This is a genomic window from Streptomyces sp. NPDC033229 (assembly GCF_055576875.1).
On the sequence record NZ_JBVIQR010000026.1, the window covers coordinates 6,273 to 118,959 of the forward strand.

At 69.9% G+C, this 112,687-nt stretch carries 105 protein-coding genes, 3 tRNA genes and 1 pseudogene (1 of these 109 running past the window's edge); 58 read left to right on the plus strand and 51 right to left on the minus strand.

Annotated features, from left to right (window positions below):
* Positions 1–169: 169 nt before the first annotated feature.
* Both ACZ53N_RS22455 and ACZ53N_RS22460 read right to left on the minus strand, forming a co-directional pair.
* The gene (locus tag ACZ53N_RS22455; RefSeq protein WP_469142605.1) at positions 170–613 is read right to left on the minus strand and encodes a GlcG/HbpS family heme-binding protein; all 444 of its coding nucleotides are present in this window, start codon (positions 611–613) and stop codon (positions 170–172) included.
* A gap of 87 nt (positions 614–700) precedes the next feature.
* Entirely contained in the window at positions 701–1,921 is a 1,221-nt protein-coding gene (locus ACZ53N_RS22460) for an MFS transporter (protein ID WP_469142606.1), read from the minus strand.
* A 233-nt stretch (positions 1,922–2,154) separates the two neighbouring features.
* On the opposite strand from ACZ53N_RS22460, the gene ACZ53N_RS22465 reads away from it, so the two are divergent.
* Positions 2,155–2,616, plus strand: a complete 462-nt coding sequence (locus ACZ53N_RS22465) for a MarR family winged helix-turn-helix transcriptional regulator (RefSeq protein WP_469142607.1) — start codon at positions 2,155–2,157, stop codon at positions 2,614–2,616.
* Between the two features lie 83 nt (positions 2,617–2,699).
* The gene (locus ACZ53N_RS22470; RefSeq protein ID WP_469142608.1) at positions 2,700–3,152 is read left to right on the plus strand and encodes a GNAT family N-acetyltransferase; all 453 of its coding nucleotides are present in this window, start codon (positions 2,700–2,702) and stop codon (positions 3,150–3,152) included.
* A gap of 57 nt (positions 3,153–3,209) precedes the next feature.
* Here ACZ53N_RS22470 and ACZ53N_RS22475 read toward each other — a convergent pair whose 3' ends face one another.
* From ACZ53N_RS22475 to ACZ53N_RS22490, 4 genes are all read right to left on the minus strand, one after another.
* Positions 3,210–3,953, minus strand: a complete 744-nt coding sequence (locus ACZ53N_RS22475) for a TetR/AcrR family transcriptional regulator (protein ID WP_469142609.1) — start codon at positions 3,951–3,953, stop codon at positions 3,210–3,212.
* Between the two features lie 206 nt (positions 3,954–4,159).
* Positions 4,160–5,287: a pyridoxal-phosphate-dependent aminotransferase family protein gene (locus ACZ53N_RS22480; protein WP_469142610.1), complete on the minus strand. Its 1,128-nt coding sequence runs from the start codon at positions 5,285–5,287 to the stop codon at positions 4,160–4,162.
* A 200-nt stretch (positions 5,288–5,487) separates the two neighbouring features.
* On the minus strand, positions 5,488–6,903 hold the full coding sequence (locus ACZ53N_RS22485; RefSeq protein ID WP_469142611.1) for a serine hydrolase domain-containing protein: 1,416 nt from the start codon (positions 6,901–6,903) through the stop codon (positions 5,488–5,490).
* A gap of 66 nt (positions 6,904–6,969) precedes the next feature.
* Positions 6,970–7,866 carry a helix-turn-helix domain-containing protein gene (locus tag ACZ53N_RS22490; protein ID WP_469142612.1) on the minus strand — a complete coding sequence of 299 codons (897 nt, stop codon included), beginning with the start codon at positions 7,864–7,866 and terminating at the stop codon, positions 6,970–6,972.
* Positions 7,867–7,962: 96 nt separating this feature from the next.
* Here ACZ53N_RS22490 and ACZ53N_RS22495 point away from each other — a divergent pair, with 96 nt between their 5' ends.
* Positions 7,963–8,757: an NAD(P)H-dependent oxidoreductase gene (locus ACZ53N_RS22495; RefSeq protein WP_469142613.1), complete on the plus strand. Its 795-nt coding sequence runs from the start codon at positions 7,963–7,965 to the stop codon at positions 8,755–8,757.
* Position 8,758: 1 nt separating this feature from the next.
* Here ACZ53N_RS22495 and ACZ53N_RS22500 read toward each other — a convergent pair whose 3' ends face one another.
* Positions 8,759–9,334, minus strand: a complete 576-nt coding sequence (locus ACZ53N_RS22500; RefSeq protein ID WP_469142614.1) for a winged helix-turn-helix domain-containing protein — start codon at positions 9,332–9,334, stop codon at positions 8,759–8,761.
* A gap of 111 nt (positions 9,335–9,445) precedes the next feature.
* Between ACZ53N_RS22500 and def the strand changes: the two genes are divergently transcribed.
* Positions 9,446–10,108: a peptide deformylase gene (gene def / locus ACZ53N_RS22505; RefSeq protein ID WP_469142615.1), complete on the plus strand. Its 663-nt coding sequence runs from the start codon at positions 9,446–9,448 to the stop codon at positions 10,106–10,108.
* Between the two features lie 55 nt (positions 10,109–10,163).
* Here the strand turns inward: def and ACZ53N_RS22510 are convergent, their stop codons facing one another.
* From ACZ53N_RS22510 to ACZ53N_RS22520, 3 genes are read right to left on the minus strand one after another with little or no spacing between them, the layout of a single operon-like run.
* The gene (locus ACZ53N_RS22510; protein WP_469142616.1) at positions 10,164–10,949 is read right to left on the minus strand and encodes an ABC transporter permease; all 786 of its coding nucleotides are present in this window, start codon (positions 10,947–10,949) and stop codon (positions 10,164–10,166) included.
* Positions 10,946–11,911: an ATP-binding cassette domain-containing protein gene (locus tag ACZ53N_RS22515; RefSeq protein ID WP_469142617.1), complete on the minus strand. Its 966-nt coding sequence runs from the start codon at positions 11,909–11,911 to the stop codon at positions 10,946–10,948. Before ACZ53N_RS22515 ends, ACZ53N_RS22510 begins: the two co-directional genes overlap by 4 nt.
* Before the next feature lie 40 nt (positions 11,912–11,951).
* Positions 11,952–12,623, minus strand: a complete 672-nt coding sequence (locus tag ACZ53N_RS22520; RefSeq protein ID WP_469142618.1) for a DUF4097 family beta strand repeat-containing protein — start codon at positions 12,621–12,623, stop codon at positions 11,952–11,954.
* A gap of 221 nt (positions 12,624–12,844) precedes the next feature.
* Between ACZ53N_RS22520 and ACZ53N_RS22525 the strand changes: the two genes are divergently transcribed.
* Positions 12,845–13,600, plus strand: a complete 756-nt coding sequence (locus ACZ53N_RS22525) for a GbsR/MarR family transcriptional regulator (protein ID WP_469142619.1) — start codon at positions 12,845–12,847, stop codon at positions 13,598–13,600.
* A gap of 56 nt (positions 13,601–13,656) precedes the next feature.
* Here ACZ53N_RS22525 and ACZ53N_RS22530 read toward each other — a convergent pair whose 3' ends face one another.
* Entirely contained in the window at positions 13,657–14,154 is a 498-nt protein-coding gene (locus ACZ53N_RS22530; protein ID WP_469142620.1) for a winged helix-turn-helix transcriptional regulator, read from the minus strand.
* Between the two features lie 95 nt (positions 14,155–14,249).
* On the opposite strand from ACZ53N_RS22530, the gene ACZ53N_RS22535 reads away from it, so the two are divergent.
* Both ACZ53N_RS22535 and ACZ53N_RS22540 read left to right on the plus strand, forming a co-directional pair.
* Positions 14,250–14,951 (plus strand): SDR family oxidoreductase, encoded by a 702-nt coding sequence (locus tag ACZ53N_RS22535; RefSeq protein WP_469142621.1) that lies wholly within the window; start codon positions 14,250–14,252, stop codon positions 14,949–14,951.
* Positions 14,952–14,987: 36 nt separating this feature from the next.
* Positions 14,988–15,413: a tautomerase family protein gene (locus ACZ53N_RS22540; protein ID WP_469142622.1), complete on the plus strand. Its 426-nt coding sequence runs from the start codon at positions 14,988–14,990 to the stop codon at positions 15,411–15,413.
* A gap of 139 nt (positions 15,414–15,552) precedes the next feature.
* Here ACZ53N_RS22540 and ACZ53N_RS22545 read toward each other — a convergent pair whose 3' ends face one another.
* Complete coding sequence (locus ACZ53N_RS22545) at positions 15,553–16,161, minus strand: SMI1/KNR4 family protein (RefSeq protein WP_469142623.1); 609 nt, start codon at positions 16,159–16,161, stop codon at positions 15,553–15,555.
* A gap of 118 nt (positions 16,162–16,279) precedes the next feature.
* Here ACZ53N_RS22545 and ACZ53N_RS22550 point away from each other — a divergent pair, with 118 nt between their 5' ends.
* A complete protein-coding gene (locus ACZ53N_RS22550) occupies positions 16,280–16,657 on the plus strand; it encodes a hypothetical protein (protein ID WP_469142624.1) in 378 nt (125 codons plus the stop codon).
* Between the two features lie 11 nt (positions 16,658–16,668).
* Here ACZ53N_RS22550 and ACZ53N_RS22555 read toward each other — a convergent pair whose 3' ends face one another.
* The 4 genes from ACZ53N_RS22555 to dnaB form a co-directional block, all read right to left on the minus strand.
* Positions 16,669–18,564, minus strand: a complete 1,896-nt coding sequence (locus tag ACZ53N_RS22555; protein ID WP_469142625.1) for a helix-turn-helix domain-containing protein — start codon at positions 18,562–18,564, stop codon at positions 16,669–16,671.
* A gap of 119 nt (positions 18,565–18,683) precedes the next feature.
* Positions 18,684–20,594, minus strand: a complete 1,911-nt coding sequence (locus tag ACZ53N_RS22560; protein ID WP_469142626.1) for a helix-turn-helix domain-containing protein — start codon at positions 20,592–20,594, stop codon at positions 18,684–18,686.
* Entirely contained in the window at positions 20,591–21,322 is a 732-nt protein-coding gene (locus tag ACZ53N_RS22565) for a TnsA-like heteromeric transposase endonuclease subunit (RefSeq protein ID WP_469142627.1), read from the minus strand. Before ACZ53N_RS22565 ends, ACZ53N_RS22560 begins: the two co-directional genes overlap by 4 nt.
* Before the next feature lie 201 nt (positions 21,323–21,523).
* The gene (gene dnaB, locus ACZ53N_RS22570; protein ID WP_469142628.1) at positions 21,524–23,014 is read right to left on the minus strand and encodes a replicative DNA helicase; all 1,491 of its coding nucleotides are present in this window, start codon (positions 23,012–23,014) and stop codon (positions 21,524–21,526) included.
* A gap of 470 nt (positions 23,015–23,484) precedes the next feature.
* Here dnaB and ACZ53N_RS22575 point away from each other — a divergent pair, with 470 nt between their 5' ends.
* Positions 23,485–24,822 carry an MATE family efflux transporter gene (locus ACZ53N_RS22575; protein ID WP_469142629.1) on the plus strand — a complete coding sequence of 446 codons (1,338 nt, stop codon included), beginning with the start codon at positions 23,485–23,487 and terminating at the stop codon, positions 24,820–24,822.
* A gap of 286 nt (positions 24,823–25,108) precedes the next feature.
* Here the strand turns inward: ACZ53N_RS22575 and rplI are convergent, their stop codons facing one another.
* From rplI to rpsF, 4 genes are all read right to left on the minus strand, one after another.
* Positions 25,109–25,555, minus strand: a complete 447-nt coding sequence (rplI, locus tag ACZ53N_RS22580; protein ID WP_184734814.1) for a 50S ribosomal protein L9 — start codon at positions 25,553–25,555, stop codon at positions 25,109–25,111.
* Between the two features lie 18 nt (positions 25,556–25,573).
* The gene (rpsR, locus tag ACZ53N_RS22585; protein ID WP_004950692.1) at positions 25,574–25,810 is read right to left on the minus strand and encodes a 30S ribosomal protein S18; all 237 of its coding nucleotides are present in this window, start codon (positions 25,808–25,810) and stop codon (positions 25,574–25,576) included.
* Between the two features lie 75 nt (positions 25,811–25,885).
* Entirely contained in the window at positions 25,886–26,476 is a 591-nt protein-coding gene (locus ACZ53N_RS22590; RefSeq protein ID WP_130878562.1) for a single-stranded DNA-binding protein, read from the minus strand.
* A gap of 81 nt (positions 26,477–26,557) precedes the next feature.
* On the minus strand, positions 26,558–26,848 hold the full coding sequence (rpsF, locus tag ACZ53N_RS22595) for a 30S ribosomal protein S6 (RefSeq protein ID WP_058045341.1): 291 nt from the start codon (positions 26,846–26,848) through the stop codon (positions 26,558–26,560).
* A 275-nt stretch (positions 26,849–27,123) separates the two neighbouring features.
* Between rpsF and ACZ53N_RS22600 the strand changes: the two genes are divergently transcribed.
* The 3 genes from ACZ53N_RS22600 to ACZ53N_RS22610 all read left to right on the plus strand — a co-directional run bounded on the left by ACZ53N_RS22600 (position 27,124) and on the right by ACZ53N_RS22610 (position 29,882).
* Positions 27,124–27,453 carry a hypothetical protein gene (locus ACZ53N_RS22600; RefSeq protein WP_469142630.1) on the plus strand — a complete coding sequence of 110 codons (330 nt, stop codon included), beginning with the start codon at positions 27,124–27,126 and terminating at the stop codon, positions 27,451–27,453.
* Between the two features lie 182 nt (positions 27,454–27,635).
* Positions 27,636–28,754 carry a lipid II:glycine glycyltransferase FemX gene (locus ACZ53N_RS22605; RefSeq protein ID WP_130878564.1) on the plus strand — a complete coding sequence of 373 codons (1,119 nt, stop codon included), beginning with the start codon at positions 27,636–27,638 and terminating at the stop codon, positions 28,752–28,754.
* 96 nt (positions 28,755–28,850) lie between these two features.
* Positions 28,851–29,882 (plus strand): alanine racemase, encoded by a 1,032-nt coding sequence (locus ACZ53N_RS22610; protein ID WP_469142631.1) that lies wholly within the window; start codon positions 28,851–28,853, stop codon positions 29,880–29,882.
* Positions 29,883–29,916: 34 nt separating this feature from the next.
* Here the strand turns inward: ACZ53N_RS22610 and ACZ53N_RS22615 are convergent, their stop codons facing one another.
* A complete protein-coding gene (locus tag ACZ53N_RS22615) occupies positions 29,917–31,410 on the minus strand; it encodes a glycosyltransferase family 87 protein (protein WP_469142632.1) in 1,494 nt (497 codons plus the stop codon).
* A gap of 126 nt (positions 31,411–31,536) precedes the next feature.
* Positions 31,537–34,176: a transglycosylase domain-containing protein gene (locus ACZ53N_RS22620; protein WP_469142633.1), complete on the minus strand. Its 2,640-nt coding sequence runs from the start codon at positions 34,174–34,176 to the stop codon at positions 31,537–31,539.
* A gap of 358 nt (positions 34,177–34,534) precedes the next feature.
* Here ACZ53N_RS22620 and ACZ53N_RS22625 point away from each other — a divergent pair, with 358 nt between their 5' ends.
* From ACZ53N_RS22625 to ACZ53N_RS22640, 4 genes are all read left to right on the plus strand, one after another.
* Positions 34,535–35,203 (plus strand): PadR family transcriptional regulator, encoded by a 669-nt coding sequence (locus tag ACZ53N_RS22625; protein WP_469142634.1) that lies wholly within the window; start codon positions 34,535–34,537, stop codon positions 35,201–35,203.
* Positions 35,204–35,253: 50 nt separating this feature from the next.
* The gene (locus ACZ53N_RS22630) at positions 35,254–36,336 is read left to right on the plus strand and encodes an inositol-3-phosphate synthase (RefSeq protein WP_184734799.1); all 1,083 of its coding nucleotides are present in this window, start codon (positions 35,254–35,256) and stop codon (positions 36,334–36,336) included.
* A 107-nt stretch (positions 36,337–36,443) separates the two neighbouring features.
* Positions 36,444–37,742 carry an MFS transporter gene (locus ACZ53N_RS22635; protein ID WP_469142635.1) on the plus strand — a complete coding sequence of 433 codons (1,299 nt, stop codon included), beginning with the start codon at positions 36,444–36,446 and terminating at the stop codon, positions 37,740–37,742.
* A 90-nt stretch (positions 37,743–37,832) separates the two neighbouring features.
* Positions 37,833–38,360: an LppU/SCO3897 family protein gene (locus ACZ53N_RS22640; RefSeq protein WP_469142636.1), complete on the plus strand. Its 528-nt coding sequence runs from the start codon at positions 37,833–37,835 to the stop codon at positions 38,358–38,360.
* An 82-nt stretch (positions 38,361–38,442) separates the two neighbouring features.
* Here ACZ53N_RS22640 and ACZ53N_RS22645 read toward each other — a convergent pair whose 3' ends face one another.
* Entirely contained in the window at positions 38,443–39,921 is a 1,479-nt protein-coding gene (locus ACZ53N_RS22645; protein WP_469142637.1) for a CCA tRNA nucleotidyltransferase, read from the minus strand.
* Positions 39,922–40,130: 209 nt separating this feature from the next.
* On the opposite strand from ACZ53N_RS22645, the gene ACZ53N_RS22650 reads away from it, so the two are divergent.
* From ACZ53N_RS22650 to trxA, 7 genes are all read left to right on the plus strand, one after another.
* Entirely contained in the window at positions 40,131–42,449 is a 2,319-nt protein-coding gene (locus ACZ53N_RS22650) for a DUF6049 family protein (protein ID WP_469142638.1), read from the plus strand.
* 45 nt (positions 42,450–42,494) lie between these two features.
* Positions 42,495–44,720 carry a murein biosynthesis integral membrane protein MurJ gene (gene murJ / locus ACZ53N_RS22655; RefSeq protein WP_469142639.1) on the plus strand — a complete coding sequence of 742 codons (2,226 nt, stop codon included), beginning with the start codon at positions 42,495–42,497 and terminating at the stop codon, positions 44,718–44,720.
* A gap of 109 nt (positions 44,721–44,829) precedes the next feature.
* The gene (locus ACZ53N_RS22660; RefSeq protein WP_469142640.1) at positions 44,830–46,518 is read left to right on the plus strand and encodes a protein kinase family protein; all 1,689 of its coding nucleotides are present in this window, start codon (positions 44,830–44,832) and stop codon (positions 46,516–46,518) included.
* A gap of 30 nt (positions 46,519–46,548) precedes the next feature.
* The gene (gene sigM, locus ACZ53N_RS22665) at positions 46,549–47,238 is read left to right on the plus strand and encodes an RNA polymerase sigma factor SigM (protein ID WP_469142641.1); all 690 of its coding nucleotides are present in this window, start codon (positions 46,549–46,551) and stop codon (positions 47,236–47,238) included.
* Complete coding sequence (locus tag ACZ53N_RS22670) at positions 47,235–48,239, plus strand: zf-HC2 domain-containing protein (RefSeq protein WP_469142642.1); 1,005 nt, start codon at positions 47,235–47,237, stop codon at positions 48,237–48,239. The genes sigM and ACZ53N_RS22670 overlap by 4 nt, the downstream gene beginning before the upstream one ends.
* Before the next feature lie 116 nt (positions 48,240–48,355).
* Complete coding sequence (trxB, locus tag ACZ53N_RS22675; protein WP_469142643.1) at positions 48,356–49,324, plus strand: thioredoxin-disulfide reductase; 969 nt, start codon at positions 48,356–48,358, stop codon at positions 49,322–49,324.
* 55 nt (positions 49,325–49,379) lie between these two features.
* Positions 49,380–49,709 carry a thioredoxin gene (gene trxA, locus ACZ53N_RS22680; protein WP_469142644.1) on the plus strand — a complete coding sequence of 110 codons (330 nt, stop codon included), beginning with the start codon at positions 49,380–49,382 and terminating at the stop codon, positions 49,707–49,709.
* Between the two features lie 119 nt (positions 49,710–49,828).
* Here trxA and ACZ53N_RS22685 read toward each other — a convergent pair whose 3' ends face one another.
* The 9 genes and pseudogenes from ACZ53N_RS22685 to rpmH form a co-directional block, all read right to left on the minus strand.
* On the minus strand, positions 49,829–50,446 hold the full coding sequence (locus ACZ53N_RS22685; RefSeq protein ID WP_469142645.1) for a GNAT family N-acetyltransferase: 618 nt from the start codon (positions 50,444–50,446) through the stop codon (positions 49,829–49,831).
* Positions 50,447–50,763: 317 nt separating this feature from the next.
* Positions 50,764–51,897: a ParB/RepB/Spo0J family partition protein gene (locus tag ACZ53N_RS22690; protein WP_469142646.1), complete on the minus strand. Its 1,134-nt coding sequence runs from the start codon at positions 51,895–51,897 to the stop codon at positions 50,764–50,766.
* Positions 51,894–52,946 (minus strand): ParA family protein, encoded by a 1,053-nt coding sequence (locus tag ACZ53N_RS22695; protein WP_469142688.1) that lies wholly within the window; start codon positions 52,944–52,946, stop codon positions 51,894–51,896. Before ACZ53N_RS22695 ends, ACZ53N_RS22690 begins: the two co-directional genes overlap by 4 nt.
* Before the next feature lie 298 nt (positions 52,947–53,244).
* Entirely contained in the window at positions 53,245–53,961 is a 717-nt protein-coding gene (rsmG, locus tag ACZ53N_RS22700) for a 16S rRNA (guanine(527)-N(7))-methyltransferase RsmG (protein WP_130878583.1), read from the minus strand.
* 218 nt (positions 53,962–54,179) lie between these two features.
* On the minus strand, positions 54,180–54,701 hold the full coding sequence (locus ACZ53N_RS22705) for a Jag family protein (RefSeq protein WP_469142647.1): 522 nt from the start codon (positions 54,699–54,701) through the stop codon (positions 54,180–54,182).
* A gap of 14 nt (positions 54,702–54,715) precedes the next feature.
* On the minus strand, positions 54,716–55,807 hold the full coding sequence (gene yidC / locus ACZ53N_RS22710) for a membrane protein insertase YidC (RefSeq protein ID WP_469142689.1): 1,092 nt from the start codon (positions 55,805–55,807) through the stop codon (positions 54,716–54,718).
* A gap of 3 nt (positions 55,808–55,810) precedes the next feature.
* Entirely contained in the window at positions 55,811–56,128 is a 318-nt protein-coding gene (gene yidD, locus ACZ53N_RS22715; RefSeq protein ID WP_469142648.1) for a membrane protein insertion efficiency factor YidD, read from the minus strand.
* Between the two features lie 59 nt (positions 56,129–56,187).
* Positions 56,188–56,556 (minus strand): annotated as a pseudogene (rnpA, locus tag ACZ53N_RS22720) (ribonuclease P protein component); the annotation flags it as partial.
* 25 nt (positions 56,557–56,581) lie between these two features.
* Positions 56,582–56,719, minus strand: a complete 138-nt coding sequence (gene rpmH, locus ACZ53N_RS22725; protein ID WP_030059672.1) for a 50S ribosomal protein L34 — start codon at positions 56,717–56,719, stop codon at positions 56,582–56,584.
* Between the two features lie 447 nt (positions 56,720–57,166).
* Here rpmH and dnaA point away from each other — a divergent pair, with 447 nt between their 5' ends.
* The 10 genes from dnaA to ACZ53N_RS22775 all read left to right on the plus strand — a co-directional run bounded on the left by dnaA (position 57,167) and on the right by ACZ53N_RS22775 (position 70,833).
* Entirely contained in the window at positions 57,167–59,086 is a 1,920-nt protein-coding gene (gene dnaA, locus ACZ53N_RS22730) for a chromosomal replication initiator protein DnaA (protein ID WP_469142649.1), read from the plus strand.
* A 1,051-nt stretch (positions 59,087–60,137) separates the two neighbouring features.
* Positions 60,138–61,268, plus strand: a complete 1,131-nt coding sequence (dnaN, locus tag ACZ53N_RS22735) for a DNA polymerase III subunit beta (protein WP_469142650.1) — start codon at positions 60,138–60,140, stop codon at positions 61,266–61,268.
* 269 nt (positions 61,269–61,537) lie between these two features.
* Entirely contained in the window at positions 61,538–62,416 is an 879-nt protein-coding gene (gene gnd / locus ACZ53N_RS22740; RefSeq protein ID WP_184735067.1) for a phosphogluconate dehydrogenase (NAD(+)-dependent, decarboxylating), read from the plus strand.
* 30 nt (positions 62,417–62,446) lie between these two features.
* Entirely contained in the window at positions 62,447–63,571 is a 1,125-nt protein-coding gene (gene recF / locus ACZ53N_RS22745; RefSeq protein WP_469142651.1) for a DNA replication/repair protein RecF, read from the plus strand.
* A complete protein-coding gene (locus tag ACZ53N_RS22750) occupies positions 63,568–64,128 on the plus strand; it encodes a DciA family protein (RefSeq protein ID WP_469142652.1) in 561 nt (186 codons plus the stop codon). Before recF ends, ACZ53N_RS22750 begins: the two co-directional genes overlap by 4 nt.
* A gap of 457 nt (positions 64,129–64,585) precedes the next feature.
* Positions 64,586–66,634: a DNA topoisomerase (ATP-hydrolyzing) subunit B gene (gene gyrB, locus ACZ53N_RS22755; protein ID WP_469142653.1), complete on the plus strand. Its 2,049-nt coding sequence runs from the start codon at positions 64,586–64,588 to the stop codon at positions 66,632–66,634.
* A 51-nt stretch (positions 66,635–66,685) separates the two neighbouring features.
* A complete protein-coding gene (gene gyrA, locus ACZ53N_RS22760) occupies positions 66,686–69,331 on the plus strand; it encodes a DNA gyrase subunit A (protein ID WP_469142654.1) in 2,646 nt (881 codons plus the stop codon).
* A 330-nt stretch (positions 69,332–69,661) separates the two neighbouring features.
* Positions 69,662–70,339 carry a DUF3566 domain-containing protein gene (locus ACZ53N_RS22765; RefSeq protein WP_469142690.1) on the plus strand — a complete coding sequence of 226 codons (678 nt, stop codon included), beginning with the start codon at positions 69,662–69,664 and terminating at the stop codon, positions 70,337–70,339.
* Positions 70,340–70,410: 71 nt separating this feature from the next.
* Positions 70,411–70,484: transfer RNA gene (locus ACZ53N_RS22770), tRNA-Ile, on the plus strand.
* A 214-nt stretch (positions 70,485–70,698) separates the two neighbouring features.
* The gene (locus tag ACZ53N_RS22775; protein ID WP_003958712.1) at positions 70,699–70,833 is read left to right on the plus strand and encodes a DLW-39 family protein; all 135 of its coding nucleotides are present in this window, start codon (positions 70,699–70,701) and stop codon (positions 70,831–70,833) included.
* 211 nt (positions 70,834–71,044) lie between these two features.
* Here the strand turns inward: ACZ53N_RS22775 and ACZ53N_RS22780 are convergent, their stop codons facing one another.
* The gene (locus ACZ53N_RS22780) at positions 71,045–72,286 is read right to left on the minus strand and encodes a serine/threonine-protein kinase (protein ID WP_469142655.1); all 1,242 of its coding nucleotides are present in this window, start codon (positions 72,284–72,286) and stop codon (positions 71,045–71,047) included.
* 51 nt (positions 72,287–72,337) lie between these two features.
* Positions 72,338–72,883, minus strand: a complete 546-nt coding sequence (locus ACZ53N_RS22785) for a helix-turn-helix domain-containing protein (protein WP_130878594.1) — start codon at positions 72,881–72,883, stop codon at positions 72,338–72,340.
* Positions 72,884–73,002: 119 nt separating this feature from the next.
* Between ACZ53N_RS22785 and ACZ53N_RS22790 the strand changes: the two genes are divergently transcribed.
* Positions 73,003–73,075 (plus strand) — tRNA-Ala (locus tag ACZ53N_RS22790).
* A gap of 90 nt (positions 73,076–73,165) precedes the next feature.
* Here ACZ53N_RS22790 and ACZ53N_RS22795 read toward each other — a convergent pair.
* Entirely contained in the window at positions 73,166–73,825 is a 660-nt protein-coding gene (locus ACZ53N_RS22795) for a DUF5324 family protein (RefSeq protein ID WP_469142656.1), read from the minus strand.
* A 227-nt stretch (positions 73,826–74,052) separates the two neighbouring features.
* Between ACZ53N_RS22795 and ACZ53N_RS22800 the strand changes: the two genes are divergently transcribed.
* Both ACZ53N_RS22800 and ACZ53N_RS22805 read left to right on the plus strand, forming a co-directional pair.
* Positions 74,053–74,580 carry a peptidylprolyl isomerase gene (locus ACZ53N_RS22800; protein ID WP_469142657.1) on the plus strand — a complete coding sequence of 176 codons (528 nt, stop codon included), beginning with the start codon at positions 74,053–74,055 and terminating at the stop codon, positions 74,578–74,580.
* Between the two features lie 145 nt (positions 74,581–74,725).
* Positions 74,726–75,589 carry a rhomboid family intramembrane serine protease gene (locus tag ACZ53N_RS22805; protein ID WP_469142658.1) on the plus strand — a complete coding sequence of 288 codons (864 nt, stop codon included), beginning with the start codon at positions 74,726–74,728 and terminating at the stop codon, positions 75,587–75,589.
* A gap of 382 nt (positions 75,590–75,971) precedes the next feature.
* Here the strand turns inward: ACZ53N_RS22805 and crgA are convergent, their stop codons facing one another.
* Positions 75,972–76,229 carry a cell division protein CrgA gene (gene crgA / locus ACZ53N_RS22810; RefSeq protein WP_469142659.1) on the minus strand — a complete coding sequence of 86 codons (258 nt, stop codon included), beginning with the start codon at positions 76,227–76,229 and terminating at the stop codon, positions 75,972–75,974.
* Positions 76,230–76,371: 142 nt separating this feature from the next.
* Here crgA and ACZ53N_RS22815 point away from each other — a divergent pair, with 142 nt between their 5' ends.
* The 6 genes from ACZ53N_RS22815 to ACZ53N_RS22840 all read left to right on the plus strand — a co-directional run bounded on the left by ACZ53N_RS22815 (position 76,372) and on the right by ACZ53N_RS22840 (position 80,443).
* The gene (locus ACZ53N_RS22815; protein WP_469142660.1) at positions 76,372–77,136 is read left to right on the plus strand and encodes a DUF881 domain-containing protein; all 765 of its coding nucleotides are present in this window, start codon (positions 76,372–76,374) and stop codon (positions 77,134–77,136) included.
* A 19-nt stretch (positions 77,137–77,155) separates the two neighbouring features.
* Positions 77,156–77,851 (plus strand): class E sortase, encoded by a 696-nt coding sequence (locus tag ACZ53N_RS22820; protein ID WP_469142661.1) that lies wholly within the window; start codon positions 77,156–77,158, stop codon positions 77,849–77,851.
* Between the two features lie 69 nt (positions 77,852–77,920).
* On the plus strand, positions 77,921–78,097 hold the full coding sequence (locus ACZ53N_RS22825) for a hypothetical protein (protein ID WP_165451561.1): 177 nt from the start codon (positions 77,921–77,923) through the stop codon (positions 78,095–78,097).
* A complete protein-coding gene (locus ACZ53N_RS22830; RefSeq protein ID WP_356451177.1) occupies positions 78,094–78,732 on the plus strand; it encodes an aminodeoxychorismate/anthranilate synthase component II in 639 nt (212 codons plus the stop codon). The genes ACZ53N_RS22825 and ACZ53N_RS22830 overlap by 4 nt, the downstream gene beginning before the upstream one ends.
* Entirely contained in the window at positions 78,729–79,706 is a 978-nt protein-coding gene (locus ACZ53N_RS22835; RefSeq protein ID WP_469142662.1) for a class E sortase, read from the plus strand. Before ACZ53N_RS22830 ends, ACZ53N_RS22835 begins: the two co-directional genes overlap by 4 nt.
* 29 nt (positions 79,707–79,735) lie before the next feature.
* Positions 79,736–80,443, plus strand: a complete 708-nt coding sequence (locus ACZ53N_RS22840; RefSeq protein ID WP_469142691.1) for a class E sortase — start codon at positions 79,736–79,738, stop codon at positions 80,441–80,443.
* A gap of 69 nt (positions 80,444–80,512) precedes the next feature.
* Here the strand turns inward: ACZ53N_RS22840 and pknB are convergent, their stop codons facing one another.
* From pknB to ACZ53N_RS22870, 6 genes are all read right to left on the minus strand, one after another.
* Complete coding sequence (gene pknB / locus ACZ53N_RS22845; RefSeq protein WP_469142663.1) at positions 80,513–82,537, minus strand: Stk1 family PASTA domain-containing Ser/Thr kinase; 2,025 nt, start codon at positions 82,535–82,537, stop codon at positions 80,513–80,515.
* A gap of 162 nt (positions 82,538–82,699) precedes the next feature.
* Positions 82,700–84,154 (minus strand): peptidoglycan D,D-transpeptidase FtsI family protein, encoded by a 1,455-nt coding sequence (locus ACZ53N_RS22850; RefSeq protein WP_469142664.1) that lies wholly within the window; start codon positions 84,152–84,154, stop codon positions 82,700–82,702.
* The gene (locus ACZ53N_RS22855; RefSeq protein ID WP_130878626.1) at positions 84,151–85,551 is read right to left on the minus strand and encodes an FtsW/RodA/SpoVE family cell cycle protein; all 1,401 of its coding nucleotides are present in this window, start codon (positions 85,549–85,551) and stop codon (positions 84,151–84,153) included. Before ACZ53N_RS22855 ends, ACZ53N_RS22850 begins: the two co-directional genes overlap by 4 nt.
* Before the next feature lie 50 nt (positions 85,552–85,601).
* The gene (locus ACZ53N_RS22860) at positions 85,602–87,185 is read right to left on the minus strand and encodes a protein phosphatase 2C domain-containing protein (protein WP_469142692.1); all 1,584 of its coding nucleotides are present in this window, start codon (positions 87,183–87,185) and stop codon (positions 85,602–85,604) included.
* A gap of 36 nt (positions 87,186–87,221) precedes the next feature.
* Entirely contained in the window at positions 87,222–87,752 is a 531-nt protein-coding gene (locus tag ACZ53N_RS22865; protein ID WP_130878628.1) for an FHA domain-containing protein FhaB/FipA, read from the minus strand.
* A gap of 10 nt (positions 87,753–87,762) precedes the next feature.
* On the minus strand, positions 87,763–88,611 hold the full coding sequence (locus ACZ53N_RS22870) for an FhaA domain-containing protein (RefSeq protein ID WP_469142665.1): 849 nt from the start codon (positions 88,609–88,611) through the stop codon (positions 87,763–87,765).
* 349 nt (positions 88,612–88,960) lie between these two features.
* Between ACZ53N_RS22870 and ACZ53N_RS22875 the strand changes: the two genes are divergently transcribed.
* Positions 88,961–89,044 (plus strand) — tRNA-Leu (locus tag ACZ53N_RS22875).
* A 208-nt stretch (positions 89,045–89,252) separates the two neighbouring features.
* Here the strand turns inward: ACZ53N_RS22875 and ACZ53N_RS22880 are convergent.
* Positions 89,253–89,900 (minus strand): FMN-dependent NADH-azoreductase, encoded by a 648-nt coding sequence (locus ACZ53N_RS22880; RefSeq protein ID WP_469142666.1) that lies wholly within the window; start codon positions 89,898–89,900, stop codon positions 89,253–89,255.
* A 133-nt stretch (positions 89,901–90,033) separates the two neighbouring features.
* Here ACZ53N_RS22880 and ACZ53N_RS22885 point away from each other — a divergent pair, with 133 nt between their 5' ends.
* From ACZ53N_RS22885 to ACZ53N_RS22900, 4 genes are all read left to right on the plus strand, one after another.
* On the plus strand, positions 90,034–90,393 hold the full coding sequence (locus ACZ53N_RS22885) for a winged helix-turn-helix transcriptional regulator (RefSeq protein ID WP_469142667.1): 360 nt from the start codon (positions 90,034–90,036) through the stop codon (positions 90,391–90,393).
* Positions 90,394–90,519: 126 nt separating this feature from the next.
* Positions 90,520–91,956: a DUF2252 domain-containing protein gene (locus ACZ53N_RS22890; RefSeq protein ID WP_469142668.1), complete on the plus strand. Its 1,437-nt coding sequence runs from the start codon at positions 90,520–90,522 to the stop codon at positions 91,954–91,956.
* Between the two features lie 92 nt (positions 91,957–92,048).
* Positions 92,049–92,861, plus strand: coding sequence for a hypothetical protein (locus tag ACZ53N_RS22895; RefSeq protein WP_469142669.1), 813 nt, complete (start codon positions 92,049–92,051; stop codon positions 92,859–92,861).
* A 10-nt stretch (positions 92,862–92,871) separates the two neighbouring features.
* Complete coding sequence (locus tag ACZ53N_RS22900) at positions 92,872–93,219, plus strand: rhodanese-like domain-containing protein (RefSeq protein ID WP_469142670.1); 348 nt, start codon at positions 92,872–92,874, stop codon at positions 93,217–93,219.
* A 161-nt stretch (positions 93,220–93,380) separates the two neighbouring features.
* On the opposite strand, the gene ACZ53N_RS22905 is transcribed toward ACZ53N_RS22900, so the two are convergent.
* From ACZ53N_RS22905 to paaA, 6 genes are all read right to left on the minus strand, one after another.
* Complete coding sequence (locus ACZ53N_RS22905) at positions 93,381–94,520, minus strand: acyl-CoA dehydrogenase family protein (protein ID WP_469142671.1); 1,140 nt, start codon at positions 94,518–94,520, stop codon at positions 93,381–93,383.
* A gap of 205 nt (positions 94,521–94,725) precedes the next feature.
* Positions 94,726–95,847: a 2Fe-2S iron-sulfur cluster-binding protein gene (locus ACZ53N_RS22910; RefSeq protein WP_469142672.1), complete on the minus strand. Its 1,122-nt coding sequence runs from the start codon at positions 95,845–95,847 to the stop codon at positions 94,726–94,728.
* A complete protein-coding gene (gene paaD, locus ACZ53N_RS22915) occupies positions 95,848–96,360 on the minus strand; it encodes a 1,2-phenylacetyl-CoA epoxidase subunit PaaD (RefSeq protein WP_469142673.1) in 513 nt (170 codons plus the stop codon).
* Positions 96,354–97,085, minus strand: a complete 732-nt coding sequence (paaC, locus tag ACZ53N_RS22920; RefSeq protein WP_469142674.1) for a 1,2-phenylacetyl-CoA epoxidase subunit PaaC — start codon at positions 97,083–97,085, stop codon at positions 96,354–96,356. The genes paaD and paaC overlap by 7 nt, the downstream gene beginning before the upstream one ends.
* Complete coding sequence (gene paaB, locus ACZ53N_RS22925; protein WP_130878639.1) at positions 97,082–97,369, minus strand: 1,2-phenylacetyl-CoA epoxidase subunit PaaB; 288 nt, start codon at positions 97,367–97,369, stop codon at positions 97,082–97,084. Before paaB ends, paaC begins: the two co-directional genes overlap by 4 nt.
* Complete coding sequence (paaA, locus tag ACZ53N_RS22930; RefSeq protein ID WP_469142675.1) at positions 97,366–98,328, minus strand: 1,2-phenylacetyl-CoA epoxidase subunit PaaA; 963 nt, start codon at positions 98,326–98,328, stop codon at positions 97,366–97,368. The genes paaB and paaA overlap by 4 nt, the downstream gene beginning before the upstream one ends.
* A gap of 123 nt (positions 98,329–98,451) precedes the next feature.
* Between paaA and ACZ53N_RS22935 the strand changes: the two genes are divergently transcribed.
* Genes ACZ53N_RS22935 through ACZ53N_RS22945 form a run of 3 tightly spaced genes read left to right on the plus strand, consistent with a single transcriptional unit; the run spans position 98,452 to position 101,283 of the window.
* A complete protein-coding gene (locus tag ACZ53N_RS22935; protein ID WP_469142676.1) occupies positions 98,452–99,174 on the plus strand; it encodes a DUF5819 family protein in 723 nt (240 codons plus the stop codon).
* Entirely contained in the window at positions 99,171–100,472 is a 1,302-nt protein-coding gene (locus ACZ53N_RS22940) for an HTTM domain-containing protein (RefSeq protein ID WP_469142677.1), read from the plus strand. Before ACZ53N_RS22935 ends, ACZ53N_RS22940 begins: the two co-directional genes overlap by 4 nt.
* Positions 100,473–100,512: 40 nt before the next feature.
* Positions 100,513–101,283 carry a TrmH family RNA methyltransferase gene (locus ACZ53N_RS22945; RefSeq protein WP_469142678.1) on the plus strand — a complete coding sequence of 257 codons (771 nt, stop codon included), beginning with the start codon at positions 100,513–100,515 and terminating at the stop codon, positions 101,281–101,283.
* 22 nt (positions 101,284–101,305) lie between these two features.
* On the opposite strand, the gene paaN is transcribed toward ACZ53N_RS22945, so the two are convergent.
* Entirely contained in the window at positions 101,306–103,009 is a 1,704-nt protein-coding gene (paaN, locus tag ACZ53N_RS22950) for a phenylacetic acid degradation protein PaaN (RefSeq protein ID WP_469142679.1), read from the minus strand.
* A 186-nt stretch (positions 103,010–103,195) separates the two neighbouring features.
* Between paaN and ACZ53N_RS22955 the strand changes: the two genes are divergently transcribed.
* Both ACZ53N_RS22955 and ACZ53N_RS22960 read left to right on the plus strand, forming a co-directional pair.
* A complete protein-coding gene (locus tag ACZ53N_RS22955) occupies positions 103,196–104,716 on the plus strand; it encodes a 3-hydroxyacyl-CoA dehydrogenase (RefSeq protein ID WP_469142680.1) in 1,521 nt (506 codons plus the stop codon).
* 2 nt (positions 104,717–104,718) lie between these two features.
* The gene (locus ACZ53N_RS22960) at positions 104,719–105,312 is read left to right on the plus strand and encodes a TetR/AcrR family transcriptional regulator (protein WP_184734704.1); all 594 of its coding nucleotides are present in this window, start codon (positions 104,719–104,721) and stop codon (positions 105,310–105,312) included.
* Between the two features lie 47 nt (positions 105,313–105,359).
* Here ACZ53N_RS22960 and ACZ53N_RS22965 read toward each other — a convergent pair whose 3' ends face one another.
* Positions 105,360–105,854, minus strand: a complete 495-nt coding sequence (locus tag ACZ53N_RS22965; protein WP_184734702.1) for an Lrp/AsnC family transcriptional regulator — start codon at positions 105,852–105,854, stop codon at positions 105,360–105,362.
* 181 nt (positions 105,855–106,035) lie between these two features.
* Between ACZ53N_RS22965 and pdhA the strand changes: the two genes are divergently transcribed.
* From pdhA to ACZ53N_RS22995, 6 genes are all read left to right on the plus strand, one after another.
* Positions 106,036–107,193, plus strand: a complete 1,158-nt coding sequence (gene pdhA, locus ACZ53N_RS22970; protein WP_469142681.1) for a pyruvate dehydrogenase (acetyl-transferring) E1 component subunit alpha — start codon at positions 106,036–106,038, stop codon at positions 107,191–107,193.
* Positions 107,190–108,233 carry an alpha-ketoacid dehydrogenase subunit beta gene (locus ACZ53N_RS22975; RefSeq protein ID WP_469142682.1) on the plus strand — a complete coding sequence of 348 codons (1,044 nt, stop codon included), beginning with the start codon at positions 107,190–107,192 and terminating at the stop codon, positions 108,231–108,233. Before pdhA ends, ACZ53N_RS22975 begins: the two co-directional genes overlap by 4 nt.
* On the plus strand, positions 108,233–109,648 hold the full coding sequence (locus tag ACZ53N_RS22980; protein ID WP_469142683.1) for a dihydrolipoamide acetyltransferase family protein: 1,416 nt from the start codon (positions 108,233–108,235) through the stop codon (positions 109,646–109,648). Before ACZ53N_RS22975 ends, ACZ53N_RS22980 begins: the two co-directional genes overlap by 1 nt.
* A 206-nt stretch (positions 109,649–109,854) precedes the next feature.
* Positions 109,855–110,757, plus strand: a complete 903-nt coding sequence (locus ACZ53N_RS22985; RefSeq protein WP_469142684.1) for an NTP transferase domain-containing protein — start codon at positions 109,855–109,857, stop codon at positions 110,755–110,757.
* Positions 110,754–112,550, plus strand: a complete 1,797-nt coding sequence (locus ACZ53N_RS22990) for a molybdopterin molybdotransferase MoeA (RefSeq protein WP_469142685.1) — start codon at positions 110,754–110,756, stop codon at positions 112,548–112,550. The genes ACZ53N_RS22985 and ACZ53N_RS22990 overlap by 4 nt, the downstream gene beginning before the upstream one ends.
* Positions 112,547–112,687, plus strand: partial view of a potassium channel family protein gene (locus tag ACZ53N_RS22995; protein WP_469142686.1) — the start only. It continues 987 nt past the right edge of the window; the window shows 141 of its 1,128 coding nt (coding positions 1–141); it begins with the start codon at positions 112,547–112,549; its stop codon lies beyond the right edge, outside the window. The genes ACZ53N_RS22990 and ACZ53N_RS22995 overlap by 4 nt, the downstream gene beginning before the upstream one ends.

Below are 112,687 nucleotides of genomic sequence, written 5' to 3' on the forward strand. Positions count from 1 at the left end.
AAAAACCGGGAGGGAGGCGCGATGCCCCACAGGCACCCATAAATCCCCTTTAAGACAAAAACCGAAAACTTCTCCCAGGCGACGAAAAACCCGGGGGGGGGGGGGGGGGGAAAACCCCCCCCCCCCCCCCCGACAGCGGCAGTCCCGGCAGCCCCGGCAGCCCCGACGATCAGCCGCCCAGCACGTCCTCGATCGCCGCCACCGCGAGGCGGTGGTCCTGCTCCGGCGCGCCGCCGCCCACTCCGATCGCGCCGACGAGGCGCCCGTCGCGGTGCAGGGGCACGCCCCCGGCGATGAAGAGGAGCGGGCGGTCGAGCGCGGTCGGCAGGGTGTGGAAGGGGCCGCCGGGCTGGACGGCGTCGACCACGTCGGCGGTCGGGGCGTCCAGTTGCAGGGCGGTGAACGCCTTCCGCGTGCTGGTCTCCCCCGCGATCAGTACGGCCCGGTCGTCCCGGCGGAAGGCCAGTAGGTGGCCACCGGCGTCGAGGACGCTGACGGCGACCCGTACGCCCTGCTCGTCGGCGGCCCGGCGCACGGCGACGACGAGGGCCTCAGCGTCGTGCGTGGTGAGCGGGCGGACGGGGGTCGCGGTCTCGGTGACGGTGGCAGTCATGGGAGGTGCTCCTTGCGATAGTGCGGTGGTGCGGTTGTGGGGGGGCGTGGAGGGCGTGGGGATTCCGCGAGTGGGCCTTCGGCGGGCTCAGTGCCCGACCGTCACGACCTCACGCTCGACGGAGAGGGGGGCGGACCCGGCGGCGATGCGTCCGCTCCGGGCGCCCGTACGCCGCTCCAGCGAGGCCGACACGAGGGCCAGGACCAGCGCGGAGGCGGCCATCAGAGCGCCGACCCAGTTGGGCGCGGTGTACCCGAAGCCGGCGGAGATGACGACGCCACCGAGCCAGGCCGCGATCGCGTTGCCGAGGTTGAACGCGCCGATGTTGACGGCGGAGGCCAGGGTCGGGGCGTCGGCGGTGTGGTCCAGGACGCGCTTCTGCAGCGGCGGTACGGACGCGAAGCCGAAGGCGCCGATCAGCGGGATGGCCACGGCGGCCGCGATCTTGTTGTGCGCGGCCAGCGGCAGCAGGGCGAGCACGAGGGCGAGGGCGCTCAGCGTCACGTACAGCAGGGGCATCAGCGCCCGGTCCGCGTACCGTCCGCCGACGAGGTTGCCGACGAGCATGCCCACGCCGAAGAGAACGAGCAGCCAGGTGACGGAACCGGGGGCGTAGCCGGCGACCTCGGTCATCATCGGCGTGACGTAGGTGCTCATGGTGAAGACGCCGCCGAAGCCGAGGACCGTCATCGCCATCGCGAGCAGGACCTGCGGGTTGCGGAAGGCGGCCAACTCGCCGCCGATGCGACCCGCTTCGGGCTTCGGCTGCTGCGGGACGAGCGCGGCGACACCGGCCAGGCCCAGGACGCCGAGGCCGGCGATGATGAAGAAGGTGACGCGCCAGCCCGCGTTCTGGCCGACCAGGGTGGACATGGGCACGCCCAGGACGGTGGCGGCGGTCAGGCCGGTGAACATCATCGCGATCGCGCCCGCCTTCTTCTCCGGCGCGACGAGCCCGGCGGCCACGATCGAACCGATGCCGAAGAAGGCTCCGTGGGCGAGCGAGGCGACGATCCGGCCGGCCAGCATCACCCCGAAAACAGGGGCGACCGCGGAGAGCAGATTGCCCGCGATGAACAGCCCCATCAGGACCATCAGCATCCGCTTGCGCGAGACGCGCCTGCCGACGATGGCCAGCAGCGGAGCCCCGACGACGACGCCGAGGGCGTATCCGGTGGTCAGAAAGCCGGCCGTGGGGATGGAGACGCCGAAGTCCGCGGCGATGTCGGGCAACAGGCCCGTGATCACGAATTCGGTGGTGCCGATACCGAAGGCGCCGATCGCGAGCGCCAGCAGAGCGAGAGGCATGACGGGGGTGTCCTTCAGACAGTGAGGAGGAAGGGGGCGCGGTCCGCTGCCCGCAGGGGCTTTCTTTGCATGCGAACCTTACGAGCGTCGACAATAATTGCAGACGCGGGTTAATTGCAAGCGCGGGCTATTGCGCAAGCGAGCTATCCTGTTTCCGAAGACGGCGCGGACGCACGACGCGGCACGCACGGACGCCGCGCGCGTACGGCCCAGAAGGCGAAGGAGGACACGTCATGTCCCGCACCCCGGACCCCGCCCTGGTCGGCCTGGCGCAGGGCTGGTGCGCGCTTTCCGCGCTGCACGGGCGCATCGAGTCGCACATCGAGCGCGCGCTGCAGGCCGGGCACGGGCTGAGCGTGCGCGAGTTCTCCGTGCTGGACGTGCTCAGCCGCCAGCACGACGGCGAGGGCGGCCACCTGCGCATGAACCAGGTCGCCGACGCGGTCGTCCTCAGTCAGAGCGCGACGACGCGCCTGGTCAACCGCCTGGAGGACCGGGGCCTGCTCACCCGCTACCTCTGCCTCACCGACCGCCGCGGCATCTACACCGACGTCACGGACGCCGGCCGCGCCCTCCTCGACGAGGCCCGGCCGACCAATGACGCCGCGCTGAGCGAGGCGCTGCGGGAGGCGTCGAAGCGCGCGGAGCTCGCACCGCTCGTCGCCGCCGTGGAGTCGCTCTCACCGGTCGCGTAACGCGCGGCGGCCCTGCGGCCTCAGCGCCCCCCGCTCCGCTCTTGATCGACTATGACCGGATCCCGAGCGCTAAGGTCCGGATCATGAGCGACATAGAGATCCGGCCCGCGACCGCCGACGACATCCCCGCCATCGTGGCGCTGCTGGCCGACGACGCCCTCGGCGCGAAGCGCGAGTCCCCCGACGACCTGACGCCCTACCGCGCGGCCTTCGCCCGCCTCGTCGACGACCCCAACCAGCACCTCGTCGTCGCGGTCCGCGACGGCCGCACGATCGGCACGCTACAGCTCACGGTCATCCCGGGGCTGTCCCGCCGTGGCGCGACGCGGTCGGTCATCGAGGGCGTACGCGTCCACAGCGACGAGCGCGGCAGCGGGCTGGGCACGCGCTTCATCGAGTGGGCCATCGACACGTCGCGCCGCGAAGGGTGCCAGTTGGTGCAGCTCACCTCGGACGCCACCCGGATCGACGCCCACCGCTTCTACGAGCGGCTCGGCTTCGAGGCATCGCACCTCGGCTTCAAATACCAGCTCTGATCAGGCGCGGCAGCCTGATCCGGCGCGCCGGCCCGGTCGGGCGCGGCGGCAGCCCGGTCAGGCGTCGCTACGGGCCCGGGCCCGCTCGCGGTGGGCCCGCTGACGGCAGGCGCCCCCGCAGTACCGAGCGGGCCGGCCCGTCCGCGCGGAGGCAACAGGACCCTCGCAAACCGCACATACCCCCGCAACACGGGTTTCGTTACGGCTCGGCGAGGCCGGTGACGGTAGTTTCGTCACACCTCGACCCGGGCGGAGGCTGTCGCACACCAGCGCCGTGATCCTCCCCGGCTGCCCCTCCGGTCCCCGGCGCAGCTCCATCGACAGACACCCGACGAGTAGCGTCATCACGTCGCCGATCAGCACGTCTTTCCGTACTGCCCCCGCTTTCTGAGCGCGCGTCAGCAGTACTGCCAGGGCCTCGCGGAAGTCCCGTTCCACGCCCGGTGTCGGCTCGAAGCGGCCCTCGGCGCTCGCCTCCAGCGCGTCACAGAGCGCCTTGTTCCGGGCCGACAGCCGCACCACGGACGCCAGGTAGCGAAAGAACACCGCTCCCGGGTCGGCCGCGTCCGCCAACTCCCTTGCCGTGTCGGTGAACAGCCGGATCCGGTCCACCACCGTTGCCCTGAACAAGGCTTCCTTGGACGGGAAATGGCGGTAGACGGTCCCGGCACCGACCCCCGCACGACGGGCGATGGCACCGAGCGGCACCGCCAACCCGGCTTCCTCGAAGGCGGATCGGGCCGCTTCCAGGACCAGGGCCCTGTTGCGACGGGCGTCCGCCCTGCGTCGCGGAGCGGGCACCGCAGGCGGTGTCGGCGGCTGCCTTCGCTGTGCCATCGGGGAGCTCCACGTGCGGAATGACGAAACGGGATCGAGGTTCCGATTCTATCGGCACGTCCGGACAAGGGGCTGCGAGCCACGAACGGGACGGGAAAAGGGATAGGGGAACGCAAAAGGCCGCCGTCAGCGCGAAAGCGCGGACGGCGGCCTCGGAAGGTGCTGCGTGTCTAGTCGGCGATCACGGCGTCCCACGCCGCACCGGCGGCCTCCAGGGCCTCGTCCACGGCCACCGTCCCGATGCCCATCCCACGCAGGCCCTCGCCCAGTGCCGCCAGCGAGGCCAGCACGACGGCGCGGTCCGCCGCGAGACCGTAGTGGTTGACGCGGATCATCTCCTTGGCGAGCGCACCTGCCGCCGCCTGCACGGGCGCGGCGGCATCGGCCGCGAGGGCCTTCGCGACGATCTCGCGGGCGTCGACACCCTCGGGGGCGCGCACCGTCGTGGCGGCCGGGGCGGCGTCCTGGTCGCGGATGACGTAGGGAGTGAGGGGGGCCAGGGCCCGTACGCCCGCGCGGGTGGCCGCGGCGGCGGCGCGGTGCCGGGCGATGACGGAGTCCAGGCCGTCCGCCTCGATGCGGTCGACGGCCTGTTCCAGGGCGAGCATCTCCAGCTGCGCGGGGGCGTGCGGCAGAGCGGTCCGGCCGCCGTCGATCCACCGCTCCTTCCAGTCCAGGAGGGAGAGGTAGGAACGGCGGGGCGCCTGCTCGTTGGCGGCTATCCGCTCCCACGCGCGGGCGCTGACCGACACGGCCGACACGCCCGCCGGTCCCGCCATCGCCTTCTGCGCGCCGATGACGCACAGGTCGACGCCCCACTCGTCGGTGAGCAGCGGCTCGGCCGCGACGGAGGCCACGGCGTCGAGCATCAGCAGCGCGCCGTGCTCCCGGACGACCGCACCGATCTCGGCGACGGGGTTGGTGTTGCCGGTGGCCGCCTCCGCGTGGACGAGGCTGACGAAGTCGATGGCCGGGTGCGCGCGCAGCGCGTCGGCGACCTGTCCCGCGTCGACCGCACCGCTGAAGGGCGCGTCCACGGTGATCACCTCGGCGCCGCAGGAACGCAGCCAGCCGCCGAACGTCTCGCCGTACGGGCCAGTGATGATGTTCAGCGCGGTGCTGCCGGGACGTACGGCCGAGCGGATGCACGCCTCCAGCGGCAACAGGGCCTCGCCCTGCATCGCGACGACGCTCTCGCGCGTGCGCATCAGCGCGGCGACCTTGTCCTCGATGCGCGCGAAGTGCCCGGCGCCGAGCGGCGCGAGGTCGAGCAGGACCGGTGCGGTGTTCGCAGTCACGGTGGCCTTCCGGGGTCTGTAGCGCCGCGTCCCGGCGCCCGCCAATCTCCCCACGACCCTACGTCCGCGCGGCCGTCGGCGCAGAGGCCGCCGACCGCTCGACCGCGTTCCGGCGGGCGCCTGTGTCCGGTGGAACGTGCCGGAGAAGCGGGGGTCCGACGACAACGCCCATGGGGCCCGAACCGACCCGCCGGGCAGGCCTACCGCCAGCCGCCCTCGGCCACACCGCCCGGCACGGCGTCGCCCGGCTCGTAGGGCTCGCGGGTGAGGACGAAGGTGCCGATGTCCAGGTGGCTCAGGGTCCCGGTGGCCGTCCGTACGGCGCGCAGGGTCTCCCCCGCGTAGTAACCGTCGAGCCCCGTCCAGGTGCCGTCCGCCTCCGCGCGGAACCGCGCCCCCCGGCCGCCGCCGGCGAGCGGCGACAGCTCCAGCCCGCGCTCGACGCCCAGCCGCAGCGCGAAGGGGGTGGCGCCCCAGTACCAGGGGCCGGTCAGCTCCAGCAGTTCCGGATCGACCGGATCGAGCGGCCGCCAGGGCGCAGGGATCCGCGGCTCGCGGTCGGCGACGGTGCTGACCAGGTCCGACGCCAGGGCGGCGACCTCGAAGCCGTTGGTGAGGTTGGCGAGCGCGACACCGGCCAGGGCCTCGTCCGGGCTGATCCACAGCGCCGACACGAAGCCCGGCATGGAGCCGCAGTGGCCGAAGAGGACCCGACCGTTCTGGCGGGTCACCTGCACCCCGAGCCCGTAGCCCCTCACCCACTCCGGGTCCTGCGGCCCGACCACCGGGACGCGCATCTCCGCGAGCGACTGCTCGCTGAGGACGCGGCCGCTACCGTTCGGAGAAGCGTCACCGTTCAGGAGAAAGGCCGCGAAGCGGCACAGATCAGCCGCCGTGGACCACAACTCCCCGGCGGGCGCCATCCGCCCGGTGTTCACGGCGGGCTCCGGAAGCAGCGCGTCCGCCCACGGGTGCACGGCCCAGCCCGCCGTGTGCGGCGCCTCGGGGCCCAGCGTCGTACGGTCCATCCCCAGCGGCTCCAGCACCTCCCGGCGCAGCACCGTGCCCCAGTCCTCCCCGCGCGACTGCTCGACGAGCGCGCCGAGCAGCGCGAAACCGGGATTGGAGTAGTGGTGCAGCCTGCCCACCGGGTGGCGCTGGGGGCGCTCGCCGAAGATGTCGGCAAGCTCGGGGCGCAGCGCTCCGTCCGTGCGCTCCCACCACGGACCGCGCGCCTCGGCAGCGAGCCCGGAGGTGTGGGCGAGGAGCTGCGCGATCGTGGCGTCACCGCCCTCGGGTGTGTCCAGGTGCTTGCCCAGCGGGTCGCCGAGGTCGATCAGGCCCTCGTCACGCAGCCGCAGGACCAGCACGGCGACGAACGTCTTGGTGAGCGAGCCGATCCGGTACTGCGTATCGGCACCGGGCACCTGCCCGTCGACCGCGCCGTACCCCTCGGCCCACACCATGCGACCCTCACGCATCACCGCTCCCACCATGGAGGGCGCGCGGCCGGCGTTCTGACCTACGGCGAGGCGGTGCAGAAGGGCGCGGCGCGTGGCGGGGAGCAGCTCGGCGAACTGCTCCTTCGAGGGTGGCACTTCGTACGGGGAGATCATGCCCCGCACCCTAGCCAGGGCCCGCCGGGCCGTCCGAAGGGGTCTCGTCACGGTGCTGGCACCCGATTACGGCCGCCCGGGCACCGCCGCCACGGCCGGGGCCAGCCGGGCGAGGGCGGCGGCCTCCGGGCTGCCCTCCTCGGCACTGAACACGTGCACCACCAGGCCCGTCTCACCGGGCGCGGCGGGCACGTGCAGGGTCTCGAAGTCCAGGGTGAGCAGTCCGGCCACTGGGTGCCGCAGTCGCTTGCGCCCCGCCGCGCACATCACGACCTCGCCGCTGTCCCAGATCCGCCGGAACTCGGCGCTGCCCGCGCCCAGTTCGGCGATGATCCCGGCCAGTTCCACGTCGTCGGGGTAGCGCCCCGCGGCGACCCGCAGCTGGCCCACGGCCTCCGCCGCCCTGTCCTCCCACTCGGGGTGGACGAGACGGGAGGCGGGGTCGAGGAAGAGGAACCTGGCGTTGTTCCGGTCGCGGCCGTCCGGGTCGGCCAGGCCGCCGATCAGTTCGGAGCCCAGATCGTTCCAGGCCACCACGTCGAGGCGGTGGTCCGTCGCGAAGGCCGGCAGGTCGGTCATGGCGTCCAGGATCCGCCGCAACAGGGGGCTGACCCGGGCCGTGGGAGCCGGACCGCGCCTGGCGCCGGCCAGGGTGGCGAGGTGCCCGCGCTCCGCCGCGTCGAGGCCGAGCGCCCCGGCGAGCGCGTCGAGCACCTCGGGGGACGGCTGGGTGGCCCGGCCCTGTTCGAGACGCACGTAGTAGTCCATGCTGATCCCGGCGAGCTGGGCCAACTCCTCGCGACGCAGCCCGCGCACCCGTCGGCGACGTCCGCCGGTGAGCCCGACGTGCTCCGGCGCGACGCGCCCCCGGCGGGCGCGCAGAAAGTCGCCGAGCGCCCGCCCGGTGTCACCGGTCCCGTCGGTCCCGCCGCCGTTCCCGACGCGGTCGTCCACACCGTCCATGCGCTCAAGTATGGGTGGCCCTCGCAGTACCAGGACTGCCGTTCCACCGCCCGCCAGGGTGCTGGCTGCCCTGCCGCGCCCGGGAGAACGTTGGGCATGAACGAAGCCACGCCGCAGCGGCGGAAGAAGATCCTCGTCGTCAGCGCCCACCCCGACCCCCGTTCGCTCAACGCCGCTCTCACCGGCTTCGCGGCCCGGCACCTGCGTGCGGCGGGGCACGAGGTACGGGTGTCGGACCTCTACGCGATGAAGTGGAAGACGACGGTGGACGCCGACGACTTCCCCGACCACGCGGCCGACGGGCGGCTGAACGTGATGGCCGCCTCCGAGCGGGCCACCCTGGCGGACCGGCTGTCGCCCGACATCGCGGCGGAGCAGGAGAAGGTGCGCTGGTCGGACGCGGTGATCCTGCAGTTCCCGATGTGGTGGTTCGCCCCGCCCGCGATCCTCAAGGGCTGGATCGACCGGGTGTTCACCAGCGGGTTCGGCTACGGCCCGGCGGTACCCCCGCCCTACAGCGAGGGCACCTTGGGGGGACGGCGTGCGCTGGTGTCGGTGACGGCCGGCGCGCGGGAGTCGTCGTTCTCCGACCGGGGCATCCACGGGCGGCTGGCGGACGTCCTCCACCCGGTGCAGCACGGCCTGTTCTGGTTCACCGGCATGACGCCGCTCGAACCGTTCGCGGTGTACGGCTCCAACGAGCTGCCGGAGGAGCGGTTCGAGGCGGCGAAGCGGGAGTACGGGCGTCGACTGGACGGGCTCTTCACGGACGAGCCCGTCCCGTTCCGTTCGCTCGTCGGCGGCGACTACGACCACGACATGCGGCTGCTGCCGGGCATCGAGGCCGAGGGGACGACCGGGCTGGAGCTCCACACCCACCCCCACGGCTGAGCTACCGGCCCGCCTCGTCCGTCGCGTCGGGAAGCAGCGGGAACAGCCGGGTGATGAGGGCCACCGGCCGGGCGCCGTCGGGCCGGGCCAAGGGGCGCTGCTCGCGGTCCCGGTAGGGGGCGAGCGCCCGTCGGACGGCGTCCGCGACCCTGCTCATTTCCTCGGGGGTCAGATAGGCGACGGCGCTGAAGGCCTCGTCGTGGCGCCAATCGGCAGGCGCCCGGTCGCGTTGGGCGAGCCAGCGCTGCCAGCTCTCGTCCTCCAGCCCCCGGGCCAAGTCGCCGAACTGCTCCTCCGCGGACCCACCGGCGCCGGGATCGGGCTGCCTCAAGCGCCAGGGACGTGCGCGGCCCCCGCGATGAGGCGCTTCTTCGATGTGCCCGTGGCGCGCGAGCTGCCGGAGGTGAAACGAGCAGAGCCCTGAGCTGTAACCGAGCCGGGCGGCGGCTTCGGTCGCCGTGACGGTGCCGACTTCGGCCAGCAGGTCCAGCAGGGCCGTGCGGACGTCGTGCTCGCGCAGCTCATCGCCGGGGCCCCGGGTCTGTCCGGGCGGGGAATTGAGGTCGTCTTCGGTCACTTTGCAAAGTCTGCTACTTTGCAAAGGCCTTGGCAAGGGGATCTTGCCCGTAGGCATCAGGCCGCGGTGCCGCCCGCGGCGTATGTGGCGTGCGCAGAAGGGGAGACAGCGATGTCTGTTCGTCACGATCCGACCCGTTCCGTGGACCGACGGGTCCGGGTCCAGGGCCGACCCGTCGACTCGTATCCCGAGCTGCCACCGGAGGCGGAACGGGGGTCGGTGCGCCGGGTCACGGTGGTGGGTGAGGAGATCCTGAGCCGTCCGTGCCAGGAGGTGACCGAGTTCGGGACTCCGGAACTGTCGGCGCTGATCGACGACATGTTCCTGACGATGCGCGTGGCCGACGGTGCCGGTCTGGCCGCCAACCAGGTGGGCGTCGACCTGCGGTTGTTCGTGTACGACTGCCCGGACGACCAAGGGATCCGGCATGTCGGGCACATCCTCAACCCGGTCCTCGATCTGCCCGATCCGGGGAGCCGCCGACTCGTCGAGGAATTCGAGGGCTGTCTGTCCGTGCCCGGTGCCACCATGACGGTCCCCCGCACCGATCGCGCCGTCGTCCGTGGGCTCGACAAGGACGGCAACTCCCTCGTCATCGAGGGAACGGGGTACTTCGCGCGGTGCCTGCAGCACGAGACCGACCACCTCTTCGGTCAGATCTATCTCGACCGGCTGTCCAAGCGGGACCGCAAGGACGCCCTGCGGCAGATGGCGGACCGTCGCGAGGAGGTCTTCGCGCAACGCGAGGTCAGGGCCGCCCGGCTGAGCCGGTGAGGCTGTTGGTCACTTGCCGGGGAGACGCTCGGCTCCTTGCCGGTGAGAAGCTCGGTCACTTGGGGTCGCGGTTGAACTTCGCGGCCGACCAGAAGTAACCGAGCACCGCGAGGCCCAGGCACCAGGCGACCGCGAGCCATCCGTTGTGGCCGATCTCGGTGCCGAGCAGCAGCCCGCGCAGGGTTTCGATGGCCGGGGTGAACGGCTGGTACTCGGCGACCGGCTGGAACCAGCCCGGCATCGAATCGACCGGGACGAAAGCGCTCGACAGGAGCGGCAGCAGGATCAGCGGCATCGCGTTGTTGCTCGCGGCCTCGGCGTTCGGGCTGATCAGGCCCATGCCGACCGCGATCCAGGTGAGTGCCACGGCGAAGAGCACGAGCAGCCCGAACGCCGCCAGCCACTCCAGGGCTGTCGCGTTGGTGGACCGGAAGCCGATGGCCACGGCTACGGCACCGACAAGGACCACGCTGGCGACCGATTGCAGCACGCTGCCGATGACATGGCCGATGAGCACCGAGCCGCGGTGGATCGCCATCGTCCGGAAGCGGGCGATGATGCCCTCGGTCATGTCGTTGGAGACGGACACCGCGGTGCCGATCGTGGTGCTGCCGATGGTCATCAGCAGCAGGCCCGGCACGAGGTAGGCGATGTACGCGGAGCGGTCGCCGCCGCCTATGCCCGCGCTCATCACGTCACCGAAGACGTAGACGAAGAGCAGCAGCAGGATGATCGGGGTGAGTAGCAGGTTCAGGGTGAGGGAGGGGTAGCGCCGGGCGTGCAGGAGGTTGCGGCGCAGCATGGTGGTGGAGTCGCGTAGGGCGAGGGGGAGGGTGTTCATCGGGGTGCTGCTTCCTTGGCCTGGTGCGGGTGGTGGTGGGTGGTGGTGAGGGCGAAGAAGACGTCGTCGAGGTCGGGGGTGTGGACGGTGAGTTCGTCGGCTTCGATGCCGGTGGTGTCCAGCCGGTCGAGGAGGGAGCGCAGTTCGCGTTGGCTGCCGTCGCTGGGGATCTGCAGGGCCAGTGCCTCGTCGTCGCGGGTGGCCTCGCGCAGGGCGTCGGCGGCAAAGTGGTACGCGCCCGGGTCGGTGAAGCGGAGCCGCACGTGTCCGCCGGGGATGAGGCGCTTCAGCTCCTCGGCGGTGCCTTCGGCGGCGATCTTGCCGTTGTTCAACACCGCGATGCGGTCGGCGAGTTCGTCGGCTTCCTCCAGGTACTGGGTGGTGAGGAGGACGGTGACGCCGTTGGAGACGAGCTCGCGGATGATCTGCCACATGTTGTGACGGGAGCGGGGGTCGAGGCCGGTGGTCGGCTCGTCGAGGAAGATGATCCGCGGGCTGCCGACCAGCGTCATGGCGATGTCCAGCCGGCGCTTCATCCCCCCGGAATAGGTGGAAGCGGGCCTCTTCGCCGCCTCCACCAGATCGAAACGCTCCAGCAGTTCAGCGGCGACCCGCCGCCCCTCACCGCGGGAGAGATGATGCAGATCCGCCATCAGCAGCATGTTCTCCTCACCGGTGATCAACCCGTCCACGGCCGAGAACTGGCCGGTGACACCGATCGCGGCACGCACCGCCTGGGGGTCGGCGGCCAGGTCGTGGCCGCCGATGTGGATGCCGCCGGTGCCCGGGTCGGCGGAGACGAGGGTGGAGAGGATCTTCACGGCGGTGGTCTTGCCGGCGCCGTTCGGGCCGAGCAGGGAGAAGATCGTTCCTTCGGGGACCGCCAGGTCGACGCCGTCGAGCACGATCTTGTCGCCGTAGGACTTGCGCAGCCCGTTCGCCGCGATGGCCAGGTTGGTCATGAGAAGTGCGTTCCTTTTCAGGCTGCGGGCGGTGGGGTCTTTACAGGCTGCGGGCGGTGATGTCGCCGTAGGCGGTGGTCGCGTGGATGTTCAGGCCGGCGGCGGCGCCGTCGGTGTTGTTGAGCGCGTTGTGGATCCGGCCGTAGCTGGTGCCGGCGTCCAGGGAGGCGGAGACCCCGCGGGCGGCGCCGACCGAGATCTCGCCTTGCTCGGTGCGCAGCGTGACCGTGCCGCTCTGAGCTTCGGCGATCCGGATGTCGCCCTTCTGCGTGCTGATCTCCGCGGGGCCGCCCAGGCGGCCGACCGAGATGTCGCCGGCGAGGACGGTGAGGCGGGCGCTCGCGGCCTCGTCGATCTTGACCGTGCCCTGTGCGCCCTCGAAGACGACGTCACCGAGCCGTCCGACGCCCCGGAACCCGGCGGCGGCCGTCTTCGCCTCGACCCGGGAACCGGTCGGCAGCTGGACCGTCACCTCGACGGAACCGGAGCTGCCGAGGATCCGGTTCTTCGCCGGTTCGGCCTCGATCCGCAGCACACCGTCGCCGTACGCGACCGTGATCTGCTCCGCCGCCTTCACGTCGCGGCCCTTCGAGGCGTCCGCGGGCCGGACCTCGACCACGGTGTCGGCGCGGTCGGCGGCGATGAACTGCACGCGCCCGGCCGGGATGTCGAGGACGGCGGAGACGGTGGTGGGGGTGGTGAACTTCTGCATCGTGCTCTCCTTCGAGTCGGTGTTTCCGATGAGGGAAAAGCTACGTTGCATTCACAGATCGCTCAACACCATCGTTGCCAAAAATCAACACCTTCGCAGGTGAGAGCCGCTATTTCGTTGCAATGTTTCTGAATTTAACGCAACGTCAGCCACGTATTCGTTGCAATGAAATGGGAGTGAACGCTATGCTGGCGGCCCAAAGGAGCACGAAGGAGACCGCGATGCCGGGAGGCAGGCTCACTCAGCAGGAACGCCAGCAGATCGCGCTGGGGCTGGCCGACGGCCTCGCCTACGCGGAGATCGCCCGGCGCCTCGACCGTCCGACCTCGACGGTCACGCGTGAGGTGATGCGCAACGGCGGCCCCACCACCTACCGCGCCGACCTCGCCCACCGCGCCACCGAACGCCGCGCGCACCGGCGCAGGCCGACCGCCCCCCAAGGGCCGAAGACGCCGCAGCAGGCCTACGGACGCGACCCCGAAGCCGTGCGCGAGTACGAGGAGTTGTTCACCACCGTCCTCATGGCTTCGGGCATGCCCAAGATGATGTCCCGGGTGCTGACCTGTCTCACCACCACCGACGCCGGCAGCCTCACCGCGGCCGAACTCGCCCAGCGCCTCCAGGTCAGCCCGGCGTCCATCTCAAAGGCGATCACGTTCCTGGAGAGCCAGGGCCTCGTCCGCCGGGAACGCGACGAACGCCGCCGCGAGCGCTACGTCGTCGACGACGACGTCTGGTACCAGTCGATGATGGCCAGCGCCCGCGCCACCGCCCACCTCGTCGAGATCGCACGGCAGGGCGTCGGCGTCCTCGGCCCCGACACCCCGGCCGCCGCCCGTCTGGAGAACATCGCCCGCTTCGTCGACTTCGTCAGCGAGGCCATCACCCGCGCCGCGGAGCAGGCCCGCGAGGTCCTCCACACGAAGCCCGAAGCGACCTCGGGCGACACCGTCACGCCGAGTCCGGAGCACGGATAGAAAGCCCACCCGGGCGGTCACGGCCGGCGCCGCCCGCGCCGGACCCCCCGGCCCGATCAGACCCCGTCGCGCGCCTGCCACTCGGGGTTCAGCCGGATCTCGATGTCGTCGGACACCACCTCCGGCGCCGGGTCCGCGGTCACGCGGACCCGCACCGCACCGCCGGTGCCGGCCTTGACGAACGACAGGGGCGGGCAGCCCTCCTGCAGGTGCTTGTCACCCCACTGCATCAGCGACAGGAACACCGGCAGCAGGTCCTCGCCGGACTCGGTCAGACGGTACTCGTCACGGGCCCGCCTGCCCGGTTCCCGGTAGGGAACGCGCGCGACGACCCGGGCGGACTCCAACTGCTTGAGCGCCCGCGACACCGCGGGGGCGGACGTCCCGATCCGCGCCACGAAGTCCTCGAACCTGGTGGTGCCGTAGAAGCATTCGCGGACCGCCAGGAACACCGTCTTGGTGCTCAGCAGGCCCAGCACCCGCTCCGCCGAACACCCGTCGCCGATCGACCAGGCCTCCCGGTCGCGCAGCCGCTCCTCGAACTCCATCGCCATCCCGGCATTGTAGCCCGCATGGATAACGCTTGCGTTACTCAGGCGGCCCATGCTTCCATCTCGCTAACGACAACGTTAGTCAGATGGAGGGTGCAGTGGTAGCAGTAGCGGGCAAGGTGGCCGTGGTGACCGGCGGCCGGCGCGGGCTCGGCGCGGCGCTGGTGGACGAGCTGCTGGCGCGCGGGGCGCGGAAGGTGTACTCCACCGCGCGCTCGGCGTACGTCGACGACCGCCCGGAGGTGGTCACCGCCGAGCTCGAGGTCCGCTCGGCGGAGTCGGTCGCCGCCCTCGCGGAGATCGCCGCCGACGCCGAGATCGTGTTCAACAACGCCGGCGTCCTGCTGCCGGCCGCACTGCTGACGGGTGACCTGGAGAAGGCCACCGAGACGTTCGACGTCAACGTCTTCGGGCCGCTGCGGGTGGCACGGGCGTTCGCGCCGATCCTGGCCGCGGGCGGCGGGGGCGCACTCGTCAACATGCACTCCGTGCTGTCCTGGCTGGCCGGCGCCGGCGCCTACGGGGCGTCCAAGGCCGCGGCGTGGTCGGTCACGAACTCGCTCCGCCTCGAACTGGCGCCCGGCAACACCCAGGTCGTCGGCGTGCACGCCGGATTCATCGACACCGACATGGTCTCCGCCCTCGAACGGCCGAAGGCCGAGCCCGCCGAGATCGCCGCGCGGATCGTCGACGGCCTGGAAGCCGGCGCCACCGAAGTGCTCGCCGACGACGTCACCGTCACCGTCAAAGCGGCGCTTTCCGGCCCCGTGGAGCAGCTGACCTTCTCAGCCGCCGGCTGACATCTCATCCCCACACCCGAGGAGGACCGAACCGCCATGCCCCTGTGGACCATTCATCACACCCCCGGAATCTTCACCGCCGACGACAAGCACCGACTCGCCTCCCGCATCGCCGACCACTACGAGAAGGTCGGGCTGCCCCGGTTCTACGTGGTCACGCTGTTCCACGAAACCCGGTCCGAGGACTTCTACGTCGGCGGGGAGCCCACCCCGGCCGGGGTCCGCGTCACCATCGACCACATCGCCCGGCGCAACCCCGACCAGGAGGCCCGCCGCCGGACCGCCCAGTGGATCAAGGGCATGCTGCAACCCCACCTCGAACAGCACGCAGGGCTGCACTGGGAGTTCCACGTCGACGAAACCAGCGAGGACCTCTGGATGATCAACGGGATCGTGCCGCCCCCGGGAGGCTCCGACGCCGAGAAGAAGTGGGCGGAGCAGAACGCGGCGTCTTCCTACTGACCGCGTTCCTACTGACCGCGCCGCCGGGGGCACGGCAGCGGCGGACGTCCTTGTAGGTTCTCAGCCTCGATGTCATGTGATCACCCGCGCCACCAGCGCCTCCGGCCCGTTCTCAATCGGATGGCATGACTCCGGATTCTCAGTTGCGTGGCAGATCCTCTCGGCTGCGGTGCTTCCTCAGAGCACGGTCGAGAGGCGCTCGCAGGGCGGGCGAGGTCAGTTCCAGGTCACGGTTGTCGCGCCCGTCGAGCATGTGGTCGAGCCAGCGTTCATACCAGGCCAGGAAGTCGGTGGCCGACGAGACGTTGGGGCCCCAGAAGCCGTCGGCGTTTCCGGTGACGACGCGACCGGCCAGAGGACCGGTGATGCCGACAAGCACCAGGTCGGTGCACCCTGCCTCGATGATGTGCAGGAAAAGGTCACCTCGGTGAGGCGGGCCGCCGGCGAACGTGAACCCCCGAGGGCGGCCAGGCTCGCCGCGGGGGTCCATCGTGAACAGCCGACATGACTGCAACGGCAGTAGGCCGTAGAAGGGCGAGGCTCCGCCCCCGCCCAGTGTGGTCAGGAAGCTGCGGTAGGACTCGGGCAGTTCGATGTGATGGTCGGCCTCGAACTCGGCGACCTTCGCGTCTGGCAACGGGGGTTCGAGGCGGAACCCGTGCTTCTCTTCGCCGAAGGAATGGCTTCGCATCGCGGCATAGGGCACCTTGGCCAGTTTGCGTCGGATGCGGACGATTCGGGAGTCCATGCGAACTCTTCTCTCTGTCCTCCCGCAAACTACCTGCTCACTGGCATGGATGTCACCGCTGTGATCAGCTGCCCGTAAGCCAGTTGTGCCCAGTGTCGCGCGCTGGGATCCTCCCCAGATGACCAGCATGAGCACGGAACTTCGATCTGAGGCCGGATGGGACCGCCCCTACTATCGCGTCCGAGCCGATAGCTTCGAGGCTTTCTTCCTCCCGAACCCTGATGAGGTACTCGACGAGGTCTGCAACGTCGATGCTGAGGTTCGCCTCCCCGATGACTCACGCTGGAGTGCGACGATCTTCACAGTTGCCGAGGTCAGCCGGTTGATGAAGAGCTGGGAGGAGACAGGAGAAGCGGCAGGTGGTCGGTGCTTCTGGTGCTCGGACGGGCTGATCGTTCGAGATCCTGGCATCCGGAAGATGGTGACGGTGATCGCCGAGCTGCTTGCGTCGGGAGAGTTCGAAGGGACCTTCCACCGTCTGGACGACTCGGTGTGAGCTCCGATGCTTCATGACTGTGCATCGCGTTGAAATGTCCGGATCGCCCTGAGCACCTTCCTCCCCAAAGGGGTGAGTGTCATCGGCCGTCCCCGTTCGGCTCTCACCAGCAGCGGTCCGCCGAGCTCTCGCTCGATCCGGTTGATCTGCGCGACAAGGGTGAACGTGTTGAGGCCGAGGCCACTCGCTGCGGCACCGAGGCTCGGGTAGGCGGATGCAGCCGCGAATCGGCTCAGGCGTTCACTGGCTCCTTGTCCGCCGAGTGCTGGTCGGAGGATGCGTGGCGCTTGGCTGGCTTCGTCGATGGCCCAAAGTGCCTCGCTGTGGCTGGCTCCTCCGCGTGATCGCAGGGAGACATTGTGGGCCTTCGCCCACCTGGCCATGTTCGCGGTGCTCATTCCTTTCTCCGTTGCGAGGTCGCTCAGGGTGCGGCGGTGGTGGACGTACTGCTCGATCAGCCAGTCCCGTTCGACCGTCCCGCGGCGCTTGTAGTCCTGCGGGCCTTCACGGAGCGGGACTTCATACTCATGTGCGAGAGCGGTCAGCACGCTGCGGGAGAAACCGGTGAGGGCGGCCATCTGGTTCAGGGATTGGTGTTCGTCCAGGTAGTGGCGGACGAATGTCTCCTTCGGCACGTCCTGGCGGGCCTTGCGTCGGATCTGGCCCGTCGCCCTGGCGGCGGACTTCGTCGGCGTTGGCGCAGGGGCGGGGTGTTCGTCCAGGACGTGGCGGATTGCCTCGACGGTGGTGCCGAGGGCCTCAGCCGCGTACTGCACCGGGTTCTTGCGCTGGCGGACGAGGCAGTGCAGGCGGGGGACGTCGATGCGGGCGGGGTCGGGGCCGGGCAGATTCAGCCCGTCGAGCAGGGAGGTGGGCGGCTGCCAGATCACTGGCTCGTCGTCGATGCCCTGGGCGGTCAGGAAGTCCCTGGCCGCACGGTCCAGTTCCCCGGCCAGCTCGGGTATTTGCAGGACTGCGGCGCGGGCTGCCTCGGCCCTGAAGGGTGCTTCGTCGACCTTGCGGTAGCCGGGTGCGTCTTCGGTTGGCAGGCCGCTGATGCGTTGGAACAGGCGACAGCGGATGATCTGCTCTCGTCGGCCTTGGCCGGGCGATGTGCCGGTGCGGCGGCAGATGTCCAGCCAGAGCTCGTGCGACAGGAGGCTGCTGTAGTCGAGGCGGCGGCGACGCTGGTAGTCGATGGGGATGTCGTTGGAGTCGAGGTAGTCGGCCAGGCGGACCAGCGCGGTCGTCATGTCCGGCCATAGCGGCTGATCGTTCAGCAGTTGCAAGATCCGGGAGATCTCGATGCCGTCAGCGACTGCGCCGAGGTGCCGAGCCGCGTCCTCAAGGCTGGTCCGGCTGCCGACGATCAGGAGAGAGCTGGCCAGGACAGGCGCGAGAACACGAGGGTAGACCCCTTCCGACGGCGTGAGCCGTACTGCCCAGGACGGCCAGAACGTGCTGGGTATGCTCCGGGCTCGCCGAGCCAGCTCAGTGTCCGTGAGGTTCGGTCTGCTGGGCATGGCGGTAACCGTGCGGAACCGAAGCTGGTCGCTGGGCCGGAACGACGGGGCGAGCGCGGCCAGGTGCACCGCGTTGAGGACGGGGCTCAGGCCGCGGCCCCAGCTGTCGATGCTGGTGGCACTGATCTGCCAGAGCTCCTCACGCATCGCCTCCAGCAGTCCGCGCATCGCCTCCCCGGCCAGGTGGAGATCCCGGTGTTCAAGGACTCGCAGCGCGATGGTCACCGCGACTGCGGCGCTCGCGGCCCTTGGCGGAGCCATGAAGCCGGGCCGCTCCACGGCTCGGGATGCGAGTCGAGAGCCGGCGTCGGGCGTGAAGTGCTCGTCGGCGAGATCGGCGGGCAGCAGGTTCTTGATGACGTCGGCAGGGAGGTCTGCCAGCACTCGCCCGCCGACTGCTCGGATGTCCGCGAGGGCGTCGTATGCCGACTGAGGGCTGGCGGTGTAGGCACCGAAGGCGGCTGCCCCGGACTCGATGATCTCCAGCAGCCGGTCCTGGGCGGTCAACGCCGGATGGCCTGCGGGCAACCGAAGCGTTCTGGTCTTGGTGAGGTCGAAGCCGCAGCCACCGGAAAATGCTCTGCTCGGTTGTGAAGGGGGATTGCCGCAGATGCCCGGCTGGGGAACGACCCGGCCGGAACGGGGTCGCTCCCGCTGGACTCGCCCGCAGTTCGGGCAACAGTCCGCGAGCAGGCGACGGTGGCCAGGGCAGGGTAGATCCTGGTGATGTCGTCGGGGTCCACCTGGAACGGCCAGCCGTTCTTGAGCGGCTTGTCGTATGGGCTCTTGACGTTGCGGTAGGCATCGAGCGCGGGTCCGTTGTAGCGGCGGCGGTCGATCTCGACACCGTAGTGCTGGATCGTGCGCCACCTGGTCTCAAGGAACTCGAACGCGAGGTTCGAGTCCCGCGGGGCCTCGATGTAGCCGGCCCTCGCTATGCCGTGCTCGAACATCTTCGCCGGGGACATCCTCATCCCGGGCAGGCCCGGGTCGAGGAGACCGGAGTGGGGTCGGCAGTGATAGACCACCGCGGTCCACTCACGGATGATCGCCTCCAACTCGTCCAGGAAGAAGAACGCATCGTCCTCCGGCCTCTCGCCCCGGGAGTGGATGTCGGGCCCCTTGTAGCCGGGCAGGGCCTGCAGGAGGTCCTCTCGTAGGGTCCGGAAGAACCGCTCGACCGGGCCTTTGTCCCGGCCCGTCCGCAGCCGCGCAGGCTGGATCGAGATACCCATCCGGCGGCAGACGCTGGTCAAGTGCTCCGAGACGTAGACCTTGCCGTGGTCGACCACCAGCGTCTCCGGGACCAGGGCTGGCGACGCGAGCCCTGGACCGTCGGCCGCGTCGACGTCGACCAGCACCGTCCTGGGGATCCCATGCTCGGGCCAGACCGCATGTCGCGGCCAGTCCTTCCCCGCCGGCCGGGGCCGGAACGACTGGTAGAGCACTGCGCTGACGTCCACGGCCTTCGTCGACACCGGCGTGAGCCGGATCCCGGTGACGCAGCGGGTGTACCAGTCCATACCGATCGAGAGCTCGGCCTGGACCCATCGCAGCGTCAGTGGATCGAATGCGAACACGTCCAACCGGGTGGAGTCCATCAGTAGGTACTCGCCTGGTCTGGTCGGCCGCAGCTTGCCATAAGCGCTGTCCGGCCGGTCGGCGATGTCCCGGTTCCGCTTGGTGCTGAGCCGGAACAGCGGGTGCCGCCGCTCCAACTCCGTGAGCACGCGGTAAGCCGTGGCTTGGCTGGGCTGCGGTATGACGTCCGGACCGAACCGCGCGATCAGCCGAGCCTGAGTCCGGTCGATAACCATCTTGCGTGACGGCTTCGACTCCCCGGTGTGCTCGACCATGACTTCCAGCGCGGTCTCCACCCAACGGTCATCGGCCCTGCCGAAGGGCCGTGCCTGTGAACTTGTCCGCTGAACGAGGCCTGCCTCACCGTGTCGGCGGTAGTCGGCGACCCATCGTCGAACGGTGCGATCGGTGACCCCGAGTTCCGCAGCCTTCGCCACATAGCGGGCCTCCAGCGACAGCGTCGGTGTGTATGGAGCTCGCGGTTCGCCTTCACGCGCCAGTTCAGCGCTGCCGGACCGGTATCCCGTGAGAAGCTCCCGAACGTGCTCGGCACGCTCCAGGATCTGCCGTCTGTCGTCCTCGTCCAGCTGCCCCAGCACCACCGAGGCGATCTCCTCGGCATCGTCCGAAGACGGTCCCGGCCCATCGGGGATGAGGGTGGCCCGGTCGGAGAAGAGCAGTTCTCGCAAGGAGAGACGCAGGAGCCTGCCCTGACCGTCCTTGAGGACGACCTCGTTGCCGGCCGTGGTGGCAGCCATCTCGACCACCGCGACGGTCTCCCCGTCGTAGCGAAAGTGCGTACCGACGCCGACCCGCGCCCCCGCCCTGCTCACGCAGTCCTCCTCAGCACGCGCGCCGGACTGAATGGCCGGTCGAGATCCACCGTGAACTCGTGAGTCCACAGCAAGTGATAGACCGCAGAGCGGACTTGCTCCCCCGAGCACCCGGGCAAGCAGGCCACAGCGCGCTGCAAGGAGACTCCGTCGAGCTCAGCGCCACGGAGCTCGTCAACGAGCTCACGATCGAACAGCCACTCTCTGCGGTAGCCCGACAAGAAACGGATGTTCTCCAGCTCAACCGCAGGTGGCTCGCTCCAGACCTCGTACTTCCACCCCCTAAGCTCCACCGCCTCACGGGTCCAGCAGAACGTGAAAGCCACCTCCGGCTTGGACAACCGGTGCAATGGCTTCACATCCACGACCACAGGCCCCTCGTCGGTGACCAGGAGATAGTCCGGAATGTGCTTGCGCACAGCCCCGTCCACCTCGGCTTTGAGCAGAAATGGCTGGGCCACGATGCGCCGTACGGACGGATCGAAATCAGCGAAGAGGAGCCTCGCTAGTTCGAGGCGCGACTCGTAGATGACGTGGTCACGCATTGTGGCGGACCAGTAGGTGCCCGAGTAGTGCCGCTGGCCTCTGTACCAGCGGAAGGTCCGCCAGGGTGTCGCCGCCGCAAGCCCGTCGATCGAGGACCCAGCCCACTCCCGGTCCTCAACCAGCCTGCCGCTCGCGCTCCGCAGGCTCACGGTGATCGATGCCGCGCTCAGCTCTGCCGCCATGAGTCACCCCCAGATCGTCGGCAGCCTCCGCGAGCGCTACGTTCGCATCCGCCCGAGGCTCCTACGCCAGGCCTGCAGCAAGGTCACCCGAACGAGTGATGGCGGTGAACAGCGATTCTCAATCCCGTGTCAGTTCGGCCAGTCAGATGACATCGCGACTGAGAAAATGACACGGGATTTGAGAACCTACAGATCAGCCCGTCAGGCCCCCGCCATGTCCACGAAGCGGGAGTAGTGGCCCTGGAAGGCCACCGTGATGGTGGCCGTCGGACCGTTTCGGTGCTTGCCGACGATGATGTCCGCCTCACCGGCGCGCGGTGACTCCTTCTCGTACGCGTCCTCGCGGTGGAGAAGGATGACCATGTCGGCGTCCTGCTCGATGGAGCCCGACTCACGGAGGTCGGAGACCATCGGCTTCTTGTCCGTGCGCTGCTCGGGACCACGGTTCAGCTGCGACAGGGCGATGACCGGCAGCTCCAGCTCCTTGGCCAGCAGCTTGAGGTTTCGCGACATGTCCGAGACCTCCTGCTGGCGGCTCTCGGCGCGCTTGGCGCCACCGGCCTGCATCAGCTGCAGATAGTCGATGATCACGAGCTTGATGCCGGCGCGCTGCTTGAGCCGGCGGCACTTGGCCCGGATCTCCATCATCGACAGGTTCGGGGAGTCGTCGATGTAGAGCGGCGCGGTGGAGACGTCCGGCATCCGGCGGGCGAGGCGCGTCCAGTCCTCGTCGGTCATGGAGCCGGAGCGCATGTGGTGCAGGGCCACCCGGGCCTCGGCGGACAGCAGGCGCATCGCGATCTCGTTGCGGCCCATTTCGAGCGAGAAGATCACGCTCGGCAGGTTGTTCTTGATCGAGCAGGCGCGGGCGAAGTCCAGCGCGAGGGTGGACTTACCCATGGCGGGGCGGGCGGCGATGACGATCATCTGGCCGGGGTGCAGGCCGTTCGTCAGGGAGTCGAGGTCGGTGAAGCCGGTGGGGACGCCGGACATCTGGCCGCTGCGCGAGCCGATGGCCTCGATCTCGTCGAGCGCGCCCTCCATGATGTCGCCGAGCGGGAGGTAGTCCTCGCTGGTGCGCTGCTCGGTGACCGCGTAGACCTCGGCCTGGGCCTTGTTGACGATGTCGTCGACGTCGCCGTCGGCCGCGTATCCCATCTGCGTGATCCGCGTGCCCGCCTCGACCAGGCGGCGCAGCACGGCCCGCTCGTGGACGATCTCGGCGTAGTACTCGGCGTTGGCCGCGGTCGGGACGGACTGGACCAGGGTGTGCAGATACGCGGCGCCGCCGACGCGGGTGATCTCGCCGCGCTTGGTCAGCTCGGCCGCGACGGTGATGGGGTCGGCGGGCTCGCCCTTGGCGTAGAGGTCGAGGATGGCCTGGAAGACGGTCTCGTGCGCCGGGCGGTAGAAGTCGTTGCCCTTGAGGACCTCGACGACGTCGGCGATGGCGTCCTTGGAGAGCAGCATGCCGCCGAGGACGGACTGCTCGGCGTCGAGGTCCTGCGGGGGGACGCGCTCGAAGCCGCCCTGGGAGGAGGACCAGGAGCCGCTGTCGTCACCGCCGCGCTCGTGCTGCGCGGACTGGTCACGGCGGCCGCCGCCGTCGCCGCGGCGGGGGCGGGAGACCGGGAGCCGGTCGCCGGGGCCGGCGTCCGCCCAGGGGTCGTCCATGGGCTCGGGAATGCTCACCCTGCCACCTCCTCCCGTCCGCGACGCGGACCTCGCCGGGCCACTCTTTCTTACGGCACGGCTCTGACAATTAGGACGCCCGACTCCGGTAATGACGCGTCGAGTTCATCCCGGTCTCGCAAGGCTTCCGAGGCGGGAACAGACGCTGGGCGCCGGTCCACGGTAGGCCCGCGGGCACCGTCAGCCAATCTGGTTATCCACAGGGCATGTGGATGAAGGGCCCCATCCTGTGGAGAAGTCCGTGGAACCTGTGCACGGGGCGGGGGAAACCGCTGTGGACAAACACACAATCACTTGGCGCCCACCCCTCTGACCTGGGCATTTACCATCCACTGGCTGTTGAGGAGAAAAACTTTCCCGGCTGGCCGAAGATCACGACAAACGACGCAGAGAAGATCACCCGCAGCGGCGAACGGTAAGGGTCACAGATCAGTTGCACCGATTACCTGTGGAAGATTACATTGGAGCCCATGACCCAGGCCCACATACGCGACCGGCGCGGCCTCCGCCGGCACGACCGCGAGATCGTCGCCCTGGCCGTGCCGGCCTTCGGCGCCCTCGTCGCCGAGCCCCTCTTCGTGATGGCCGACAGTGCCGTCGTGGGCCATCTGGGCACCCCGCAGCTCGCCGGGCTCGGCGTCGCCGCCGCGCTGCTGACCACGGCCGTCAGCGTCTTCGTCTTCCTCGCCTACGCCACCACCGCCGCCGTCGCCCGCCGCGTCGGCGCCGGGGACCTCCCGGCCGCCATCCGCCAGGGCATGGACGGCATCTGGCTCGCCCTCCTGCTCGGCGCCGCCGTCATCGCCGTCGTCCTGCCCACCGCCCCCGCGCTGGTGGACCTCTTCGGCGCCTCACCGACGGCCGCCCCCTACGCCACGACCTATCTGCGCGTGAGCTCGCTCGGCATCCCCGCCATGCTCGTCGTGCTCGCCGCCACCGGCGTGCTGCGCGGCCTGCAGGACACCAGGACCCCGCTGTACGTCGCCGTCGGCGGCTTCACCGCCAACGCCGCGCTCAACGTCCTCCTCGTCTACGGCGCCGGCCTCGGCATCGCCGGCTCCGCCTGGGGCACGGTCATCGCCCAGTGCGCCATGGCCGCCGTCTACCTCGCCGTCGTCGTACGCGGCGCACGGCGTCACGGCGCCTCGCTGCGCCCCGACGCCGCCGGCATACGGGCCTGCGCCCAGGCGGGGGTGCCGCTGCTCGTCCGCACCCTCTCGCTGCGCGCGGTCCTCATGATCGCCACAGCGGTCGCGGCCCGGCTGGGCGACAACGACATCGCCGCCCATCAGATCGTGCTGACCCTGTGGAGCCTGCTCGCCTTCGCACTGGACGCCATCGCCATCGCGGGGCAGGCGATCATCGGCCGTTATCTGGGGGCGGACGACCCCGACGGAGCACGCGCCGTCTGCCGCCGCATGGTCCAGTGGGGCATCGGCGCGGGCGTGGTGCTCGGTCTGCTGGTCGTGGTCTCACGACCGGTGTTCGTCCCGCTGTTCACTTCCGACCCGGCCGTACGGGACGCACTGCTTCCCGCGCTCCTGGTCGTGGCGATCGGCCAGCCCATCGCGGGCGTCGTCTTCATCCTGGACGGCGTCCTGATGGGCGCCGGCGACGGCCCTTACCTCGCCTGGGCGATGCTGCTGGTCCTCGCCGCGTTCGCGCCCGTCGCGCTGCTCGTCCCCACGTTCGGCGGCGGGCTGACGGCACTGTGGTGGGCGATGACGCTGATGATGACGGTCCGCATGCTGACCCTGTGGACCCGCACCCGCTCCGGCCGCTGGCTCGTCACGGGCGCGGTGCGGTAGCGCTGCGGTGAAGCGGTAGCGCTGGGCGAGCGAGGTGACCACAGCACCCCGCGACGGGCCCGTGGCCCTGCCCTGCCGGCCGCCCACCCTCCGGCTGGGCGCGGCTCCCGCGTCCGGGCCTTCTCGTATCGCCACGGCGTGATCGGCGACGACGCCACCACCGCAGGAGGGAAACGACCCTACGGTTGCGTCCCGTCCGGCGCGCCTGTCGCAGCGCCCCCAACGGCGAAGGGCCGCACCCCCGAGGGGGTGCGGCCCTTCACATCGACTCAGTCGAGCGCAGCGATCAGGCGGCGACGACGTCGATGTTGACCTTGGCGACAACGTCGGCGTGCAGACGCACGGTCACCTGGTGCGAGCCCAGGGTCTTGATGGGCGAGCCCACCTCGACACGACGCTTGTCGACCTTCGGGCCACCCGAAGCCTCGATCGCCGCAGCGATGTCGGCGGGGGTGACGGAGCCGAACAGACGGCCGGCGTCGCCGGCGCGGGTGCCAAGGTTGACCTTGACGCCCTCGAGCTGACCCTTGACCTCGTTGGCCTGCTCGATCGTCGCGATCTCGCGGATCTTGCGACCACGACGGATCTGCGCGACGTCCTTCTCGCCACCCTTGGTCCAGCGGATCGCGAAACCACGCGGGACCAGGTAGTTGCGAGCGTAACCGTCCTTGACGTCAACGACGTCACCGGCGGTGCCGAGGCCAGAGACCTCGTGGGTGAGGATGATCTTCATTTTTCGGTCACCCTTCCCTTATCGCGCGGACGAGGTGTAGGGCAGCAGCGCCATCTCACGGCTGTTCTTCACGGCCGTGGCGACGTCACGCTGGTGCTGAGTGCAGTTGCCGGTCACGCGGCGGGCACGGATCTTGCCGCGGTCGGAAATGAACTTCCGCAGCATGTTCGTGTCCTTGTAGTCCACGTAAGCGGTCTTGTCCTTGCAGAACGCGCAGACCTTCTTCTTAGGCTTGCGCGGAGGCGGCTTCGCCATTGTCTCTCTCCTGTGTGATCAAGAAGTTTTTGTGCTGTCGCCCCTCGGACCACGAGGGTCCGGGCCCTTGCGGACCTAGAAGGGCGGCTCGTCCGAGTAGCCGCCGCCGGAGTTGCCGGAGCCGCCGCCCCAGCCACCGCCGCCGCCGCCCTGCTGGCTGCCGGACGGAGCACTGGTCGCCCACGGGTCGTCGGCGGGAGCACCGCCGCCACCCTGCTGGCCGCCGCCGGAGCTGTTGCCCCAGCCGCCGCCCTGCTGGCCACCACCGCCGCCGCCGCCGAAGCCACCCTGGCCACCGCGACCCGCGGTCTTGGTGACCTTCGCCGTGGCGTTCTTCAGGCTGGCGCCGACCTCTTCGACGTCGAGCTCGTAGACCGTGCGCTTGACGCCCTCGCGGTCCTCGTAGGACCGCTGCTTGAGCCGGCCCTGCACGATGACGCGCATGCCGCGCTGAAGCGACTCGGCGACGTTCTCCGCCGCCTGCCGCCACACCGAGCACGTGAGGAAGAGGCTCTCGCCGTCCTTCCACTCGTTGGTCTGGCGGTCGAAGGTGCGGGGAGTGGACGCGACGCGGAACTTCGCGACCGCCGCACCGGACGGGGTGAAGCGCAGCTCGGGGTCGTCGACGAGATTGCCGACGACCGTGATGACGGTCTCGCCTGCCATGGATGAACCTCTCGGCGGGTGTGCTGCTGGCTGCTTGCTACTCGTTGCGATGCAGCCCGATTACCTCTGAACCGCTGGGGTTCAGTGGGTCTCGGGACGGAGGACCTTGGTCCGGAGGACCGACTCGTTCAGGTTCATCTGGCGGTCGAGCTCCTTGACGACCGCAGGCGTGGCCTGCAGGTCGATGACCGAGTAGATGCCCTCGGGCTTCTTCTTGATCTCGTACGAGAGACGACGACGGCCCCAGGTGTCGACCTTCTCGACCTTTCCGTTGCCCTCACGGACGACGGAGAGGAAGTTCTCGATCAGCGGGGAGACAGCTCGCTCCTCGAGATCGGGGTCGAGGATGACCATCACCTCGTAGTGACGCATGTGGAACCCACCTCCTTTGGACTCAGCGGCCACGGTCGTTCCGTGGCAGGAGGGTCGTGATGCGTGAACAACGGTATCGGCCGACACTGACAATCAGCGGAAGTCCCTGGGTCGCCCCTGGAGACCGAAGCTGGTCTGGGCAGACACCGGTGCAGACGGTACACAGTACCCGCACTCCGGCTTCCGGTTGAAATCCAGGCGCCCGGCACCGCAATCTGGACCCATCGGGTGTGACCGGCGCTACAGTGCGCCGCCTGCCTACAGGAGGTATCCCCATGGCACAGGATGCTCGACCGCAACAAGGCCCCCGCTCGCTGCTCGCTTCCGTGCTGAACAGCGACGGCAAGGCCCATCCCGTCGAGAACACCTTGGTCGCCGTGACGGTCGTGCTCGGCGCGATCGCCTTCATCTCATCGGCCTTCCACCATCTGCACCTGCTCAGCTCCTGGTCCGGTCTGGTCGGCATCCTCACCGGGGCCTGGGGACAGTTCATCTCGGCCACGACGGGCGAGCGTTTCCTGTTGATCATCGGACTCGGTGCCGCTGCCATCGGCTTCTTCCTGGGCATGGCGCACGGCGGGCTCTTCGGCGGCGTCCTCGGATAGCCGCAGGGCCGCGCCGACCCCTGGGGGTCCCGCCCCGCCCGTATCCGCACTCCGGGTACAGGCGCGGGCGCACAGAGCCATGCGGCAGTACGCCCAACCGGGGCGCTCCCCTGTCGCAGTAGGCTTCGGCGCGAGAGCCGGAGCCCCGACCCTGGGGACACACCTGCCGAGGAGCGCCCCGCATGAGCCTGACCCTGAGGACCATTAGCCGTGAGCAGCATCTGGCGTACATCCAGAGTCTGCCCGCGGCCAGCCACATGCAGGTCCCGGCCTGGGCGGACGTAAAGGCGGAGTGGCGCTCGGAAAGCCTGGGCTGGTTCGACAAGACCGGCCGGCTCGTCGGCGCCGGTCTGGTCCTGTACCGCCAGCTGCCCAAGATCAAGCGATACCTGGCCTACCTGCCCGAGGGCCCGGTGATCAACTGGTTCTCCCCGCACCTCGACGACTGGCTGCGGCCCATGCTGGCCCACCTGAAGCAGCAGGGTGCCTTCTCCGTGAAGATGGGCCCGCCTGTCGTCATCCGGCGCTGGGACTCCAATGCCATCAAGTCCGGCATCGCCGACCCCGACGTCAAGCGTCTGCGGGACGTCGAGGCCACCCACATCGAGCCCCGCGCCTTCGAGGTCGCCGACCAGCTGCGCCGCATGGGCTGGCAGCAGGGCGAGGACGGTGGCGCCGGCTTCGGTGACGTCCAGCCGCGCTACGTCTTCCAGGTGCCGCTGGAGAACCGCTCGCTGGAGGACGTCCACAAGGGCTTCAACCAGCTGTGGCGACGCAACATCAAGAAGGCCGAGAAGGCCGGCGTCGAGGTCGTCCAGGGCGGTTACGAGGATCTGGCGACCTGGCAGCACCTGTACGAGATCACGGCCGAGCGCGACAAGTTCCGCCCGCGTCCGCTCAGTTACTTCCAGCGCATGTGGACCGCCCTCAACACCGAGGACCCCAACCGCATGCGGCTGTACTTCGCCGTGCACGAGGGCGAGGCGGTCGCCGCGGCGACGATGCTGATCGTCGGCGGCCACGTCTGGTACTCCTACGGCGCCTCCGCCAACCACAAGCGCGAGGTCCGCCCGTCGAACGCGATGCAGTGGCGCATGCTGCGCGACGCCTACGCCCTCGGGGCGAGCGTCTACGACCTGCGCGGCATCGGCGACTCCCTCGACGAGAGCGACCACCTCTTCGGCCTCATCCAGTTCAAGGTCGGCACGGGCGGGCAGGCGGCGGAGTACCTCGGCGAGTGGGACTTCCCGCTCAACAAGCTGCTGCACAAGGCCCTCGACATGTACATGTCGCGCCGCTGATCCGCCGGCCCGGCCGTCCGCCGGGCCACGGGGCAACGCCGTCAGACACACGACCACGTCACACAGCAGACTCAGCGAAAGGTTCCGGGACCGGCCATGGCGCTCACGCTCTACGTCGACACCGCGCGTTGGCGGGCACACCAGCAGACCGTCCTTCAGCAGTTCCCGGGGATCGTCCCGGTCTGCAAGGGCAACGGCTACGGCTTCGGCCACGAGCGGCTGGCCGACGAGGCCGCCCGCTTCGGGACGGACATACTCGCCGTCGGCACGACCTACGAAGCGGCCCGCATCAAGGACTTCTTCAGCGGTGATCTGCTGGTGCTGACGCCGTTCCGCCTCGGCGAGGAGCCGGTGCCGCTGCCCGACCGGGCCATCCGGTCGGTCTCCTCCGTCGACGGCGTGCGCGGCCTCGTGGGCGCCCGCGTCGTGGTCGAGGTCATGAGCAGCATGAAGCGCCACGGCATCAGCGAGGAGGACCTTCCCAAGCTGCACGCCGCCATCGAGGACGTGCGCCTGGAGGGCTTCGCCATCCACCTCCCGCTGGACCGCACCGACGGCACCGACGCCGTCGGCGAGGTCATGGGCTGGATGGAGCGGCTGCGCAACGCGCGGCTGCCGCTGCACACCATGTTTGTCAGCCATCTCAAGGCCGATGAACTCGCCCATCTGCAGCAGCAGTTCCCGCAGACGCGCTTCCGCGCCCGCATCGGCACCCGGCTCTGGCTCGGCGACCACGACGCCACCCAGTACCGGGGTGCTGTCCTGGATGTCACGCCCGTGGCCAAGGGCGACCGCTTCGGCTACCGCCAGCAGAAGGCGGCCGGCGACGGCTACCTGGTCGTGGTGGCCGGCGGCACCTCGCACGGCGTCGGCCTGGAGGCCCCGAAGGCGCTGCACGGCATGATGCCGCGCGCCAAGGGCGTCGCCAGGGCCGGACTCGCGACGATGAACCGCAACCTCTCGCCCTTCGTCTGGGCGGGCAAGCAGCGCTGGTTCGCGGAGCCCCCGCACATGCAGGTCTCCATCCTGTTCGTGCCCGGCGACGTCCCCGCCCCCCAGGTCGGCGACGAACTGGTGGCCCACCTGCGGCACACCACCACCCAGTTCGACCGGCTGCTCGATCACTGATCCCCCCCCTGATGCGGGGGCCGGAGCCGCGTGACTACGGTTCGCGGCTCGCGGCACCCCATTGGACACGTGTGCCTTCGCGCGTCTCCGCGTGCCGAGCCCGGCGCGCGGAGCCGAGGACGAATATGTCCGGGGCCCCGTCCAGCACACCGCCCGAGGGATCGTCCGAGCCGTCCCGCCGGACGACGTCCCGCTCCGGCAGCAGGATGTCGCGCACGACGACCGCGCACAGATACAGCGTGCCCAACAGGTGCAGCACGATCGCCAGTTGATAGCCCTCCAGGGGAAGCCCCTGGTGCTTGTCGCCGCTCCCCGTGTAGGCCAGGTAGAACCAGATACCGAGGAAGTACAGCACCTCGCACGCCTGCCAGATGAGGAAGTCACGCCACTTCGGGCGGGCCAGCGCCGCGAGCGGGATCAGCCACAGCACGTACTGCGGCGAATAGACCTTGTTGGTCAGGATGAAGAGCGCCACCACCAGGAAGACCAGCTGCGCGAAGCGCGGCCTCCTGGGCGCGTACAGCCCGAGCACTCCCAGGCCCAGGCAGCCGAGGATCATCAGCAGCGTCGCGTAGGTATTGGCGTCCTCCAGCGGATTCCCGGTGCGCTGGGAGATGAAGAGCCAGACCGAGCCGAAGTCGACCGGCCGCTCCTGGCTGAAGGTGTAGAACTTCGCCCACCCCTCGCGGATGTGGAAGCCGCTCGCGTCGTGCGTCAGCATGACCGGCAGGTTCACCACCAGCCAGGCCCCGACCGCGCCGGACACGGCCTTCAGGAACGCCCGGTGGTGCCCGGCCCGCCAGCACAGGATGAACAGCGGCCCGAGCAGCAGCGCCGGATACAGCTTCGCCGCGGCGGCCAGACCGATCAGGAGGCCCGCTCCGAGGGCCCGCCCGCGTGACCACATCAGCATCGCGGCGGCCGTGAGGGCGACCGCGAACAGATCCCAGTTGATGGTGGCCGTGAGGGCGAAGGCCGGCGCGAGAGCGACCAGCAGCGCGTCCCAGGGGCGGCGGCGGTGCGTCCGGGTCACACAGAGGGCGATCACCGCGGTGCAGGTCATCAGCATGCCGGCGTTGACCAGCCAGTAGAGCTGCTCGCGGTGCTGGATGCTCCCGCCCCCCGGCGTGAGCCGGGCGGCGATCTCCATGAACAACCCGGTGAGGACCGGGTACTCCAGATAGTCCATGCCACCGGAGACGGTCTGCGGGATCTTGTCGAAATACGGGATGAGCCCGAGATCGAACCCGCGGCCGCTGTAGAGGTGGGGGATGTCGGAGTAGCAGGCGTGGGTGTACTGGGTGGTGGCGCCGAAGAACCAGCCGTAGTTGTAACAGGGCAGCTTCTGCACCATGCCGAGCGCGAACATGCCGAGCGCGACGAGCGCGATCACCCGGACCGGCGTCCACCAGCCCAGGCCGGTCAGGGCACGCCGCCCGGCCGGCCCGCCGATGAGCTCACTGCCGGCGGCGGCCACCTCGTCCTCGACGGTGGGCCGTACCTGCTCCTCGTCCCGCACGCTCCTCATGCGCACATCCTGCCGTAAGAGCCTGTCACCCGCCGGAGCCTGTGGATAACTTCGAGGGCCGCCCCGCGCGAACGCGGGACGGCCCTCGAAAAGGATCACTCCGGACGGGTGTACCGGCAGGTCGGCCTAATTGCTCGGACCACCGAACAGCCCGCCCGGCCGGCCCCGGGTCGGATCCGGCTCCGGGGACTCACCCGGGCTGCCCGTGTCGCCCCCCGGACCACCGGGACCGCCCGACGCGCCTCCGTTGCCGCCCCCCGGACCACCGGAACCACCGGGCTTGCACCGCGGGTCGAGCGGGTGGCAGGACCTGCTCGGCGACGGGGACTTGCTCGGGGTCTTCGACGGGCTCGGCGACGCCGACTTCGACGGCGTCGGCGACGCGGAGGTGGACGGGGTCGGGCTGGGGGAGGGGCTCGCGCCGTCCCCGTAGATCTTCTTGCCGATCGGCTGCGCCGCCTCGAACTGCTCGATCGGCTTCCCCTTCAGCGCCTTGCCCATGTAGTCGGCCCAGATCTCGGCCGGGAACGAGGCACCGTGAATGGTCGGCTTGCCACCCACACCGCGCATCGACAGGAATTCCTGCTTCTTCGCGTTGGGGTTGACACGGTACATACCGATCGCGGTGGACAGCTGCGGGGTGTAGCCGGCGAACCAGGCCGAACGGTTCTCGTCGGTCGTACCGGTCTTGCCCGCCACGGGACGGTCACCGAGCTGCGCCGAGGTACCCGTTCCCTCCTGCACGACCGTCCGCAGCACATCGGTGACGTTGTTCGCCACGTTCGCGTCGAAGGCCTGCGCGCTCTCCGTCTCGTGCTTGAAGAGCGGCTTGCCGTCCTTCTCCACCTTCTCGACCGAATAGGGGTCGATCTGCTTCCCGCTCGCGGCGAAGGTCGCGTAGGAGCCCGCCAGCCGGATCGCACTGGGCGCCGACGTGCCGAGGGAGAAGGTCGGGGAAAGGGAGGCCAGCTGGTCCTCGTCGAGTCCCGCCTTGACCGCCGACTCCTTCACCAGGTCGGTGCCGACGTCCATGCCGAGCTGGATGAAGGGCGTGTTCACCGAGTACTGCATGGCGGTACGCAGGGTGACGAGTCCCTTGTCCTCCTCACCGTCGTTCTTCTGATGCCACTCGCTGCCGTTCTGGTCGTGCCAGACCTGGCCGTTGTAGTCCCGCAGCGTGAGCTTGTTGTCGCCGTTGTAGATGCTGTCCGGCGAGACGACCGTGCGCTGGGCATCGGTCTGGTGCGATCCGAGGGCCGGATTGCGCTTTCCGTGCGTCATCGCGGCGGCCAGGACGAAGGGCTTGAACGTCGACCCCACCTGCACACCGGTGTAGTCGGCGTTATTGGTGAAGTGCTCGAGCGCGTTCTCACCGCCGTAAATGGCGACGATCTTGCCCGTCTTGGGCTCCACCGAGGCCCCACCGAACTGCACGTGCTTGTCGACCTCGCGCACGTTCGGCTTGATATTGGCCTTGCGGACGTCCGCCACCGACTTGGCCAGCGCGTTCACCTTTTTCTTGTCGAACGTGGTGTGGATCTGGAATCCACCCTTGTCCAACTGGGCCTTGCTGAGATTGGAATGGGCGACGATGTAGTTGTCGGCGAGGCTCGTCAGATAGCCGATCTGCCCGGCCCGGTTGGTCGCCGGCTTGGGCGGCTGGGGCTTCGGGAACCCCTTCGCGACCCACTTGTCGCGTTCTTCCGGCGGCAGATACTTGTGACTGACCTCGACCTCTCGGTCCAGCGTCCACTTCCAGCGGTCCGTGGCCCGCTTCGTGTTCTTCTCCGCAGTGGCCGCGGGCCCCTGACCGCCGTACGGGTCATAAAGATTCGGGCCGTTCAAGGTAGCCGCCAGGAACGCGCTCTCGCTCGCGTTCAGCTCGGTGCAGTCCTTGTTGTAATAAGCCCGCGCGGCGGCCTGGATACCGTAGGCGCCACGCCCGTAGTAGGCCGTGTTGAGGTAGCCCTCGAGGATCTTGCTCTTGTCCTCGGTCGCCCCCACCTTTATCGAGATCAGCAACTCGGTGGCCTTACGCGTCAGCGTCTGGTCCTGGCTGAGATAGGTGTTCTTCACGAACTGCTGGGTAATGGTCGAACCACTCTGCGTCTCACCGCCCTGAGCCATCTTGACCACGGCTCGGGCAATACCCATCGGGTCGACGCCCTGGTCCTCCCAGAACGTGGCGTTCTCAGCCGAGACCACCGCGTTCTGCATCGCCTCGGGAATCTTGGCGATCGGCACGATCTGACGGTTGAGCTCACCACCACCGGCCACGACCATCTGGTCGCCGTCCGCCCAGTAATAGACGTTCTTCTGGACGGTCGAGGCGGCCCGCGCCGTCGGCACCTGCACGATCAGCAGCGCGATCCCGACAACACCGATGATCAACCCGAGAAACGCGATGCACAGCCCGGTGACCAGCTTCCAGGACGGCAACCAGCGCCGCGCCCCGACCTTGCCCGCACGCGGGTAGTCGATGAAACGCTTCTTGGCCGGGCGACCGCCGTCCCGCCGCCCCCGGCCCGCTCCGCCGGCCCCCGGGGCCGGGCGTCTGCGCCCGGTGGCGCCGTCACTCCGCTGCGCTCCGCGCCGGCCTTCGGACCTGCTTGTGTACTGCGACTCGGCCATGTGGCCATGGCCGGGCTCGGCCGCGCCCCCAGGCGGTGCGGCGCGGCGGCCGGCACCCGGCTGCTGCGCCGCGCGCCGGGACGCGGCCCGTCCGCCGCCCTGGGACTGCGGCGGCTTGCGACGATGCTCGCTCATCGAACGACTACTCCTCGGGCAGGCGCTATCGCCTGAAAGCGGCAGGTGGCTTCCGTTCCCCCCGATGCGCGATCCGGGCCCCCCTGAGCAACCGGGCGCACTGCATCCAGGACGAGGACGTCTGGCGACGTCACACGGTTCCCGGTGGTCTGCATGGCGCACAGACTACGCACGGCCAAATCCCGCCCACTGGGGATGTTCACTCCAAATCAGGCGGGTTCTGTCCCACGAATCAGTGATGTGACCTCGTTCACCGTGCCCCCTCTTGTCGCAACAGGACGCTCGTTCTATCGTCTGGATGTATCGAGTCGATACATCAGCTCGGCATAAGGGACGTAGAGGACCAAGGAGGCGGGACATGAGCAGACGCTCCGGCATCCTTGAGTTCGCCGTCCTCGGCCTGCTCCGCGAGTCTCCGATGCACGGCTATGAGCTGCGCAAACGCCTCAACACCTCACTCGGGGTGTTCCGTGCGTTCAGCTACGGCAGCCTCTACCCCTGCCTGAAGACTCTGGTCACCAACGGATGGTTGATCGAGGAGCCCGGCAGCGCTCCGGAGGATGCCCTCGCGGCATCACTGGCCGGCCGACGGGCGAAGATCGTCTACCGCCTGACGGCGGAGGGCAAGGAGCACTTCGAAGAGCTCCTCGCCCACACCGGCCCGGACGCGTGGGAGGACGAGCACTTCGCCGCCCGCTTCGCGTTCTTCGGGCAGACCTCGCGGGACGTGCGGATGCGGGTGCTGGAAGGCCGCCGCAGCCGGCTGGAGGAGCGCCTCGAGAAGATGCGCGCCTCCCTGGCCCGTACCCGCGAGCGGCTGGACGACTACACCCTCGAGCTCCAGCGTCACGGCATGGAGTCGGTGGAGCGTGAGGTCCGCTGGCTGAACGAGCTGATCGAGAGCGAGCGGGCCGGGCGCGACCAGCGCAACGGCTCCGCCGCGCAGGACACAACCGGGGATACGGACGGCCTGCCCCGGCACCGGGGTTCTTCCCGGCCGGATCCGTCCGATGACACCGCCAAGTGAGCTCTGCATTTCCGCAGGGCTTTGTCGAGTACAAACAGGGAGCAACCGGAATGGGTTCGGTTCGCGTAGCCATCGTAGGCGTGGGCAACTGCGCCGCCTCGCTGGTTCAGGGCGTCGAGTACTACAAGGACGCCGACCCGAACGGCCGCGTGCCGGGTCTGATGCACGTGCAGTTCGGCGACTACCACGTCGGTGATGTGGAGTTCGTGGCCGCGTTCGACGTCGACGCGAAGAAGGTCGGCCTCGACCTCGCGGACGCCATCGGCGCCAGCGAGAACAACACCATCAAGATCTGCGACGTGCCGTCCTCGGGTGTCACCGTCCAGCGCGGCCACACCTACGACGGTCTGGGCAAGTACTACCGCCAGACCATCGAGGAGTCCGCCGAGGCCCCGGTCGACATCGTCCAGGTCCTCAAGGACAAGCAGGTCGACGTCCTGGTCTGCTACCTGCCGGTCGGCTCCGAGGACGCTGCGAAGTTCTACGCGCAGTGCGCCATCGACGCCAAGGTCGCCTTCGTCAACGCTCTGCCGGTCTTCATCGCCGGTACCAAGGAGTGGGCGGACAAGTTCACCGAGGCGGGCGTCCCGATCGTCGGCGACGACATCAAGTCGCAGGTCGGCGCCACCATCACGCACCGTGTGATGGCGAAGCTCTTCGAAGACCGCGGTGTCCGCCTCGAGCGCACCATGCAGCTGAACGTCGGCGGCAACATGGACTTCAAGAACATGCTCGAGCGTGACCGCCTGGAGTCCAAGAAGATCTCCAAGACGCAGTCCGTCACCTCGCAGATCCGCGACCGCGAGCTGGGCGAGGACAACGTCCACATCGGCCCGTCGGACTACGTGGCCTGGCTGGACGACCGCAAGTGGGCGTACGTGCGTCTCGAGGGCCGTGCCTTCGGCGACGTCCCGCTGAACCTCGAGTACAAGCTCGAGGTGTGGGACTCCCCGAACTCCGCGGGTGTCATCATCGACGCCGTGCGCGCCGCGAAGATCGCCAAGGACCGCGGCATCGGTGGCCCGATCCTCTCCGCGTCCTCGTACTTCATGAAGTCGCCGCCGGTGCAGTACTTCGACGACGAGGCCCTGGAGAACGTCGAGAAGTTCATCAAGGGCGAGGTCGAGCGCTGAGCGAGGCCTGACGCGGCACGCTGAGCGCGCCGCGGCCACACTCCGCTTCCCCGCAGGCCCCCGGGTAATCCACCCGGGGGCCTGTGTGGTGTGTGAGGCTGTTCGGCATGCCTGTTGTGCGTGATCTGCGCGTCCTGCTGCGTCTGCGCGATTTCCGCCGTCTGCTGGCCGTCCGGCTGCTGTCCCAGTCGGCCGACGGTGTCTATCAGGTCGCGCTCGCCACCTACGTCGTCTTCTCGCCCGAGAAGCAGGCCTCACCGGCGGCCATCGCCTCCGCCATGGCCGTCCTCCTGCTGCCCTATTCGCTGTTGGGCCCGTTCGCCGGCGTCCTGCTGGACCGCTGGCGCCGACGCCAAGTGCTGCTCCACGGCAATCTCCTGCGAGCCGCTCTGACCATCGGCACCGCGCTGCTCATGGTCGCCCCCGTCCCCGGCTGGCTCTTCTACGTCTCCGCGCTGTCGGTCACCGCCGTCAACCGCTTCGTCCTCGCCGGTCTCTCGGCTGCCCTGCCCCGCGTCGTCGACTCACGCGAACGCCTGGTCATGGCCAACGCCCTCTCCCCGACCGCCGGTACGATCGCCGCCACCGCGGGCGGCGGCCTCGCCTTAGCCGTACGCCTGGGCTCCCCCGAAGGCCATGCGTCCGACGCGCTGGTCGTGCTTCTGGGCGCGGCCTTGTACTTGTGCGCAGCGCTTTCCTCACTGTGCATGCCCGTGGGCCTGTTGGGGCCGGACGCCCCACCGGTGCGGGCGCCCCTGGGCACCACGGTGTTGGCCACCGCGAGGGGGCTGACCGCAGGGCTGCGCCATCTGGCCGAGCGCCCCACCGCCGCCCGGGCGCTGGGCGCGATGACCCTGATGCGGTTCTGCTACGGCGCGCTGACGGTCACTTTGCTGATGCTCTGCCGGTACGCGTGGACCGACGACGACGCCCAAGGACTCGCCCTGTTGGGCCTCGCCGTGGCCGTGTCCGGCGCGGGATTCTTCGCGGCTGCCGTCATCACCCCATGGGCATCCGCCCGGTTCGGCCCGCTCGGCTGGATAGTGGTCTGCGCCGCGGCCGCGGCGCTCCTCGAAACCGCTCTGGGCCTCCCCTTCGAGCGCGTCCCGACGCTGATCGGCGCCTTCGTCCTCGGACTCGTCACCCAGGGAGCGAAGATCTCCACGGACACGGTGGTCCAGTCGTCCGTCGACGACGCCTTTCGGGGCCGGGTCTTCTCGCTCTACGACGTGCTGTTCAACGTCGCGTTCGTGGGAGCGGCCGGGGTGGCCGCCCTGATGCTGCCACCTGACGGCCGGTCGGCCGTTCTGGTGGTAACGGTGGCCGTGATCTACGCGGCAATTGCTGTGGCTATGACAGGTTTTCGTCGCCGTTCCGTGTCACATCAAGGCTACAGCCGCCTCTGAGCTGCGGAAATGTCCGAGTGGCCGGTTTCTTTACAGGTACCTTACGTGCTGCACTCCGACCGGATCCGGCTTCAGCCCGAGGGATTTCACGTGACCACTCCGCCGCCGCAGAACCAGAACCCGTTCGCCCAGCAGGGTGGAAACGCATACGGCCAGCAGCCGCAGGCGCCTTACGGCCAGCCGCCGCAGGGGGGCCCGTACGGTCAGCAGCCCGGCCCGTACGCCCAGCAGCCGATGGCGCCGCAGGGCTTCCCCGGCGCCCCGGTGCCGCCGGCTCCGCGTCGCTCCAAGCTCAAGATGATTCGCAAGTTCGGCATACCGGTCGTCGTCATCATCATGGCGGTGGTCGGCTGGATCGCCTCGCGTGACGACGCGGACACCGCAGCCGTCGGCGACTGCGTCATGAACTCCGGCACCACCACCAAGCCGGACGTCGAGGTCGTCGACTGCAAGGACGCCAAGGCGAAGTACAAGGTCATCAAGAAGGTCGACGGGGCGAAGTCGGCCATGGCCACCTGCTCCGCCGTGGAAGGCGCCACGGGTGGTTACGAGCAGTCGCGCGGCAGCGACTCCTTCGTCCTGTGCTTCAGCGACAACAAGGAAGCCGGTACCAAGTAGCCGGATATGACGGAGCCGGGTGACGTTTCACGTGAAACGTCACCCGGCTCCGTCATGTTTCACGTGAAACACGAGCTCCTGCTCAGGCCTCCTGTGCGGCCCACCATTCCTTGAGCGCCGCGGCCGCCGCGTCGTGTCCCATCGGGCCGTGCTCCAGGCGCAGCTCCAGCAGGTGCTTGTACGCCTTGCCGACCTGCGGGCCGGGCCCGACGGCGAGGATCTCCATGATCTCGTTGCCGTCCAGGTCCGGCCGGATCGAGTCCAGCTCTTCCTGCTCCTGCAGCCGGGCGATGCGCTCCTCGAGCCCGTCGTACGCGCGCGACAGCGCATTCGCCTTCCGCTTGTTCCGCGTCGTGCAGTCGGACCGTGTCAGCTTGTGCAGGCGTTCCAGCATCGGGCCGGCGTCGCGGACATAGCGGCGCACGGCCGAGTCGGTCCACTCGCCCGTTCCGTAGCCGTGGAAGCGCAGGTGCAGCTCGACGAGCTTGGAGACGTCCTTGATCAGCTCATTGGAGTACTTGAGCTTCGTCATCCGGGCCTTGGTCATCTTCGCGCCCACCACCTCGTGGTGGTGGAAGGAGACCCGGCCGTCCTTCTCGAAACGGCGCGTCCTCGGCTTGCCGATGTCGTGCAGCAGCGCGGCAAGACGCAGCACGAGGTCGGGGCCGCCCCCAGGCTGATCACGAGGGGCCTCGAGGTCGATGGCCTGTTCCAGGACGGTCAGCGAGTGTTCGTAGACGTCCTTGTGCCGGTGGTGCTCGTCGCTCTCCAGGCGCAGGGCCGGCAGTTCCGGCAGCACGAGGTCGGCCATGCCGGTGTCGACCAGCAGCCGCAGGCCCTTACGGGGGTTCTCGGAGAGGAGCAGCTTGTTCAGCTCGTCGCGGACCCGCTCGGCCGACACGATCTGCAGGCGGTCGGCCATGGCCGTCATCGCCTCGACGACCTCGGGCGCGACCTCGAAGTCCAGCTGCGCGGCGAAGCGCGCGGCACGCATCATGCGCAGCGGGTCGTCGGAGAAGGACTCCTCCGGGGTGCCCGGGGTGCGCAGGACGCGCGCGGCCAGGTCCTCCAGGCCGTTGTGCGGGTCGATGAACTCCTTCTCCGGGAGCGCCACGGCCATCGCGTTGACGGTGAAGTCACGACGGACGAGATCCTGCTCGATGGAGTCGCCGTAGGAGACCTCGGGCTTCCGCGACGTCCGGTCGTAGGCTTCCGAACGATATGTCGTGATCTCAATCTCAAAGTCTGATTTACGGCAGCCCACGGTCCCGAAGGCGATGCCCACCTCCCAGACCGCGTCGGCCCAGGGGCGGACGATCTTCAGTACATCGTCCGGGCGGGCGTCCGTCGTGAAGTCCAGGTCATTGCCGAGCCGGCCGAGCAGCGCGTCCCGCACCGACCCGCCGACCAGGGCAAGAGTGAACCCGGCCTCCTGAAATCGGCGGGCGAGGTCGTCGGCTACGGGGGATACCCGCAGGAGCTCACTCACGGCACGTCGCTGCACCTGGCTGAGCTCGTTCGTCGACGGCGGGGTGAGGCTGTCATTGTTGGCATTCGACACAACAGAAGAGGGTACGTGGCCGCGCGCGCGAGGGCCTCTTCGTTCCCGGGCACGGGCCATCGGCCCCCGCAAACCAGGCGCAGCCGGGACATCGGGCCATGACAGCGATCTTGTACAGCGGTCCGCAGCACTTCGTCACAGCAGGCCTCGTTACCATTCGTGGACGCACAACCGACGACCACTGACGACGACGAGGGACGGGCGAGCGCGTGGCCGAGGCGGCAGAGTTCCAGGGGACGAGGTCCGCTCCTGCCTGCCGGTGGTTCCGGCACACCGCGACACTGCTCCTGGGAGTGCTGCTGGTCCTCGGGCTCGTACAGCTGCCGACGGCCCCCGCCGCGCACGCGGACACCGGTGGCTCCCGCACGGTCGGTGTGGCCGTGGACTCGATGACCCCCGTGGCCCCGAAGCAGGGCGACACGCTCACCATCTCCGGCACGGTCACCAACCACGGCAAGTCGACGATCTTCGGCGCCCATGTGGCCCTGCGGGTGGGACCTCAGATCAGCGGCCGCAGCGACATCGACGATCTCGGTCAGCGGACCGGTTACTCAGCGGGCACCGATGGCAACGAGGTCGGCGGCAACCACCGGCAGAAGATCGACAAGCTGCTCCCCGGGGTCAGCCGGGATTTCACCCTCTCCGTCCCGGCGAAGGATCTGGAGCTCGGCCGCGACGGCGTCTACCAGCTCGGCGTCTCCCTCTCCGGACAGTCCAGCGACCAGCCGTTCGAGCGGGTGCTGGGAATACAGCGCACCGTGCTCCCCTGGCAGCCGTCCGCCACCGAGGGCAAGAAGACCCAGGTCACGTTCATGTGGCCGCTCATCTCCGCCACCCGCCTGACCGCGCGCACCGAGTCGGACCAACAGCAGACACCCATCTTCCCCAATGACGACCTCACCGCGGAGCTGGCGCCGGGCGGCCGGCTGTACCAGCTCGTCACGCTGGGCAAGAGCCTGCCGATCACCTGGGTGATCGACCCGGATCTGCTCGCCACGGTCGAGGCCATGACCAAGAGCTACGAGATCGACGCTCCGGAGGGCAAGAGCACCCCCGGCAAGGGGCAGGCGGTCGCCAAGCAGTGGCTCAACAAGCTCCAGGACGCGGTGGCGGGCCACCAGGTGGTGGCGCTGCCCTTCGGTGATCCGGACCTCGCCTCGCTCGCCCACCGCGGCAAGGACGTCTCGGGCATCCTGAGCCACCTCCAGTCCGCCACCGAGCTGGCCTCGACCACCGTGGAGACCATCCTCGGTGTGAAGCCGCGCACGGACTTCGCCTGGCCCGTCGACGGCGCGGTGGACACCTCGATCGTCGACGTCGCCACCTCGGCCGGTGCCCACAACGTCATCGCCCGCAGCGACAGCCTCCGCGACCCCGCCGGAACCCCTTACACCCCCTCGGCCGCCCGGCAGATCGGCAGCGGCAACACGGCCGTCGTCGCGGACGCGCGGCTCTCCACCGTCTTCCAGGGCGACATGCTGCGGGCCCACGACGCCTCGCTCGCCGTACAGCGGTTCCTGGCCCAGAGCCTCCTGATCAACAAGCAGGCCCCGGACGACGAGCGCAGCATCGTCGTGGCCCCGCAGCGGATGCCCACGACCAGCCAGGCACAAGCGATGGCCACCGCGATCGGCGCGCTGTCGGACGGCCGCTGGACGCAGCCCCGCGACCTCGGGGACGCCGCGAAGGCCAAGCCGGACGCGTCCGCGAACCAGCAGGTGCCCGGCCCCGGCTCGTATCCGGGCTCGCTGCGCGCGCAGGAGCTGACCACCGAGGCGTTCCAGGAGATCCAACGGACCCAGAACGCCTTGGACAGCTTCAAGGTGATCCTGACGTCCCAGGACCGAGTGGTCACCCCGTTCGGCAGCGCGATCATGCGGGAGATGTCCACGTCCTGGCGCGGCGACCGCCGTGGTGCCGCGGACTTCCGCAACGCCGTGCAGTCCTATCTGGACCAGCTGACCCGCACGGTCAATCTCATCAGCAAGTCCGACATGACCCTCTCCGGGCGCAGCGCGACGATCCCGGTATCGGTCCACAACGGTCTGCTGCAACGGATCGACGGCCTGAACCTGGTCCTGAAGTCCAGCCAGCCCAATCGCCTCAAGGTCGACGAGTCCCAGGACGTCAAGATCGAGGGCGGGCGCAGCCAGACGGTCAAATTCGAGACCCGCGCGAACGCCAACGGTCCCGTCCAGGTCACCGCCCAGCTCTACACGGACGACGGTGAGCCCTACGGCGCCCCGGTGAAGTTCACTGTGCATGTCACGTCCATCACCCCTATGGTGCTCCTGGTCATCGCCGGTGGTGTGCTCCTTCTGGTTCTCGCCGGGCTCCGTATCTACCTCCAGCGACGCAAGCGGTCCGCCGCTCGCGGTCCCGAGGGCGACGGGCCGGACGGTGACGCGGGAGACACCGGGGACAGCGGGCCGGACGACGGCCGTCCCGAGCAGCCGGGTGACCCGGACCCGGACACCGGATCGCAGAACAGTGACCCATCCGGCTCAGGTGAGAAAGTGGACCGTTGACGTGTAGTGGGGCCGGACGGCCGCGGACGATGAGGTGGGGTAGCGATGAACGCGCCGTACGACGGTGACCGCGGTCAGGGCGCGGACGGTGAGCAGCGGGACCCGTACCCGCCGCGCCAGCCTGCCCCGGGCCGCCAGGGGCGGCCGTACGCCCAGGACCCCTATCTCCAGGACGCGTACTCCTCGAACCCCTACCCGGAGCACGACCCGGCCGCGCAGGACCCGGTGACCGACGCGCTCTACGACAGGGCCACGAACCCCCCGGCGCCCGGTCCCTACCAGCCCACCCAGCCGCTCTACCAGCAGCCGCCCGCGTCCCAGCAGGGCCCCGACCCCCGGCTGTGGGCACCCGCGCCACCGCACCAGCCGGAGGCTCCCGCGCGGCCGTACGGCGACGAGCCCACCACCCAGTTCGCCGGGGTGGGCGGCCTCGTCGGTCAGGCCTCGGACGAGCGCCCCGAGCGCGACGCCTTCGCGCACCTGTACCGCGACCAGCAGCAGCCGTACGAGCCGCCGCGCCCGTCCGGCCAGCAGATCCCGTCCCCCGGGCAGTACCCGGCGCCCCCGCAGCCCCCCACCCCGGACCCCGAGCCGGAACCGGCGGCGCCGCCCGCGGCCAAGCCGAAGGGCGGCGGCAAGGCATCCAGCCTGCTGAAGTCGAGCGCCCTGATGGCGGCGGGCAGCCTGGTCTCCCGGATCCTCGGCTTCGTCCGCAACCTCGTCATGGCGGCCGCGATCGGCGTGGCCACCCTCAGCGACACCTACCAGGTCGCCAACACCCTGCCGACGATGATCTACATCCTCGTCGGCGGCGGCGCGCTGAACGCGGTCTTCATTCCGCAGCTCGTGCGGGCGATGAAGAACGACGAGGACGGCGGCGAGGCCTACGCCAACCGTCTCCTCACCCTGGTCGTGGTCCTCCTGGGCGCCGTGACCACCGTCTGTGTCCTCGGCGCACCGCTCTTCATCCGGATGATGTCGCCGAGCATCGCGTCCCACCCGGACCAGATGGACGTGGCCGTGGCGTTCGCCCGCTACTGCCTGCCGACCATGTTCTTCATGGGCCTGCACGTGGTCCTGGGCCAGATCCTCAACGCGCGCGGACACTTCGGCGCGATGATGTGGACCCCGGTCCTCAACAACATCGTCATCATCGCCACCTTCGGATCCTTCATCTGGGTCTTCGGCACCGCCTCCGCCAGTGGCATGGGTACCGCCTCCATCACCCCCGAGGCCGTCCGGCTGATCGGCATCGGCACGCTGCTGGGCCTCGCCGTCCAGGCCCTGGCGATGATCCCGTACCTGCGTGACGCGGGCTTCCGGATCCGTCCCCGCTTCGACTGGCGCGGCCACGGCCTCGGCAAGGCCGCGGGCCTCGCCAAGTGGACGTTCTTCTTCGTCCTCGCCAACCAGCTCGGCATGGTGGTCGTCACCCAGCTCGCCACCCGCGCCGGTGACATCGCCGACAAGGCCGGCCACCCCGGCACCGGCATCACCGCGTACAACTTCGCCCTGCAGCTCTGGCAGATGCCGCAGGCCATCATCACGGTCTCGGTGATGACCGCGGTCCTGCCCCGTATCTCCCGTGCCGCGCACGACGGGGAGGTCAGCGCCGTCCGCGACGACATCTCCTACGGCCTGCGCACCTCGGCCGTCGCCATCGTGCCCTGCGCGTTCGCGTTCCTCGCGCTCGGCCTCCCCATGGCCACGCTGATGTTCTCCGGCTCCGGATCGGACGGCGCCACCAACATCGGCTACGTGCTGATGGCCTTCGGCCTCGGGCTCATCCCGTACTCGATCCAGTACGTGATCCTGCGCGGCTTCTACGCCTACGAGGACACCCGGACCCCCTTCTACAACACGGTGATCGTCGCCGCCGTCAACGCCGCGGCCTCGACCCTGGCCTACTTCGCACTGCCCGCCCGCTGGGCCGTGGCCGGCATGGCCGCGTCCTACGGGCTGGGGTACGCCATCGGTGTCGGTGTCGCCTGGCGCCGACTGCGTAACCGACTGGGCGGCGACCTGGACGGCTCGCACGTCGTCCGTACCTACGCCCGCCTCATCGGCGCGTGCATCCCCGCTGCCCTGATCGGCGGAGCCATCGCGTACGGAATCGGTCAGGTTCTCGGCAGCGGTGCTCTCGGATCGCTCGCCGCCTTGGCCGGTGGTGGTCTCATCCTGATCATCGTGTTCTACATCGCCGCGAAGCGGATGCGCATCGAGGAGCTGACTGCCATGGTCGGTATGGTCCGTGGACGGCTCGGCCGCTGACGGGAGCACAACCATCGCCCGCCGCCGCGTGTCGTGCATAGCGCCGGACTGTGGGCACAATTGTCGTGGCTGTGGACGGCGTGCAACGGATGGGGAGGCAGGAACGACGGTGGCGGAACGGAGCACGGCTGCCGTCGACGTGGCTGACAACAGCGGTGACAAGCCGCTGACCGCCAAGGCGGACAAGGCCACGACCGACGGGGTGGAGGCCGAGAACAAGGTCGGCACACACAAGGACACCGAGCGCGCGGAGCCCGAAAGCCCCGCGCGCGCCGCACAACCGCCCGAGCTGCACAGCGGTCACAAGCTCGCCAAGCGGTACCGCTTGGAGGAGTGCGTCACCCGTCTGGAGGGATTCAGCAGCTGGCGTGCGGTCGACGAGAAACTGCGCCGCGCCGTCGGCGTCCACCTGCTGCCGGCGGACCACCCGCGAGCCCGCCCGGTGCTCGCCGCGGCCCGCTCGGCCGCACTGCTCGGCGACCCGCGCTTCGTGCAGGTCCTCGACGCCGTCGAGGAGAACGACCTCGTCTACGTCGTCCACGAGTGGCTGCCCGACGCCACCGAACTGACTCCCTTGCTCGCCGCGGGCCCCATGGAGCCGCACGACGCCTACCAGCTCGTGAGCCAGGTGTCCCAGGCCATGGCGGCCGCCCACCGCGAGGGCCTCGCCCATCTGCGGCTTCACCCCGGCTCCGTGCTGCGTACCGAGTCCGGGCAGTACCGGATCCGCGGCCTCGCCGTCATGGCCGCCCTCCGGGGGATCACCTCCGAACACCCCCAGCGCACCGACACCGAGGCCATCGGCGCACTGCTGTACGCCGCCCTCACCCAGCGCTGGCCCTACGAGAGCAACGCCCACGGGCTGTCCGGGCTGCCCAAGGGCGTCGGCCTCATCGCCCCCGACCAGGTCCGCGCCGGCGTCCACCGCGGCCTCTCCGAGCTCGCGATGCGCGCACTCGTCAATGACGGGGCCACCGCGTCACGGCAGGAACAACCGTGCACGACTCCGGAAGAACTGGCCAAGGCGGTGGCCGCGATGCCGCGCATCCGGCCGCCGGAATCGGCCTTCGCCACTCCTCCGGCCTATCAGCGGACGAACTATCAGCGCGGCACGTACGGTCAGCCGCCGCAGCACCCCGGCCGCGCCACCCAGCCCGTGGCCGTCCCCCCGCCCCCGCTCCAGAGCCGCACGGGCAGGGCGCTCAAGTGGAGCGTCTCGGCCCTTCTCATCGCGGCCTTGGGCCTCGGCAGCTGGCAGCTCGCGGACACGCTCCTGAAGGACGGGAGCGAGTCGAAGGACGACCAGCACTCGCAGTCGACCGGTGACGGTATGCCGAAGGGGAAGCCCGGCAAGCCGATCGACATTCAGCGGGCGAAGGACTTCGACCCACGGGGCGATGGACAGGAGAAGCCGCGCGACCTCCCCAAGGCATACGACGGCGACCCGAACACCGCCTGGTCGACCGACGCCTACGTGGGACACTCCAACTTCGGCAACCTCAAGCCCGGCGTCGGCATCATTCTGGACCTGGGCAAGACGCAACAGGTCGGGAATGTGAAGGTGACCTTCGTCGGCGGTGCCACGTCGGTCGAGTTGAGGGCGTCCACCTCATCGGACGACGTCATGCCCGGTTCCCTCGACGACTTCAATGCGGTCACCAAGGGGTCCGGTACGGATGTAAATCTCAAGGGCAAGGGTCTCAAGGCGCGGTACGTTTTGGTCTGGCTGACGAACCTTCCGCAGACCGCTGAGGGCGATTACCGCGGCAAGATCTCGGAAATCAAGGTGACCAGTTAGCCGCCAGGCCCCAGGGGGAGGGACTCGACGTTGGACGACGTCACATGTGGCGGTGCGAGCGACGCCGATCTCCTCACCATGCACGTCAAAGGCGACCCCGACGCCTTCAGCGAGATAGTGCGGCGCCACCGCGACCGGCTCTGGGCGGTGGCGCTGCGTACGCTCGGCGACCGGGAAGAGGCCGCCGACGCCGTCCAGGACGCGCTGGTCTCCGCCTACCGGGCCGCGCACACCTTCCGTGGGCAGTCCGCCGTGACCACCTGGCTTCACCGCATCACCGTCAACGCCTGCCTGGACCGGGCCCGCAAGGCCGCCTCACGACGTACCTCGCCGCTCGCCGAGACCGAGCGGCTCGAGCAACTCCTCGAACCCCATGAGTCCGCGGCCGCCCCGGCGGAGCGTGGCGATCTGCACCGCGAACTGCTCCAGGCCCTGGCCACACTGCCCCCCGAGCAGCGTGCCGCCCTCGTTCTCGTCGATATGCAGGGCTATCCCGTCGCCGAGGCGGCGAAGGTCCTGGACGTCCCCACCGGCACGGTGAAGAGCAGATGCGCCCGGGGACGGGCCCGGTTGTTGCCGATGCTCACCCATCTGCGCCCCGGTGGCAGGGGTAGCCCACCCATCGAGGGGGGAAGGAACCGGTCGCCGGGGACGTCCGTCCCACCACCGGCAGGACAGAACGACGCGGATCCAGTGAAGGACGGAGGTGGGCGAGCGTGACTTCAACGACCGGCACGGATGAGCACCCGGAGGTCGCGGAGATCTCCGCACTCGCCGAGGGTGTCCTCTCCCCCTCACGGACCGCCGATGTGCGGGAGCACTTGGCCGACTGCGAGCTGTGCGACGACGTACGGAACTCTCTGGACGAGATCCGCGGGCTGCTCGGGACACTTCCCGGCCCCCTCCGGATGCCGACGGATGTCGCCGGCCGGATCGACGCGGCACTGGCGGCCGAAGCACTCCTCGCGGCCACCGCGCCTGCGACCACGACCACCGCTCAAGGCGCGGCAGGCGGGGAAGCCGGAGAGAACACAGAGAGCGTGGGAAGCCTCGTTTCACGTGAAACCGTGTTGAGTGGCCCCGTGTCCGTCGGTCCTGGGTCCGTCGGCTCCGTGGCTGTTGGTCCCGGGTCCGTTTCACGTGAAACAGGTGATCGTCCCCCGGCCAGGCCTCGCGCCACCACCGGCCCCGGTCGGCAGACGTCCACGCCCTCCGGGCCGCGCGGCCGTCGGGCCCGCCGCTGGCCGAAGGTGCTGCTCGGCTCCGCCTGTGCGGCGGCCGTCCTTGGCGCGGGCAGCTTCTTCGCGCTGAACGGTGGCAGCGACGGCCAATCAGGCACCCCCCAGGCCGCTCCGTCCTCGACGGCGATCGTTCTCGGCTCCGGTGAACTGAAGACGCGCGTTCACGACCTGCTGGAGAAGCAGAAGGGCGCCGAGAACGCCGAGACGCGGGGGATGAGCGCCCCGAACTCCCCCAACACGAAGCTGTTCGGTTCAGGCACCACTGCCCCGGCCTGTGTGCAGCAGGGCACCAAGCGGTCGGACGCGATCCTGGCCGCGCATCCGGAGCGGTACAAGGGCGAGGAGGCGTACCTCGTCGTCCTCCCGCACCCCGGGAACGAGGCACTCGTCGATGCTTATGTGGTCTCCGCCACCTGCGTCACCGCCTCGCCCTCGTCGCCCGGAAAGGTGCTGGCGGACCAGACCGTGCCGCGTGGTTGAGCCGTCTCTCCACGTGAGCTGTCCCCTGTCGGGAATGCTCGCCCCGTAGGATCCGTTGGGTGGGGTGAACCCCTCAGGACCCCAGACAGCAGTCGGCAGAGACAAGGAAGACACCCGTGAGCGACGTCCGCAACGTGATCATCATCGGTTCCGGGCCTGCGGGCTATACGGCCGCGCTCTACACCGCCCGTGCCTCTCTGAAGCCGCTGGTCTTCGAGGGCGCCGTGACGGCCGGTGGCGCGCTGATGAACACGACCGATGTGGAGAACTTCCCGGGCTTCCGTGACGGCATCATGGGCCCCGACCTGATGGACAACATGCGGGCCCAGGCCGAGCGTTTCGGCGCCGAGCTGATCCCGGACGACGTCATCGCGGTCGACCTCAGCGACGAGATCAAGACGGTCACCGACTCCGCCGGCACCGTCCACCGCGCCAAGGCCGTGATCGTCACCACCGGCTCTCAGCACCGCAAGCTCGGCCTGCCCCGCGAGGACGAGCTCTCCGGCCGCGGTGTCTCCTGGTGCGCCACCTGTGACGGGTTCTTCTTCAAGGACCAGGACATCGCCGTCATCGGCGGCGGCGACACGGCGATGGAGGAGGCCACCTTCCTCTCCCGCTTCGCCAAGTCCGTCACCGTCGTGCACCGCCGTGACACCCTGCGCGCCAGCAAGGCGATGCAGGAGCGTGCTTTCGCGGACCCCAAGATCTCCTTCGTCTGGGACAGCGAGGTCGCTGAGATCCACGGCGAGAACAAGCTCTCCGGGCTGACCCTGCGCAACCTCAAGACCGGTGAGACCTCCGAGCTGCCGGTGACCGGTCTGTTCATCGCGATCGGTCACGACCCGCGCACCGAGCTGTTCAAGGGCCAGCTGGACCTGGACGACGAGGGCTACCTCAAGGTCGCGGCCCCCTCGACGCGCACGAACCTCACCGGCGTTTTCGCCGCGGGCGACGTCGTGGACCACACCTACCGCCAGGCGATCACCGCTGCCGGCACGGGCTGCTCCTCCGCCCTGGACGCCGAGCGCTACCTCGCCTCCCTCTCGGACAGCGACAGCGTCCGGGAGCCCGAGAAGACCGCCTGACCCACTCTCCCCCTCCTCCCCCCGCCCCACGCAGAGAAGATGTAAGGAGACCTCCGTGGCTCTCAAGACCGTTACCGACGCCACCTTCGACGAGGACGTCCTCAAGAGCGACAAGCCCGTCCTCGTGGACTTCTGGGCCGAGTGGTGCGGCCCGTGCCGCCAGATCGCCCCGTCCCTGGAGGCGATTGCCGCCGAGCACGGTGACGACATCGAGATCGTCAAGCTGAACATCGACCAGAACCCGACCACGGCCGCGAAGTACGGCGTCATGTCGATCCCGACGCTCAACGTCTACCAGGGTGGCGAGGTCGTCCAGACGATCGTCGGTGCCAAGCCGAAGGTTGCCCTCCTGCGCGAGCTCGACGCCTTCATCAGCGCCAAGTAAGCAGCCCTGTTTTACGTGACCCGCTGTTTCACGTGAAACGGGCCGCAGCATACCGATGGGCCCGCACCTCCTGTGAGGTGCGGGCCCATCGGCGTCTTCACCGACTCGAGCGATCAGCTCTAGAGCGGCCGCAGCGCGGGTTCCTTCTGCACCGCCCCGAGCAGCCGGTCCAGTGCCAGCTCGACGTCCTCCTTCCAGGAGAGCGCCGTTCGTAGCTCCAGCCGCAGCCGGGGGTAGCGGGGGTGCGGCCGTACCGTCTTGAAGCCCACGGCCAGCAGATGATCGGCGGGCAGCACACACGCCGACTCCGACCAGTGGGCGTCACCGAATGCCTCGATCGCCTTGAAGCCCCGCCTCAGCGCGTCCTTGGCCGCGGTCTGCACCATCACCCGGCCCAGCCCCTGCCCCTGATAGCCCGGCATCAGCCATGCGGTCATCAACTGAACGGCGTCCGCAGCGACCGGGCTCGTGGGGAAGGCGGTCGACCGGGGCACATAGGCCGGCGGTGCGTAGAGGACGAAGCCCACGGCCACATCGTCGACGTACACCACCCGACCGCAGGATCCCCACTCCAGCAGCACGGCGGAGATCCAGGCTTCCTTCTCCAGCTCCGGACGTCCAGCCCTCAGCGCGGCTTCGCCGCTGACAGGGTCCAGCTCCCAGAAGACGCAGGCGCGACAGCGCTTGGGGAGATCCGGGAGATTGTCCAGCGTGAGCGGTACGAGCCGACGCCCCATGGAGCCAGAACCTCACTTCCTTCGCGAGTCATACCCCGGGCTCCGTGCAACGCACCGCGTTCCCTGAGAAAGCTGCCGACGAAGCCGCCGACTGCCCCCAGGCCCAATCCTGTTGCCACCAGTCCGGCCCGGTTCACCTTTCGCATGGCGCCGTCCCTCCGTGAACTGTGTCCAACGTGGATGTGCCATACCTCAACGCATGGTATCCGCGCGGCGATTGACCGGATAGCCGGACATGGCAAAGGGCGGGTCGTGTTCCACGTGAAACACGACCCGCCCCGGAAACGATCGTCGAAGCGACGCCCGCGAAAGCTGCCCTACTCCGCCTCGTCCTCTTCCGCACCCGTGAGCTTCTGCTCCAGGACACGCCCCTCACCGGGGGCCAGCGTGCCAAGGATCCGCTCCAGATCATCCATCGAGGCGAACTCGACGACGATCTTGCCCTTCTTCTGCCCGAGGTCCACCTTCACCCGGGTCTCGAAGCGGTCCGACAGCCGCGAGGCCAGATCGGACAGCGCCGGGGAAACCCGGCCCCCCGCTCGGGGCCCCTTCGCCTTCGTGGAGCTCTTCGATCGAGAGCCCATCAGCGTCACGATCTCCTCGACCGCGCGGACCGACAACCCTTCGGCGACGATCCGGTGGGCGAGCCGGTCCTGCTCCTCCGAGTCATCGACCGAGAGCAGCGCCCGGGCGTGTCCGGCCGACAGCACCCCGGCCGCGACCCGACGCTGTACGGCTGGGGACAACCGCAGCAGACGCAGCGTGTTCGAGACCTGCGGACGCGAGCGACCGATCCGGTCCGCCAGCTGGTCATGGGTGCAGTTGAAGTCCTTGAGCAGCTGGTCGTAGGCGGCGGCCTCTTCCAACGGGTTCAGCTGGGCCCGGTGCAAATTCTCCAGGAGTGCGTCGAGCAGCAGCTTCTCGTCATCGGTCGCCCGGATGATGGAGGGGATCTTCTCCAGTCCGGCCTCACGGCACGCACGCCATCTGCGCTCACCCATGATGAGCTCATAGCGCTCCGGGGCCAGCTGCCGTACGACCACGGGCTGGAGAAGCCCGACCTCACGGATCGAGGTGACCAACTCGGCGAGAGCGTCCTCGTCGAAGACCTCCCTGGGCTGCCGAGGGTTCGGCGTGATGAAGTCGAGGGGCAGCTCGGCAAAGTGAGCCCCGGCCGCTTCCTCCATCGTGGGCACCTCGGCTGCCGCAGGAGCCCGATCCTCCGTTTCACGTGAAACGGACGCACCCCTCGGTGACCCACCGGAGACCTCGTCCATCGGAAGCGTGGTCACCTTCGCGGCGGCCACCCCCCGCTCGGCCGTCAGTACCGGCACCGCGGTCGGCGACGTCGCGCCGGGCACCACGGCCGGACCGCCGTTGTCCGATCCCTTCGGCGCCGGCGGAATCAAGGCACCGAGTCCTCTGCCCAGTCCCCTACGTCGCTCACTCACTGAAGCCCCTCCGACATGCTGTGCTGGTCTTGCTGATGTTGGCGGCCCACCAGGTGGGCCCTGCTGCCGTCGTAGTGCACGCCGATCCCCCGCAGCGCGATCTCCCGGGCCGCCTCCAGATAGGACAGCGCACCGCTGGAACCCGGGTCATACGTAAGAACCGTCTGCCCATAGCTGGGCGCCTCGGAGATACGGACCGAGCGCGGGATGCTCGTCCGCAGCACCTCCTTGCCGAAGTGGGTCCGCACCTCGTCGGCCACCTGCGAGGCAAGCCTCGTCCGGCCGTCGTACATGGTCAGCAGGATCGTCGACACATGGAGCTTGGGATTGAGATGCCCCCGCACCAGCTCGACGTTGCGCAGCAGCTGCCCCAGGCCCTCCAGCGCGTAGTACTCGCACTGGATCGGGATCAGCACCTCGGCCCCGGCGACCAGCGCGTTGACCGTCAGCAGACCCAGCGATGGCGGGCAGTCGATAAGGATGTAGTCCAGCGGCTGCTCATAGGCCTTGATCGCCCGGTCCAGCCGGCTCTCCCGGGCGACGAGCGAGACCAGCTCGATCTCGGCACCGGCCAGGTCGATCGTGGCGGGCGCGCAGAACAAGCCCTCCACATCAGCGACCGGTTGCACCACTTCGGAGAGTGCCTTGCTGTCCACGAGGACGTCGTAGATCGAGGGCACATCGGCATGGTGGTCGATCCCCAGCGCCGTGGAGGCATTCCCCTGGGGGTCGAGGTCGACGACCAGCACCCGGTTGCCGTGCAGCGCCAGAGAGGCCGCCAGATTGACGGTGGTGGTGGTCTTGCCCACCCCGCCCTTCTGGTTGGCGACCACCATCACCCGGGTCTGATCCGGCCTGGGCATCGGGGGAGATGGCGTTTCACGTGAAACGACCTCCCCGGCAGCCAGGGGACCGGGGGCAGCCTCTGGCTCGGAGTCGGCGGGACGGGGACCGGGGACCGGGTCGGCCATCGGCCCCGCGATGTTGGCGTCGGACCGCAAGGATTCACTCTCCTCGACATCAGGCTCGCAATGAACAGAGCCTGCCATGCTTTCGGGGTCGTGAACCAGCGAGGCCCGTTCACCTGTGGATGAATCCACGTTACCTGTGGACAAACCCGCGTCGTGGGCCGGACGGCGGTCGCGCGGTGCGGCCGCACGGCCGCGGCCGATGATTCCTTTGAGGAGAGAGCGGCGTTTCACGTGAAACACGATGCACCGCACGAAGCGCCACCCCGCGACGACACTCCGTTATGCGTAGTTTTGGCAGCTTGTATGGAGCATTGCCCGGGTCGCCGCACGGCGATCCGGGCAATCGACAACCCCCAGTGAGGCGGGGCCGGCGTGATCAGCGTCGGCGACGCGTCCGGCTGACCCGCGCCGCCTTGGCACGCTTGGCCGCGAAGCGCACACCGCCCGGGCTCTCCCCGACCTCGACCCGCACCACGGTGGACAACGGATCCACGATGCCCTCACCGACCTGCAGCACCGACGTACGGACGACTCCGAGCTTGCTCAGCGCCGCCCGGGCGCCCTTGAGCTCTTCCTCGGCCGTATCGCCCTTGAGAGCGAGCATCTCGCCGTACGGGCGCAGCAGGGGCACTCCCCAGCCGGCCAGCCGGTCCAGCGGCGCCACGGCACGCGCCGTCACCACATGCACCGGCTGCACCTTGCCGAGCATCTCCTCGGCCCGGCCCCGCACGACCGTGACGTGGTCCAGGCCCAGCAGCTCGACGACCTCCTGGAGGAAGGTCGTCCGGCGGAGCAGCGGCTCCAGAAGCGTGATCTGGAGGTCGGGGCGGACCAGCGCCAGCGGGATGCCCGGCAACCCGGCACCCGAGCCCACGTCGCACACCGACACACCGTCCGGCACGGCCTCGGAGAGCACCGCGCAGTTCAGCAGGTGCCGTTCCCAGAGCCGCGGGACCTCACGGGGGCCGATCAAGCCGCGCTTCACGCCCGCGTCGGCAAGCAGTTCCGCGTAGCGGACGGCCTCCGGGAAGCGGTCGCCGAATACCGCCTGCGCCTCGGGGGGCGCGGGGGGGAGCTCCGCTGCCTCTTCCACGGGGAACCGTCCTTCCGTACGACGTTGTCTAAGGGGCCCCGCACACGGTCGGGAAGCCCCTGTACACCAAAAGCTGCCGCACACCCATGATGGCGGCGCAGCGAAAGTCTCTGAAGATCAGTGTCTGACGAGAAGACCAGAGTCCGACTATCAGCCTGACAAGGATCGGCCCCGCCTGCGAGCAGACGGGGCCGTACACACCTGGAAGTGGGACCTGGTCAGGCCGGGAGTACGACCACTCGGCGCTGGGGCTCCTCGCCCTCGGACTCACTGCGCAGTCCGGCGGCGGCCACGGCGTCGTGGACGACCTTGCGCTCGAAAGGAGTCATCGGGTCGAGCTTCACCGGCTGACCGGTGCTCTTGGCCTCGTCGACGGCCTTGGCGCCCAGCGCGGTGAGCTCCTCGCGCTTACGGGCGCGGAAGCCCCCGATGTCGAGCATGAGGCGGCTGCGGTCACCGGTTTCCCGGTTCACCGCGAGCCGGGTCAGCTCCTGGAGCGCCTCCAGCACCTCACCGTCACGGCCCACCAGCTTCTGGAGGTCACGGCTGGTCGAGTCGCTGATGATCGACACCGAGGCGCGGTCGGCCTCGACGTCCATGTCGATGTCACCGTCGAGGTCGGCGATGTCCAGCAGACCCTCGAGGTAATCCGCCGCGATCTCGCCTTCCTGCTCCAGACGGGACAAGGTGTCGGTGCCCTCAGCGGCGGCCGCACCGGTCTCACGCTGTGTGTCCGTCACAGTGGACTCCTTCATCACTTCTTGGTCGGGTGCTTGGGCCGCTGCGGCCCGCCCTTGCGCTGCCCGGACTTGGCGCTGCGCGAGCCGCCGGCCGGCTTGGGCTTGGTGCCCTCGGGCTGCTTCTTCTCCAGCGAAGTCTTCTCGGCTCCGGTGGACGTCTGCGTACCGGTCTGGCCCGCGAGCTGGCGCTTGGCCTTCGGCTGCCGCTTGGGCTGCTGACGGTTGGCACGCGCGGCCTCGACGGCCTTCTTCGCCTCGATCGCCTCCGGGGCCTCAACGATCTTGCCCTTGGCCCGCAGCCGCTCCTGGCGCTGGGTGAAGGCGATGCTGCCCGGGGTGGGGTTACGGCGGATGACGAACATCTGCTGGCCCAGGGTCCACACGTTGGTGGTCAGCCAGTAGACGAGAACACCTACGGGGAAGTTGATGCCGAAGACGGCGAACATGATCGGGAAGACGTACATCAGCATCTTCTGCTGCTGCATGAACGGCGTCTTGACCGTGAGGTCGACGTTCTTCGTCATCAGCTGGCGCTGGGTGAAGAACTGCGAGGCCGACATCAGCACGATCATGATGACCGTGACCACGCGGACATCGGTGAGGGAGGCGCCGAGGGCCTCGACCTTGCTCGCGCTGTCCATGAACTTCACGGAGAGCGGGGCACCGAAGATGTGCGCGTTACGGGCGCTCTCCAGCAGCGGCGCGTCGATGACACCGACGACCTTGCCCTGCGCGATGTGGTTCAGCACCTGGTACAGCGCGATGAAGAAGGGCGACTGGGCCAGAATCGGGAGGCAGCTCGAGAGCGGGTTGGTGCCCGTCTCCTTGTAGAGCTTCATCATCTCTTCGGACTGGCGCTGCTTGTCGCTCTTGTAGCGCTCCTGGATCGCCTTCATCTTCGGCTGGAGCGCCTGCATGTTCCGCGTCGCCTTGATCTGCTTCACGAAGAGCGGGATCAGGCAGATACGGATCAGTACCACCAGCGAGACGATGGACAGACCCCACGCCCAGCCGCTGTCCTTGTCGAAGACAAGGCTGTACAGCGAGTGGAACTGGACGATGATCCAGGAAACAACGTAATAAAGAGGACCGAGGATCGTGTCCAACATTCAGGCTCCTTGGGCGTTGGGCTGAGTCTCGGGCTGTGCAGCGGGATCCACAGCGGGATGCCCACCCAGGCGGCCCCTCAGCCGCTGATGCCAGACCGGACGCTTCCGGGGAGGGACGTGGTCGACGCCACCGAGCGACCACGGGTTGCAGCGCAGGATGCGCCAGGCCGTCAGCACCGTCCCTTTGATCGCGCCATGCACGTCGATGGCTGTGTAGCCGTAGTGCGAGCACGATGGGTAGTACTTGCAGACCGGGCCCAGCAGCGGGCTGATGGTCCACTGGTAAATCTTGATCAACCAGAGCAGCGGATACTTCACTGTGCGCTCCCTCCCGGTTCTGATCCGGGGCTCCGGGGGTCGCCCCCCGGGGGATTGCTTCGCGGTGCCCCTCCCAGCAGCCGCTGCAGCGCAGTGTCGAGATCACGGGCCAATTGGCTGTGGTCCGCTTCACCCGCACCTGGCAGAGCCCGCACCACCACCAGGCTACCGGCGGGCAAAAGATCCAGCCGGTCACGCATGAGGTGGCGCAGACGCCGCTTGACCAGATTGCGGACGACGGCACCGCCGACGGCCTTGCTCACGACGAAACCCGCACGCGCCTGAGGAGCATTCTCCCCAGGCGGGTGCGGGTCCGTTGTACCGCTACGAAGGTGGACGACGAGGAGCGGGCGCCCGGCCCTGCGTCCTCGGCGAACCGCGGTCGCAAAGTCCTCGCGCCGCCTCAGCCGAGACTCGGAAGGCAGCACGTCATGGACCTTGACGTCAGGCTGATCAGGCCGACAGGCTTGCGCGACCCTTGCCACGGCGAGCCGCGAGGATCGCGCGGCCGGCACGGGTACGCATGCGCAGGCGGAAACCGTGGGTCTTCGCGCGGCGGCGGTTGTTCGGCTGGAAGGTGCGCTTGCTCACTCGGGGGCTCCAGAAATGAATCGTGTGATGGCGGGACACCGCCTGGCTGTCACCGTGCGCCCACGAGAAGCTCGCAATACGCCCAAGTGCACCGCTTCATGACCACGATCCCGATAGGAACGCGGCCCTTGCCCATCGGAGGCAGGCGGCAGCAGCCATCGACAACTCGACCTGGTCACGGTACGCGCGGTTACGCCATCCGGTCAAACCGGCAGCGCACCAGGGATACACCGTAGCCTCCCGCAGGCCGGGAAGGCGCCAGGCAGGCCTCATGCCGCGCGAGGCCCCTCCGCATGGCACATTTGTACACACCCTGTGGACAACGACTTGAACCGTGCGCCTCGCCCTGACTACCGTGACTGAACTCCGAATCCTTCCCGCCCGTCCCGAGAACCACACATTCGTGGGACTCCAGGGGCGCCCCCAGTGACTGAGAGAGCGTGCCCTGTGGCTGACCTGCCTGCCGATCTTGCCGCAGTGTGGCCGCGCGTGCTCGAACAGCTCCTCGGCGAGGGGCGGGGCCAGGGCGGCCAGGGCGGCGTGGAGAGCAAGGACGAGCACTGGATCAAGCGGTGTCAGCCGCTCGCACTGGTGGCCGACACCGCGCTGCTCGCCGTACCCAATGAATTCGCCAAGGGCGTTCTCGAAGGCCGGCTCGCCCCGATCGTCAGCGAGACCCTCAGCCGCGAGTGCGGCCGCCCCATCCGGATCGCGATCACCGTCGACGACTCCGCCGGCGAGCCGGCCCCCCAGGCACCGGGCCCCCAGCAGCACCAGGACCGGCAGGACCGGCAGCAGTCGCGCTACGACGACTCCGCGGACCGCGTCCGCGACGCGTACGACGGACGTGACAGCCGTGACGGCCGGGACAACCGTGACGGACGCGAGTCCTACGAGAACTACGACAACCACGGCGGCTACGACGGCCGGGAGAGCTACGGCCGTCAGTCCCCCGCCGACGAGCTGCCGTCCGTCCGGCCCGCCTACCCGGACTACCAGCAGCAGCGCTCCGACCCGGGCGCCTGGCCGCGTCACTCGGCCCCGCCCGGCCCGCCGGCGCAGGATCGCGGCGACTACGGCTGGCAGCAGCCGCGGCTCGGCGGTTTCCAGGAGGCCGAGCGCGACCCGTACGCCTCGCAGCACGGCCAGCAGCACTCCCCGTCCCCCTACGAGCAGCAGCAGTCGGACTACCGCTCCGCCGCGCCCGAGCGCCCGTACGAGCAGCAGCGCCGTGAGCTGCCCGACAGCCACTCCCGCAGCGGCGGCCAGGGCGGCCCGCCCAAGCCCGGTCCGCTCTCCGCCCAGCCCGCGCCCGCGTCGGGCCCCGGCGAGCCGACCGCGCGGCTGAACCCGAAGTACCTCTTCGACACCTTCGTCATCGGCGCGTCCAACCGCTTCGCGCACGCGGCCGCGGTGGCCGTGGCCGAGGCACCGGCCAAGGCGTACAACCCCCTGTTCATCTACGGGGAGTCCGGGCTGGGCAAGACGCATCTGCTGCACGCCATCGGGCACTACGCGCGCAGCCTCTACCCGGGCACGCGGGTGCGCTACGTGAGCTCCGAGGAGTTCACCAACGAGTTCATCAACTCCATCCGCGACGGCAAGGCGGACGCGTTCCGCAAGCGCTACCGCGACATGGACATCCTGCTGGTCGACGACATCCAGTTCCTCGCGAGCAAGGAGTCGACCCAGGAGGAGTTCTTCCACACGTTCAACACCCTTCACAACGCCAACAAGCAGATCGTGCTGTCCTCGGACCGGCCGCCCAAGCAGTTGGTGACCCTGGAGGACCGGCTCCGCAACCGCTTCGAGTGGGGCCTGATCACGGACGTCCAGCCCCCCGAGCTGGAGACCCGGATCGCGATCCTCCGTAAGAAGGCCGTGCAGGAGCAGCTGAACGCTCCGCCGGAGGTGCTGGAGTTCATCGCCTCCCGGATCTCGCGCAACATCAGGGAGCTGGAGGGGGCGCTGATCCGCGTCACCGCCTTCGCGAGCCTCAATCGGCAGCCCGTCGACCTCGGGCTCACCGAGATCGTCCTCAAGGACCTGATCCCGGGCGGCGAGGACGCCTCGCCGGAGATCACGGCCCCCGCCATCATGGCCGCGACCGCCGATTACTTCGGGCACACGGTCGAGGACCTGTGCGGAGCCTCGCGCAGCCGGGTGCTGGTGACGGCACGGCAGATCGCGATGTACCTCTGCCGGGAGCTGACGGACCTGTCGCTGCCGAAGATCGGCGCGCAGTTCGGCGGCCGTGACCACACGACCGTGATGCACGCGGACCGCAAGATCCGCGCGCTCATGGCGGAGCGGCGCTCGATCTACAACCAGGTCACCGAACTGACCAACCGCATCAAGAACGGCTGACCGCAACCACAGCCGCACGAGGGCCCGCTGACGCGCCCGTAGGCATCTACGGAGGCGTCAACGGGCCCTTCGCGCTGTCGCGCGCGGTCGCCGGGCGGCCGGGAGCGCGTCGGTCCGACGGTGCCCGAAGGTGAAGGTTCTGTGGGGAAGTGCGGTGAGGAGTTCTGTCAGACGCGCTCAGCCGAACGCCGACGCACCCGGAAATCGCCGCCGAAGACGCCGTCAGGGGGGTCCAGAAGCGCCGTTTCGCCGTGCCGGGAGCCCTTCGGAGGCCTTGTGGAAGCCGTCCGGAGGCGGCTCGTGCCCCGCGACCTGTTCGAATACGGACTGTCGGGCGCCGGTTCTCCACAGATTCGCCCCCGACCCGGCGTCCACACCCTGGGGACTCATGAGTTATCCAGATCATGTCCACAGGCAGCCCTGTTGATAGGCCATCAGGGGAGGTCAGAGGGGTGTGGATTTGTGGTCGACGGGCTTCCACAGCCTGTGGACGACGAGAGCGCCCACAGCGGCCCCGGCCGTTGTCCACCGGCCGCCCACAGGAAGATCAATGTTGTACACAGGGTTTCCACACCCCTGTCCACTGTTCGGCAACGAAACGCCCGAGGTCACCGCGCCGAGTGAAAGGCGTCACACCAAGGTGCCGGGTTGGGCTGTGGGGAACCTGGGTAAAACTGGGGACGGCCCTGGGGAGAAGTGGGCCCTGCCTGTGCACCGGGTGTGCAGAACTTTCCGCGGTCCACAGAACACCCTGGTTATCCACCGCCTCCACCCACAGGCCCGGTGGACAAAAAATCCGTGCTGACCTGCGCAAAGGCAGTTTTCCACCGTTTCCACAGGCCCTACTACTACGACCACAGAGATCTAGCGAGGAACTGGTTTCGAAGTGGGTCCTGTGCACAACTCGGCCGCGGACCGTGGCACGGCCCTCGGCTCGACTTGACCCCGAGCCGCACCGACTGTCGGTGGCGTGCGTCAGACTGGGATCCGGCAACTCAGCCGACGAACGACGCCAGCAGGGCGAGCCAGCAACAAGCAGGAGGCGGTTCCGGTGAAGATCCGGGTGGAGCGCGATGTACTCGCGGAGGCAGTGGCCTGGGCGGCCCGCAGCCTCCCGGCCCGTCCGCCGGTGCCCGTCCTCGCGGGCTTGCTGCTGAAGGCGGAGCAGGGCTCGCTGAGCCTCTCCGGCTTCGACTACGAGGTCTCGGCCCGCGTCTCGGTCGAGGCGGATGTGGAGGAGGACGGCACCGTCCTCGTCTCCGGCCGGCTGCTCGCCGACATCTGCCGCGCGCTTCCCAACAGGCCTGTGGAGATCTCCACCGACGGCGTGCGGGTCACCGTCGTCTGCGGCTCCTCGCGATTCACACTCCACACACTGCCTGTGGAGGAATACCCGGCGCTGCCGCAGATGCCGACCGCCACGGGCACCGTCCCGGGTGAGGTCTTCGCCTCCGCCGCCGCCCAGGTCGCCATCGCGGCCGGCCGTGACGACACCCTGCCGGTGCTCACGGGTGTGCGGATCGAGATCGAGGGCGACACCGTCACGCTGGCCTCCACCGACCGCTACCGCTTCGCGGTCCGCGAGTTCATGTGGAAGCCCGAGACCCCGGACATCTCCGCCGTCGCCCTGGTGCCTGCCAAGACGCTGCTCGACACCGCCAAGTCCCTCAGCGGCGGCGACACGGTCTCGATCGCCCTGTCCGGCTCCGGTGCGGGCGAGGGCCTCATCGGCTTCGAGGGTGCCGGTCGCCGTACGACCACGCGCCTGCTCGAGGGTGACCTGCCGAAGTACCGCACGCTCTTCCCGACCGAGTTCAACTCCGTCGCGGTGATCGAGACGGCCCCCTTCGTCGAGGCCGTCAAGCGCGTGGCCCTCGTCGCCGAGCGGAACACCCCGGTGCGGCTCAGCTTCGAGCAGGGCGTGCTGATCCTGGAAGCCGGTTCCAGCGACGACGCACAGGCTGTGGAGCGCGTCGACGCACAGCTCGAGGGCGACGACATCTCGATCGCCTTCAACCCGGGCTTCCTGCTCGAGGGCCTCTCCGCGATCGACTCGCCGGTCGCCCAGCTGTCCTTCACCACCTCCACCAAGCCGGCACTCCTCAGCGGCAAGCCCGCGCTGGACGCCGAGGCGGACGAGGCGTACAAGTACCTGATCATGCCGGTGCGGCTTTCCGGGTGAGCCGGGTGAGCCGGTTGACGGACTCGGCCCGGGTGCCCCTCGGCCGGGAGCGCGAGGGTCGTCCCTCGCGATGGCGCAGTATGCCGGTGCGGCTTTCCGGCTGAGCCCCTTGACGGGCCCGGTCCGGGCCGGTGGTGACGGGTCTGCCGTCGCCACCGGCCCGTTTCATCCGGTGAGCGGCTGAGCCCACAGGTGTGCACGGACCCTCGGGCGTAGGCTCGGGCTCAGGTCAGGTACGAAACGCAACGACTACGGCATAGAGGATCATGATGGAGCTCGGTCTCGTCGGTCTCGGCAAGATGGGCGGCAACATGCGCGAGCGCATTCGCCGCGCAGGCCACACCGTCATCGGATACGACCGCAACGCGGACCTCGCGGATGTCCACAGCCTCAAGGAGCTTGTGGATTCGCTGAAGGGTCCGCGCGTCGTCTGGGTCATGGTTCCGGCCGGTGCCGCGACCCAGTCCACCATCGATGAGCTCGGCGAGCTGCTGTCGCCCGGCGACGTCGTCGTCGACGGCGGCAACTCCCGCTGGACTGACGACGAGAAGCACGCCGAGGAGCTCCGCGCCAAGGGCATCGGCTTCGTGGACTGCGGTGTCTCCGGCGGCGTCTGGGGCCTGGAGAACGGCTACGCCCTGATGTACGGCGGCGACGCCGAGGACGTGGCGAAGGCCCAGCCGATCTTCGACGCGCTCAAGCCGGCGGGCGACCTCGGCGCCGTCCACGCGGGCAAGGTCGGCGCGGGCCACTTCGCCAAGATGGTCCACAACGGCATCGAGTACGCGATGATGCAGGCCTTCGCCGAGGGCTGGGAGCTGCTGGAGGCGGTGGACTCCGTCACCGACGTGCGCGAGGTCTTCCGCAACTGGCAGGAGGGCACGGTCATCCGCTCCTGGCTGCTCGACCTGGCCGTCCGCGCCCTGGACGACGACGAGCACCTGGACCAGCTGCGCGGCTTCGCGCAGGACTCCGGCGAGGGCCGCTGGACGGTGGAGGCCGCGATCGACAACGCGGTGCCGCTGCCGGCGATCACCGCGTCGCTCTTCGCCCGTTTCGCGTCCCGCCAGGACGACTCCCCGCAGATGAAGATGATCGCCGCGCTGCGCAACCAGTTCGGCGGCCACGCGGTCGAGAACAAGAAGTAAGCGGTAGCCGGGGGAGGTCGGCTCGCAACCATGCACGTATCGCATCTGTCGCTGGCCGACTTCCGCTCGTACGCCCGGGTCGAGGTCCCGCTCGACCCGGGCGTCACCGCCTTCGTGGGGCCCAACGGCCAGGGCAAGACGAATCTCGTCGAGGCCGTCGGCTATCTGGCGACCCTCGGCAGCCACCGGGTCTCCTCCGACGCGCCGCTGGTGCGGATGGGGGCCGAGCGGGCCGTCATCCGGGCCGCCGTCACCCAGGGCGAGCGGCAGCAGCTGATCGAGCTGGAGCTGAACCCGGGCAAGGCCAACCGGGCCCGAATCAATCGATCCTCGCAGGTCAGACCGCGTGATGTGCTCGGCATCGTGCGCACGGTGCTGTTCGCGCCCGAGGATCTCGCCCTGGTCAAGGGCGACCCCGGCGAGCGCCGCCGCTTCCTCGACGAGCTGATCACCGCCCGCTCGCCGCGCATGGCGGGTGTGCGCTCCGACTACGAGCGCGTCCTCAAGCAGCGCAACACCCTGCTGAAGTCCGCGGCCATGGCCCGTCGGCACGGCGGCCGCGGGCTGGACCTCTCCACGCTCGACATCTGGGACCAGCACCTCGCCCGGGTCGGCGGGGAACTGCTGGCGCAGCGGCTCGACCTGATCACCACCCTGCGCCCGCTCGCCGACAAGGCGTACGAGCAGCTGGCGCCCGGTGGCGGCCCGGTGGCGTTCGACTACCGCGGCCCGGCCGGCGGCGAGGGCGCGCACACCCGCGAGGAGCTGTACGAGGTGCTGCTCGCCGCGCTCGCCGAGTCCCGCAAGCAGGAGATCGAGCGCGGCGTGACGCTCGTCGGCCCGCACCGCGACGATCTGCTGCTGCGCCTGGGGCAGCTGCCCGCCAAGGGGTACGCAAGCCATGGCGAGTCCTGGTCGTACGCGCTGGCGCTGCGGCTGGCCTCCTACGAGCTGCTGCGCTCCGAGGGCAATGAGCCCATCCTGGTATTGGACGACGTCTTCGCGGAGCTGGACGCCAGACGCCGGGAGCGGCTGGCCGAGCTGGTCGCCCAGGGCGAGCAGGTGCTGGTGACGGCCGCGGTGGACGACGACGTACCGGGTGTCCTGGTGGGCGCGCGGTACGCGGTCTCGGAAGGTTCGGTCGAGCGGGTATGAGCGAGCAGCGGCCCGAGGCGCCGGGGACGGCGGGGGAACCGGGACAGCCGAAGACCCCGGAGCACTCCGGCGTCGATCTGGCGCGGGTGGCGCTCCGCGCCGCCAAGGAGCAGGCCCGGGCCCGGGGCAACGCGGCCCAGCAGAAGAAGCAGGCGCGCCGCGGGGGCCTGCGCTCCGGCGCCCGTGCCGACGGCCGGGACCCGCTGCCGCTGGGCGCCGCCATCAACCGGCTGATCACCGAGCGCGGCTGGGAGACGCCCGCGGCGGTGGGCGGGGTGATGGGCCGGTGGCCGCAGATGGTCGGCCCGGAGGTGGCGCTGCACTGCGAGCCGCAGAAGTACGACGAGGACGCCCGGGTGCTGACCGTGCAGTGCGACTCGACGGCGTGGGCGACGCAGCTGCGGCTGCTGGCCCCGACGCTGGTGGCCCGGCTCAACGCCGATCTGGGGCAGGGCACGGTCAAAATGATCAAGGTGCTGGGGCCGGGTGGCCCCGCTCGCCGGTACGGCCCGCTGCGCGCCCCCGGGAGCACGGGGCCGGGCGACACGTACGGCTGACGGAGCCGCTGCCGGACCCGCTGTATTCAGCCGTAGGCCGCCGCCGCCCGGACGGGTGGGGCGGCGAGCCGTATTGACGTCCGCGTTGACGCTTGAGGCCCCTGATATCGGGCGGGACGAGCGGTGCCCGGGGGATGCCGTCGCCGCCCGCCTGCGGCCGAACCGCCGCACCCCGACCTGAGACTGCGCTCACGGTAGCGGGTGGTTGACACTCGGAAGCGCTGAGTGCCGCTGTGAGCCTCTTGGAGCCCCAGGGCCCATATAGGGAGTCGGCTGATGCCGGTTCAGGGCGGCACGTGCGGACTCAGGCACCGCCAAACCCCCATTCATGTCAGCGCTACCGGTAGACTGGTAGCAATCCCGCCGGCTCGCGGGACATTGCCGACCAACGCAGAACGACGCAGCCTCTCCTGCCTGCCCAGGGTGGGGTCTCCCCGCCGTAGACCGGGGAAGGCCTGTGCTGTGCCAGAAAGGGCGCTTCGTGGCCGATTCCGGCAACCCCAACGAGAACACCACCCCTTCTCAGAACGGGGGCGCCCCAGCGGGCGCCCCCGGCGGTGAGACGGTGTCGTACGACGCCAGCGCGATCACCGTTCTGGAAGGCCTGGACGCGGTCCGCAAGCGGCCCGGTATGTACATCGGCTCGACCGGTGAGCGCGGTCTCCACCACCTCGTCTACGAGGTAGTGGACAACTCCGTCGACGAGGCGCTGGCCGGCCACGCGGACACCATCGACGTGACGATCCTCCCCGACGGCGGCGTGCGCGTCGTCGACAACGGCCGCGGCATCCCGGTCGGCATCGTTCCGTCCGAGGGCAAGCCCGCCGTCGAGGTCGTCCTGACCGTGCTGCACGCGGGCGGCAAGTTCGGCGGCGGCGGCTACGCCGTCTCCGGTGGTCTGCACGGCGTCGGCGTCTCGGTCGTCAACGCCCTGTCGACGCGCGTCGCGGTCGAGGTCAAGACCGACGGCTACCGCTGGACGCAGGACTACAAGCTGGGCGTCCCGACGGCTCCGCTGGCCCAGCACGAGGCGACGGACGAGCACGGCACGTCGGTCACCTTCTGGGCCGACGGCGACATCTTCGAGACCACCGAGTACTCCTTCGAGACGCTTTCGCGGCGCTTCCAGGAGATGGCCTTCCTCAACAAGGGCCTGCGCATCTCGCTGACGGACACCCGCGCCGACCACGTCGACGAAGAGGGCAAGCCGCTGACGGTGGAGTACCACTACGAGGGCGGCATCGTCGACTTCGTGAAGTACCTCAACTCGCGCAAGGGCGAGCTGATCCACCCCACCGTCATCGACATCGAGGCCGAGGACAAGGAGCGCATGCTCTCCCTCGAGATCGCGATGCAGTGGAACAGCCAGTACAGCGAAGGCGTCTACAGCTTCGCGAACACGATCCACACCCACGAGGGCGGCACCCACGAGGAGGGCTTCCGCGCCGCGCTGACCGGTCTGATCAACCGGTACGCCCGCGAGAAGAAGCTGCTCCGCGAGAAGGACGACAACCTCACGGGTGAGGACATCCGCGAGGGTCTGACCGCGATCATCTCGATCAAGCTCGGCGAGCCGCAGTTCGAGGGCCAGACGAAGACGAAGCTCGGCAACACCGAGGCGAAGACCTTCGTCCAGAAGGTCGCCCACGAGCACCTCACGGACTGGCTCGACCGCAACCCCAACGAGGCCGCGGACATCATCCGCAAGTCGATCCAGGCCGCGACCGCCCGTGTGGCGGCCCGCAAGGCCCGTGATCTGACCCGCCGCAAGGGGCTGCTGGAGTCGGCGTCGCTGCCGGGCAAGCTCAGCGACTGCCAGTCCAACGACCCGACCAAGTGCGAGATCTTCATCGTCGAGGGTGACTCCGCCGGCGGCTCGGCCAAGTCCGGCCGCAACCCGCAGTACCAGGCGATCCTCCCGATCCGCGGCAAGATCCTCAACGTCGAGAAGGCGCGGATCGACAAGATCCTGCAGAACACCGAGGTCCAGGCGCTGATCTCCGCCTTCGGCACCGGTGTGCACGAGGACTTCGACATCTCGAAGCTCCGCTATCACAAGATCATCCTGATGGCGGACGCCGACGTCGACGGTCAGCACATCAACACCCTGCTGCTCACCTTCCTCTTCCGCTTTATGCGGCCGCTGGTCGAGGCCGGGCACGTCTATCTCTCGCGCCCCCCGCTGTACAAGATCAAGTGGGGCCGGGACGACTTCGAGTACGCCTACTCCGACCGAGAGCGCGACGCGCTCATCCAGCTCGGCCGGGAGAACGGCAAGCGGATCAAGGACGACTCGGTCCAGCGCTTCAAGGGTCTCGGCGAGATGAACGCCGAGGAGCTGCGCATCACCACGATGGACGTCGACCACCGCGTGCTCGGCCAGGTCACCCTGGACGACGCGGCCCAGGCGGACGACCTGTTCTCGGTGCTCATGGGCGAGGACGTCGAGGCACGGCGCTCCTTCATCCAGCGCAACGCCAAGGACGTCCGCTTCCTCGACATCTGAGCCTGTCGGCCCACGAGAAACAGCCGCAGCGCGAAAGGACTTTGAACAGCAATGGCCGACGAGACTCCCGAGACCCCTGCCTCCCCCGCCCCCGCCCCCGTGATCCCGGAGGTGACGCCCGAGGGCGCGCCCGCTCCCCTGGAGGGCGTGGGGATGCGCGTCGAGCCCGTCGGGCTCGAGACGGAGATGCAGCGCTCGTACCTCGACTACGCGATGAGCGTGATCGTCTCGCGTGCGCTCCCCGATGTGCGGGACGGCCTCAAGCCGGTCCACCGCCGGGTGCTCTACGCGATGTACGACGGCGGCTACCGGCCCGAGAAGGGCTTCTACAAGTGCGCCCGCGTCGTCGGTGACGTCATGGGTACGTACCACCCGCACGGCGACTCCTCGATCTACGACGCCCTCGTGCGCCTCGCCCAGCACTGGTCGATGCGCATGCCGCTGGTGGACTCGAACGGCAACTTCGGTTCTCCGGGCAACGACCCGGCCGCCGCCATGCGGTACACCGAGTGCAAGATGATGCCGCTGTCGATGGAGATGCTCCGGGACATCGACGAGGAGACCGTCGACTTCCAGGACAACTACGACGGCCGCAACCAGGAGCCGACGGTCCTGCCGGCCCGCTTCCCGAACCTGCTGATCAACGGCTCGGCGGGCATCGCGGTCGGCATGGCCACCAACATCCCGCCGCACAACCTGCGCGAGGTGGCCGAGGGCGCCCAGTGGTTCCTGGCGAACCCCGAGGCGAGCTCCGAGGAGCTGCTCGAGGCGCTCATCGAGCGGATCAAGGGCCCCGACTTCCCGACCGGCGCCCTCGTGGTCGGCCGCAAGGGCATCGAGGAGGCCTACCGCACCGGCCGTGGCTCGATCACCATGCGCGCGGTCGTCGCCGTCGAGGAGATCCAGGGCCGCCAGTGCCTGGTCGTCACCGAGCTGCCCTACCAGGTCAACCCGGACAACCTCGCGCAGAAGATCGCCGACCTGGTGAAGGACGGCAAGGTCGGCGGCATCGCCGACGTCCGCGACGAGACCTCCTCCCGTACGGGCCAGCGCCTGGTCGTCGTGCTCAAGCGCGACGCCGTCGCCAAGGTCGTGCTCAACAACCTCTACAAGCACACCGACCTCCAGACGAACTTCGGCGCGAACATGCTGGCGCTCGTCGACGGGGTGCCGCGCACCCTCTCGATCGACGCCTTCATCCGCAACTGGGTCACCCACCAGGTCGAGGTCATCGTCCGGCGCACCCGCTTCCGGCTGCGCAAGGCCGAGGAGCGCGCCCACATCCTGCGCGGTCTGCTCAAGGCGCTCGACGCGATCGACGAGGTCATCGCGCTGATCCGACGCAGCAACACGGTCGAGATCGCGCGTGAGGGCCTGATGGGCCTGCTGGAGATCGACGAGATCCAGGCGAACGCGATCCTGGAGATGCAGCTGCGCCGGCTGGCGGCCCTGGAGCACCAGAAGATCACCGCCGAGCACGACGAGCTCCAGGCGAAGATCAACGAGTACAACGCGATCCTCGCCTCGCCCGAGCGGCAGCGGATGATCATCAGCGAGGAACTCAACGCGATCGTCGAGAAGTTCGGCGACGACCGGCGCTCCAAGCTGATCCCCTTCGACGGCGACATGTCCATCGAGGACCTGATCGCCGAGGAGGACATCGTCGTCACCATCACCAACGGTGGCTACGTCAAGCGCACCAAGACCGAGGACTACCGCTCGCAGAAGCGCGGCGGCAAGGGCGTCCGGGGCACGAAGCTGAAGCAGGACGACATCGTCGACCACTTCTTCGTCTCCACCACGCACCACTGGTTGCTCTTCTTCACCAACAAGGGCCGGGTCTACCGCGCCAAGGCGTACGAGCTGCCGGACGCCGGCCGGGACGCGCGCGGTCAGCACGTGGCGAACCTGCTGGCCTTCCAGCCGGACGAGAAGATCGCCCAGATCCTCGCCGTCCGCGACTACGACGTCGCGCCGTACCTGGTGCTGGCCACCAAGTCCGGTCTGGTGAAGAAGACCCCGCTCAAGGACTATGACTCGCCCCGCTCCGGCGGTGTCATCGCGATCAACCTCCGCGAGACGGACAGCGGTGCCGAGGACGAGCTGATCGGCGCGGAGCTGGTCTCGGCCGAGGACGATCTGCTGCTGGTCAGCAAGAAGGCCCAGTCGATCCGGTTCACCGCCACGGACGAGGCGCTCCGCCCGATGGGCCGTGCCACCTCCGGCGTCAAGGGCATGAGCTTCCGCGAGGGTGACGAGCTGCTCTCGATGAACGTCGTCCGAGCCGGTACTTTCGTCTTCACCGCCACCGACGGTGGATACGCGAAGCGGACGAACGTCGACGAGTACCGCGTTCAGGGTCGAGGTGGCCTCGGTATCAAGGCCGCCAAGATCGTGGAGGATCGTGGCTCGCTGGTCGGTGCCCTGGTGGTCGAGGAGACCGACGAGATCCTGGCCATCACGCTCGGGGGCGGTGTCATCCGCACCCGGGTCAACGAGGTCAGGGAAACGGGCCGTGACACCATGGGCGTCCAGCTGATCAACTTGGGCAAGCGCGATGCCGTCGTGGGTATCGCCAGGAACGCCGAGGCCGGTCGCGAGGCTGAAGAGGTCGAAGAGTTGGCCGACGCAGCCGCAGGCGACGGGCCCGAGGTGGCCGAGGGCACGGAGCCCCCGGCCGAGGACACCGAGGAGTAATTCGTGAGTCGAGCCACGGGCGCCGCGGCAGGCGGTGCGGGTGCCAAGCGGCGCAGTCCCGCCGGACCCGCAACCGATAAAGCCGGCGCCCGTGGCTCCGGCGTTTCCGCGGAAACTTCCGGGGCCAAGGGCGGGGCCGCCCCTGCCAAGGGTGCGGACACCGCCCCCGAGGACGCGAGCACGGCGGCGAAGGACGCGAGCACGGCGGCCAAGAGCGCCGACGCTGCGGCCAAGTCCGCTGATGCCGCGGCCAAGGGTGCCGACGCCGCCCCCAAGAGTGTCGAAACGGCCGCCAAGGGCGGGGAGACACCTGCTGCCAAGGGCGGCACCATCGCCGAGGCCGAGGGGGGCCCTGTGACGGACACCAAGGAGCCGAAGCCCTACCACCCGCCGAAGGCCTACGAGCCTCCGGCGGAGCGTTCCGCTTCTGCTTCCGCTTCTGCCCCGGGCGCCTCCGCGGGCTCCGAAGGGGCCTCGTCGGCTCCCCAGGGCTCCGCTTCCCGGGGGCCTGCCCCCAAGAGCGCCGCCAAGGCCGCCAAGAACCCCGCCAAGGCCGCTGTGAAGGCCGAGCGGCCCGCCGGGCCGCAGCCCGGCGCCTCGGTGCCGCAGCAGCGCTCCGCGCCCCGTCCGGCGCCGCGTACGCGCAAGGCACGGCTGCGGGTGGCCAGGGCCGATCCGTGGTCGGTGATGAAGGTCAGCTTCCTGCTGTCGATCGCGCTGGGCATCTGCACGATCGTCGCGGCCGGGGTGCTGTGGGGCGTCATGGACGCCATGGGCGTCTTCTCGGCTGTCGGCGGCACGATCAGCGACGCCACGGACTCCAGCGAGGGCGGCGGCTTCGACCTCCAGTCCTTCCTGTCGCTGCCGCGCGTCCTGCTCTTCACCTCCGTGATCGCGGTCATCAACGTGGTGCTGGCGACCGCTCTGGCGACGCTGGGCGCCTTTATCTACAACCTCTCCGCCGGCTTCGTCGGCGGCGTGGAGCTGACGCTCGCCGACGACGAATAGCGTCGACCCGGACCTGGGCCCGGCCGATTTTGGGACTGGGCCCAAGGTGCGCTAATCTTTCGGTGCAGCGCGGGGCTATAGCTCAGACGGTTAGAGCGCTTCCCTGATAAGGAAGAGGCCACAGGTTCAAGTCCTGTTAGCCCCACCGGCACGATCGGCCCGGACGGAGAATTCTCCGCCCGGGCCGATCTGTTTTCCCCGAGGGGGAGTTGGGGCCGTCCGGCCGTGGTGCCGGGGATGGTGTTTCAGGTCACAACGGACCCGGCAAGGCTCCGGCACAGGTAACCGATCGGTATCGGCCGGTGTGTATCATCGGCCCCCAGAGGTCCCCTTACGTCAAGGAAAGACGAGGTCGCGCGGTGAAGAAGCTGCTCCTGGTCGCACTGGCCGCCATCGGCGGACTCCTCGTGTACCGCCAGATCCAGGCGGATCGCGCCGAGCAGGATCTGTGGACGGAGGCGACCGACTCCGTGCCCGCAGGTTCGGGTGTGTGAGACAAACGAGTCCTCAACGGGGCCCGGCCGCATCAGCGGCCGGGCCCCGTTGTCTTTCACCGCCTGCCCCGTGACGCGCGTCCGTGTCCGCGTGACGTTCGCGTGGCACGCGAACGTCTTCCCGCGACCTTTCCCGCGACGCGCGTCCGCGCGGCCTTCCCGCGTCGTGCCAGGTATTCGCTAGCGCAAATAAAATGATTGCGAAAGTGAATCAGCTGACGGCGAGCGCCCAGATGCCGACCGCCAGACAGAGCAGCGCGAAGACCACCACCGGGACCGCCACCTTCGGGGGCGGTCCCGCTCGCCTGGGCCGCCCCGGCGGGGGCGCGGGGGCGGCCCAGGCGACCCGGGTGCCGGAAGGCTGGGGAACGGGCCGTGGGATCGGCTGCGGGGCGGTGTAGGGCCTGGTGGGGGGATAGGCGGGCTGAGGGGGCGCCAGGACCGCGGGCCGCGGCTCCGAACGGGGCTGCGGCGGGGATGTCGCACCGGGCTCCGAGCCGGCCTTCGCACCGGATTCCGGATCGGGCTCCGCAGGGGCTTCCCCGTCCGCGTCGGGTGCCGGATCCTCCACCGGGCAGGGCCCGTTCGGGCCGAAGCCCGGCGGCAGCGGGCCGAGCTGGTCGAAGACCTCGATGGGCTCCTCGTCCGGGGCGGGCTCGGGGAGCAGCTCCACGGCGGCCGCGAGGGCCTTCCGGGCCCCCGTGGCCGTACGGAAGCGCGCGTACGGATCGGGTTGCAGCAGATTCGCGACCACCTGCCAGAGCGGCTCCGGCACGTCCTCGGGCGCGTTCGGCGTGCCGTGCTCGGTGAAGCGGCGTACGAGCGCCTCGGCATCGGGTTTGCGGCCGGTGATGAGATACAGGGTCACCAGGCCGACGGCGAAGAGGTCGGCGGGGAAATCCGGTTCCTCGCCCAGCATTTGCTCCGGGGCGAAGTAACCGGGCGTGCCCATCACATAGTTGGTGTCCGTCAGTCGCGGCTCGCCCTTGCGCATGGCGATCCCGAAATCGGAGAGCCGCAAATGCGGACGTCCCGTCCCGGTGGCCTCCAGGAGGATATTGGCCGGTTTGATGTCCCGGTGCACCACGCCCTCCGCGTGCACCGCCGTGAGCCCGGACAGCAATTGGTCGAGCAGTACGCAGACGAACCGCGGCGGCAACGGCCCGTAGTCACCGATGAGATGGGCGAGCGAGCCACCGCTCACCACGTCCATGGTGAACAGCACCTTGTCGTCGTCCGCCGCCCAGCTCATCGGCGCCAGCACATGGGGATGGTCGATCCGCAGCGCCTGCTCCCGGACGAATCTCAGCAGCGTGTGGGCGTCGCTCTGCTGGAGCACCTTCGCCGCCACATACCGCCGTCGGCGCTGGTCCCACGCCCGCCACACGGCCCCCACGCCGCCGCGTCCGATCGGGTCCACCAGCTCGTACCGACCGGCGAAGACCTCACCCATCGCGCCGCTTCGCCCCCGCCCCAGCCCCGCTCGGTCCCACCGCCGGCACGGTCAGCTCTGGTGCGCCTCGTAGTGTGCGACGGCTTCGGCGGTCCGTCCCGCGCCGTAGACGCGGAGGAACTCGGCGAGTTCGGGGTGGGTAGGGGCGAGCGTTCCGGCGGCGTCGATGATGTCCCCGGCGCCGGCCACGGACCGCAGCAGCGACTGGATCTCGCGCACCACCCGGCGGACGGTCGGCGCACCGCTGCTGGCCGTCGTCTGGGTGGAGTTGAGGACCGATCCGCCGGAGGTCTTCTTGACCTCCTCCATGCGTTCCGCGGCCTCGGCGGCGCTCACGCTGCCGTCCGCCACCTGGCTGGAGAGCTCCTGGAGCGCCTGTACCCGTTGGACCACCGCCGGGTTGCCGATCTTCGCCCGCTGACCGCTCATCAGCTGCGAGAGCATGGGCGCGGACAGGCCGAGGACGGAGGCGAGACGGGCCTGGTTCAGGCCGAGATCGTCGATGAGACGGCGGAAGAGCGCCCCCAAAGGCTCCCCGTACCAGCTGCGCTGTAGCTCCCGTGCACGGGCGGTGGCTTCCTGCTGTGCTGCGTCCATCTGCGCTCTCCCCTTCGCTTCGCTGCCGCGAATCTTGCGGTGCATCCTACGGAGAGCGGTAGGCCCCGGCGATACCCGGTCGGGAAAGAGCGCCGGTACCGGGTATCCTGATCGGCGAAGGGGCCTTAGCTCAGTTGGTAGAGCGCCGTCTTTGCATGGCGGATGTCAGGAGTTCGACTCTCCTAGGCTCCACAACCACAAGCCGCGAGGCGGAAGACCATAGAGTCTTCCGCCTCGCGGCTTTTTGTTGACCGCGCGGGCTCAGCCGCCCGTTCGGGCAGGTCAGGCCTGGTCGCCGCGCTCCTCGGACGAGCCGTTGCCCGCTTCGGCCTCGGCCTGCTTGGCCTGCACCTCGGGGTCCAGGACCGCGCCGCTGCCGTCGACGGAGCTCAGCGGGGCACGGTCGGCGACCTCGGTGGGGGCCGGGGGCTCGACCAGCCAGTCGGGGTTGGCCTGCTTGTCCCACCACTTCCATACGGCGAACGCGCCGCCCGCGAGCAGCCCGAGCACCGCGAGTCGCTTGGCCGCCCGGCCCATCCGGCAGCGCCGGTCGCGCCGCCTCACGAGCCGCTCGACCTCGGCCGCCGTCACCTGGCCGCGCAGCGCGGCGAGGGTGGCCGCACCCCGGGAGACGGCCTCTTCCCGGACCGGCTCGGCGGCGGCGCGGGCGCGAACGGCGGCCTGGTCCACCTTCGGCGGGAGGGAGCCACGGGCATGTTCGAGCCGCGGTGCGAGGTGGGCGTGGTACTGCTCACCGGCGCTGATCCTGGCCTGCCGGGCGGCGGCCTCCATCTTCGGCGCGAGCTGGGCACGAGCTTCGTGCGCGAAGTGCACGGCCGCGTCCTTGGCCGTGCCGGCGTAGGGCGCCACCACCTCCGCGGCGTGCCGCACGCTGTCCTTCGCCGTGCTGGTCGCGGCGAGCACGCTGTCCTTGCGGGTCACGAGAACCTCCTCCTCGGTGGCGTACGGTTTTTCGCCTTTCCACCCAGTGGAAAATCATGCCTGGACGTGTGCGGTCCGGCATGTGAGGGCGGGCATTCGGGTCATGGGGGAGCTTCGTTCGACAATGCCACCTTTTACCGCCGCGCGCGGCGGTTTGGTCGCTACTCGTCGCGATCCCGTCCGTGCGAGGATCGGTGGCTGTCAGCGAAGCCTATGGAAGGTAGATCGTGGCCGAGCAGCTCTACGCCACCCTGAAGACCAACAACGGGGACATCGAGGTGAGGCTCCTGCCGAACCACGCCCCGAAGACGGTCAAGAACTTCGTCGAGCTCGCCCAGGGCGAGCGTGAGTGGGTGAACCCGGCGACGGGTCAGAAGACCACGGACAAGCTGTACGACGGCACCGTCTTCCACCGGGTCATCGAGGGCTTCATGATCCAGGGCGGCGACCCGCTCGGCAACGGCACCGGTGGCCCCGGCTACAAGTTCGCCGACGAGTTCCACCCGGACCTGGCCTTCACCAAGCCGTACCTGCTGGCCATGGCCAACGCGGGCCCGGGCACCAACGGCTCGCAGTTCTTCATCACCGTCTCGCCCACCACGTGGCTGACCGGCAAGCACACCATCTTCGGCGAGGTCGTGGGCGACGCCAGCAAGAAGGTCGTGGACGCGATCGCCACCGCCCAGACCAACCCGCGCACCGACCGCCCGGTCAACGACGTCGTCATCGAGTCGGTCGTGATCGAGACCCGATAGGGCCGGCCCGCGAAGATCCGCCGGGACGGGCCCGGGCCCGTCACGACGGTGCGCTCCCGTACGGGAACCCCGTGTCCCGCCCGTCCGTATGACGGGCGGGACCGCGTCTCGCATACCGGTCCGCCGACCGGGGCAAGGGGAGAGCATGAACGACCAGGTTGTCGGTTGTTACCGGCATCCGGACCGGGCGACCGGTATCCGCTGCACCCGCTGTGAGCGGCCGATCTGTCCGGATTGCATGGTCAGCGCCTCGGTGGGGTTCCAGTGCCCGGAGTGCGTGGCCGACGGTTCCGGCACCGGCCACCACCCGGGGGCGACGACGCCGCGCACGATCGCCGGCGGCACCCACGTCGCGGATCCGCGCCTGGTGACCAAGATCCTGCTGGGGATGAACGTCGCCCTGTGGCTTGTGGTGTTGGCCGTCGGGGACCGGGTCGTCGACGACCTGGAGCTCTTCGGCCGGGCGGCGCTCACGCCCTTCACCCCGCTGGAAGGGGTCGCCGAGGGGCAGTGGTACCGCCTGCTGACGGCGACGTTCCTGCACCAGGAACCGATGCACATCGCCTTCAACATGCTCTCGCTGTGGTTCCTCGGTCCGCCGCTGGAGGCCGCGCTCGGCCGGGTCCGCTATCTGGCGCTGTATGTGCTGTCCGGTCTGGGCGGCAGCGCGCTGGCCTATTTCGTCGCCGCGCCGAACCAGCCCTCGCTCGGCGCTTCCGGTGCGATCTTCGGCCTGCTGGGCGCGACGGCCGTGCTGCTGCGGCGGCTGAACTACGACATGCGCCCGGTCGTCGCGCTGCTGGTGCTCAATCTGATCTTCACGTTCACCTGGTCGAACATCTCCTGGGAGGCGCATGTCGGCGGCCTGGTGGTGGGCACGGCGGTGGCCTTCGGCCTGGTGCACGCCCCCCGGGACAAACGGGCGCTGGTGCAGTACGCGACCTGTGGAGCGGCGCTACTGGTGATCGTCGCGGCGGTGGCGGTACGGACGCTCCAGCTCGCGGGCTGAGGGGTGGCCCGCCCCACTGGCGCGGGCCGTGGCCTCACAGATGAGCGACGGTTGTCCACAGCGAGCGCCGGATCTTGTGCACGATGTGGGGAACGCGTGTTCCCGGCTGCTCCGAGCCGTGTTTCCGCTGGAAGACGCCGGTGCGACGCCGATACGCAGTGCTTGCGATCAGTCACACCGGCGTCAACGCCAGGGAAGTTATCCACAGATCTTCTGAGTTTTTCCCCACTGTGGACGAGGGTGTGGATAACTCGCTGGAAGGCTCAGGGGAGGGCTTGCGCGAGGGCGTCCCGAAGGGTCACGCCCCGGGCTCCCCGGAGCGCCGTTCCGGCCGCCGCTTCCCCCTGGCGGAGCCGCGCTGCTTCCTCCGCGCGGAGCCCCGCTACTTCCACTGCGTGGAGACCACGAACCCCGCCGCGATGAAACCGAAGCCCACCACGATGTTCCAGTTGCGCAGCGACTCCACCGGCATATCGCCGCTCGTCACGTAGAAGAGCACGATCCAGGCCAGTCCGATCAGGAACATGGCCAGCATCAGAGGGGCCACCCAGCCGCGTCCGCTGGTGCCCAGCTTCAGATTCTGTGTCTTCACCGGCGGTGGAGTGAAGTCGTCCTTCTTGCGGATCCGTGACTTCGGCACGAGGAACTCTCCTGTCGATGCGCTGCGTAACCGCGCTGGGGATACAAGGCTGGCTGCCGGGGCGGGAGCGACGGGAGCTCTTCGTTCCCCCGGGCGTCCGTTAGCGTAGTGCTTCCGCGGCGTCGGAGAGGATAAGGGTACGTTGAGTAATTCTGCGGACTCCACCAGCACGCCTTCCCGGCGTTTCCGGCCGGTGCGGCTGCTGACCGCCGGAGTCTTCGCGCTCGCCGGTCTTCTCTTCTTCACGAGCTTCAATACGGCCCGCGGCACCGACATCCGCACCGACGACTCGATGTTGCGGCTCTCGGACCTCATCCAGGAACGCAGCCGCAAGAACGCCGACCTCGACGACAGCGCCGCGGGCATGCGTTCCAAGGTCGACGCCCTCGCCCGCCGCGACAACGGCAACACCGCCGCCCAGGACAAGAAACTCAATGCCCTGGAGCGGTCCGCCGGCACCACCGAGCTCAGCGGTACGGGCCTGACGGTGACGCTCACCGACGCGCCGCCCAACGCCACGGCCCGGATCCCCGGCATTCCCCAGCCCCAGCCCAACGACCTGGTGATCCATCAGCAGGACCTGCAGGCCGTCGTCAACGCCCTGTGGCGCGGTGGTGCCAAGGGCATCGAGGTCATGGACCAGCGGCTGATCTCCACCAGCGCGGTCCGCTGCGTCGGCAACACCCTCATCCTCCAGGGCCGCGTCTACTCCCCGCCGTACAAGGTGACGGCCGTCGGCGACCGCGGTCTGCTGCGCAAGGCGCTCGACACCTCCCCCACGATCCAGAACTACCTCCAGTACGTGAACGCCTACGGGCTCGGCTGGAAAGTCGACCAGCGCGACGCGGTGACTCTTCCCGGCTACTCGGGCACAGTGGATCTCCACTACGCGAAGCCCATGGGGTGACCCGGGAGGGGGTCGGCCGGTGAAGTTACGCCTGGTCGTCCGCACGCTCAGCGAGCTCTGCGTCACCGTCGGCACGGTGATCGTCCTGTTCGTCGTCTACGTCCTGTACTGGACCGGTGTCCGAGCCGACCGCGCCATGAACGACGAGATCGGCCGGCTCCAGGACGCGTGGTCCACGGGGCCGGTCGCCGCGCCCGGGGGCCGGTCCGCCGCCGGAGCGTCGCGGCCGACGGCGAAGGCCCACCCGCCCGGCGCGTCCTTCGCCGTCATGTACGTCCCGCGCTTCGGTACCGGCTGGGCCAAGCCCGTCCTGGAGGGCACCGGGCCCGAGCTGCTCAAGAGGGGCCTCGGGCACTACACCGGCACCGCGCGCCTGGGCGCGACGGGCAACTTCGCCGTCGCCGGCCACCGCCGCACCCACGGCGACCCCTTCAAGGACGTCCCCCGGCTGCGGCCCGGCGACGCGGTGGTGCTCAACGACGGGACCACCTGGTTCACCTATCGCGTCGACCGCCCCCCGTACCGCACCCGGCCCGACGACCTCGGCGTCATCGACCCGGTCCCGGCGAAGGCCGGCTACCGCGGACCGGGCCGCTATCTGACCCTCACCACCTGTGAACCCGAGTGGGGGCACAGCCACCGGCTGATCGTCTGGGCGCACTTGGACGCCACCTCGTCCGTGGCCGACGGCAGGCCGACGGCTTTGTCCGGCTGACCACCCACCGGCCGTGCCGCCCTTTAGTCTGGTGCTGCAATCGACCGGTCAACGGCAAGTAGGGACAGCATGTACGTCTGGATCTGGCGTCATCTGCCGGGCAACGCATGGGTGCGGGCGCTGATCTCGCTGCTGCTCGTGCTGGCGATCGTGTACGTCCTCTTCCAGTACGTCTTCCCCTGGGCGGAACCGCTGCTGCCGTTCAACGACGTGACGGTCGACAACGGAATGGCGGTGAACCGATGAGCGCGCGCATCCTCGTCGTGGACAACTACGACAGCTTCGTCTTCAACCTCGTCCAGTACCTCTATCAACTGGGCGCCGAATGCGAGGTGCTGCGCAACGACGAGGTCGAGCTGCGCCACGCGCAGGACGGCTTCGACGGGGTGCTGCTGTCCCCCGGCCCGGGCGCGCCGGAGCAGGCGGGCGTCTGCATCGACATGGTGCGGCACTGCGCGGAGACCGGGGTGCCGGTCTTCGGCGTGTGCCTGGGGATGCAGTCGATGGCGGTCGCGTACGGCGGGGTGGTCGGCCGGGCCCCCGAGCTGCTGCACGGCAAGACCTCCCTGGTGACCCACGAGGGAACGGGCGTCTTCCGGGGATTGCCGACGCCGTTCACCGCCACCCGCTATCACTCCCTCGCGGTCGAGCGGGAGACCTGGCCGGACGAGCTGGAGATCACCGCTTGGACCGAGAGCGGCGTGGCGATGGGGCTCAGACACCGCGAGCTGCCGGTCGAGGGGGTGCAGTTCCACCCCGAGTCGGTGCTCACCGAGTGGGGGCACCGGATGCTCGCCAACTGGCTCGTCGCCTGTGGTGACGCGGGGGCGGTGGACCGCTCGGCGGGGCTCGCCCCGGTGGTGGGCAAGGCCGGGGCGTGACCTCGCTCCGCCCCGAGCGGGACCCGTGGCTGACGCCACAAGACGCCGAGCAAAGCCCGTGGCTGACGCCACAACAGCATCAGGAGCCCTCCTGGTACCCAGCAAGCCCCATGGGCCCAACGGGGCCCGTAGCGGGCACGGAGGGCCCCGCACGGGCGGTGTCCCAGCCGCTGCCCCCCGAGGACCACGCGACGTTGACCCTGCGCCGGGTCCGGGAGCCGACCGCGGGGCCGCCCACCGGGGGGCGCGCGGAGCGGCGCAAAGCCGCCCAGCGGGCGCAGCGGGCGCGCAAGGACAGCGCCGGGGTGATCGTGAGCCGGCTGACGGGCGAGCTGTTCATCACCGTGGGCGCGCTGATGCTGCTGTTCGTCGCCTACCAGCTGTGGTGGACGAACGTGATCGCCCAGCGCCAGGCGGGCGGAGCCGCGAACAACCTCCAGCACGCCTGGGAGGAGAGCGGCGGCGAGGACCGGGCCGCCGGGGCGTTCTCACCCGGCCAGGGCTTCGCGATCATCTACATTCCGAAGCTGGACGTGAAGGCCCCTGTCGCCGAGGGCACCAGCAAACAGAAGGTGCTGGACCGGGGCATGGTCGGGCACTACGCCACGGGTCCGCTCAAGACCGCGATGCCGTGGGACGCGAAGGGCAACTTCTCGCTCGCCGGACACCGCAACACCCACGGCGAGCCGTTCCGCTACGTCAACCGGCTGCGTCCCGGCGACAAGATCGTCGTGGAGACCAGCAGCACCTTCTACACGTATGAGATGACGAGCCGCCTGGAGCAGACGTCGCCGGCGAACGTCGATGTCATCGCCCCCGTGCCGGTGGGATCGGGCTTCACGGGGCCGGGCCGCTACCTCACTCTCACCACCTGCACTCCGGAATTCACCAGTACGTATCGAATGATCGTCTGGGGCAAGATGGTCGACGAGCGGCCCCGGAGCAAGGGAAGGCCGGACGCCCTCGTCGAGTGAGACAGCAGAGCGAAACGGGGTACGACGCGGTGGCACGGATCGACGACGACGGGCCCGGGCGCCCGGCCCGCCCACGGGGGAGGATCGCCGCCGCCGTCAGCCTCTTCGGTGAACTGCTGATCACGGTGGGCGTGCTGATGGCCCTGTTCGTCGTCTACTCCCTGTGGTGGACGAACGTGCTGGCCGACCGCGAGGCGAAGAAGCAGGGCAACCATGTGCGCGAGAACTGGGCCAAGGGCCCCGGCGCCCTGGACACCAAGGACGGCATCGGCTTTCTGCACGTGCCGTCGATGAACAACGGCGAGGTGCTCGTCAAGAGCGGCACCGGCAGCTCCGTCCTCAACGAGGGCGTGGCCGGTTTCTACCGCGCGCCGGTGAAGTCCGCGATGCCGTGGGACGCGAAGGGCAACTTCACGCTGGCCGCCCACCGGGACGGCCACGGCGCGAAGTTCCACAACATCCACAAGGTCGAGGTCGGCGACGCGGTCGTCTTCGAGACCCGCGACACCTGGTACGTCTACAAGGTCTACTCCGAGCTGAAGGAGACCTCGAAGTACAACGTCGAGGTCCTGGACCCGCTGCCGAAGGAGTCCGGCGCGAAGAAGCCCGGCCGCTTCCTCACCCTGACGACCTGCACGCCCGTCTACACCTCCGACTACCGCTACATCGTCTGGGCGGAGCTGGAGCGGACCGAGAAGGTCGACAGCGAGCGCACCCGCCCCAAGGAATTGCGCTAGCGCCCCACCGACAGCGAGAGGCCCGGCACCCCCAAAGGGTGCCGGGCCTCTCGCGTGAGACGGAAACCGTCAGTGCCGCCGGCCGAAGGGGCCGCCGAAGAGGCCGCCTCCGTTGTCACCACCGGTGCTGCCCGGAGTGCCGGTGGTGCCCGGCGTGCCGGTGTCACCGGGGCCGCCGCCGATGGTGGTGAGGTTGACGGGGGTGTCCTTCGGGACCTGTGTGCCGCCCACCGGGTCGGAGATCATCACCATGGCGTTGTCGTCCTGCGGGCCGGTGATGTTGCCGACCTTCAGACCCGCGTCCGTCAGCGTCTTCTTGACGTCCTTGAGCTTCTGTCCGACCACACCGGGCACGCTGATCTTCTGACCCGCCTTGGCGACGAAGAGGGTGACCGTGGAGTTCGGCTGCGCGGTGGTGTTGCCGTCGGGGCTCTGCCGGACGACGTTGCCGGGCGGCTGGTCCGACTCCTCCTCGTCCTTCGCGACCTTGAAGCCGAGGTCGGTGAGCTGCTTCTTCGCGGCGTCGAAGGGCTGGCCGACGACGGACGGGACGGTCTTGGACGCGGGGGTCGAGGCGACCGAGAGGGTGATCTCGGTGCCCTTCTCGGCCTTCGTGCTGCCCTTGGGGTCCTGGTCGATCACGATGCCGGCGGTCCGGTCGGACTCCACCTGCTTCTGCCGGACCGTGAAGCCCTTGGCCTTGAGCTCCGCCTCGGCCTCTTCGAACTTGGATCCGCGGACATCCGGCACGGAGACCTTCTCCGCGCCCTTGGACAGCACGACCTTGACCTCGGAGCCGCGGTCCACCTTGGCGTTGGCCTTGGGGTTCTGGTCGCAGACCTTGCCCTTGGGCTGGTCGCAGAACGTTTCGCCGTCCTGGGTGACCTTGAAGTCGCCGTTCTCGCCCATCTTCTGGGCGGAGGCCAGCGTCTCGCCGGTCAGCGTCGGCACGGTCACCTGGTCGTTGTTGCCACCGCCGCCGAAGAGCGACTTGCCGATGAAGATCGCTCCGACGAGCACCAGGATGCCCGCGACGACCAACAGGATCGTCGACAGGTTGCTCTTCTTGGCACCGCCGCGACGACCGTCGCGGTCGTCGTAGCCGTAACCGCCGTCGTCGTCGCGCACGGGCGGCAGCATGGAGGTCTGCCCGGCCGGGTCCTGCGGGCGCAGCATCGTGGTCGGCTGGTCGTCGCCGTAGCCGCCGGGGGCGCCGTAGCCACCCGCGGCGTGCGAGGCGGTGGCCGCCACGGGCTGGCCGTCGAGGGCCGCCTCGATGTCGGCGCGCATCTCGTCGGCCGACTGGTAGCGGTAGTCAGGGTCCTTGGTCAGCGCCTTGAGGACGATGGCGTCCATCTCGGGCGTGATCTCGGGGTCGTGGGTGCTCGGCGGGTTCGGCTCTTCCCGGACGTGCTGATAGGCGACCGCCACGGGTGAGTCGCCGACGAACGGGGGCCGGACCGTCAGCAGTTCGTAGAGCAGACAGCCGGTGGAGTACAGGTCGGACCGCGCGTCGACCTGCTCGCCCTTGGCCTGCTCGGGGGAGAGGTACTGGGCGGTGCCGATGACGGCCGCGGTCTGCGTCATGGTCATGCCGGAGTCGCCCATCGCCCGGGCGATGCCGAAGTCCATGACCTTGACCTGGCCGGTGCGCGTCAGCATGACGTTCGCCGGCTTGATGTCGCGGTGGACGATGCCGGCCCGGTGGGAGTACTCGAGCGCCTGGAGGACGCCGATGGTCATCTCCAGCGAGCGCTCGGGCAGCAGCTTCCGGCCGGAGTGCAGCAGCTCGCGCAGTGTGGACCCGTCCACGTACTCCATGACGATGTACGGGATCGAGACCCCGTCGACGTAGTCCTCGCCGGTGTCGTAGACGGCGACGATCGACGGGTGGTTGAGCGAGGCGGCCGACTGTGCCTCACGGCGGAACCGGGCCTGGAAGGACGGGTCCCGGGCGAGGTCCACCCGGAGCGTCTTCACGGCGACGGTGCGGCCGAGCCGGGTGTCGTGGGCGAGATAGACCTCGGCCATGCCACCACGGCCGAGCACCGAGCCCAGCTCGTACCGGCCGCCGAGGCGACGCGGCTCTTCCATAGCTCCAGCCCTTCCGTTTTCCTGACCGCACCGGCGTGGGTCCGGCGGTGTGCTGTCCGGGCATACCGTACCCGGAGCACCGTGCGCCTCTTGGGCGCCACCGTCACCTGATATGCGACCGGTACCGTCACGGAGGCCGGACGGCTACGGAGGTGAGCGGTGTCACTTCTCCGTCTTGAGTACCGCCTCCATGACGCCCTTGGCGACCGGCGCGGCGAGCTTGCCGCCCGCGATGTCGTCACGGGTGGTCTCGGAGCCCTCGATGACGACGGCCACGGCGACCGGCGAGCCGTCCTTCCCCTTGGCGTAGGAGATGAACCACGCGTACGGGTTGCCGCTGTTGTCGACGCCGTGCTGGGCGGTACCGGTCTTGCCGCCGACGGTGACGCCGTCGATCTGGGCGTTGGTTCCGGTGCCCTTCTCGACCACGGTCTCCATGATCGACTGGAGCTTCTGCGCGTTCTCGGAGCTGAGCGGCTGGTTCAGCTGCTTCGGCTGGTGCGTCTCGATCACATTGAGGTTCGGGGCGCGCAGCTTGTCGACCATGTACGGCTCCATGAGCTTGCCGTTGTTGGCGACCGCGGCGGCGACCATGGCCATCTGCAGCGGCGTGGCGCGGTTGGAGGCCTGGCCGATGCCCGCCATGGCGTTCTGCGGGCGGTTGTCCTTGGGGTAGACGCTTTCGGCGGCGCGGACGGGCGTGTCGAGCTTCGGGTTGTTGAAGCCGAACTTCTCCGCCTGGTCCATCATCTTCTTGTTGCCGAGGTCGGCGCTGACCTTGCCGAAGACCGTGTTGCAGGAGTACTGGAGGGCGACCCGCAGCGAGGCTTCCTTGCAGGGGATGTTGCCCTCGTTCTGGAGCTGCACCCGGGTGTCCGGCAGCGTCCAGGGCAGCGGCGAGTCGGTCTTGGAGTCGACGTCCTTGTACAGACCGTTCTGCAGCGCGGCCGCGGCCGTGACGACCTTGAAGGTGGAGCCCGGCGGGTAGGTCTGCTTGAGCGCCCGGTTCAGCATCGGCTGGTTCTTGTCGCTCGTCAGCTCCTTCCACGCCTTCTCGTCGTCGCTGCCCGCGATGCGCGAGGGGTCGTACGAGGGCGTGGAAGCGAGGGCGAGGATCTTGCCGGTGCGCGGGTCGAGCGCGGCGACGGCACCACGCTTGTCGCCCAGGCCCTTGAAGGCGGCCTCCTGGGCCTTGGCGTTCAGGGTGGTGATCACGTCACCGCCCTTCTTGCCCTTGCCGGTGATCATGTCGACCGTGCGGTTGAAGAACAGCCGGTCGTCGTCGCCGGTCAGCACCGGGTCGTCGAGCTTCTCCAGTTGGTTCGCGCCGTAGACCTGCGAGGCGTAGCCCGTGACCGGCGCCCACATCTCGCCGTTCTTGTACGTGCGCTTGTACTTGAAGTCGGTGTTGTCGGTCTCCTTGGACCCGGTGACCGTCTGGCCGTCGACGATGATGTTGCCGCGCGGCTGGCTGTAGCGGGCGATCAGGACCCGGCGGTTGTTCTCGTGGGTCTTGAGCTCCTCGGCCTGGACGAACTGGATCCAGTTGTCGCGCATCATCAGGGCGAGCACGAGAAGGCCACAGAAGATCGCGATCCGGCGCACGGGCTTGTTCACGGGCGGACCACCTGGGTCATCTCGGCGTCGGGGGACGGTGCGGGCGCCGGGGCCGGGCGGCGCGCGGTGTCGCTGATCTTGACGAGGATGGCGACGAGGGCCCAGTTGGCGAGGACGGACGAACCACCCTGCGCCATGAACGGCATGGTCATACCGGTCAGCGGGATCAGGCCCATGACGCCGCCGGCGACGACGAAGACCTGGATGCCGAAGGCGGCGGACAGACCGCAGGCCAGCAGCTTGCCGAACGGGTCACGAGCGGCGAGGGCGGTGCGCAGACCGCGCTCCACGATCAGCCCGTAGATCAGCAGTATGGCCATGACGCCCGCCAGACCCAGCTCCTCGCCGACGGTGGCGAGGATGAAGTCGGAGTTGGCGGCGAAGCCGATGAGGTCGGAGTGGCCCTGGCCCCAGCCGGTGCCGAAGACGCCACCGGAGCCGAAGGCCATCAGCGCCTGGGCGATCTGGTCGGAGGAGCCGTCCTTGAACGCGTCGAACGGGTGCAGCCAGGCGTCGACGCGCTGCTGGACGTGCGGCTCGAAGGTGTTCACGAAGACCGCGCCGCCGGCCGACATCAGCAGACCGAAGACGATCCAGCTGGTGCGCTCGGTCGCGACGTAGAGCATCACGACGAACATGCCGAAGAACAGCAGCGAGGTGCCGAGGTCGGTCTCGAAGACGAGGATCAGGATGCTGACCGCCCAGACGACCAGGATGGGACCGAGGTCCCGGCCGCGCGGCAGATAGAGCCCCATGAAGCGACGACTGGCCAGGGCCAGGGCGTCACGTTTCACCATGAGATAGCCGGCGAAGAAGATCGCCAAGATGATTTTCGCGAACTCACCCGGCTGCAGCGAGCCCAGACCCGGGATCGTGATCCAGATGCGCGCACCGAACTTCGCGGGGAAGAACATCGGCGCGACGAGCAGGATCAGCGCCACGACCATGGAGATGTAGGTGTAGCGCTGCAGGATGCGGTGGTCCTTGAGGAAGATCAGGACTGCCACGAAGAGAGCGATGCCGAGGGCCGAGAACAGCAGCTGGTTGGGCGCGCTGGGGTGGAAGAACTTCTTCGCCATCAGCCGCGGCGCCTGGTCGAGCCGCCAGATGATGACCAGCCCGATCCCGTTGAGGAGGGTGGCCAGCGGCAGCAGCAGCGGATCGGCGTAGCGGGCGAACTTCCGCACCACCACATGGCCGACACCGGCCAGCAGACCGAGACCGAGGCCGTAGCCGAGCATGCCGGAGGGCATCTCGCCGTCGAGGGCGAGACCGACGTTGGCGTACGCGAAGCACGGGATGAGCACCGAGAAGGCGAGCAGCGCCAGCTCGGTGTTGCGCCGACTCGGCGGGCCCGCGGTGCTGATCGTCGTCGTGTTGGTGGTGCTCGACGACATGGATGGCATGGATGGCATTGATGGCATGGCTTTGATGGCCCCCTACGGCTTTACTGCTGAGCGCTGCTGCACTGCGGGACCAACTTCTGCTCTTCCTCGCTGAGGGTGGGACCCGGGGACGGGACGGGGGTGGCCTGGACGTTCGTCCGCTCCCCCGGCTTCGGGGCCTTGGGGTCCTTCGGGTCGTCCTGGGCGGCACCGGGCGCGTTGCCCGTCTTGTCGCCGTTCTGCTTCTCGGTCTCCCGCTGCTGCTGCTCGGCCTTGCGCCGCTCGTCCGCCTTCTTGCAGGCGCCGGCGAGCGTGCCGAGATCCTTGACCTTCTGCCGGGCCTGGTCGAGGCTGCCGACCGCGATCGTGTCCTCGACACGGGTGCGCTGGTCCACGGGGAGGTACTTGAGTTCGATCTCGCGGTGGTCCTCGTAGACCTTGCTGAGGCCCACCCACGCCAGATCCTGGTTGATGCCCTGGTAGACGGCCACGTGGTCGTTGTCCTTGGCGCCCACGTAGTACTGCGTCTGGGTCCACTCGTAGCCGGCGTAGAGACCGCCGCCGACGATGCCGAGCACCACGGCGATGATGAGCGACCGCTTGAGCCACTTGCCACCGCGGGGCGGCTTGACGAAGTCCTCGTCGGAGAACGAGCCGAAGGCACCGTCCGGCGTGCCGCCTATGGCCGGCTCACCGCTGCCGGGAGGGCCGAAGCCGCCCGCGGCCGCCCCGGGGCCCTGCGGCGGCACGGGCCGGTTGGCGCGGCCCAGCTCCGCGGCACGGCCGGCCGGGGTCTGCATGGCGCCGTCGTCACCCAGCTGGAGCTGGTTCTCGGCGACCGCGCCCACGATCACCGGGGTGTCGTTGAGCTGCGCCGTGAGGGTGTCGCCACCGTCGATCTCCAGCACGTCCGCGACGATGCAGGTGATGTTGTCGGGGCCGCCGCCGCGCAGGGCGAGCTGGATCAGGTCCTGGATGGTCTCGTGCGGGCCCTGGTAGCTGGCGAGCGTCTCCTCCATCGTCTGGTGGCTGACGACGCCGGAGAGCCCGTCGGAGCAGATCAGGTAGCGGTCGCCCGCCCGGACCTCACGGATCGACAGATCGGGCTCCACGTGGTCACCGCTGCCCAGCGCGCGCATCAGCAGGGAGCGCTGCGGGTGGGTGGTGGCCTCTTCCTCGGTGATCCGGCCCTCGTCGACGAGCCGCTGCACCCAGGTGTGGTCCTGCGTGATCTGGGTGAGCACGCCGTCGCGCAGCAGGTACGCGCGCGAGTCGCCGACGTGCACGAGGCCGAGCCGCTGACCGGTCCACAGCAGCGCGGTCAGGGTGGTGCCCATGCCCTCGAGCTGCGGGTCCTCCTCGACCATGGCGCGCAGCTGGTCGTTCGCGCGCTGCACGGCGGTGCCGAGGGAGGTCAGGATGTCCGAGCCGGGGACGTCGTCGTCCAGCGACACGAGGGTGGAGATCACCTCGGAGCTGGCGACCTCGCCCGCGGCCTGGCCGCCCATGCCGTCGGCGATGGCGAGCAGCCGGGGGCCGGCGTAACCGGAGTCCTCGTTGCCCTCCCGGATCATCCCCTTGTGAGATCCGGCGGCGAAGCGCAGTGACAGACTCATGCGCACCTCGCCCGACGGCTCCGGGTACATCCGCACGGTGCCCACCCTCCGGTCGTCATGGTCCTACTACTTCCGCAGCTCGATGACGGTCTTGCCGATGCGGATCGGCGCGCCGAGCGGGATCGGGGTCGGGGTGGTCAGCCGGGTCCGGTCGAGATAGGTGCCGTTGGTGGACCCCAGGTCCTCGACGATCCACTGGCCGTCGCGGTCGGGGTAGATCCTGGCATGCCGGCTGGAGGCGTAGTCGTCGTCCAGCACGATCGTCGAGTCATGGGCGCGGCCCAGGGAGATGGTCTGGCCCTGGAGGGCGACCGTGGTCCCGGTGAGGGTGCCCTCGGAGACCACCAGCTTGGTGGGGGCGCCGCGTCGGCCGCGCTCCGCACGTCGGCCGCCGGACTGTTGCTGCTGTCGCTGCTGCGGCGGCGCGGTCTGCTGCGCACGCTGCGGCTGGCGGTCCTGGCCACCGCGGCGTGAGCCGCGCTGCGTGACACGCGTGCCGAACAGGTCGCTGCGAATGACCTGGACGGCCACGATGACGAACAGCCACAGTACGGCGAGGAAACCCAACCGCATGACCGTGAGGGTCAGCTCTGACATTGCCCCCGCTTCACCCTTCGGCTTGCCGATAAACGATGGTGGTGCTGCCCACGACGACGCGTGAGCCGTCGCGGAGCGTAGCGCGCGTGGTGTGCTGCCCGTCCACCACGATGCCGTTTGTCGAACCCAGGTCCTGGATGGTCGCGGGGGTTCCGACCCGGATTTCGCAGTGCCGGCGGGATACGCCGGGGTCGTCGATCCGTACGTCCGCTTCGGTGCTGCGGCCCAGTACGAGGGTGGGTCGGGAAATCTGGTGACGTGTGCCGTTGATCTCGATCCAACGGCGGGTCTGGGTGCCGGGGACGGCGCCCGGCCCGGGGCCGCCCGCACGGGGTGCGGGGCGGCCGGGAGCGCCGGGCGGCGGGGACGCGGGCATCGGCGGCGGACCGGCCGGCTGCGCCGGATAGCCCGCGCCGTGCGTGACCTGGCCACCGGCCGCGCCGCGGGGTGCGGCGGGCTGCTGTCCCTGCTGGTCCTGCGATTCGCTGGAGGCGAGGGTGCGGCTGCGCACCCGGTACAGCCCGGTGTCGAGGTCGTCGGCCTTCTCCAGATGGACCTTGATGGTCCCCATGAAGGTGTACCGCTGCTGCTTGGCGTAGTCGCGGACCATGCCGGAGAGCTCGTCCCCGAGCTGCCCGGAGTACGGGCTGAGCCGCTCGAAGTCCGGGGCGCTCAGCTCGACGATGAAGTCGTTCGGGACAACGGTCCGGTCGCGGTTCCAGATGGTGGCGTTGTTGTCGCACTCGCGCTGGAGTGCGCCCGCGATCTCGACAGGCTGCACCTCGGACTTGAACACCTTGGCGAAGGTGCCGTTCACGAGACCCTCGAGTCGCTGCTCGAAGCGCTTCAGTACTCCCACGGGGCACCTCCTTCCCTCAGTGACGTTCCTGATGCTCAGTGTCGTTCCTGATACTGCTTACTGATCGTATCCACGCGTCGGGAAAACGGCTGGTTCCCCTTCGGCGCCAGGAGTGACGAGTGTCGCCTTCACCGCAGCCCACCGCGCGCTCCACTAGGGATCGTAGAGGCGGCCGTGAGTCAGTGTCCCGCAACCGGTGCGGTCCCCGCCGGACCGACGGACCGGGCGGCAGGGAAGTGGTGTGAAGGCACCCTCCACAGCGTGCTAATGTTCTGCATGTCGAAAGGCGAACGCACAAGACCCGGGCGGACAGTCCGAAGAAAGTGTGAGAGTCCCAGACAGCACCCATGCGCGGGTGGCGGAATAGGCAGACGCGCTGGATTCAGGTTCCAGTGCCCGAAAGGGCGTGGGGGTTCAACTCCCCCCTCGCGCACAGAGCGGGAACGGGTCTCTCCCGGTGATGAGAATCACCGGGAGGGGCCCGTTTCTCGTTGTCCGGAAGCGTGTTCTGAAGCACGGTCCGGCGACGTGACATGCGGCACCACGACGGATGCGCCGCGGATGCGACACGGGTACGACATCGGGCCCGGCGCGAGGCGTCCGGGCCCGAAGATCACGCGAAGTGCGCCGCGGGTGCGCGGTCAGCCGGCGAGGCGGGCGACCAGGGCCTTGGCCTTGGCGGCGGCTTCCTCGTTGGCCTTGGCCCGGGAGGCCTCGGACTTGCCGACCAGCTCGGCCATGGCGGGCACGGTGGCGGCCAGGGTCAGCTCGGGGACGATGAAGTCGACCTCCAGACCGAGCATGCCGGTCAGCACCTTCTCCAGGTAGTTCGTTACGAACTCGAAGGACTCACGCGGCGTGCCCGGCGCGTACGAGCCGCCACGGCTGGCGACGACGGTGACCGGGGTACCGGCGGCGGAGGGCTTCTCGCCGGCCGTGCGACCCATGATGATCACCTGGTCCAGCCACGCCTTGAGGCTGGAGGGGATCGTGAAGTTGTACATCGGGGTGCCGATCAGCACCGCGTCCGCCCGCTCCAGCTCCTCCGCCAGCTCGACGCGCAGGTCGTAGGCGGCGCGCTGCTCGGCGGTGAACTCGGCCGGGTCGACGGAGCCCACGCTGAGCGCGGCGGCGGTTATGTGCGGCAGCGGGTTCGCGGCGAGGTCGCGGTAGACGACCGTGCCCTCGGGGTGCTGCTCCTCCCAGGCCTTGCGGAAGACGGCGGTGACGTCACGGGAGGCGGAGCCCTGGGGGAGGGCGGACGAGTCGATGTGCAGCAGCGTGGCCATGAGGTCTCCAAACAACGGGCTGTGTCGCCGCGGTGGCTTACGGCGAACGGAGGTGTAGCTCCGTATGCAACTAGTATTACCACAGCTACTTACTTTTCCGCAGCACCTAAGAGGAACGCAGTATCCTGGATCCATGGCGGACCACAGCGAGCAGGCGTGCAAGAAGGCGGACGAGGGCATGACGCGCGTCTTCGAGCTGTTCGGCAAGCGCTGGACGGGGTTGATCGTGGCCACCCTGCTGCCGGGGCGGGCGCACTTCGCCGACCTGCGACGGGCCATTCCGGGGATCAGTGAACGGATGCTCTCCGACCGCCTCACAGAGCTGGCCGCGGCGGGTCTGCTCGTACGGGAAGTGGAATCTGGACCTCCGCTTCGTGTCTCCTACCGGCTGACCGAGGCGGGGCAGGCGATGGAGCCCGCGCTCAAGGAGCTGGGGCGGTGGGCGCAGCGCTATCTCGGGGACAGTGCGCAGTGCCCGCGTGAGTTCGGCTGACCTCCCGCACACCGCCGATGGGTGTCCTGTGGGCAAACGCCGGGGTGCCGACCGCCGTCGGTACCGCGCGCTACGGTCAGGGCAGTTGACGCTTTGCCGCATGGGTGGAGGGGGAGGTGGCGCGCGATGACGCGACTGCCGCACGTGCCGGGTTTCGCGGGATCGGCGACGGGTGGGGCGGGGGGCTCGGGAGGTTCGGGAGCCGGTGAGGGGTCCGCCTCCGGACCTTCGCCCAAGGCCGTCGGGAAGGCCCTGCGGGCGCGGGTGCCGCGCTCCGCGCACGCGGAGTGGGAAGCCGGTGCGGGGCGGCCCGGCGCGGTGGAGACGGTCGAGGCGGCCAACGCGGGACGGCTGCCCGAGCTGACGCCGATCCGCGTCGGCCGGATGGCGGCCTCCCCCTTCGCCTTCCTGCGCGGCTCGGCCGGACTCATGGGTTACGACCTGGTGGGCACCGCCGTGACGGGAGTGGGCGCGCAGATCTGCGGCGACGCGCACGCCGCGAACTTCGGTCTCTACGGCGACGCCCGCGGCGGTCTCGTCATCGACATGAACGACTTCGACGAGACCCTTCACGCGCCCTGGGAGTGGGACGTGAAGCGGCTCGCCGCCTCGCTGGTGCTGGCGGGCCGGGAGGCGGGTGCGGACGAGGACACCTGCCAGGAGGCGGCCCGGGACGCGGTGGGCGCCTACCGCCGCACGATGCGGCTACTGGCCAGGATGCCGGCGATAGAGGCATGGAACGCGATCGCCGACGAACGGCTCGTCTCGCACGCGGACGCCAAGGACCTGCTGGGCACGCTGGAGCGGGTGGCGGAGAAGGCCCGGCGGAACACGAGCGCGCGGTTCGCGGCGAAGGCGACCGAGCGGACCGAGGACGGCGGTCTGCGCTTCGTGGACGCCCCTCCGGTGCTGCGGCGGGTGCCGCACGACGAGGCGGCGTCGGTCGCGCTGGCCCTCGGCGCGTATCTCGGGACGCTCCCGGAGGACATGGTCCCGCTGCTCGCGCGCTACGAGGTGCAGGACGTGGCGTTCCGGGTGGTGGGCACGGGGAGCGTGGGGCTGCGCTCGTATGTGGTGCTGCTGCTCGACCACCGGGGCGAGCCGCTGGTGCTCCAGGTGAAGGAGGCCCGCCCCTCGGCGCTGCTGCCCCACGCGGCGAAGGCGGGCTTCGCGGTGCCGGAGACCCGCCACGAGGGGCAGCGCGTGGTCCTGGGGCAGAGGCGGATGCAGGTCGTCAGTGACGTGCTGCTCGGCTGGGCGACGGTCGACGGGCGGCCGTACCAGGTGCGGCAGTTCCGCAACCGCAAGGGGAGCGTCGACCCCGCGGCGCTGGCCCCCGCCGAACTGGACGACTACGGGCGGATGACGGGCGCGCTGCTCGCGCGGGCGCACGCGCACAGCGCCGATCCGCGGCTGATCGCCGGGTACTGCGGCAAGGGGGACGAGCTGGACGACGCGGTCGCGCGGTTCGCGGTGGCGTACGCGGACCGCACGGAGGCCGACCACGCGGAGCTGGTGGCGGCGGTGCGGGGCGGCCGGGTGGCGGCGGACACGGGGGTGTAGCCGGCCGGGATCGGAGGCATGGACGGGGCGGGGATGGGGGCTCGGGGTACGTGGGGGCCCGCGGGGCGGGCGGGAACTCGTAGGCTGGGCGGGTGACGAATCCGGAAGCCGAGCAGAGTCAGAACCCCGAGCAGCCGGACACGCGGCGCCTGGAACAGGCCGTGCGGACGGCCGAGCAGGCGCTGATCGAATTCGAGATCGCGGTGGAGACCTTCCGGGTGGAGGTGGAGAACTTCTCCCGGCTGCACCACCAGCGGCTCGGCCCGATGTACGCGCGGCTCGACGAGCTGGACGCCCGGATCGCGGAGGCCGTCGCGGCCCGGACCGGCGACGCCGAGGACCTGCGGCGGGCCCGGGAGGCGCGCGCGCTGGTGCAGCCGATGCCCGGTGTGGAGGAGCTCTTCGGCGGCTGGCTGGACTCCGAGGGGCTCTCCCCCGAGGCATCGGCGATGCTCACGGAGAAGCCCGTGCAGCCCCCGAAGCGGGTGCGCCCGAGCGACGAGGCGCGGCGCGCCTTCCGCGAGCTGGTCCGCAAGGCGCACCCCGACCTGGCGCGGGACGAGACGGACCGGCAGCGGCGCGAGGAGTTCATCGTGCGGGTCAACGCCGCGTACGCCGATGGCAACACCGCGCTGCTGACCGAGCTGGCGGCGGAGTGGGCCGCCGGGCCGGTGCCCGAGGAGCCGCTGCCGAGCCCGAGCGAGGAGCTGTACGCACGGCTGGAGTGGCTGGCCCGGCGCAAGGAGCTGCTGTCGGCGGTGGCCGGTGAACTGGAGTCCTCCGCGATCGGCGCGATGATCAAGATGGCGCCGGACGACCCGGACGGGCTGCTGGAGGAGATCGCCGAACAGCTGCTCGCCCAGGTCGCCGAGCGGGAGGCATACCTGGCCACGCTGGTCGGGTAGCGTCGGGGACATGCATTTCGGTTCTGGGGTACCCACGGTCGGTGTCGACGCGCTCTCGTCCGACGATTTCCTGCTGGACGTCCGCGAGCACGACGAGTGGGCGGCCGGGCACGCGGAAGGCGCGCTGCACATCCCGATGAGCGACTTCGTCGCCCGGTTCGGCGAGCTGACGGAGAAGGCCCCCGACGGCGGCCGGATCAACGTCATCTGCCGCTCCGGCGGGCGCTCCGCGCAGGTCACCACCTATCTCGTCCAGCAGGGTCTGGACGCGGTGAACGTCGACGGCGGCATGCAGGTCTGGGAGGCTGCCGGCCGCCCGGTCGTGGACGGAAACGGCGCTCCCGGCACGGTCATCTAGCCGGTCGAGGGTCGGGGCGGGACGCGCGTCCGGTCGGAGCGCGTATCCGGTCGGAGCGCCTATTCGGTTGGAGCGCGTATCCGGTTGGAGCGCGTATCCGGTCGGAGCGCGCTTCGGGCCGGTTCATGGCGGCCGACTGCGGTGCCGGTGGGTGGCCGTCCTCACCCGAGGGGGTGGGCGGCCAACAGGTCGCCCAGCGCCTCTTCATGAGCGGCGGCGGGGCCCAGGGAGAGCTCCAGCTGCTTGGCCCAGGCATGGTAGCGGTGCAGGGGGTAGTCGGTGTCCGCGCCCAGGCCCCCGTGCAGATGCTGCGCGGTCTGCACGACGCGGCGGACCCCCTCCGAGGCCCAGACCTTCGCGACGGCGATGTCCGCCGCGGCCGGGAGTGCCGCGTCCGCCCCCGACTCGATGCGCCAGGCCGCCTGCCACAGGGTGGCCTCCATCGCGCGCAGATCGATATAGCGGTCGGCGGCCTGGACGGCGACCGCCTGGAACGTGGCGATGGGGTGGCCGAACTGCACCCGCTTCCCCGCGTACTCACTCGTCATGCGGGCCACCGCCTCCCCGAGGCCGAGCGCGAGGGCACAGGTGCCGGCGGTGAGCAGCCCGCGCAGCCACTCCCACGCGCCCTCGGCCGTGATGACCTCGTCGTCCTCGACCCGCACACCGTTGAGACGCACCTCCGCGTACCGCTCGCCGTTGGTGGAGACCTGATCGGCGAGCGTCACACCGGGCCGGTCCCGGGGGACGAGCGCGAGGACGGTGTGGCCCTCGCCGGTGTGGGCGGGGATCAGGATCCGGTCGGCGCCCGGTGCCCAGGGCACGGCCGTCTGCACGCCGTCGAGGGCCCAATGGTGTTCGGGGGCGCTCTCCGGCCGTGCGGTGACGGCCAGTTCGGCCCGATCGTGGCCGGAGCGGCCGTTGGTGGCCACAGTGACGACGGCCTCGCCGCGGCCGATCAGCGGCAGCAACCGGTCCGCCGCGGCTCCGCCGTACCTGCCGAGGGCGAGCGCCGCCCCACCCGTCTCCAGCAACGGCACCCGGGCCAGCACCCGCGCGGACTCGCGCAGCACCAGGCACAGGGCGATCGGCCCGAGCCCCGCGCCGCCGTGCTCGGGGGCGACGGTCAGGCTCAGCAGATCGGCGTCGGCGAGCCTGCGCCACAGCGCGCGGTCGAAGTCCTCGGCCACGGCGCCCCGGGTGAGCGCCGGGCTGGGCACGCTGTCGGGGGTGACGTCGGCGAACACCGCCCGGGCCGCTTCGACAGCGGCCTGCTGTTCCTCGGTGAAGGTGAAGTCCACTGCCGGTCCTCCCACACGCCGCTGACACCTGAAGACGCGCTTGGCGATGCGCCTGGATGCGCATCCGCGTGGAGACGTGTCTGCTGAAAGACCCGTCTGATGGGGCGTCAAGGTAGAACAGGTTGCAGGAATTGGGAACCGGTAGGGCAGAGTGAGCGGGTGCCGGTGTCACCGTCGCCTGTCGGGGCCCCCGTCGGCGCGGCCGTCAGCGGTCGAAGTCCAACTCCACCTCCTCCGTGGCCGGATGCGACTGGCAGGCCAGCACATACCCCGCGGCCAGCTCCTCCGGCTCCAGTGCGAAATTCCGGTCCATCCGGACCTCGCCCGTGACCAGGAACGCCCGGCACGTCCCGCAGACCCCGCCCTTGCAGGCGTAGGGCGCGTCGGCGCGGTTGCGCAGCACTGTCTCCAGCAGCGACTCCCCCTCCCGCACCGGCCAGCTGCCGCTGCGGCCGTCCAGCTTCGCGGTCACGGTGCTGTCCGACGCCCGGGCCCCCGTGGCCCCCGCCGCCGTGCCCGGTTCCGCTCCCAGGCCCGCCTGCTCGCCTGCTCCCTCGTCCGCTTCCTCGTCCACATGGAAGATCTCCTGGTGGACGCGGTCGCGGCCGACTCCGAGCCCGTGCAGTGCCCGCTCGGCCCCCCGCACCAGCCCGTACGGGCCGCACAGGAACCAGCCGTCGACGGAGTCCACCGGGAGCAGCGCCGGCAGCAGCCGGGACAGCCGCTCCTCGTCCAGCCGCCCGGACGGCAGACCTGCCTGCTGCTCCTCGCGGGAGAGGGCGTGTACGAGCTGGAAACGCGTGGGATGGCGGTCCTTGAGGTCGGCGACCTCCTCCAGGAACATCGTGGAGGACGCGGTGCGGTCGCTGCGGATCAGACAGAAGCGGGCGTCCGGCTCCCGCGCGAGCAGGGTCGAGACCATGCTCAGCACGGGCGTGATGCCGCTGCCGCCGACGATCGCGGCGAAGTGCCCGGCGCGCGGCTCCAGCACGAACCGGCCGGCCGGTGCCATCACCTCCACCGAGTCCCCGACCGCCAGCTCCTTGAGCGCGTAGGTGGAGAACGCGCCGCCGTCCACGAGCCGGACTCCCACCTTGAGCGCCGCCGGCCCGTCCGCGCCGGGCGCCTGGCCGCAGATGGAGTAGGTGCGGCGTATCTCGGCGCCGTCCACGGTCCGGCGGAAGGCGAGGTGCTGGCCGGGGGTGTAGCGGAAGACCGGGCGCAGCTCGGGGGGCACGGCGAAGGTCACGGCGACCGCGTCGTCGGTGAGCGGGTCGACGGCCGCCACCCGTAGCGGGTGGAAGGCGCCGTGGCGGGCCGCTGCCATCTACAACTCCTTGAAGTGGTCGAACGGTTCGCGGCACGCTTCGCAGCGGCGCAGAGCCTTGCAGGCGGTGGAGGAGAAGCGGCTCAGCAGGGTGGTGTCGGTGGAGCCGCAGTGCGGGCAGCGGATGGAGAGCTGCACGAGCACCGGGCCACCGGGGCGGTCCGCGGGCCGGGCCGCGGTGGGCCGTGGCGGCGCCACCCCGAACTCCTCCAGCTTGCGGCGGCCTTCGGCGCTGATGGCGTCCGTGGTCCAGGGCGGGGAGAGGACCGTGCGGACCTCCACCTCGGCTATGCCGTGGTCGTGCAGGACGCGCTCGATGTCCGCCGACATGGCCTCAATGGCCGGGCAGCCGGTGTAGGTGGGGGTCAGCTCCACCTCCACCCGGCCGGGGCCGACGAGGTGCAGCCCGCGCAGCACGCCCAGCTCGGCCAGCGTGATGACGGGCAGCTCCGGGTCGGGCACGGAACCGGCCAGGGCGCGGAGCTCTTCCTCGAGCGGGGTCGCGGTCACCATGTCGCCCCCGGGTGGCTGCGGTGCAGATGCTGCATCTCGGCGAGCATCCGACCGAACGGCTCGGTGTGGATGCCCTGACGGCCGGCACCGGCCGTCCAGGCGCCGAGCTGGGGCCCGGTGGGCAGCGCCAGGGTGGCCTGGTCCACGGTCTTGGTGACGAGGGTCAGCCAGCCGTCGCGCAGGGCGGTCCAGTCGACGTCCAGCCCGTCGACCGGCTGGAAGAGCTCGCCCGTGAACCGCCACAGGTCGTCGAGGCCCGTGCGCATCCGCCGGCGGCTCTCTTCGGTGCCGTCCCCGAGGCGCAGGGTCCAGTGTTCGGCGTGGTCGCGGTGGTAGGCGACCTCCTTGACCGCCTTCGCCGCCAGGGGGGCGAAGGGGCCGTCCCCGGCCGCCAACTGCCCGTACAACAGCTCCTGGTAGGTGGCGAAGTAGAGCTGGCGGGCGATGGTGTGGGCGAAGTCGCCGTTCGGCTGCTCGACCAGCTGGACGTTGCGGAAGGCGCGCTCTTCGCGGAGATAGGCCAGCTCGTCCTCGTCGCCGGCGAGCGAGAGGAGGGTCCGGGCCTGGCCGAGCAGGTCCAGCGCGATGTTGGCGAGCGCGACCTCCTCCTCCAGGACGGGTGCGTGCCCGGCCCACTCCCCCAGCCGGTGGGAGAGCACGAGGGCGTCGTCGCCGAGGGCCAGGGCGGCGCTCAGCGGAACGGTGCTCGCGGGTGCCCCGGTCATAGGTGCCGCACCCCTTCCGGGATGTCGTAGAAGGTCGGGTGGCGGTAGGGCTTGTCGGCCGCCGGTTCGAAGAAGGGGTCCTTCTCGTCCGGTGAGGAGGCGGTGATCCCGGCGGAGGGCACCACCCAGATCGAAACACCCTCCGAGCGCCGCGTGTAGAGGTCGCGGGCGTTGCGCAGCGCCATCTCCGCGTCCGGTGCGTGCAGGCTGCCGGCGTGGGTGTGCGCCAGGCCGCGCCTGCTGCGCACGAACACCTCCCACAGTGGCCAATCAGCGCTGGTCATGCCCTTGCCTCCCGATGTGCGTCGGTGTGCTTCTCCGCGTACGCGGCGGCGGCCTCGCGCACCCAGGCGCCTTCTTCGTGGGCCCGCCGGCGTTGGTTGATCCGCTGGTCGTTGCACGGGCCGTTGCCCCGCAGGACCTCGTGGAACTCGTCCCAGTCGATGGCGCCGAAGTCGTGGTGACCGCGCTCCTCGTTCCACCGGAGGTCCGGGTCGGGGAGGGTCAGCCCGAGCGACTCGGCCTGGGGAACGCAGATGTCGACGAAGCGCTGGCGCAGCTCGTCGTTGGAGTGCCGCTTGATCTTCCAGGCCATCGACTGGGCGGAGTGCGCGGACTCCTCGTCGGGCGGGCCGAACATCATCAGGGACGGCCACCACCAGCGGTCCACCGCGTCCTGGGCCATCGCGTGCTGGGCCTCGGTGCCACGGCTGAGGGCGAGCAGCAGCTCGTACCCCTGGCGCTGGTGGAAGGACTCCTCCTTGCAGATGCGGACCATGGCCCGGGCGTACGGCCCGTAGGAACAGCGGCACAGCGGGACCTGGTTGGTGATCGCTGCGCCGTCCACGAGCCAGCCGATGGCCCCCACGTCCGCCCAGGTCAGGGTGGGGTAGTTGAAGATCGAGGAGTATCGCTGGCGGCCCGCGTGGAGCTTGTCGAGCAGCTCGTCGCGTCCGGTGCCCAACGTCTCGGCGGCGCTGTAGAGATACAGGCCGTGGCCCGCCTCGTCCTGCACCTTGGCCATGAGGATCGCCTTGCGCCGCAGCGAAGGCGCCCGGGTGATCCAATTGGCCTCGGGCTGCATGCCGATGATCTCGGAGTGGGCGTGCTGCGCGATCTGCCGGACGAGCGTGGCGCGATAGGCGTCCGGCATCCAGTCCCGTGGCTCGATGCGCTCATCGGCGGCCACGGTGGCGTCGAAAACCGCCTCGTACGCCCCCGCTTCCGGCGCCGTCGTCGTCATGCCGTGCCCCCTCGATCTCTGGAACTCCCTACCGACCGATCGTTCGGTTCAATGGTGTGCCGAGGGCTCGGAAGGTGTCAAGCCTGTGGATAACTCCGCGTCCGCTGTGCCTGGTGGGGCGGCGTGGGTACCGTTCGGGTGCACAGCAACGGGTGGCGGGCGGAATCGGGGCGGGACATGGAGTGGGACGACGGGCACGAACGGACGACCGGCATCGCCGGGCTGTCCCTCCCCTCACGCATCGCCGTCGCCGTCGGCGTGGCGGGCGTGGCGGTCGCGGTCGCGGTGCATGTGTCGATGATGTTCCTGCACGTCGCACCGTCGAACACGATCAGCAAGCAGCACGGATCGGCCATCGACGACTACGTGTACCCGGAGTTCGAACAGAACTGGAAGTTCTTCGCGCCCAATCCGCTGCAGCAGAACGTCGCCGTTCAGGCGCGAGCGGAACTGCGCGGCCCCGACGGCCGGGCTGTGGTGACGCCCTGGACCGATCTGTCGGCCCAGGACGGCGCCGCGCTGCGCCACAACCTTCTCCCCAGCCACACACAGCAGAACGAGCTCCGCCGCGCCTGGGACTTCTACGCGGGCACGCACGACGCGCGGGAGCAGCCCAACGGGATGCGCGGCCGGCTCGCCGAGGAGTACATCCGACGCATCGCCCTGCTCCGTCTGGGTGGTGAGCGGGACGGGCGGACGGTCCAGCGCGTGCAGGTACGGGCCGTGACCACCGCCATAGCCCCACCGCCCTGGAGCGACGAGAAGGTCGACACGCGACCCGTCCACCGCCTGCTGGGCTGGTGGCCGGTCACCACCGCCGATCTCCCGGAGGCGAAGAACCGGTGAGCTCCCCCCAGAACACGGTCCCGGACAAGAAGCAGGACGCGCCGGCCGGCGCCGGGCTCGCGGCCCGCGTCGACAGCGCGCTCGCCCGCGGCGTCACCCGCGTCACCGGCTCCGCCCTCGGCACGTACCAGACGGCCGTGATGCGGATCGGCCTCTCCTTCACCTGGCTGTTCTTCCTGCTCCGCGAGTGGCCCAACCGCCATGAGCTGTACGGGCCGGGCGGGCCGTGGAGCTGGGACATGGCCCGTCGGCTGACCGACGACAACCGCGCCTTCACCGCCCTGATGTGGTCCGACAGCGGTGTCTGGTTCGAGACCGTCTACGTCCTCGCGATCGTCTCCAGCGCCCTGCTGATGCTCGGTTGGCGCACCCGGACCATGTCGGTCCTCGCCATGATCGGGGTGCTGTCCTTCCAGAACCGCAGCATCTTCGTCGGGGACGGCGGCGACAACGTCCTGCATCTGATGGCCCTGTACATGGTCTTCACCCGCTGCGGGCGGGTGTGGTCCCTCGACGCGCGCCGCGCCGCCCGTCGGGAGCAGGGCCCCGGCACCGAGGCCGGGGCGGGCGACCGGGATGTGACCGGCATCGTGCTCTGGACGCTCTGCGGTCTCGCCCTCCTCATCGCCCAGGCGGTCGGCGACACCCGCCTGGAGTGGACGGCCGACGGCCCGGTGCCGGGCATCGGGTGGGCAACGGTCCTGTGGTGCCTGTGGGCCGCTCAGGGGCTGTGGTGGCTCGCGCGGCGCCATGCCCCCGGGGAACCGCGCACCGTCCTGGACGCCTTCGCGAATCTGGCGCACAACGGCGCCCTGCTCGTGATCATGGTGGAGGTCTGCCTGATCTACGCCACAGCGGGCTGGTACAAGATCCAGGGCTCGCGCTGGCAGGACGGCACCGCGCTCTTCTACCCGATGCACATCGACTACTTCTCGCCCTGGCCCGCGCTGTCCCACGCGCTGGCGAGCAGCGGGATCGTCGTCCTGCTCCTCAGCTACGGCACCGTGGCCGTGCAGGTCGCCTTCCCCTTCACCCTGCTGAACCGGCGGGTGAAGAACGTCCTGCTCGCCGTGATGATGGCCGAACACCTCGGCATTGCCGTCACCCTCGGCCTCCCGTTCTTCTCCCTGGCGATGATCGTCGCGGACGCGGTCTTCCTGCCCACCTCCTTCCTGCGCCGCCTGGGAGCCCTTGTAGGCCGGGCCGGTGGTCGGCTGCCCCTCGCCCGCAGGGGTGCCGTGCCGGCCCCGCGGGAGAGCGAGGACGGGGCGGCCGGCACCCGCACGCTGGTGGGCTGAGCCGGGGCAACGGGCGGAATCGGGCCCGTAGGCTGAAGGCATGATCGAGGACGACGCCGGAAACGCCCTGCGGCTCTGGGGCGAGGCGACCGCCGCCGACGCCGTGCTGCTCGACGGCTTCCACGCCCTGAAACACGCCTTGCGCTTCGGCGCCGATGTACGGGTGGCGGTCACCGCCGACAAGGCCTCCGCGCTGGAGCTCGCGGCAGAGCTGGCCGACGATCTGACCGAGGTGCTCGACGAGCGCCTGGTCGAGATCCCGGTGCGGACCCTGCGGGAGCTGCTGCCCAGGATCCACCCCACCCAGGTGGCCGCGCTGGCGGTCAGGCCCGAGCGCCGGGCGAACCTCGACGCCATGTCGTGGGCTCCCCGGCAGGCACCGGTCATCGTCCTGGACAACCCCCGCAACCTGGGCAACGTCGGGGCCGTGATCCGGCTCGCCGCCGGATTCGGGGCCACGGGCGTGGTCACCACCGGCGACATCGACCCCTGGCACCCGAACGCCGTACGGGCGGGTGCGGGCCTGCACTACGCCACCGCCGTGGAGCGCCTGCCGCTCCCCGAACTGCCGCCCGGCCCGCTGTACGCGCTGGACCCGGAAGGGGACGACATCAGGTCCATCCCCCTGCCCGACGACGCGCTGATCGCCTTCGGCTCCGAACGGCACGGGATCTCCCCCGGGCTGCGGGAGCGGGCGACCCGGCTGGTCGCCCTCCCCATGCGGCCCCAGGTCTCCAGCTACAACCTCGCGACCAGCGTCGCCATGGCGCTCTTCCACTGGGGAGGGCCGGGCCCGGCCCAGCGGGCCTGAGCCCGCCGACTGCGACGGGCGGCTACGACGGGCGGCGCACCTCGACCGTGCGGAAGCGCGTCGCGACGAACGCGCTGTCGCACAGGGCGGCGTTGGCCGCGGGATTGCCGCCCGAGCCGTGGAAGTCGGAGAAGGCGGCCGTCTGGTTGACGTAGACCCCACCGGTGAGGTTCAGGGAGAGCTGGGCGCACTCCTCCAGGCAGGCCTCCTCGATCAGCCGCTCGACCTCCGGCGAGGTGGTGTACGCGCCGACCGTCATCGCGCCCTTCTCCCGGATGGTCCGCCGCAGCAGCTCCACCGCCTCCTGGGACGAGTCGACGGCCACGGCGAACGCCACCGGGCCGAAGCACTCCGACAGATAGGCCGCCTCGGCGTCGGGCTTGGCGCCGTCCAGCTTCACGATCACCGGGGTACGGACCGTGGCCTCGGGGAAGTCGGGGTTGGTCACCGAGCGGGAGGCGAGGGCGACCTCGCCGAGCTGCGCGGCCGCTCCGATGCGCTCCTTGACCTGGTCGTTCACGATGGCGCCCAGCAGGGCGTTCGCCCGGGCGTCATCCCCGAGCAGGCCCTCGACCGCGCCCGCCAGGTCGGTGACCACCTCGTCGTAGGACTTGGGTCCGGCGTCGGTGGTGATGCCCTCGCGCGGGATGAGGAAGTTCTGCGGGGTGGTGCACATCTGGCCGCTGTAGAGCGACAGCGAGAAGGCGAGATTGCTCAGCAGGCCCTTGTAGTCATCGGTGGAGTCGATGACGACGGTGTTGACCCCGGCCTTCTCCGTGAAGACCTGTGCCTGACGGGCGTTGGCCTCCAGCCAGTCACCGAAGGCGGTGGAGCCGGTGTAGTCGATGATGCGGATCTCCGGGCGGGTGGCCAGCGCCTTGGCGATCCCCTCGCCGTCCCGCTCGGCGGCCAGCGTGACGAGGTCGGGGGAGAACCCGGCGTCGCTCAGCACCTCGCGGGCGATCCGCACCGTGAGGGCCAGCGGCAGCACCGCGCGCGGGTGCGGCTTGACCAGGACCGCGTTGCCAGTGGCGAGGGAGGCGAACAGGCCGGGGTAGCCGTTCCAGGTGGGGAAGGTGTTGCAGCCGATGAGCAGTGAGACACCGCGCGGCACGGCGGTGAACTGCTTGCTCAGCGCCAGGGGGTCACGCTTGCCCTGCGGCTTGGACCACTCGGCCGCGCCCGGCGTACGGACCTGCTCGGCGTAGGCGTATGCGACGGCCTCCAGGCCGCGGTCCTGCGCGTGCGGCCCACCGGCCTGGAACGCCATCATGAACGCCTGGCCGCTGGTGTGCATGACGGCGTGCGCGAACTCGTGCGTACGGGCGTTGATCCGGGTCAGGATCTCCAGACAGACCGCGGCCCGGGCCTCCGGGCCCGCCTCGCGCCACTCCGGCATCGCCGCGCGCATGGCCGGCAGCAGCCGCTCGACATCGGGATGCGGATACTCGACGCCCAGCTCCGGCCCGTACGGGGAGATTTCCGCCCCCGTCCACCCCTGTGCCCCCGGCTGGTCAAGCTCGAAGCGCTTGCCGCGCAGTGCTTCGAAGGCCGCCTGGCCCTCGGCCGCGCTCAGGCTGTCGGGCACGGTGCCCTCCGCCCCGTAGGCCTTCGGGTGCTCGGGGTAGGGGGACCAATAGGCACGCGTGCGGATGGCGTCCAGAGCCTGGTCGAGAGTGGGGCGGTGCTTCTCGATCAACTGGGCGGTGGTGGATCCGGCGGTCACGGCTGACCAACTCCTTGTCGAGCTGGGCTCGGAGAGGCGACAGGCTTCGGGCAACTTCGACAAACAAGGTCGGGCGAAGACTTCGGGGGCCGGGAACACCCCCCGATAGATACAGTAACCGAACGATCGGTCGGGACAAGGGGGCCCGGCGAACCTGTGGACAACTCATCGGGGAGGATCACCGACATGACCGCAATCGAGCCGGACCGCGCCGTCGCCGTCGTCGGCACCGGCACCATGGGCCAGGGAATCGCCCAGGTCGCCCTGGTCGCCGGCCATCCGGTGCGGCTGTACGACGCCGTGCCCGGCCGCGCCGCCGAGGCCGCCCGGAGCATCGCCGCACGTCTCGACCGCCTGGTGGAGAAGGGCAGGATCGCGGCGGCCGACCGCGACGCGGCCCGCGCCCGGCTCAGCCCGGCGACGCGGGTGGCCGAACTCGCCGACTCCTCGCTCGTCATCGAGGCGATTGTGGAGCAACTCGAGGCCAAGCAGAAGCTGTTCACGGACCTCGAATCGGTCGTTCCCGACGACTGCCTGCTCGCCACCAACACCTCGTCCCTGTCGGTGACCGCGATCGCCGGTGCCCTACGCCTGCCCGGCCGCTTCGTCGGCCTGCACTTCTTCAACCCCGCCCCGCTGCTGCCACTGGTGGAGGTGGTCCGCGGCTCCGCCACCGACGAGGCGGTGGCGGACCGCGCCTACGCCACGGTGGCCGCCTGGGGGAAACGGCCGGTGCGCTGCGCCGACACCCCGGGGTTCATCGTCAACCGCCTCGCCCGCCCCTTCTACGCCGAGGCCTTCCGCGTCCACGAGGAGGGCTTCGCCGACCCCGCGACGATCGACGCGGTCCTGCGCGAGAGCGGCGGATTCGCCATGGGCCCCTTCGAGCTGACCGACCTCATCGGCCAGGATGTGAACGAAGCCGTCACCCGTTCGGTCTACGAGGCCTTCTTCCACGATCCGAAATTCACGCCGTCGCTCGCGCAGCGACGCCTCGTGGAGGCGGGGAGCCTCGGCCGGAAGTCGGGGCGTGGGTGGTTCGCGTACGGGGAGGGCGCCCGGAAGCCCGAGCCGCGGACGGCGGAGCCGTGCGACGCACCGGCCGAGGTCGTCCTGCACGGCAGCTTGCCGGGGCCTTCCGCCGTGCTGCACGAGTTGATCGTGGAATCGGGCATCAAGGTCACCCCCGTCCCCGTCCCGGACGGGGACCACGGGTTCATCGCCCTGCCCGACGGGGCGCGGCTCTCTCTGACCGACGGCAGCCCCTCCACCACGGAGGTCTACGGGATCGCCATCCGTTTCGACCTGGCCCTCGACTACCGCACCTGCGCCCGGATCGCCCTCGCGCCCTCCGAGCTCGCCTCCCCCGAGGACGTCCGGGCCGCGATCGGCCTGTTCCAGGCTCTCGGCAAGAAGGTCAGCGTCATCGGTGACGCGCCGGGCCTGATCGTCGCCCGTACGGTCGCGATGCTCGTCGACCTCGCCCACGACGCGGTCGGCCGGGGCGTGGCGAGCCCCGAGGACATCGACATCGCCATGCGACAGGGCGTGAACTACCCCCGCGGCCCGCTGGAGTGGGGCCGCGTGCTGGGCGCGGACTGGACGGACCGGCTGCTGCGTTACCTGCACGAGGAATACCCGGGCGGTCGCTACGCCGCCTGTCAGCCCCTGCGCCGCCGTGCGGCCGTCGAAGAGAGCCTGCTCTAATCATGACCATGGCCAAGCGCGACACCTACACGCCCGAATCGCTGCTCGCGGTCGCCGTCCAGGTGTTCAACGAGCGGGGCTACGACGGCACGTCCATGGAGCACCTCTCCAAGGCGGCCGGCATTTCCAAGTCCTCGATCTACCACCACGTCAAGGGCAAGGAAGAACTGCTGCGGCTCGCGATAAGCCGCGCGCTGGACGAGCTCTTCGCCGTCCTCCGGGAGCCGGGCGCCGAGGAGGGCCGGGCGATCGACCGGCTGGAGTACGTCACCCGGCGCACCGTGGAAGTGCTGATGAGCGAGTTGCCGTATGTGACGCTGCTGCTGCGCGTCCGGGGCAATACGGACACCGAGCGCTGGGCCATGGAACGACGCCGCGAGTTCGATCACGAGGTCGCCGAGCTGCTCAAGCGGGCCGCGGCCGACGGCGATCTCCGGGCGGACGTGGAGGTGCGGCTGGCGACCCGGCTGCTCTTCGGAATGATCAATTCCGTGGTGGAGTGGTACCGCCCCGAGCGCGGTGGTGCCGCGACGAGCGACGAGGTCGCCGACGCCGTGATCGCCACGGCCTTCGCGGGGCTGCGTACGTACCGCTGAGGCCCTGACCGTGGTGGTCCGGCCGCCGGGCCACCACCATCACGGCCCTAGCCGCCCCCGCCCTCCTGGAGATCGGTCTCCTCGAAGACCAGCAGTGTGCGGGTGCTCAACACCTCGTCCATGGCCTGGATGCGGGTGAGGACCAGCTCGCGCAAGGCGCGGTTGTCCTTGGTGTGCACGAGCAGCAGTACATCGAAATCACCGCTGACCAGGGCGATGTGCGCGGCTCCGGGCAGCGCGTGGAGCTTTTCCCGCACGGTGCGCCAGGAATTCTGGACGATCTTCAGCGTGATGTACGCCGACGCGCCCTGCCCGGCCCGCTCCTGGTCGATCAGCGCGCTGAACCCGCGTATGACGCCGTCGTCGATGAGGCGGTTGATGCGCGCGTAAGCGTTGGCGCGCGAGACGTGCACCCGCTCGGCCACGGACCGGATCGAGGCGCGGCCGTCGGACTGGAGCATGTACAGGATGGAACGGTCGATGTCGTCGAGCGGGCGCGCGGGCGCCCTCGCTCCCGACGTGGCCATCTGTTCCTCCGGCATACCGTCCCGCCTCCCCTTCATGGACGCCCTGTCCATATCTCAGGCTGTGGAGAACCGTTTGTCCACAGGCTCGGGCCGCCTGTAGCCAAAATGCGCCGACGACCGAACAATCGGTAGGGAGAGCGCGGGTTTCCTTCGGTAACGCGTTCCGGTCAAGCTCGTCCTTGAGGAGGTGCTCGTCATGACGGTCCTGGAGCAGCCCGGTTCGTACCGGCCCACCCCGCCCCCTGCCTGGCAGCCTCGCACCGACCCCACGCCGCTGCTGCCCGACCCGGAGCCGTTCCGTCTGCTGGGCACCGACGCCGCCGCGGACCTGGACCCGGAGCTGCTGCGGCGGCTGTACGGGCAGCTTGTGCGCGGTCGCCGCTACAACACCCAGGCCACCGCGCTGACCCGCCAGGGCAGGCTGGCCGTGTATCCCTCCTCCACCGGTCAGGAGGCCTGCGAGGTCGCCGCCGCGCTCGTCCTGCAGGAGCGGGACTGGCTCTTCCCCAGCTATCGCGACACGCTCGCCGCCGTCGCCCGCGGCCTGGACCCCGTTCAGGCGCTCACCCTGCTGCGGGGTGACTGGCACACCGGCTACGACCCGCACGAGCACCGGGTGGCCCCCCTGTGCACCCCGCTGGCCACCCAACTCCCGCACGCCGTCGGCCTCGCGCACGCCGCGCGCCTGAAGGGGGACGACGTCGTCGCGCTCGCCATGGTCGGCGACGGGGGCACCAGCGAGGGCGATTTCCACGAGGCGCTCAACTTCGCCGCGGTCTGGCAGGCGCCGGTCGTCTTCCTCGTGCAGAACAACGGCTTCGCGATCTCCGTGCCCCTGGCGAAGCAGACCGCCGCCCCCTCCCTCGCCCACAAGGCCGTCGGCTACGGCATGCCCGGCCGCCTGGTCGACGGCAATGACGCGGCGGCCGTCCACCAGGTCCTGTCCGAGGCGATGCGACGTGCCCGCGGCGGTGGTGGCCCCACCCTGGTCGAGGCCGTCACCTACCGCATCGAGGCTCACACCAACGCGGACGACGCCACCCGCTACCGCACCGACGCCGAGGTCGAGATGTGGCGCGCCCACGACCCGATCCTGTTGCTGGAGCGCGAGTTGACCAGCAGGAAGCTGCTGGACGAGGACGGCATGGAGGCCGAGCGGCAGGCCGCCGAGCGGATGGCCGCCGATCTGCGCGAGCGGATGAACCAGGACCCCTTGCTCGACCCGATGGATCTCTTCACTCATGTTTACGCCGAGCAGACCGTCCAACTGCGCGAGCAGGCCGACCGGCTGCGGGCCGAGCTGGCCGCCGCCGAGGAGCTCTCCCCCGGCCACCAGGAAGGAACGCAGCGATGACCGCCGCGGCCGTCGACACCGCCCGTAAACCCGTCTCGATGGCGCAGGCGCTGGGCCGGGCGCTGCGCGACGCCATGGCCGACGACCCGGCCGTCCACGTCCTCGGTGAGGACGTCGGCGCGCTGGGCGGCGTCTTCCGGGTCACCGACGGCCTGACGAAGGAGTTCGGCGAGGACCGCTGTACGGACACGCCGCTGGCCGAGGCGGGCATTCTCGGCGCGGCCGTGGGCATGGCGATGTACGGGCTGCGGCCGGTGGTCGAGATGCAGTTCGACGCCTTCGCCTATCCCGCGTTCGAGCAGCTCATCAGCCATGTCTCCCGCATGCGGAACCGGACGCGCGGCGCGATGGCGATGCCGATCACCGTGCGGGTGCCCTACGGCGGCGGGATCGGTGGCGTCGAGCACCACAGCGACTCCTCCGAGGCGTACTACATGGCGACACCGGGGCTCCACGTGGTCGCGCCGGCGACCGTCGCCGACGCCTACGGGCTGCTGCGGGCCGCGATCGCCTCCGACGACCCGGTGATCTTCCTGGAGCCCAAGCGGCTCTACTGGTCGAAGGGCGACTGGTCGCCGGACCGGCCCGAGGAGGTGCCGGGCATCGGGCGGGCGGTCGTCCGCCGGGCGGGCACGTCGGCGACGCTCATCACCTACGGGCCGTCCCTGCCGGTCTGTCTGGAGGCCGCGCAGGCGGCCACCGCCGAGGGATGGGACCTGGAGGTCGTCGACCTGCGGTCACTGGTCCCCTTCGACGAGGAGACGGTCTGCGCGTCCGTGCGCCGCACCGGGCGGGCCGTGGTCGTCCACGAGTCGACCGGTTTCGGCGGCCCGGGCGGGGAGATCGCGGCCCGGATCACCGAGCGGTGCTTCCATCACCTGGAGGCGCCGGTGCTGCGGGTCGCCGGGTTCGACATCCCGTATCCGCCCCCGATGCTCGAACGGCACCACCTCCCCGGGGTGGACCGCGTGCTGGACGCGGTCGCGCGGTTGCAGTGGGAGTCGGAGTGGACCGCGGGTTCCGAGGGGGGTACGCGCTGATGGCCGTGGTGCACGAGTTCACGCTGCCCGACCTGGGGGAGGGCCTCACCGAAGCGGAGGTCGTCCGCTGGCTCGTGGATGTGGGTGACGTGGTCGCCGTCGACCAACCGGTGGTCGAGGTCGAGACGGCGAAGGCGATGGTGGAGGTTCCCTGTCCCTACGGCGGCGTGGTGACGGCCCGCTTCGGGGACGAGGGCACGGAACTGCCCGTGGGAGCACCGCTGCTGACGGTCGCGGTCGGCGACCCGGCACACTCGGACCTTGACCCGGCTGCCCCCGCAGGCCCCTCCGCCGCCACGGAATCCGCCGGGGCCGAAGCCGAGGGTTCGGGGAACGTGCTGGTCGGGTACGGCACACAGGCCCCGGCGGCACGTCGGCGCCGGGTCCGCCCCGAGACGGGCGGCTCCCGTACGAACCCGGGCCCGGCCGGCCGGGCCCCGGCGCCCCCGGCGGCGCCCCCATCGACGCCCGCGCCGCCGGCCCCGCAGGCGGACGCCTCGGCATCCACCGCCGTGGCGGTGATATCGCCGCTCGTACGGCGGCTCGCCCGCGAACACGGCCTGGATCTGCGGCAGGTACGCGGCACCGGCCCCGACGGGCTCATCCTCCGGGCGGACGTCGAGTACGCGGCACGTGCCCTGGAACAGTGCGCGAAGGACGAGGCGCGGCCGGCACCCCATGCCGCCCCGCACACCCACGCGAGGGCCACGGGTGTGGCGGAGACCGGGGTTCAGCGCATCCCGCTGCGTGGAGTGCGGGGTGCGGTCGCGGAGAAGCTGAGCAGGAGCCGCCGGGAGATCCCGGACGCCACCTGCTGGGTGGACGCGGACGCGACGGAGCTGATGGCGGCTCGCCGGGCGATGAACGCCGGCGGTGGCGAGAAGGTGTCGCTGCTGGCCCTGCTGGCGCGCATCTGCACGGCCGCGTTGGCGAAGCACCCGGAGCTGAACGCGACCGTGGACACCGAGGCGCGGGAGATCGTACGGCTGCCGGGGGTGCATCTGGGGTTCGCCGCCCAGACCGAACGGGGGCTGGTCGTTCCCGTGGTGCGCGACGCCCACGCGCGCGACGCGGTCGGGCTGTCCCTGGAGATGGCACGGCTCACGGAGGCCGCACGAACGGGGACGCTCGCCCCGGCGGAGCTGACCGGCGGCACGTTCACCCTGAACAACTACGGGGTGTTCGGGGTCGACGGCTCGACGCCCATCCTCAACCATCCCGAGGCCGCGATGCTCGGTGTCGGCCGCATAGTGCCGAAGCCGTGGGTGCACGAAGGGGAGTTGGCGGTGCGGCAGGTGGTGCAGCTGTCGTTCACCTTCGACCACCGGGTCTGCGACGGAGGTACGGCGGGCGGCTTCCTGCGGTACGTCGCCGACTGTGTCGAACGGCCGGCGGTGCTGTTGCGGTCCCTCTGACGGAACGGCCGACCGAGCCCCGGCCGCGAAAGGTCAGGAGGGGAGAACCCGGGCGGCGGTCGCGGACCCGACGGGACCGGGACCGGTAGCAACCGGCATCGGGATCGGGATCGAGGCCGGGGACCGGTAGCAACCGGCAACAGCATCCGGAGCGAGACCGGTAGCGGAACCGGCTCCGGGGCTTCCGGGAGCGCCATACTCGTCGGATGACTGGTTACGACGCGGTGGTGCTCGCCGGAGGTGCGGCGCGCAGGCTCGGCGGGGCGGACAAACCGGCTGTGCGCGTCGGCGGGCGCACACTGCTGGACCGGGTGCTCGGCGCGTGCGCGGACGCCGGGGAGACCGTCGTGGTGGGGCCGCGTCGGCCGACCGCGCGAAGCGTCCGGTGGGCGCGCGAGGAACCGCCCGGTGGCGGTCCGCTCGCCGCGCTCGCCGCCGGGCTCGGGCAGACCGCCGCGCCCATCACGCTCGTCGTCTCCGCCGACCTCCCCTTCCTGCGGGCCGACACCGTACGGGCCCTGCTCGCGGCGGTCGCCACCGGTGAAGTCGAAGGGGTGCTGCTCCGCGACGTCGACGGACGCGAGCAGCCTCTCGTCGCCGCCTACCGGACCGAGCCGCTCCGCCGAGAGCTCGCGCTCCTCGCCACCGAGTACGGCAGTCTCGTCGGGCTGCCGCTCCGGCTGCTCACGGCCGAGCTGTCGCTCGGCCGGCTTCCGCACCCCACCGCCTCTTTCGATTGCGACACCTGGGAGGACGTTGCCACCGCCCGCGCGCGCATCAGGGACGATGGGAGCGTGCTGGATGAATGGATCTCCGCGGCCAAGGCCGAGCTGGGCATCGAACTGGATGTCGACGTGACCGCCCTCCTCGATCTCGCGCGCGACGCCGCGCACTGTGTGGCCCGCCCCGCCGCACCCTTGACGACGTTCCTCGTCGGCTATGCCGCGGCCCAGCGAGGCGGCGGGACCGAAGCCGTCGCCGACGCGACCCGCAAGGCCGTCGCGCTCGCCGCGAGATGGGCCGAGGAGGCGCAAGCGGCTTCAGGGTCTCCAGGTGCCCGAGGGGCCGATGGTGCCGGGCCGGCGGACAAGGCGGGGGGCTCGGCGTGACGGACCGGGACGCGGACGCCGCGCTGGACCGTGCCGCCGAGGAGGCGCTTGCGCTGTTCGCCGACGACCGGAGGGCACCGGGCGATCGGCGGGAGGGCCACGTCCGCCGTCCGCAACGTGCCTCGGACCTCGCGGAAACGGTGCGCTGGAACGTGGCCGACTGGGCCGCCGCGGACTGGGGAGGGCCCGCACCCCACGACGCCCATGACGGTGCCGACAGGCCCTCCGGCGGCCTTTCCGACCATGAGGCTTCCGACCATGGGCCTGCCGACAATGGGCCTACCGACCGTCCCTCCAAGGGCTCCTCGTTCAACGACGAGTTGTTCACCAGCGACCCCTTCAGCGAAGCGTCGCCCGGCGACAGGCCCACCCCCGACGACCGCTCCCGCCGAAGCGATTCCTCCCGCCGAACCGAATCCTCTCGTCGGCCCGATCCCTCCGACGAGTCGACCAGGCCAGCCGAGTCGGCCCAGCCCGCCGACGTGCCGAAGGAAGCCCCCGAGGCCCGTCCCCACGCCACCCCCTGGCACGCCGCCCGTACCGCCGCCGCACGTGCCGCCCAGCCCCTCCCGTCGGTCGTGCGCCCGCTCGGCGAGGCCCTGGGCCAGGCCCTCGCCGCGCCCCTCGCCGCGCTCACCGACCTGCCGTCCTTCGACACCTCCGCCATGGACGGCTGGGCCGTCGCCGGCCCCGGACCCTGGCGGCTCCCCTCGGAGGACGCCGCCCCCGAAGGCAGCGATACAGGCACCGGCGGCCGCACCGGTACAGGTACCGGCATCCTCGCCGGTCACGCCGAAGCCGCACCCCTCGGCGACGGCCACGCAGTCCGGATCGCCACCGGCGCCCGAGTGCCCCCCGGCGCCACCGCCGTGCTGCGCAGCGAGCACGGCAAGGTGCGCGGTGAGGGCCGCGAGCTCTACGCCAGCCGACACATCACCCAGGGCCAGGACATCCGGCCCCGCGGCCAGGAGTGCCGCCGAGGCGACGCCCTGCTGCCCGCCGGTGCCCTCGTCACCCCCGTCGTGCTCGGCCTCGCCGCCGCCGCGGGCTACGACGAACTGACCGTCACCTCCCGTCCCCGCGTCGAGGTCCTCGTCCTCGGCGACGAACTGCTCCGCGCGGGTCTGCCCCACGACGGCCGGATCCGGGACGCGCTCGGCCCCCTGCTCGGCCCCTGGCTGCGCGCGCTCGGCGCGGAAGTCATGGCGACCCGGCACGTGGGCGACGACCCGGAGGCGCTGCACACGGCCATCTCCGCGTCGACCGCCGATGTCGTCGTCACCACCGGCGGCACGGCCGCCGGGCCCGTCGACCACGTCCACCCCACCCTCCGTCGCCTCGGCGCCGAGCAGCTCGTCGACGGTGTGGAGGTACGGCCGGGCCACCCGATGCTGCTCGCCCGTCTCGAGCCCGGCCGCTACCTGGTCGGGCTCCCCGGCAACCCCCTCGCCGCCGTCTCCGGGCTGCTCACCCTCGCCGAGCCCCTGCTCCGTACGCTCTCCGCCCGCCCGGCCCCGCCCCCCTACCGCGCCCGGCTGACCGAGGCGGTCCAGGGGCACCCCGTCGATACCCGTCTGATCCCGGTGGTCTACCAGCACGGTGACCGGGCACGCCCCTTGCGTTTCCACGGCCCCGCCATGCTCCGCGGCATCGCCGCCGCCGACGCGCTGGCCGTCGTGCCGCCCGGTGGCGCGGACCAGGGCACCGAGGCCGAGATCCTCGACCTGCCGTGGACGGCCGACGGGATCGGCATCAGCGCCGACACCACCACAGGCACCGGGGGTACGCCGTGAAGCTGCCCGCCCACGACGCCACCGACCGTTCCACGCACCCGGACCCGAACGTCCCCCCGCCCGGTCACCACGGCATCTCCCCGGCGGACCGCGCAGGTCAGCACGACACCGAGCACCGGATCCTGTTGCCCCGCTAC

What these genes read in the sequence shown, in the direction of transcription:
- recF (WP_469142651.1), top strand. Translation starts at nt 62,447, where the DNA reads ATGCACGTATCGCATCTGTCGCTGGCCGACTTCCGCTCGTACGCCCGG.
- ACZ53N_RS22780 (WP_469142655.1), bottom strand. Translation starts at nt 72,286, where the DNA reads ATGGGTGAGGTCTTCGCCGGTCGGTACGAGCTGGTGGACCCGATCGGA.
- ACZ53N_RS22575 (WP_469142629.1), top strand. Translation starts at nt 23,485, where the DNA reads ATGACCCAGGCCCACATACGCGACCGGCGCGGCCTCCGCCGGCACGAC.
- ACZ53N_RS22695 (WP_469142688.1), bottom strand. Translation starts at nt 52,946, where the DNA reads ATGGCAGGCTCTGTTCATTGCGAGCCTGATGTCGAGGAGAGTGAATCC.
- ACZ53N_RS22530 (WP_469142620.1), bottom strand. Translation starts at nt 14,154, where the DNA reads ATGGCGATGGAGTTCGAGGAGCGGCTGCGCGACCGGGAGGCCTGGTCG.
- ACZ53N_RS22625 (WP_469142634.1), top strand. Translation starts at nt 34,535, where the DNA reads ATGAGCAGACGCTCCGGCATCCTTGAGTTCGCCGTCCTCGGCCTGCTC.
- ACZ53N_RS22460 (WP_469142606.1), bottom strand. Translation starts at nt 1,921, where the DNA reads ATGCCTCTCGCTCTGCTGGCGCTCGCGATCGGCGCCTTCGGTATCGGC.
- paaC (WP_469142674.1), bottom strand. Translation starts at nt 97,085, where the DNA reads ATGACCGGGGCACCCGCGAGCACCGTTCCGCTGAGCGCCGCCCTGGCC.
- ACZ53N_RS22885 (WP_469142667.1), top strand. Translation starts at nt 90,034, where the DNA reads ATGGCGGACCACAGCGAGCAGGCGTGCAAGAAGGCGGACGAGGGCATG.
- ACZ53N_RS22610 (WP_469142631.1), top strand. Translation starts at nt 28,851, where the DNA reads ATGGCGCTCACGCTCTACGTCGACACCGCGCGTTGGCGGGCACACCAG.
- pdhA (WP_469142681.1), top strand. Translation starts at nt 106,036, where the DNA reads ATGACGGTCCTGGAGCAGCCCGGTTCGTACCGGCCCACCCCGCCCCCT.
- ACZ53N_RS22550 (WP_469142624.1), top strand. Translation starts at nt 16,280, where the DNA reads ATGACCAGCATGAGCACGGAACTTCGATCTGAGGCCGGATGGGACCGC.
- pknB (WP_469142663.1), bottom strand. Translation starts at nt 82,537, where the DNA reads ATGGAAGAGCCGCGTCGCCTCGGCGGCCGGTACGAGCTGGGCTCGGTG.
- ACZ53N_RS22685 (WP_469142645.1), bottom strand. Translation starts at nt 50,446, where the DNA reads ATGGGGCGTCGGCTCGTACCGCTCACGCTGGACAATCTCCCGGATCTC.
- ACZ53N_RS22510 (WP_469142616.1), bottom strand. Translation starts at nt 10,949, where the DNA reads ATGAACACCCTCCCCCTCGCCCTACGCGACTCCACCACCATGCTGCGC.
- ACZ53N_RS22880 (WP_469142666.1), bottom strand. Translation starts at nt 89,900, where the DNA reads ATGGCCACGCTGCTGCACATCGACTCGTCCGCCCTCCCCCAGGGCTCC.
- ACZ53N_RS22785 (WP_130878594.1), bottom strand. Translation starts at nt 72,883, where the DNA reads ATGGACGCAGCACAGCAGGAAGCCACCGCCCGTGCACGGGAGCTACAG.
- ACZ53N_RS22605 (WP_130878564.1), top strand. Translation starts at nt 27,636, where the DNA reads ATGAGCCTGACCCTGAGGACCATTAGCCGTGAGCAGCATCTGGCGTAC.
- ACZ53N_RS22635 (WP_469142635.1), top strand. Translation starts at nt 36,444, where the DNA reads ATGCCTGTTGTGCGTGATCTGCGCGTCCTGCTGCGTCTGCGCGATTTC.
- gyrA (WP_469142654.1), top strand. Translation starts at nt 66,686, where the DNA reads ATGGCCGACGAGACTCCCGAGACCCCTGCCTCCCCCGCCCCCGCCCCC.
- ACZ53N_RS22805 (WP_469142658.1), top strand. Translation starts at nt 74,726, where the DNA reads ATGAACGACCAGGTTGTCGGTTGTTACCGGCATCCGGACCGGGCGACC.
- ACZ53N_RS22470 (WP_469142608.1), top strand. Translation starts at nt 2,700, where the DNA reads ATGAGCGACATAGAGATCCGGCCCGCGACCGCCGACGACATCCCCGCC.
- ACZ53N_RS22825 (WP_165451561.1), top strand. Translation starts at nt 77,921, where the DNA reads ATGTACGTCTGGATCTGGCGTCATCTGCCGGGCAACGCATGGGTGCGG.
- ACZ53N_RS22485 (WP_469142611.1), bottom strand. Translation starts at nt 6,903, where the DNA reads ATGATCTCCCCGTACGAAGTGCCACCCTCGAAGGAGCAGTTCGCCGAG.
- ACZ53N_RS22520 (WP_469142618.1), bottom strand. Translation starts at nt 12,623, where the DNA reads ATGCAGAAGTTCACCACCCCCACCACCGTCTCCGCCGTCCTCGACATC.
- rpsR (WP_004950692.1), bottom strand. Translation starts at nt 25,810, where the DNA reads ATGGCGAAGCCGCCTCCGCGCAAGCCTAAGAAGAAGGTCTGCGCGTTC.
- ACZ53N_RS22590 (WP_130878562.1), bottom strand. Translation starts at nt 26,476, where the DNA reads ATGGCAGGCGAGACCGTCATCACGGTCGTCGGCAATCTCGTCGACGAC.
- paaB (WP_130878639.1), bottom strand. Translation starts at nt 97,369, where the DNA reads ATGACCAGCGCTGATTGGCCACTGTGGGAGGTGTTCGTGCGCAGCAGG.
- ACZ53N_RS22465 (WP_469142607.1), top strand. Translation starts at nt 2,155, where the DNA reads ATGTCCCGCACCCCGGACCCCGCCCTGGTCGGCCTGGCGCAGGGCTGG.
- ACZ53N_RS22540 (WP_469142622.1), top strand. Translation starts at nt 14,988, where the DNA reads ATGCCCCTGTGGACCATTCATCACACCCCCGGAATCTTCACCGCCGAC.
- ACZ53N_RS22955 (WP_469142680.1), top strand. Translation starts at nt 103,196, where the DNA reads ATGACCGCAATCGAGCCGGACCGCGCCGTCGCCGTCGTCGGCACCGGC.
- ACZ53N_RS22945 (WP_469142678.1), top strand. Translation starts at nt 100,513, where the DNA reads ATGATCGAGGACGACGCCGGAAACGCCCTGCGGCTCTGGGGCGAGGCG.
- ACZ53N_RS22860 (WP_469142692.1), bottom strand. Translation starts at nt 87,185, where the DNA reads ATGTACCCGGAGCCGTCGGGCGAGGTGCGCATGAGTCTGTCACTGCGC.
- ACZ53N_RS22495 (WP_469142613.1), top strand. Translation starts at nt 7,963, where the DNA reads ATGAACGAAGCCACGCCGCAGCGGCGGAAGAAGATCCTCGTCGTCAGC.
- ACZ53N_RS22965 (WP_184734702.1), bottom strand. Translation starts at nt 105,854, where the DNA reads ATGCCGGAGGAACAGATGGCCACGTCGGGAGCGAGGGCGCCCGCGCGC.
- ACZ53N_RS22900 (WP_469142670.1), top strand. Translation starts at nt 92,872, where the DNA reads ATGCATTTCGGTTCTGGGGTACCCACGGTCGGTGTCGACGCGCTCTCG.
- ACZ53N_RS22975 (WP_469142682.1), top strand. Translation starts at nt 107,190, where the DNA reads ATGACCGCCGCGGCCGTCGACACCGCCCGTAAACCCGTCTCGATGGCG.
- ACZ53N_RS22980 (WP_469142683.1), top strand. Translation starts at nt 108,233, where the DNA reads ATGGCCGTGGTGCACGAGTTCACGCTGCCCGACCTGGGGGAGGGCCTC.
- ACZ53N_RS22600 (WP_469142630.1), top strand. Translation starts at nt 27,124, where the DNA reads ATGGCACAGGATGCTCGACCGCAACAAGGCCCCCGCTCGCTGCTCGCT.
- ACZ53N_RS22620 (WP_469142633.1), bottom strand. Translation starts at nt 34,176, where the DNA reads ATGAGCGAGCATCGTCGCAAGCCGCCGCAGTCCCAGGGCGGCGGACGG.
- ACZ53N_RS22490 (WP_469142612.1), bottom strand. Translation starts at nt 7,866, where the DNA reads ATGGACGGTGTGGACGACCGCGTCGGGAACGGCGGCGGGACCGACGGG.
- ACZ53N_RS22910 (WP_469142672.1), bottom strand. Translation starts at nt 95,847, where the DNA reads ATGGCAGCGGCCCGCCACGGCGCCTTCCACCCGCTACGGGTGGCGGCC.
- murJ (WP_469142639.1), top strand. Translation starts at nt 42,495, where the DNA reads ATGAACGCGCCGTACGACGGTGACCGCGGTCAGGGCGCGGACGGTGAG.
- rpsF (WP_058045341.1), bottom strand. Translation starts at nt 26,848, where the DNA reads ATGCGTCACTACGAGGTGATGGTCATCCTCGACCCCGATCTCGAGGAG.
- ACZ53N_RS22525 (WP_469142619.1), top strand. Translation starts at nt 12,845, where the DNA reads ATGCCGGGAGGCAGGCTCACTCAGCAGGAACGCCAGCAGATCGCGCTG.
- ACZ53N_RS22615 (WP_469142632.1), bottom strand. Translation starts at nt 31,410, where the DNA reads ATGAGGAGCGTGCGGGACGAGGAGCAGGTACGGCCCACCGTCGAGGAC.
- ACZ53N_RS22830 (WP_356451177.1), top strand. Translation starts at nt 78,094, where the DNA reads ATGAGCGCGCGCATCCTCGTCGTGGACAACTACGACAGCTTCGTCTTC.
- ACZ53N_RS22985 (WP_469142684.1), top strand. Translation starts at nt 109,855, where the DNA reads ATGACTGGTTACGACGCGGTGGTGCTCGCCGGAGGTGCGGCGCGCAGG.
- ACZ53N_RS22565 (WP_469142627.1), bottom strand. Translation starts at nt 21,322, where the DNA reads ATGGCGGCAGAGCTGAGCGCGGCATCGATCACCGTGAGCCTGCGGAGC.
- ACZ53N_RS22455 (WP_469142605.1), bottom strand. Translation starts at nt 613, where the DNA reads ATGACTGCCACCGTCACCGAGACCGCGACCCCCGTCCGCCCGCTCACC.
- ACZ53N_RS22630 (WP_184734799.1), top strand. Translation starts at nt 35,254, where the DNA reads ATGGGTTCGGTTCGCGTAGCCATCGTAGGCGTGGGCAACTGCGCCGCC.
- paaD (WP_469142673.1), bottom strand. Translation starts at nt 96,360, where the DNA reads ATGGTGACCGCGACCCCGCTCGAGGAAGAGCTCCGCGCCCTGGCCGGT.
- ACZ53N_RS22750 (WP_469142652.1), top strand. Translation starts at nt 63,568, where the DNA reads ATGAGCGAGCAGCGGCCCGAGGCGCCGGGGACGGCGGGGGAACCGGGA.
- ACZ53N_RS22855 (WP_130878626.1), bottom strand. Translation starts at nt 85,551, where the DNA reads ATGTCGTCGAGCACCACCAACACGACGACGATCAGCACCGCGGGCCCG.
- def (WP_469142615.1), top strand. Translation starts at nt 9,446, where the DNA reads ATGTCTGTTCGTCACGATCCGACCCGTTCCGTGGACCGACGGGTCCGG.
- ACZ53N_RS22515 (WP_469142617.1), bottom strand. Translation starts at nt 11,911, where the DNA reads ATGACCAACCTGGCCATCGCGGCGAACGGGCTGCGCAAGTCCTACGGC.
- ACZ53N_RS22545 (WP_469142623.1), bottom strand. Translation starts at nt 16,161, where the DNA reads ATGGACTCCCGAATCGTCCGCATCCGACGCAAACTGGCCAAGGTGCCC.
- paaA (WP_469142675.1), bottom strand. Translation starts at nt 98,328, where the DNA reads ATGACGACGACGGCGCCGGAAGCGGGGGCGTACGAGGCGGTTTTCGAC.
- ACZ53N_RS22890 (WP_469142668.1), top strand. Translation starts at nt 90,520, where the DNA reads ATGACGCGACTGCCGCACGTGCCGGGTTTCGCGGGATCGGCGACGGGT.
- ACZ53N_RS22865 (WP_130878628.1), bottom strand. Translation starts at nt 87,752, where the DNA reads ATGTCAGAGCTGACCCTCACGGTCATGCGGTTGGGTTTCCTCGCCGTA.
- gnd (WP_184735067.1), top strand. Translation starts at nt 61,538, where the DNA reads ATGGAGCTCGGTCTCGTCGGTCTCGGCAAGATGGGCGGCAACATGCGC.
- rplI (WP_184734814.1), bottom strand. Translation starts at nt 25,555, where the DNA reads ATGAAGATCATCCTCACCCACGAGGTCTCTGGCCTCGGCACCGCCGGT.
- ACZ53N_RS22960 (WP_184734704.1), top strand. Translation starts at nt 104,719, where the DNA reads ATGACCATGGCCAAGCGCGACACCTACACGCCCGAATCGCTGCTCGCG.